This window comes from Bacteroides sp. 14(A) (assembly GCF_000526555.1).
Classification (GTDB): Bacteria; Bacteroidota; Bacteroidia; order Bacteroidales; family Bacteroidaceae; genus Bacteroides; species Bacteroides cellulosilyticus.
Map to the genome: position 1 here is coordinate 1 of NZ_JAGH01000001.1, position 115,343 is coordinate 115,343.

At 43.2% G+C, this 115,343-nt stretch carries 69 protein-coding genes and 1 tRNA gene (1 of these 70 running past the window's edge); 29 read left to right on the forward strand and 41 right to left on the reverse strand.

What is annotated here, in order from left to right:
* From K429_RS0100005 to K429_RS0100030, 6 genes are all read right to left on the reverse strand, one after another.
* The coding region (locus K429_RS0100005) for a triple tyrosine motif-containing protein (RefSeq protein ID WP_025725645.1) at positions 1-2,392 on the reverse strand (2,392 nt) is incomplete at its 3' end.
* A gap of 187 nt (positions 2,393-2,579) precedes the next feature.
* Positions 2,580-3,902 (reverse strand): glucoamylase family protein, encoded by a 1,323-nt coding sequence (locus tag K429_RS0100010; protein WP_025725646.1) that lies wholly within the window; start codon positions 3,900-3,902, stop codon positions 2,580-2,582.
* 8 nt (positions 3,903-3,910) lie between these two features.
* On the reverse strand, positions 3,911-4,771 hold the full coding sequence (locus K429_RS0100015) for an endonuclease/exonuclease/phosphatase family protein (protein ID WP_025725647.1): 861 nt from the start codon (positions 4,769-4,771) through the stop codon (positions 3,911-3,913).
* 26 nt (positions 4,772-4,797) lie between these two features.
* Positions 4,798-7,119, reverse strand: a complete 2,322-nt coding sequence (gene bglX, locus K429_RS0100020; protein WP_025725648.1) for a beta-glucosidase BglX — start codon at positions 7,117-7,119, stop codon at positions 4,798-4,800.
* A 107-nt stretch (positions 7,120-7,226) separates the two neighbouring features.
* Positions 7,227-8,693 carry a RagB/SusD family nutrient uptake outer membrane protein gene (locus K429_RS0100025; protein ID WP_025725649.1) on the reverse strand — a complete coding sequence of 489 codons (1,467 nt, stop codon included), beginning with the start codon at positions 8,691-8,693 and terminating at the stop codon, positions 7,227-7,229.
* A gap of 28 nt (positions 8,694-8,721) precedes the next feature.
* Entirely contained in the window at positions 8,722-11,790 is a 3,069-nt protein-coding gene (locus K429_RS0100030; RefSeq protein ID WP_025725650.1) for a TonB-dependent receptor, read from the reverse strand.
* A gap of 215 nt (positions 11,791-12,005) precedes the next feature.
* Between K429_RS0100030 and K429_RS0100035 the strand changes: the two genes are divergently transcribed.
* Complete coding sequence (locus K429_RS0100035; protein ID WP_025725651.1) at positions 12,006-12,233, forward strand: hypothetical protein; 228 nt, start codon at positions 12,006-12,008, stop codon at positions 12,231-12,233.
* Between the two features lie 69 nt (positions 12,234-12,302).
* Here the strand turns inward: K429_RS0100035 and K429_RS0100040 are convergent, their stop codons facing one another.
* Complete coding sequence (locus K429_RS0100040) at positions 12,303-13,217, reverse strand: AraC family transcriptional regulator (RefSeq protein WP_007216965.1); 915 nt, start codon at positions 13,215-13,217, stop codon at positions 12,303-12,305.
* Positions 13,218-13,406: 189 nt separating this feature from the next.
* On the opposite strand from K429_RS0100040, the gene K429_RS0100045 reads away from it, so the two are divergent.
* From K429_RS0100045 to K429_RS0100070, 6 genes are all read left to right on the forward strand, one after another.
* Positions 13,407-14,831, forward strand: a complete 1,425-nt coding sequence (locus K429_RS0100045; RefSeq protein ID WP_007210756.1) for an L-fucose/L-arabinose isomerase family protein — start codon at positions 13,407-13,409, stop codon at positions 14,829-14,831.
* Between the two features lie 127 nt (positions 14,832-14,958).
* Positions 14,959-16,473 carry an alpha-L-fucosidase gene (locus K429_RS0100050; RefSeq protein ID WP_025725652.1) on the forward strand — a complete coding sequence of 505 codons (1,515 nt, stop codon included), beginning with the start codon at positions 14,959-14,961 and terminating at the stop codon, positions 16,471-16,473.
* The gene (locus K429_RS0100055; RefSeq protein WP_025725653.1) at positions 16,470-18,767 is read left to right on the forward strand and encodes an alpha-L-rhamnosidase C-terminal domain-containing protein; all 2,298 of its coding nucleotides are present in this window, start codon (positions 16,470-16,472) and stop codon (positions 18,765-18,767) included. The genes K429_RS0100050 and K429_RS0100055 overlap by 4 nt, the downstream gene beginning before the upstream one ends.
* Positions 18,768-18,778: 11 nt before the next feature.
* Complete coding sequence (locus K429_RS0100060; RefSeq protein ID WP_025725654.1) at positions 18,779-21,565, forward strand: family 78 glycoside hydrolase catalytic domain; 2,787 nt, start codon at positions 18,779-18,781, stop codon at positions 21,563-21,565.
* A 23-nt stretch (positions 21,566-21,588) separates the two neighbouring features.
* Positions 21,589-23,106, forward strand: a complete 1,518-nt coding sequence (locus K429_RS0100065; protein ID WP_007210751.1) for an alpha-L-fucosidase — start codon at positions 21,589-21,591, stop codon at positions 23,104-23,106.
* 22 nt (positions 23,107-23,128) lie between these two features.
* Positions 23,129-25,279: a TIM-barrel domain-containing protein gene (locus tag K429_RS0100070; RefSeq protein WP_025725655.1), complete on the forward strand. Its 2,151-nt coding sequence runs from the start codon at positions 23,129-23,131 to the stop codon at positions 25,277-25,279.
* 171 nt (positions 25,280-25,450) lie between these two features.
* Here K429_RS0100070 and K429_RS0100075 read toward each other — a convergent pair whose 3' ends face one another.
* Positions 25,451-26,314, reverse strand: a complete 864-nt coding sequence (locus K429_RS0100075) for an AraC family transcriptional regulator (protein ID WP_007210749.1) — start codon at positions 26,312-26,314, stop codon at positions 25,451-25,453.
* Between the two features lie 496 nt (positions 26,315-26,810).
* On the opposite strand from K429_RS0100075, the gene K429_RS0100080 reads away from it, so the two are divergent.
* The 7 genes from K429_RS0100080 (at position 26,811) to K429_RS0100110 (ending at position 42,001) form a co-directional block, all read left to right on the forward strand.
* Positions 26,811-29,801 (forward strand): TonB-dependent receptor, encoded by a 2,991-nt coding sequence (locus K429_RS0100080; RefSeq protein ID WP_025725656.1) that lies wholly within the window; start codon positions 26,811-26,813, stop codon positions 29,799-29,801.
* Positions 29,802-29,814: 13 nt separating this feature from the next.
* Positions 29,815-31,611 carry a RagB/SusD family nutrient uptake outer membrane protein gene (locus tag K429_RS0100085; RefSeq protein ID WP_025725657.1) on the forward strand — a complete coding sequence of 599 codons (1,797 nt, stop codon included), beginning with the start codon at positions 29,815-29,817 and terminating at the stop codon, positions 31,609-31,611.
* A gap of 80 nt (positions 31,612-31,691) precedes the next feature.
* Entirely contained in the window at positions 31,692-33,152 is a 1,461-nt protein-coding gene (locus tag K429_RS0100090) for a glycoside hydrolase family 28 protein (RefSeq protein WP_007210746.1), read from the forward strand.
* 205 nt (positions 33,153-33,357) lie between these two features.
* On the forward strand, positions 33,358-36,921 hold the full coding sequence (locus K429_RS0100095; RefSeq protein ID WP_025725658.1) for a glycosyl hydrolase: 3,564 nt from the start codon (positions 33,358-33,360) through the stop codon (positions 36,919-36,921).
* A gap of 22 nt (positions 36,922-36,943) precedes the next feature.
* A complete protein-coding gene (locus K429_RS0100100; protein ID WP_007210744.1) occupies positions 36,944-37,345 on the forward strand; it encodes an L-rhamnose mutarotase in 402 nt (133 codons plus the stop codon).
* Between the two features lie 4 nt (positions 37,346-37,349).
* A complete protein-coding gene (locus tag K429_RS0100105) occupies positions 37,350-39,797 on the forward strand; it encodes a glycoside hydrolase N-terminal domain-containing protein (protein ID WP_052340615.1) in 2,448 nt (815 codons plus the stop codon).
* A 5-nt stretch (positions 39,798-39,802) separates the two neighbouring features.
* Positions 39,803-42,001, forward strand: a complete 2,199-nt coding sequence (locus tag K429_RS0100110) for an alpha-L-fucosidase (protein ID WP_007216975.1) — start codon at positions 39,803-39,805, stop codon at positions 41,999-42,001.
* A gap of 130 nt (positions 42,002-42,131) precedes the next feature.
* Here the strand turns inward: K429_RS0100110 and K429_RS0100115 are convergent, their stop codons facing one another.
* From K429_RS0100115 to K429_RS0100130, 4 genes are all read right to left on the reverse strand, one after another.
* Positions 42,132-43,457, reverse strand: a complete 1,326-nt coding sequence (locus K429_RS0100115; RefSeq protein WP_007210741.1) for a glucoamylase family protein — start codon at positions 43,455-43,457, stop codon at positions 42,132-42,134.
* 109 nt (positions 43,458-43,566) lie between these two features.
* Positions 43,567-45,921, reverse strand: a complete 2,355-nt coding sequence (bglX, locus tag K429_RS0100120) for a beta-glucosidase BglX (RefSeq protein WP_025725661.1) — start codon at positions 45,919-45,921, stop codon at positions 43,567-43,569.
* Between the two features lie 212 nt (positions 45,922-46,133).
* Complete coding sequence (locus K429_RS0100125) at positions 46,134-47,654, reverse strand: RagB/SusD family nutrient uptake outer membrane protein (protein WP_007216977.1); 1,521 nt, start codon at positions 47,652-47,654, stop codon at positions 46,134-46,136.
* Positions 47,655-47,687: 33 nt separating this feature from the next.
* On the reverse strand, positions 47,688-50,726 hold the full coding sequence (locus K429_RS0100130) for a TonB-dependent receptor (protein WP_025725662.1): 3,039 nt from the start codon (positions 50,724-50,726) through the stop codon (positions 47,688-47,690).
* A gap of 251 nt (positions 50,727-50,977) precedes the next feature.
* Between K429_RS0100130 and K429_RS0100135 the strand changes: the two genes are divergently transcribed.
* Positions 50,978-52,297, forward strand: coding sequence for an ATP-binding protein (locus K429_RS0100135; protein WP_007216979.1), 1,320 nt, complete (start codon positions 50,978-50,980; stop codon positions 52,295-52,297).
* A 155-nt stretch (positions 52,298-52,452) separates the two neighbouring features.
* Here the strand turns inward: K429_RS0100135 and K429_RS0100140 are convergent.
* The 9 genes from K429_RS0100140 to K429_RS28325 all read right to left on the reverse strand — a co-directional run bounded on the left by K429_RS0100140 (position 52,453) and on the right by K429_RS28325 (position 63,532).
* A tRNA-Leu gene (locus K429_RS0100140) sits at positions 52,453-52,534 on the reverse strand.
* Between the two features lie 75 nt (positions 52,535-52,609).
* Positions 52,610-53,635, reverse strand: coding sequence for a S41 family peptidase (locus K429_RS0100145; protein WP_007210735.1), 1,026 nt, complete (start codon positions 53,633-53,635; stop codon positions 52,610-52,612).
* Positions 53,636-53,674: 39 nt separating this feature from the next.
* Entirely contained in the window at positions 53,675-54,535 is an 861-nt protein-coding gene (locus K429_RS0100150; protein ID WP_025725663.1) for a DUF3316 domain-containing protein, read from the reverse strand.
* Between the two features lie 40 nt (positions 54,536-54,575).
* Positions 54,576-57,254 (reverse strand): DNA gyrase/topoisomerase IV subunit A, encoded by a 2,679-nt coding sequence (locus tag K429_RS0100155; RefSeq protein WP_044096249.1) that lies wholly within the window; start codon positions 57,252-57,254, stop codon positions 54,576-54,578.
* A 259-nt stretch (positions 57,255-57,513) separates the two neighbouring features.
* Entirely contained in the window at positions 57,514-58,596 is a 1,083-nt protein-coding gene (locus K429_RS0100160; protein WP_025725665.1) for an OmpA family protein, read from the reverse strand.
* A gap of 12 nt (positions 58,597-58,608) precedes the next feature.
* A complete protein-coding gene (locus K429_RS0100165) occupies positions 58,609-59,187 on the reverse strand; it encodes a DUF4369 domain-containing protein (RefSeq protein ID WP_025725666.1) in 579 nt (192 codons plus the stop codon).
* Positions 59,188-59,294: 107 nt separating this feature from the next.
* Complete coding sequence (locus K429_RS0100170) at positions 59,295-60,176, reverse strand: BT1926 family outer membrane beta-barrel protein (RefSeq protein WP_025725667.1); 882 nt, start codon at positions 60,174-60,176, stop codon at positions 59,295-59,297.
* Positions 60,177-60,208: 32 nt separating this feature from the next.
* A complete protein-coding gene (locus K429_RS0100175) occupies positions 60,209-63,004 on the reverse strand; it encodes a hypothetical protein (protein ID WP_155923366.1) in 2,796 nt (931 codons plus the stop codon).
* 21 nt (positions 63,005-63,025) lie between these two features.
* Positions 63,026-63,532 carry an AraC family transcriptional regulator gene (locus K429_RS28325; protein WP_025725669.1) on the reverse strand — a complete coding sequence of 169 codons (507 nt, stop codon included), beginning with the start codon at positions 63,530-63,532 and terminating at the stop codon, positions 63,026-63,028.
* A 568-nt stretch (positions 63,533-64,100) separates the two neighbouring features.
* Here K429_RS28325 and K429_RS28330 point away from each other — a divergent pair.
* On the forward strand, positions 64,101-64,997 hold the full coding sequence (locus tag K429_RS28330; protein WP_025725670.1) for a DUF4373 domain-containing protein: 897 nt from the start codon (positions 64,101-64,103) through the stop codon (positions 64,995-64,997).
* 309 nt (positions 64,998-65,306) lie between these two features.
* On the opposite strand, the gene K429_RS0100195 is transcribed toward K429_RS28330, so the two are convergent.
* Both K429_RS0100195 and ltrA read right to left on the reverse strand, forming a co-directional pair.
* The gene (locus K429_RS0100195; RefSeq protein WP_044096420.1) at positions 65,307-66,131 is read right to left on the reverse strand and encodes an Rpn family recombination-promoting nuclease/putative transposase; all 825 of its coding nucleotides are present in this window, start codon (positions 66,129-66,131) and stop codon (positions 65,307-65,309) included.
* Between the two features lie 139 nt (positions 66,132-66,270).
* Positions 66,271-67,920, reverse strand: a complete 1,650-nt coding sequence (gene ltrA / locus K429_RS0100200) for a group II intron reverse transcriptase/maturase (RefSeq protein ID WP_369796031.1) — start codon at positions 67,918-67,920, stop codon at positions 66,271-66,273.
* Between the two features lie 753 nt (positions 67,921-68,673).
* Here ltrA and K429_RS0100205 point away from each other — a divergent pair.
* The 11 genes from K429_RS0100205 (at position 68,674) to K429_RS0100250 (ending at position 81,888) form a co-directional block, all read left to right on the forward strand.
* Positions 68,674-69,441: a hypothetical protein gene (locus tag K429_RS0100205; RefSeq protein ID WP_025725673.1), complete on the forward strand. Its 768-nt coding sequence runs from the start codon at positions 68,674-68,676 to the stop codon at positions 69,439-69,441.
* An 11-nt stretch (positions 69,442-69,452) separates the two neighbouring features.
* Positions 69,453-69,632, forward strand: coding sequence for a hypothetical protein (locus tag K429_RS30150; RefSeq protein WP_147343425.1), 180 nt, complete (start codon positions 69,453-69,455; stop codon positions 69,630-69,632).
* Positions 69,633-69,639: 7 nt separating this feature from the next.
* On the forward strand, positions 69,640-70,605 hold the full coding sequence (locus K429_RS0100210) for a hypothetical protein (RefSeq protein WP_025725674.1): 966 nt from the start codon (positions 69,640-69,642) through the stop codon (positions 70,603-70,605).
* A 238-nt stretch (positions 70,606-70,843) separates the two neighbouring features.
* On the forward strand, positions 70,844-73,210 hold the full coding sequence (locus K429_RS0100215) for an ABC transporter permease (RefSeq protein WP_025725675.1): 2,367 nt from the start codon (positions 70,844-70,846) through the stop codon (positions 73,208-73,210).
* Between the two features lie 99 nt (positions 73,211-73,309).
* Positions 73,310-74,674 (forward strand): sigma-54 dependent transcriptional regulator, encoded by a 1,365-nt coding sequence (locus tag K429_RS0100220; protein ID WP_025725676.1) that lies wholly within the window; start codon positions 73,310-73,312, stop codon positions 74,672-74,674.
* A 27-nt stretch (positions 74,675-74,701) separates the two neighbouring features.
* Positions 74,702-76,069, forward strand: a complete 1,368-nt coding sequence (locus tag K429_RS0100225; protein ID WP_025725677.1) for a PAS domain-containing sensor histidine kinase — start codon at positions 74,702-74,704, stop codon at positions 76,067-76,069.
* Between the two features lie 125 nt (positions 76,070-76,194).
* Positions 76,195-77,523, forward strand: a complete 1,329-nt coding sequence (locus K429_RS0100230) for a TolC family protein (protein WP_044096250.1) — start codon at positions 76,195-76,197, stop codon at positions 77,521-77,523.
* A 45-nt stretch (positions 77,524-77,568) separates the two neighbouring features.
* Complete coding sequence (locus K429_RS0100235; RefSeq protein ID WP_025725679.1) at positions 77,569-78,822, forward strand: efflux RND transporter periplasmic adaptor subunit; 1,254 nt, start codon at positions 77,569-77,571, stop codon at positions 78,820-78,822.
* Positions 78,823-78,864: 42 nt separating this feature from the next.
* A complete protein-coding gene (locus K429_RS0100240; protein ID WP_025725680.1) occupies positions 78,865-79,554 on the forward strand; it encodes an ABC transporter ATP-binding protein in 690 nt (229 codons plus the stop codon).
* Positions 79,555-79,656: 102 nt separating this feature from the next.
* Positions 79,657-81,198 carry a glycine--tRNA ligase gene (locus K429_RS0100245; protein WP_007210731.1) on the forward strand — a complete coding sequence of 514 codons (1,542 nt, stop codon included), beginning with the start codon at positions 79,657-79,659 and terminating at the stop codon, positions 81,196-81,198.
* Positions 81,199-81,219: 21 nt separating this feature from the next.
* Positions 81,220-81,888, forward strand: a complete 669-nt coding sequence (locus K429_RS0100250) for an FKBP-type peptidyl-prolyl cis-trans isomerase (RefSeq protein ID WP_025725681.1) — start codon at positions 81,220-81,222, stop codon at positions 81,886-81,888.
* Positions 81,889-81,955: 67 nt separating this feature from the next.
* On the opposite strand, the gene K429_RS0100255 is transcribed toward K429_RS0100250, so the two are convergent.
* The 14 genes from K429_RS0100255 to K429_RS0100320 all read right to left on the reverse strand — a co-directional run bounded on the left by K429_RS0100255 (position 81,956) and on the right by K429_RS0100320 (position 104,890).
* On the reverse strand, positions 81,956-83,815 hold the full coding sequence (locus K429_RS0100255) for a serine hydrolase (RefSeq protein WP_025725682.1): 1,860 nt from the start codon (positions 83,813-83,815) through the stop codon (positions 81,956-81,958).
* Positions 83,812-84,633, reverse strand: coding sequence for an N-acetylmuramic acid 6-phosphate etherase (gene murQ / locus K429_RS0100260; RefSeq protein ID WP_021968228.1), 822 nt, complete (start codon positions 84,631-84,633; stop codon positions 83,812-83,814). The genes K429_RS0100255 and murQ overlap by 4 nt, the downstream gene beginning before the upstream one ends.
* A gap of 53 nt (positions 84,634-84,686) precedes the next feature.
* Positions 84,687-85,526 (reverse strand): ATPase, encoded by an 840-nt coding sequence (locus K429_RS0100265; RefSeq protein WP_007210727.1) that lies wholly within the window; start codon positions 85,524-85,526, stop codon positions 84,687-84,689.
* A gap of 134 nt (positions 85,527-85,660) precedes the next feature.
* Positions 85,661-86,848, reverse strand: a complete 1,188-nt coding sequence (locus K429_RS0100270) for an acyltransferase family protein (protein ID WP_025725683.1) — start codon at positions 86,846-86,848, stop codon at positions 85,661-85,663.
* A 26-nt stretch (positions 86,849-86,874) separates the two neighbouring features.
* A complete protein-coding gene (locus K429_RS0100275; protein WP_025725684.1) occupies positions 86,875-89,859 on the reverse strand; it encodes an FAD-binding and (Fe-S)-binding domain-containing protein in 2,985 nt (994 codons plus the stop codon).
* Positions 89,860-90,087: 228 nt separating this feature from the next.
* Positions 90,088-91,320 carry an exo-beta-N-acetylmuramidase NamZ domain-containing protein gene (locus K429_RS0100280; protein WP_022209844.1) on the reverse strand — a complete coding sequence of 411 codons (1,233 nt, stop codon included), beginning with the start codon at positions 91,318-91,320 and terminating at the stop codon, positions 90,088-90,090.
* Between the two features lie 51 nt (positions 91,321-91,371).
* Positions 91,372-93,246: an MFS transporter gene (locus K429_RS0100285; protein ID WP_007210722.1), complete on the reverse strand. Its 1,875-nt coding sequence runs from the start codon at positions 93,244-93,246 to the stop codon at positions 91,372-91,374.
* A 19-nt stretch (positions 93,247-93,265) separates the two neighbouring features.
* A complete protein-coding gene (locus tag K429_RS0100290) occupies positions 93,266-94,630 on the reverse strand; it encodes a SpoIID/LytB domain-containing protein (RefSeq protein WP_025725685.1) in 1,365 nt (454 codons plus the stop codon).
* Positions 94,631-94,664: 34 nt separating this feature from the next.
* Positions 94,665-95,597: a DUF4922 domain-containing protein gene (locus K429_RS0100295; RefSeq protein WP_022209847.1), complete on the reverse strand. Its 933-nt coding sequence runs from the start codon at positions 95,595-95,597 to the stop codon at positions 94,665-94,667.
* A 146-nt stretch (positions 95,598-95,743) separates the two neighbouring features.
* Positions 95,744-97,207 (reverse strand): glycosyltransferase family A protein, encoded by a 1,464-nt coding sequence (locus tag K429_RS0100300; RefSeq protein ID WP_025725686.1) that lies wholly within the window; start codon positions 97,205-97,207, stop codon positions 95,744-95,746.
* Between the two features lie 32 nt (positions 97,208-97,239).
* Complete coding sequence (locus K429_RS0100305; protein WP_025725687.1) at positions 97,240-99,099, reverse strand: PQQ-binding-like beta-propeller repeat protein; 1,860 nt, start codon at positions 99,097-99,099, stop codon at positions 97,240-97,242.
* Between the two features lie 14 nt (positions 99,100-99,113).
* Complete coding sequence (locus K429_RS28335) at positions 99,114-102,218, reverse strand: xanthan lyase (RefSeq protein ID WP_044096257.1); 3,105 nt, start codon at positions 102,216-102,218, stop codon at positions 99,114-99,116.
* Positions 102,219-102,240: 22 nt separating this feature from the next.
* Complete coding sequence (locus K429_RS0100315) at positions 102,241-103,689, reverse strand: sodium:solute symporter (protein ID WP_007210716.1); 1,449 nt, start codon at positions 103,687-103,689, stop codon at positions 102,241-102,243.
* A gap of 34 nt (positions 103,690-103,723) precedes the next feature.
* Positions 103,724-104,890 (reverse strand): exo-beta-N-acetylmuramidase NamZ domain-containing protein, encoded by a 1,167-nt coding sequence (locus K429_RS0100320; protein ID WP_025725688.1) that lies wholly within the window; start codon positions 104,888-104,890, stop codon positions 103,724-103,726.
* 179 nt (positions 104,891-105,069) lie between these two features.
* Here K429_RS0100320 and K429_RS0100325 point away from each other — a divergent pair, with 179 nt between their 5' ends.
* Positions 105,070-106,176 carry a family 10 glycosylhydrolase gene (locus K429_RS0100325; protein WP_025725689.1) on the forward strand — a complete coding sequence of 369 codons (1,107 nt, stop codon included), beginning with the start codon at positions 105,070-105,072 and terminating at the stop codon, positions 106,174-106,176.
* An 83-nt stretch (positions 106,177-106,259) separates the two neighbouring features.
* On the opposite strand, the gene K429_RS0100330 is transcribed toward K429_RS0100325, so the two are convergent.
* From K429_RS0100330 to K429_RS0100350, 4 genes are all read right to left on the reverse strand, one after another.
* Positions 106,260-107,303 (reverse strand): hypothetical protein, encoded by a 1,044-nt coding sequence (locus K429_RS0100330; RefSeq protein WP_025725690.1) that lies wholly within the window; start codon positions 107,301-107,303, stop codon positions 106,260-106,262.
* An 80-nt stretch (positions 107,304-107,383) separates the two neighbouring features.
* Complete coding sequence (locus K429_RS0100335; protein ID WP_025725691.1) at positions 107,384-109,036, reverse strand: SusD/RagB family nutrient-binding outer membrane lipoprotein; 1,653 nt, start codon at positions 109,034-109,036, stop codon at positions 107,384-107,386.
* A 13-nt stretch (positions 109,037-109,049) separates the two neighbouring features.
* Positions 109,050-112,199 carry a SusC/RagA family TonB-linked outer membrane protein gene (locus K429_RS0100340; RefSeq protein ID WP_022209854.1) on the reverse strand — a complete coding sequence of 1,050 codons (3,150 nt, stop codon included), beginning with the start codon at positions 112,197-112,199 and terminating at the stop codon, positions 109,050-109,052.
* Between the two features lie 682 nt (positions 112,200-112,881).
* Positions 112,882-113,730, reverse strand: a complete 849-nt coding sequence (locus tag K429_RS0100350) for a hypothetical protein (protein WP_007210708.1) — start codon at positions 113,728-113,730, stop codon at positions 112,882-112,884.
* A 724-nt stretch (positions 113,731-114,454) separates the two neighbouring features.
* On the opposite strand from K429_RS0100350, the gene K429_RS0100355 reads away from it, so the two are divergent.
* Positions 114,455-115,343: the 5' end (the start) of a TonB-dependent receptor gene (locus K429_RS0100355; RefSeq protein WP_025725693.1), read on the forward strand. Its footprint extends 2,633 nt past the window's final position; 889 of the gene's 3,522 nt are visible here — the first part of the coding sequence; it begins with the start codon at positions 114,455-114,457; its stop codon lies off the right edge, out of view.

Consider the following 115,343-nt stretch of genomic DNA (forward strand, 5'->3'; position numbering starts at 1 on the left):
TTTCATTTTGCAGTTGCTCGTTCATCAAGCGCAGGCGTGTAGCTTCCTGAGATTTCATTCTACGCAAGTGCTTGGTTTGCAGACGTCGTTTCATTAGGTAGAAGGTGCCGAACAGAGTGGCGATAATGAGTAAGCAGCAGGTAAGATACCACCAGACAGTATTGTACCAGGGAGGAAGTACGTCGAACTCCAGAAGAGTGTCCGGTGAGTAATTGTTTAAGCCGTCCGTGGTACGCAGGCGAAGTATGTATTTGCCTTGCGGCAAGCGGGCGTAGGAAATGCTGTTCAGTCGCTTCGGGGCACTCCAGGTACTGTCCATTTCTTCCAGTTGGTATTGAACGAAAAGGTTTCCGGCAAAGGCGGCATTGACAGAGAAGCCGACAGTTACCGTATTGTCTTTATAGGGGATATGAATAGTTTTGTTGAGGTCCATGAAACCTGCATTCTGTTCTTTTCCGGCATGAATAAATTCCAGATTAGGGGCGGAAAGTTCCACGGTTTGCCGTTTGCTGCGATGAGAGTCATGGAGGATAAAACCTGCATCCAGGCAAATGAGTGAGAGGGAGTCGTTGAGAACGGAAATATTCTCATAAGCCGTGATGAGTGAAAGATTGTCAGCTTCCACCTTATATGCTTCGCGGATGCGGGCAATGTATCCGTCGTAGAAGAAACGGTAGACAGATGAGCCGGTGATGGCCCAGCTTTCTTCACTATCGATGGGAACGATACGTTTCAGATCGTGTATCGTTTCGAAACATCGGTTCAGATGCTGCTCAAGCTGCAAGTTGTCGTTGACCTCATCATAGATATAAAATTGATCATTGCCTAAGAATAGGATGCGTCCGCCCGATTTGAATAATTGCAGGCGGGCAGGGAGTGAGCTGTCCTTCTCATTACCGTAATACGTATAGTATCGGAAAGCGCTCTGTTCGTCATTCAGACGGCATTTGTAGACGCCGCGACTGCTGGTTTCCAACCAGATATTTCCCAAATGATCTACTTCGGCATTATAGATCGGGTCGGCGATCTGGCGCATGGAGTTTAGCTCTCCGGTAGTTCTGTTTAATATCAGGAGTTCATCATAGGTAATGATAATCTGTATTTGTTTTCCATTGATGGTTGCCTCCAGGGTGCGGAAGACTCCTGTATTGATGCGATACGGGTGACGGATATGGAGATCGGGAAGAATTTCCAGCAGTCCGTTAGTATGTGCGCAAAACAACCGTCCGTCTATTTTACGGAAGGACCATACCTGCCCCTGAGTGCCCTCTATCAATTTGAGGGAAGAAAACATATCCAGATCATTGAGCTTGTCATGGCGGGTGTAGTAAATTCCCTGATTCGTTCCGATGAGCAGATTGTCGTGCCAGATAGTAGCATCGTATATGCCGCCGAAGCCACCGTCTGTGGAACGGTAGTAACTTAAACCATCGGTATACCGGATGTAAGCGAGCCCACGGTCAAGGGCTACCCAGATGTTATTTTGATTATCTTCGTAAAGGGATAGAACGGTGTTATTCTGAAGAATGTTAGCAGTGGAGAAGTGATTGAGGATATTTCCATGGGTATCTACTTCATATATGCCACTGAGCTGTGTGCCCAGATAATAGGTGTTCCGTTTGGCGGAATAGATGGCGCAGTTTAGTTCCTGCCCTCTCAATTGTCGCGAGAGGGAGAGGTTCCAAGGGATAAAGTTCTTTTGATCGTAGATATAGATTGCACCGGTGGAAGTACCTACCAGATAACGGTCGGTATCGTAGGGTAGGATGACACGGGTAGTGGTGCCGTTCAGGAATTCGCTCCCAGGGATTTTGTTGAGTATGCCGTTGTGCAACTGATAAAGTGCACCATACATTTCTTGTACCCAGTATTCATTACGTACCTTCAGAAGAAGTAAAAAGGCGTTTGGCCCATCAACGGGAGTGATGGTATGGTGATCGTATACGTAGATATGACTGAAAGACTGGAAATACACTTTGTCGCCTTCTATCCAGATACGCCAGAAACTTTGGTTGTCGAGTGGGTTATCCCCATTGATTAATCCTTTCAGTGAAGTGTATTTCAGTTCTCCTGATTGGTCTCGATCCCAGCGTCCCAAGTCTTCGGAGCCCCCACTGTAAATGGTGTGGTGGGATTCTACGGCTATGGCACGTACGAGGCTGGCATCAGGTGTTTGAAAGAGTTTCCATTCCATGCCGTCGGATGCCAGCAGGCCGATGCTGTTACCGAAGTACATGATACCTTTCTCATCTTGCCCGATAGACCAATTCTTGTTGGCAGCGTGGTATTTGTCACGTGAGAGGTTGGTGACATAAGGCTTCTGGTTGGCGAGTATGGTGGCACATACAAAAAGGGACACACAGGTTATGATAATGTTTTTTCGGATGTCCATAATAGGTTGAATAAAGGTTAGAAAAGGTCATGACCTTATTGTTATTCTTGGGACAAAGATAATTAATTTAAGGTTAGAGTAAAAATATAGGGGATTTTCTTTATTCACCACAGAGTGACACAGAGTCTCACAGAGTTCAATCTATAAAAAACAAAAAAATGAGACTCTGTGTCACTCTGTGGTGAGCTTATTTAAACCCCAGCTTCTTCAGTCCGGTTTGCACATCGGGATGGCTCATGAATAGTTTCCACAGCAGGCCGGTACGGTAATTTTCTATCATTACAGCGATAGGTCCTTGGTCGATGGCAAGATAACGTTTAGGATACCAATCTTCCGTTTCGCTGAAAGCGTCATAGAAGCCATAAGGTCCCAATACCTTGTCTCCCATTCCATAGAGATAGCGCATCACTTCCAGTGAGTATTCCGGAGTATAGACAATGGAAGAAAGAGCGGCAGTGGGAGAGATGACTCCGTGATCTGCCGACTCGTTCGGAGCATGGGCAGAGTAGCCGTTGACAGAGTAACTGGCGGTCAGTCCCCAACAATCAGGACCAAAACCTTTCCACTGCTTTGGGTTGCGGATGCAATAGGCGCGGTTGATTAGAGTAAGATTGCGCATTTCATTGAAATAACCGGGACAATACTTATCAGATAAATTTGTCGGGTCCAGTCCGAGGAAAGAATAGTGTGCCCAAAAGAGGGGACCGGCTTCACAACCTTGATAGCGCAGGTGAAGTTCGATATCTTCTACCTTGTGGGGATCGACAATGGCGCCTTTCTCTGCCCAACCTTCATGATAAACAGCTGCGGGAATGCTGTGCGTGGGGGAGGCAGCGGCAAGAATATACATAATGAGACACTCGTTGTAACCGTGTACGGGGAAATTCATTTCCCAGCCGTATTCGGGACTCCAATGCCAATAGAGTACATTCTGATCGTTCCGGCGATAGAAATTCCAGTCAACTTCACGCCACAGTGTGTCGATGCGCCCGGCAAGGGCTTGTTCTGCGGGGGAGCCGTTGATGTAATATTGGTGTACGGCAAGCAGACCCTGCATCAGGAAAGCGGTTTCCACGAGGTCACCGCCGTTGTCTTTCTGTCCGAAAGGTTTTACCCGTCCGGTATCTCCGAACCACCAGTGCGGGTAGGCACCGTGGAAACGGTCGGCTGTTTCAAGAAAAGAGACGATGCGCTCCATGCGTGCCAGCCCTTCTTCACGGGTGACGTAACCGCGGTCGATGCCTGCCAACACAGCCATGATTCCGAAGCCACTGCCACCGGTGGTCACTACATTCTGGTCATCTTCGGGATAGATACCATCTATATGGATACGTTCGCATGCCAGTCCGCTATTAGGTTCGGCTCCTTCCCAAAAGTAATTGAAGGTACGGCGTTGCAGGGTGTCCATCAGTGCTTCGTCGCTTATCCGGTCCGGTTTTGCTGCCGGGCTTTTACATTGTGTAAAGCCCAGCAACAACAGGAGCAATAATAAGCTATATTGTGTCTTCATACCTATTTCTATCGAAGGATTACATCAACAAGTACGGGATCGTGATCAGAAAGGAAGCCATTCTCCGGCCTGTCCTGAATGACACGATAACGGTTCGTTTTCATGCCGCCGCTCACGAACACATAATCCAGCAAGACACGTTCTTCCAGCGGCAGTCGACCGAAATCATGGAAAGACCAGGATGGACCGTACGTAATGGCTGCCACCTTTGACGCATTTTCCATTCCTCCTTTTTCAAGAGTCTGCAGAGGTGTCTCGTCGGGAGTACAATTGAAGTCGCCGGTGATGATGGCTGGCATGTGCGGGGCAATCTCTTTAATCTTGTTCAGAATGAGTTGTACGCCTTCTTTACGCGCTATCTCTCCGTCGTTGTCCAAATGGGTGTTGAAGAATACCAACTTCTTCCCGTTACTCTTTTCTTGCAGTATGGCCCAGGTAGTAATACGGTTGTAGGAGGCGTCCCAGCCTTTGATGCCGATGGTTTCGGGCTGTTCACTAAGAGAGAAATTACCGTATTCCACCAATGTGAACCGGTGGCTGTTGAAGAATATCGGGCAATATTCGCCTGCTTCCTTGCCATCGTCACGTCCTACGCCTAAAGCGGTGTATTGGGGAAGACCTTGTTTCAGGTCTTCCATTTGATTGTGACGTACTTCCTGCATACCCAGCAGGTCGGGCTGATAGTAGGTAATCATTTGGCAGACGTTATCTTTGCGATATTTCCAGTTATTGGCACTGTCCGAAGGAGCATCTAGGCGAACATTAAAAGTCATCACCTCCAGTGGCTGTTCATTCTGTGCAGACTGGTTTTTGCAACTGCCGAGAAGCATCAGGCCACACACGCAGGTCAGTAAAGCTATGTGTTTCATGTTTCCTTTGTTTTTATTCTGAATTATCACTTTAAGCTCAAACGGGCTGTTTTTACATGCTGGCTGTTACCGCCGATCATTACATCAAAGTCTCCCGGTTCGGCTACATAGTTGAGATCATAGTCGTAGAAGTGCAACAATTCCGGGGTGATTTTGAAAGAGACCGTCTTACTCTCACCTGCTTTGAGGAAGATTTTTTCGAAGCCTTTCAACTCTTTCACCGGGCGGGTAATGCTTCCCACCAAGTCGCGGATATACAGTTGTACCACTTCCGCACCATCCCGCTTACCGGTATTGGTCACTGTAACTACAGCGGTTACAGAACCGTCCTGGTCCATTGCAGGAGCGCTCAAAGTAATGTCCCCGTATTGGAATGTGGTGTATGACAAACCGTAACCGAACGGATACAGTGGATCATTGTCAACATCCAGATAGTTACTGCGGAACTTCTCGAACCATTTACCTTCTTTCAAAGGGCGGCCAGTGTTCTTATGATTATAGAACAAAGGGATCTGCCCTACATTCTTCGGGAATGTCATGGTCAGTTTGCCACTTGGATTTACATCACCGAACAGTACATCGCCGATAGCATAGGCAGCTTCGCTTCCGCCGAACCATACATTCAGGATAGCGGGTACATTTTCCTGTTCCCAGGTCAGTGTCAATGGACGGCCAGTGAAGAGGGTCAATACAACCGGTTTTCCGGTCTTCAACAATGCTTCCAGTAATGTGCGTTGTACATCGGGAATATTCAGATCTGTCCGGCTTGAACTTTCTCCGCTCATTTCAGAAGATTCACCTAAAGCGGCAACGATGACATCTGCGTTTGTCGCTACCTTCAATGCTTCTTCCAGCATTTCCTTGTCTGTGCGGTTGTCACGGTTCAGCGAACGTCCGAACATGGTGGCGCGTTCTTCGTAAGCGGCGTCACTACTGAGGTTGCTGCCCTTGGCATAAGTGATGTTCACCTTACCTGCCATCATTTCTTTCAACCCTTCATATACAGAAGGGTAATCGTTGAGGCGTGCAGCTACACTCCATGTTCCCGGCATGTTGCTACGGGTATTTGCCAATGGACCTATAACGGCAACCGTACCTTTCTTTGCCAATGGCAATACAGGAGCCTGACCGGTTTTTGCCGGTTGATTCTTTAAAAGTACGAAGCTTTCACTTGCAATCTTGCGGGCAACATCACGGTGTTCTTTGGTGAAGATATCCCGTTTCGGGCGCTTCAGGTCACAATATTTGTAAGGGTTGTCAAACAATCCCAGCTTATACTTGGCCTCAAGGATACGGCGACAAGCCTTGTCCAGTGTTTCCATGTCAATCTTTCCTTCGGCTATAGACTTTTTAATGGTACCAATGAAGCCTTCGCTCACCATATCCATATCTACGCCTGCGTTGAGCGCACGTGCCGAAACTGTCTGTAAGTCACCGATACCATGCGCAACCATTTCAGAAATTCCAGTGAAGTCCGTCACTACAAAACCGTCGAATCCCCATTGTTTACGCAGTACATCGGTCATCAACCATTTGTTGGCTGTGGCGGGCACGCCGTCTATTTCATTGAAAGAAGCCATAACGCTACCTACACCAGCCTCTACAGCAGCCTGGTAAGGGTATAGGTATTCGTTGAACATGCGGTTGCGGCTCATATCCACAGTGTTATAATCGCGTCCGGCTTCTCCGGCTCCGTACAGAGCGAAGTGCTTTACGCATGCCATGATCTCATCGTTTCGTTTCAACTGATTGTTGAGGTCCACTCCCTGATACCCCGACACCATTGCTTTAGCGATGGCGCCTCCCAGGAACGGGTCTTCACCGTTACCCTCGCTGACACGTCCCCAGCGCGGATCACGACTGATATCTACCATCGGGCTGAATGTCCATGAGATGCCATCGGCACTGGCTTCGGTAGCAGCAATGCGGGCGGACTTTCTGATAGCGTCCATATCCCATGAGCAAGAGAGCCCCAATGGAATAGGGAAGATTGTTTCGTAGCCATGCACCACATCCATACCGAATATCAGGGGGATACCCAGGCGTGATTTCTCTATGGCAAGTTTCTGTATATCGCGGATCTTCTCTACTCCTTTCAGGTTGAGAAGTCCGCCTACCCATCCTTGCTCAATCTTTTTGGCTACATCGCTGTTCTGTGCTTGTCCGGTAATGATTTCACCGGAAACGGGCAGGTTTAGCTGACCGATTTTCTCTTCTACAGTCATCTTCTTCATCAGCGCGTCGATGAAGCGATCCATGTCCTGCGGAGCTTTTTGTGCCTGCATACCGGTAACACCCATCAGGGCAGTAGCCAGCAATAAGCTTGTTTTTCTGAAAACTTTCTTCATGATATGTTTTGTTTGGGCATTTATTTAAGTTTCGCAAGTTAATGATAATCCGGTGCAATCTGTATGTTGTTATCATTAACTTGCGAAAACTAAATTAATTCATAAGGTTACTCATCCTTCGGCTCTTTCAGCAAATCAGGAATCTGAGTATACTGGTTGAAAGGAAGCGGCAAAAGTGCCTTATCTTCAGACCAGCCTTTCAATTCTGTTTTTGCCAGACCGGTGCGTACAAGGTCGTTATAACGTTCGCCCCATTCGCACACCAACTCCATACGGCGTTCGTCGATAACTTGTTGGAAAGTTACATTGGTAAGTTCCGGCATCTTGGCACGTCTTCTTACTTCATTGAATGGAGCGTCACCATTCTTGCCATTTTTGATTTTCGCTTCGGCATTCATCAAGAGAACATCAGCATAGCGGAAAATACGTGCATTATTGTTTGTACCGTATTTCGTACGTCCCGGTGTTAATTGGTTCAGCGGGGTGTATGCTTTACCGTTCCAGCAGTCGGTCTTTTTCGGATCTACTTGCTCCCGGATATAATCACCGTCCGGTGTCGTTTCTCCTGCCAGCAGGAATGAAGTGGTGGCACGTATTGTCTCTCCACGAGCGTATGCCCAGTCACGGAAAGATTTCAGGATACCGCAGTCTCCCCAACCGCTGATGTCACTGCCGGAGTTATTGGGACCTTGACAAACAAACCATTGGTCACCATCAATCAGATCTCCGGAACCATTGCCGAAGTCAGTCATCTGACATTCGAATATAGACTCGTCACAGAGCTTTCCGGGAATCTTCCATAACTGGTAGAAGTCGGGATAGAGTGAGAAATTACCATGCTCAATAATATCGTTTGTCAGTTCTTCTACCTTTGCATAGTTACCCATGTTCAGATGAAACTTGGCAGCCAGCATCTCGGCAGAGAACGCTGTAACGGCTCCCTTGTGTTCACTTTGGTTCGGACGGATACGCGGCATATTATCAATGCCGTACTGCAAATCTTCCAATGCATATTTGTTTACCGCATTGGCAGTGGAGCGGCTCAAATCAACCTGATTATTGTCGCGGAGAATGGTAACTGGACCAAATGCCTGCACCAGACGATAGTAGGCATAAGCACGCATAAACATCACTTCACCACGATATGCCTTATAGTTTTTCATATCGCTATCGTTGGTGATATTCTCAGCGTACAGGTCTAACGATTCAATAGCTGCATTGGCAGTTTTGATAATATTGTAATATTGCATCCACAATTCGTTGAAGCCCCAGAAAGAATCATTATACTTATATTCGCTCAGGTTGTAATAGTCGCTGCCATTCCACTGGCCGCTAAATACGTCCTGGTCGCGAATCGTAGTAATTTCCCAGATCACCCAGTGCAAACCGCTGGTGCGAATCTTTGCATATACGCCTGATACCGGTTGGTACATATTGCTGATATTGGTATAATCCACCTTCTCTTCCGGCACTTTTCCTTCAGGCTCTTTGTCCAGAAAATCATTACAGGATGCGAACGATAATACCATCAAGGCGGACATTATATATATGAAAGGTCTTATTAATGTTTTCATTAGTTCTAAATTATTAATGGGTTATTTCTTAGAAATCAATTTTCAAACCTAAGGTGTAAGTCGATGTCAAAGGATATACTTCGGTATCCCAACCTTGGCTGTCGGACAATTCAGGAGTGAATGCGTTGGCCTTGAAAGTTGTGAACGGACGGTCGGCAGTCAGACTCAGGCGTAAGCCCGGCATGGTATAGTTACCAAACTTGAGGTTACGGAATGTATAACCAAGCGTAATATTCTGAATACGGAAGTAGTCGGCACTTTCTACAAAGTAAGAGCTATACTTCTGGTCGCTTACGTTCCAAGGTTTCAGCAGGGCGGCAGCCGACGGATTGGAGTTCGTGGAACCCGGGCCTGTCCAGCGTTTTTCATATTGGGCGCGGTCGAAGTTATAATTCTGTGAAGAATAACGAAGCGCACGTTTACGGTTGAACATCTGGGCACCGGCCTGTCCGTAGGTAGTCAGCTGGAAGTCGAGGTTCTTGTAGTTAAGGCCGAGGTTGATACCGTAAGTAAAATTAGGAATATAAGAACCTAATGTAGTACGGTCATTTCCGTCAAGAACATTGTTTCCATCGAGGTCGGCATACTTTAAGTCGCCCGGTACACAACCGTTGGCCACTGCAATAGGATCAGCGGCAATTTCTGCCTCTGTCTGATAAACACCTATCATTTTGAATCCGTAGAATGAGTTCATTTCTTTACCTACTATATTAACGGTCTTACCGCCTCTGATGATACTGTTACCGTTCAGGTCTTTCACGCGGTTTCTCAAAGTAGAGATGTTTACACCGATATTGTATGAGAAGTCTCTACCGATTTTATCGTTCCAGTTGGCACTTACATCGATACCGGAGTTGAGAATCTTACCATAGTTTCCGGCAAGGGTGGTGGTGCTGAATGGGAGTAGTGGAGCGATCACAGCATTATTAGTCATACGGTGATAATAGTCAACGTCGATATTCAGACGGTTGTTGAGGGTAATAAAGTTTATACCTGCATTCCATTCTTCAACAACTTCCCACTTCAGCCAACTGAAGTATGTACTGTTCTGATAACCTGCAATGGTTGAATTACCAAATACACCGGATGCAGCGTTACCGGTCGCGATAGAAGCGAAACCGTCGCTTGCTGCTACTTGGTCGTTACCCAGTTTACCCCAGCTTGCACGCAGTTTCAGGAAGTCAATCCATTTCTGGTCTTTCAAGAATGATTCTTCGGACAGAACCCAGGCTGCACCTACTGAAGGGAAGTAACCCCAATGTTCCTGATATTTGCTGGAACCATCGGCACGCATTGTGAACATCAACAGATATTTGTCATCATAGTTGTAGTTCAGACGGGCGAAGTAAGAAACACCTCTATAGCAGTAACCGTCGTCTTTTACGGTAGCACCTGCTGCGTCACCGTTCTTGATGTACCAGTATTCGTCTGCTCCATCGGGAACGTTGCTTGCTTTACCTTCGAACATACGCCATTGTTCCTGACGCATGGAGTAACCTGCCATGGCGCCGAATCTGTGTTTGCCCCATTGGTCATTATAAGTCAGGGTATTATCCCAGATATAGTTGTAATACTTGTTTTCGTTCTTTGTAAGCTGAGTGGTGGCTGATTGTTGCCAGCTGCTTACGTAGTATTTCGGAGTAAACTCACGACCTTGGGTAGAGAGGAAACTATAGGAATAGTTCGTCTTGAAATTCAATTTGCTGGGAATAAAATCAATCTGAGCGTAGAAGTTGCTTAATACCTGATAGTTTTCTTTGCTTGAATCGAAATACTTGGCAGTTGCGACAGGATTATAGAAGTTTGATGTATAACCGATTGCATCCGGAGAACCAAATTTGTCAGGGAAAGACTTTTCATTGTACTTGTCATCATAAAGAGCTACGATGGGAGGACAGTTGAATGCTTTCTGCCATGCCTGATTGTTAGGCACTTGTTGTGTGGAGTTACTAAACACACCGTTGAAACCGACTTTCAGCCAGTTCGTAGCATCATAATCGACAGAACCACGGAAGTTCATACGTTTGTAGTTGTTGTCAACATCCATAATACCATCTTGATACAAATAGCTTACGCCGACAGCATACACCGCTTTTTCGGAACCACCGTTAATGTTTAAACTGTGGTTTGTGATAGCGGCAGTGCGCAGAAGCTGGTCGTACCAGTCGTTGTCTGCTCCAAAAGTCCAATTATGGAAGTCGGGGTCATCATAACTACCGCCGTATTTGTCGATGGATTGTGTGAAGTGAGTCTTATAGGAGTCGAAGTTACCTTCGAGAAGCATAGTTGCATATTCGTGTGCATTACAGAGTTCGAGCACATTGGATGCTTTCTGGATACCTACATAACCATCATAAGTGATCTTTGCTTTCTGGTTACGCGAACCTTTTTTGGTGGTGATGAGAACTACACCGTTTGCAGCGCGTACACCATAGATAGCGGCAGCCGAAGCATCTTTCAGAATAGACATTTCCTGAATATCCGCGTTGTTCAGGAAGTTGATGTTGTCGTAGAACATACCATCTACAACGAACAGCGGCTTACTGTTGGAGAATGAACCGATACCACGGATCTGTACGGTAGGGCCTTCACCTGGAGCACCATTATTTACGATATTGACACCGGGAACTTTTCCTTGGAGGGCTGCCATAGGAGTAGTAGAAGGTACGGCAGTCAGGGCCTCACCTTTAACTACGGTAATGGGAGCCGTCAGGTCTTTGGCCTTTGCAGCACCATAACCGATTACGATAATTTCTTCCAACTGCTGTGAATCCTCTTTCAATGTCACATTGATAGCCGAACGTCCGTTCACTTTTATATCTTGCGGTAACATACCTATATAACTAAAAGTGAGTGTTCCGTTTTCCGGAACGTTCGTTAATGTATATTTACCGTCTAAATCGGTAACTACACCGTTGCTGGTACCTTGCACGAGGATGGATACACCAATCAGTGCGTCACCCGATGTGTCGGTTACGGTACCTGTTACTGTTCTTGTCTGGGAGAGTACGGGCATTGCTACCAATATGAGGCACGCCGTCAAGAATAGATTCTTTAGCCATAAGGCTTTTTTCAGAAGATGTGTTTTACTCTTCATCGCATTAAATTTTTTTAGGTGGATAACTCTTTTTGTTTTCTTCTTAGCTCTGCGCAGTGCTCGAATTAAACTTCATCGCAAATGTAGAAATTTCGATGTGCGAACTACAAAAAAGATATTCACCACCAATACATATCCCTGATTTTTAACAAATCGGGGACTACTCATTTACTACTCAAATCAATTTAATGCATTGTTTATGAGATGAATAAAGAGTGAATATAGAAATAACTATTTCCAGAAGAAACTTCTCTAGTGTAACAGATACTCTGTTTACTACACTAATCCCTCTTGAAGAATATAAGTTGGATAAAAAGAAATTCAAGGAGGTTGTGTTGTCTAATGATGAACCTTTTGGTGGATGGGGATTTGGAATGAGTAATATTTTATACATTAACCAAGTGTTTTTGTTTGTTGTAGTACATTCTGTTGCGTTTTTATAGGCAAGCTGCTTTCACTGCGTCTTAATTTTGTTTTTTCGGAGATAAAGACTGCAGATGTAGTGAAAGTGGCTAATTGTGTCTTAAATCGTTGGAAATGTGTTTTCCCTGTGCTAAGTTTCTATATTCCAAAGGCGAATAGCCAGTTCGTTTCTTGAAAAGAATACAGAAATAATAAGGTGTGTCAAAACCTACTTCGAAAGCAATCTCCTGACTGGTCATGGTGGTATTTGCCAGCAATTCCTTACTTGTCTGTAACCGTAGTTCTTCTTTGTATCTGGATGGGGAAAATCCGGTATATTGTTTGAAAACCTTTCGGAAACAGGAATAGCTCATGTTAATTTTAGTGGCTATATCTTTCGGTGTAATTTCTGTTTTATAATTTTCAGCGATAAGATGTTTAGCTGTATTTATCTGATCAAGCACATTCATATTTATAAATGAATTCTGTTTATGCTCTGAATAGGTATAGCCAAGTAGAAGATGGACTATTCCCGCAAGTATTTGCTGGAATCCTGTAGTCTGTTCTTGTGCCACGTTGGCTGCCTGTTTGTATAATTGAATTACATTCTCATTTAATCCGATGTTGAAGATAGGATTGTCTTTTCGGAAGAAATCTACTTCAACTAACTTCTCTATGTCCTGTCCATTGAAGCCAATCCAATATTCGTACCATCCTGTTTCTTTATCGGGTTTGTAGCTATGCCATTCGCCGGGAAAAAGTAAAATCATGTGGCCGCTATGTATCTGCATTTTCTTCTTATTCATAGATACGAATGTTCCTTTTCCGTCGAGAATATAAATCAGTTGGTACTCATTGAGTATTCTTCCTTTCTCCGGAGAGAAAAGATAATGAAACGGATGACTGGCTGATGGGTAGACAGAATTTGGCTTAATTAGCTGATGACCTACTGTGTTGACCGTTAATCCCCATCGAGTATCCTGCTCGCTGGAGGAGAGATATTTTACATTTGAAGTTCCGCTCATAGGGGGTAATATTTAGTTTATTATAATATAGGCAAATATAAATATTTAAGATTTATTTGTTAATAGCATATCAGATAAATAATAGGACATATTCGACATGTGTTGAAAAAGTAATATCTATATAGCAAAAAGTAATATGTTACTTTATGGTGATGGCCTATTTTTGTATGCGAAATAAAAAAATAGTATATGCAGAGTCAGTTAAAAATTGGTCTTTTCGGCACTGGTCTTGATACCTATTGGGGGCAGTTTGATGGATTATTGGATGTCTTGAACATATATCAAGGCAGAATAAGAGAGCGAATAAAGAAGCAACACAATATTACGGTTGTTGATGAGGGAATGGTTGATAGTCCGGAAAAGGCATTATCGGCTGCATCCTCTTTTATGAGAGAAGAAGTCGATCTAATATTTCTATATGTTGCTACATATTCTCTTTCATCTACAGTGCTTCCGATAGCACAAAGATTAAATTGCCCTATAATCGTTTTAAATCTTCAACCTGTTCCGGCTATTGATTATAACTATATCAATTCGATGAAAGACCGAGGTGGCATGACAGGATTTTGGTTAGCTCATTGTCAGGCTTGTTCGGTTCCCGAAATAGGCAATGTTTTTAATCGCGCCAATTTAAGGTACGATTTTGTAACAGGATATTTAGAGGATGTCGATTCATGGAATGAGATAGACGGATGGATAGAAGCTGCACGTGTACGATCTGTGATGAAAAATAATAGGCTTGGTGTACTTGGACATTACTATTGTGGAATGCTTGATGTATATACCGACTTGACTCAGCAATCTTCAGTCTTTGGTACACATATAGAGATTGTAGAGATGTGTGAGGTTAAGAAGTATAGAGATACTGTCAGTACGGAAGAATTGGTGGCTAAAATAGATGAATTTAATAGATGTTTTGAGATAACTTCCGAATGTGAAGAAGCAGAAGTGGTACGTGCTGCCAAAACATCGGTTGCCTTAGATAAACTTATTGCAAATCATAGGCTTGGCTCAATGGCCTATTACTTTGAAGGGAGTGATGATAAAAGTTATGAAGACATTGTGACTTCTGTAATAGCAGGACATACATTACTTACCGGAAAAGGTATCCCTATTGCCGGTGAATGTGAAGTAAAAAATGTACAGGCCATGAAAATCATGTCGGAGTTTGGAGTAGGTGGTTCCTTTTCAGAGTTTTATGCTATGGATTTTAATGACGATATTGTTATGTTAGGGCACGACGGACCTGCTCATTTTGCAATAGCCCAAGAAAGAGTTAAGCTTGTGCCATTGGCTATATATCACGGTAAGCCAGGTAAAGGTCTTTCTATTCAAATGAGTGTAAGACACGGTGCGGTGACTTTATTGGCAGTATGCGAGAATAAAAATGGAATTTTCTTTCTTGTGGCTCAAGGAGAATCGGTTTCTGGTCCTGTTCTGGAAATTGGTAATACCAATAGTCGTTATCATTTTTCGATTGGTGCAAAGGAATTTATGAATAAATGGAGTAAGGAAGGGCCTTCTCATCATTGTGCAATAGGAATAGGACACATTGCGGATAAGATTGAAAAATTGGCATTCCTATTAAATATACCGGTAATAAGGATTTGTTAACAATGCCTGTTTTGTGCTATCTTCCGTCTGATTCGTACTTTCTGTATAATGAGACTTTTCGTACTTTTGTATTCATATATAATTGGGTGTATGCTTTAAATAATTGTAACTTTAAAAGAATAGTTTGATGAAAAACGCATTATTTATTTTGTGCTTATTTCTGTTTCCTTTGGAAATGGTAGCTCAGTTTGAAAACTATAAGATGGATTGGACTAAGATATCCAATGAGTCTCAGTATAATTCAGAGCCCGAGTGGTTGAAAGATGCCAAGTTTGGTATCTATTTCCATTGGGGTGTTTATTCTGTTCCGGCATATTCGTATGAATGGTATCCAAGGCTGATGTTTATGGAGAATCGGAAGGAATACAAATATCATAAAGAACATTATGGTGATCCGAAGAAAGTAGGATATGAAGCTCTGGTGCCATTGTTTAAAGCTGAAAAATTTAATGCAAAAGAGTGGGTCGATTTATTCCAGTTGGCAGGTGCTAAATTTGCAGGACCGGTGGCAGAGCATCATGACGGTTTCGCTATGTGGGATACGCAAACTACTCCTTGGAATTCAGTATTGATGGGTCCCAAAAAAGATATTGTTGGCGAGATTCAGCAAGAGATAAAGAAACATGGAATGAAGTTGATAACAACATTCCATCATGCTCGTTTACTTCAACGTTATAAGAATGATGTCAATCGTACGAAAACTCCTGATTTTTGGGATATGTGGGATAGTCACTTCCCGTATTTGGAAAATATGCCTACTTCTTCGAATAACCCGATGTTACGTTTACTTTATGGTAATGTAACGCCTGAGGAGTTCTACGAGCCAATATGGTTTGGAGCTTTAAAAGAAGTGATAGACAAGTATAGTCCAGATGTAATTTGGTTTGATGCATGGTTGGATATGATACCGGAGGAATATTTATATAAATTTGCCGAATATTATATCAAAGAGGCAAAGAAAAAAGGCAAGGAGGTAACTATCTGCCGTAAGCAAGGTGATTTGCCACTGAATGTAAGTATTGAGAATCTTGAAAAATCGAGGAAGCAAAACATAGAACCACGGTTATGGATGACTGACGAAACTATCAGTACGGATAGTTGGAGTTACACAGAGAATATGGAACTAAAGACATCTAAAGATTTAATAGATGTCTTAGTGGATATAGTAAGTAAAAATGGTGTATTGTTGCTGAATGTTTCCCCGCGTGCTGATGGTACAATCCCAGTGGAACAGAAAGATATACTACTTTCGATAGGAGAGTGGCTGAAAGTGAATGGAGAAGCCATTTACAATACGAGACCTTGGTATATGTATGGAGAAGGCCCCACAACTCAGCCGGAAGGAGATTTCAAGAATCACAAAGAATTCTTGAAAGTAAAATATTCCTCGAATGATATTCGCTATACTACAAAGGAAAATATAGTTTATGCGATAACTTTGGGAATGCCCAAAGCTGGGACTTCATTGTTACTAAAAGGATTTGCCGGGGCATCTGTACCTTCCTCTGTGAAAGTAAAGAATGTGAGAGTGCTGGGAAGTAATCAAGTTATTAAGTGGAAAGAAACTCCTGAAGGTTTGCAAGTTGAAACGCCAATAATGGAAGGTGACAAAGCCATCAGCTTTAAGATAGAGTGTGAATGAAATTTATCGTAACTTTACTCCTGTGCTTGGTCAGCCTTTCATCATTTGGCTATGACTGGAAAGCCTATTGGATTAGTACGGATGCTTGTCAAAGTGAACCTAACACTTGGTTGAGTTATCGCAAAACCGTTCATATAGTGCAGGTTCCCGATGAGGCTATAGCTCGCATTGCGGCTGATAGTAAATATTGGCTTTGGATAAACGATAATCTGGTGGTATTTGAAGGCGGTTTAAAGCGGGGACCTAATCCGGAAGATACCTATTATGATGAAGTAGATATTGCTCCTTATCTAAAAGCAGGTTCGAATACAATTGCCGCTTTAGTCTGGTATTTCGGTAAACAAGGATTCTCACATAATAGCAGTGGGAAGGCGGGGTTTCTATTTGATTGCCAAACTTCAGGTATCGAGATCATAAGTGATAATAGCTGGACATGTTGTATTAACGAGGCTTATTCAACGTGTTCTGGGCCAAAGCCTAATTTCCGTTTGTCCGAATCTAGTATTCTTTACGATGCTCGTAAGGAAATGGAGGGATGGGTCACTCAGTCTTTTAAATCCTCCTTTCCAGGGGCTTCAAAGCTACAGAAGGCTGGAGGTGCACCTTGGAATAAATTAGTTAAAAGGCCTATCCCTTTATGGAAAGATTTCGGCCTGAAAAATTATGTGAAGTCATATAAAAGTAAGGATACTCTGATATGTGTGCTACCTTATAATGCCCAGTTTACACCTTATATTAAAATAAAATCACCAGAAGGTTGCAGGATAGTAATGGGGACAGATAATTACTATTATTATAATGGAGCTACCGAAAATCTTCGGGCGGAATACATAACGAAGGCAGGTATACAGGAGTATGAGAGTTTAGGATGGATGAATGGGCACCGGATGTATTATTTCATTCCTGAAGAAGTGGAAGTGTTGGATGTGAAATATCGGGAAACAGGATATGATTGTGATCTTGCCGGAAGCTTCTATTCTTCAGATGCCTTCTTGAATCAACTTTGGCGGAAATCATTACGTACGTTGTATGTTACAATGCGTGATACCTATATGGATTGCCCCGAACGAGAACGTGCCCAATGGACAGGCGATGCAGTGAATGAATCGGGCGAATCTTTTTATGCTCTTTCTCCTTCCAGTCATGCACTAACTAAGAAATGGCTTTGTGAAATCATTGACTGGCAACAAGATGATGGTAGTATATTTGCTCCGGTCCCTGCCGGTAACTGGCGCCTGGAACTTCCTGGGCAGACATTGGCCTCTGTGGGTTATTATGGCGCTTGGAACTATTACTTACATACCGGGGATAAAGTAACCCTGCATCATTTGTATCCAGCAATTAAGAGATATATGGAACTGTGGAAAGAGAATGAAACGGGTGTTGTGTCTTTTCGGAATGTTGGATGGGTATGGGGCGACTGGGGAAGTGAACGAGACATGTTTCTTCTGATTAATGTCTGGTATTATTTAGCATTGAAAGGTATGTATCAGATGGCATTGGAATTGGGATACACAAATGATGCGGACAGCTATATTCGCCGGATGACTTCTTTTAAGAATGCGTTTAATACACATTACTGGACGGGTATAGCTTATCGTGACTCTTCATATAAGGGCAAAACAGATGATAGGGTACAAGCATTGGCCGTTGTTGCAGGACTTGCCGATAAAGATAAGTATGAGGCATTATTGAACATCTTCAAGACTGAAAAACACTCAAGTCCTTATATGGAGAAGTATGTTTTTGAAGCCATGATGATGATGGGATACGAAGTTGAGGCATTGGCCAGGCATAAAGAACGAATGAAGTATATGGTGGAAGATCCTTATTTCTCTACTCTCTTTGAACATTGGAATATAGGAATCGAAGGATATGCTGCCGGTACCGTAAATCATGCATGGACAGGAGGAGGTTTAACCATTTTATCGCAATATCTGTGTGGTATAGCCCCGCTAAAACCAGGATATGAACAGATTGCCATTGTACCTCAACCGGGAAATATACGACAGGCCAAGGCTGAGGTTGCATCTGTAAAAGGAATGATTAAAAGCTCGTTTGTTCAAGAAGAGAAAGGGATTACGATCGATGTAAAAACTCCTGCTGATATACCTACTGTAGTGGGCGTTCCTATTAATAATACTAAAGAAATTAGAGTAAATGGTACATTGATATGGAAACAAGGTGCATATAGAATTAACCGGGTAGCGTTGGCTTATGAGGATGATTCGCAAACGCATATCAAGTTTTTGGTCAGAGGTGGGAATTATATGTTTCAATCAATAAATCATTAAAGAATACGATTATGAATATTTTGAAAGTATTTGGTTGGATAGCTCTATTCTTATTTGCCGGCTCTTTGCAGGCGAAAAAGATAGAGATAATTGATATACGATGTGAGAACCAGGAATATCCAATGGGGGTGCAAACGTTGAAACCTACTTTCTCATGGAAACTTTTAGGAGATACTAGAAATCTAACTCAGGTTGGTTACCGGATATTGGTTTCGGACAATGAAGACCTTTTGAAGAAGGACATCGGTAATATTTGGGATTCTGGGAGGTGTAACTCAGAAATATCGATAAATATATTGTTTGGAGGAAAAAAGCTGCTGTCGGCTGCACGTTATTATTGGAAAGTACAAGTATGGGATAACCAAGGAGTCCAGTCGAAATGGTCGGAAATAAAAAGTTTTCAGATGGGATTGATGAAGCAGGAAGACTGGGCTCCTGCCCGTTGGATTGCTATGGAGAGTGTATCTCCAAAAGATGTGGTGTATCCTGGATTTCAGTTAGCTGGTAATAAAGTGGACTATCTGGAAAAGGAAGCTCGGATGCCTCAATTCCGCAAACCGTTTCAGGTCGAAACTAAAAAAATACAATCGGCTACGGTTTTCATCTCCGGGTTGGGACATTTCGAATTGAGTCTCAATGGCAAAAAGGTTGGTGACCATTTTCTAGATCCAGGCTGGAGTAAGTACGATAAATCTTCTTTGTACGTAACATTTGATGTGACTGACCAACTACTCAGCGGAGAAAATGTGTTAGGTGTAAGATTGGGGAATGGATTTTTGCATGTTCCCCGTGATTCAACCCGATATAGAAAACTTATTTCGACTTTTTCTTTTCCAAAGATGATTTGCAAAGTACATATCACTTATGCAGATGGTACAACCAATGACATTAATAGTGACCATAGCTGGAAAGTTACTCAAAGCCCGATAACTTTCTCAAGTATATATGGGGGCGAGGATTATGATGCCACTCTGGAACAAAGGGGGTGGGATACGTCAGATTTTAATGATATTTCATGGATAAATGCAACCGAAATTCTTGCTGTGGGTAACTTGTCTTCTCAAATCTCAATGCCTCTGAAAGTTAAGAAACAATTAAGAAGTATCAGTGTCCGAGAAACTCATCCAGGCATTTATATTTATGACTTTGGACAGAATGCTTCTGCCATAATAGCTTTGAAAGTTAAAGGTAAATTTGGAGCAAAAGTAGTGATGAAGCCAGCAGAGTATCTGACAAAAGATGGGCTTGCCAATCAGAATAATAGCGGAACTCCTTATTGGTTTTCATATACCTTGTCAGGCAATGGCACGGAAAATTGGAGTCCTTCTTTCTCGTATTATGGATTCAGGTATGTGCAGGTTGAGGGGGCAGTTCCGATAGGGGTTAAAAATCCTCAAGGGCTTCCGGTTATTGAAGATTTAAGCCTGCTGCACGTTTCCAACACCTCTGAAGAGGTAGGACAGTTTGCCTGTTCTTCTTCGGTATTTAACAATATCTACTCATTGATTGATTGGTCAGTCAAAAGTAATATGTCACATGTATTGACCGATTGTCCGCATCGCGAGAAGCTAGGGTGGCTAGAAGTGGCTCATTTAATGAGCAGCTCTATTGCTTATTGTTATGATATAAAGCAGATGTATACTAAAATCGTAAATGACATGAAGGATTCTCAATTAGAGAATGGACTAATACCTAATACGGCACCGGAATATGCAAGCTTTCCTCATGACTTTAGGGATTCGCCCGAATGGGGAAGTGCTGGGGTTATATTACCTTGGTTTTTATACCGATGGTATGGTGATCTATCTGTGCTAGAGGAAAATTATCATTTGATGGTTTCTTATGTAGATTACTTAACGTCCCGTTGTAAGTATCATATACTGTATCATGGTTTAGGTGATTGGTATGATTTGGGACCCAATCATCCCGGTTACAGCCAGCTTACAACGAGAGGACTAACACCTACCGCTTTATATTATTATAATTTAAATATTCTTGCCGAAACATCTAAGCTCTTGAATAAAGAACTCGAATATCACAAATACACGGAACTGGCAACCAAGGTGAAGATTGCCTTCAACGCAAAGTTTTTTAATGTGGAAAAGGGATATTATGATCGGGGAAGCCAGACGGCGAATGCTATTGCTCTTTATATGAATTTAGTGAACGGCGAAGATCGTGAAAGCTGTTTGAAACAAATTATTGCAGATATCCATAATCGAGATAATAGTATTACGGCAGGAGATATTGGATTCAGGTATCTATTACGCGTACTGGAAATGGAAGGTGCGTCCGATGTAATATATGATATGAATAGCCAATCGGATAAGCCTGGTTATGGCTACCAACTGAAACAAGGGGCTACTTCGCTTACCGAATCTTGGGCGGCCTTACAAACAGCTTCGCATAATCATTGCATGCTGGGGCATTTGATGGAATGGTTTTATAGCGGTATTGGTGGTGTAAGGGCGGACAAAGAGAGTGTTGCTTTTAAGAAGTTTATACTACACCCAGAGATGGTAGGGAATATCTATTGGGCAGATGTTTCATTCAAATCCCCTTATGGAGAAATTAAAAGCAAGTGGGAAATTAAAGATACTTCGTTTGTTTATAAGGTTACCGTTCCTGTTAATACCACTGCATGGGTATACTTGCCAGGAGTAGATGTTGAACTCATCCAAGAAAGCGGGAAACCAATAAAAGAGAAGGCTGATATTCAATTTATAAGAGTAGAAAATGGACGGAGTATTTATGAAATTGGTTCAGGAGATTATTCATTTTCTATATCACCTTATTAGAGTTCATTTATTAAAAGATTTATATGGAAACCAAGAGTACTGTTTATTCACTAATACTGTTGCTTTGTACGCTGTCTTTTCAAGCAAGTGCACAGAGTGAGTCATATAAGAAGAATTGGAAATCTCTATCTAAAGAGAATGCTTATAATCGGGAACCGGATTGGTTGAAAGATGCTAAGTTTGGTATATATCTGCATTGGGGTGTATATTCTGTGCCAGCTTACTCGTATGAGTGGTATTCCCGGCATATGTTTATGGAGAGTCGTAAAGAGTATCAATATCATAAAGAACATTATGGGGATCCTAGAGAGTTCGGATATGATAAATTGGTTCCTCTTTTTAGAGCGGAGCACTTTAATGCTAAAGAATGGGTTGATTTATTTCAGCGCGCCGGTGCAAAGTTTGGTGGCCAAGTAGCTGAACATCACGACGGGGTTGCTATGTGGGACAGTAAAATTACCCCTTGGAATGTCGCGTTAATGGGACCTAAACGAGATGTTCTGGGAGAATACAGCCGAGAGTTAAAAAAACATGGAATGAAAGTGATGACCACCTTCCATCATGCCCGTTTGTTACAACGTTATAAAAACACGGAAAGGCCTGATCGTCCTGAATTCTGGGATCTATACGATAGTCATTTCCCTTATTCAGAAGAGATGCCTACTTCATCTAACAATCCGATGCTTCGTTTACTTTATGGGAACGTAACCCCCGAGGAGTTTTACGAGCCTATCTGGTTGGGAGAATTGAAGGAGGTTATTGATAATTATAGCCCGGATATTATCTATTTTGATTCTTGGCTTAACCTTATTCCTGAAGAATATCTCTATAAATTTACTCAGTATTTTTTAGAGGATGCTAAAAAGAAGAACAAGGAGGTAGCTATCTTTCGCAAGCAGGAAGACTTACCTTTGAATGTTAGTATGGAGATTCTGGAGAAATCCAGAAAACAAGAGATAGAATCACGTTTGTGGACCACTGAAGAGACAATAAGTACAGATAGCTGGTGTTTTACCGAAGATATGGAGTTGCGAAAAAGCGAAGACCTGATAAATGTGTTGATTGATGTGGTCAGTAAGAATGGCGTTCTTATGTTAAATGTGTCTCCCCGCTCTGATGGTATCATTCCACAAGAGCAGCAATCCATCTTATTGAATATTGGAGACTGGCTAAAGATAAATGGAGAAGCTATTTATGGAACCCGACCTTGGTATGTGTTTGGCGAAGGCCCTACCAGTCAACCGGTGGGAGACTTTGAAAATCATAAAGAGTTTATGAAGCTAAAATACACGGCAGATGATGTGCGGTATACTACAAAGGGAAAGACTGTTTATGCGATTACTTTAGGGGTTCCCGAAGCTGGTAAAACCATGACGTTCAAAAGCTTTAAAAAAAAGATCAAGGCGTTGAAAATAGAAAATGTTTCGGTTATAGGCTCCAATCAACTCGTTCCTTGGGAACTGACTAAGGAAGGATTGCAGGTGAAAGTTCCTATTGTACAAGGGAATAATGCTGTAGTGTTTAAGATAGAATGCAATTAATAACAAAAATAATTCGCTTATAATGAGAAAGATTGTAATATATGTTTGCGGACTGTTTATGGTACTTGCCGCGTTTGCTTGTGTGCAGAAAGATAATGTTAATTTAGAATGGAAAAAAGAAGGACAAGGGATATGGAAAATTTCCGTTGGCAAACAGGAGAAGGTTACTCTCCTGAGTGAACTGGATATTACTCCTCAATGGAAAGCCATTGAAGAAATAGGAGACGCTCCACTTGCCATTGATCCTAAAGATGTTAAAACGGAAGTTGTGGATGGTAAGACCTATATACGTTTTCCACTTGACAAAGATGAAAAAATATTTGGTCTTGGTCTGAATTTCAAAACGGTAGAACAACGAGGCAGAGTTATGCGCCTGCATGTCGATCATTATGGAGGAAGTGATAATGGCCGTACACATGCTCCTATTCCCTTTTTTGTCTCCAGCAAAGGATACGGTGCATTGATTAATTCTGCCCGTTATATTGATGTTTGGGTAGGAACAAGTGTCCGTCAGGATAGTTCTAATCCTCCGGTTGCAAAAGATAGAAATACTGATAAGGACTGGACTGCACAACCTTATTCAGACAACCTTGAGTTTCTGATTCCAGCTGAAGGAGCTGAAGTTATTGTATTCTCCGGTAAGACGATGCTAGATGTAGTTCGTCGTTATAATCTTTATAATGGGGGAGGTTGTTTGCCTCCCAAATGGGGATTGGGATTCTGGCATAGGGTACCAAGCCTGTTTACCGATACGGAAATAGAACGGGAAGTACAGGAATTTAGAGACAAAGGATTCCCGCTGAATGTGGTTGGACTTGAACCAGGTTGGATGACAGCTTCCTATCCTTGCACATATGAGTGGGACAATACTCGGTTCCCAAATCCCCAGGCATTTACCAAAAAAATGAAAGAGAGCAATATTCAAACAAACCTTTGGATGAACCCATATATTTCTCCCAAAGGGGAATTATATGATAGAATTAAGCCCTATACAAGTAGTCATACTGTTTGGTGCGGCATTGTTCCGGATTATATGATGTCTGAAGCTCAACGAATATTGATTGATCATTTTAAGAAACACCAATTGAATTTAGGGGTAAGTGGCTATAAGATGGATGAGAATGACGGTTATGATTCGTGGTTATGGCCGGATGTTGCCTCTTTCCCTTCAGGAACTTCCGCTGAGCAGATGCGACAAATTTATGGTTCATTAATGCAGAAAGTCACTACTCAGATGTATAAGGATGAGAATAAGCGTACATATGGATTGGTACGCGCGGCCAATGCGGGAACTACTTCTTTTCCTTATGTTATTTATAACGACTATTACAATCATCACGATTTTATCACAGCATTAGTTAATAGTTCATTTATTGGAGTACTCTGGACTCCCGAAGTACGCGCTTCACGGACTTCTGAAGAATGGCTGCGCCGTATGCAAACTGTTTGCTTCTCTCCGCTGGCTATGTTGAATGCATGGGCGGATGGAACAAAACCCTGGACTTTTCCTGAGGTGGCCGAGAGTGTGAAAGCTATTTCGCTGCTTAGGATGCAATTGATCCCCTATCTATATACCGCCTTTGCTGATTATACTTTTAAAGGGACTCCGCCTGTTCGTGCCATGAATTTGGAAGAAGGGTATAATATGGATGAGAAAATGTTGCAGGTATCTTTCGACGCTACGAATAATCCGTATGCGTTGGCTATTAAAAAAGAAGTGAAAGATCAGTTTATGGTTGGTAACTCCTTATTGGTAGCGCCTTTGTTTGAGGGGGAGAAGGAACGTAAAGTCATATTGCCTAAGGGAAAATGGTATGACTTCTACACCGGAGAATTTGCCGGTGAAGGAGAAATTATCAGTGTAAGTCCCGGCTTGGATAAAATTCCTGTATATGTGAAAGATGGAGGAATTGTTCCGATGTTTCCCCCTATCCGACAGATAGATAACAAACAATATCCTTTAGAAGTTCGTCATTATGGAAACGCATCGGGTATATATGATCTTTATGATGATGATGGGGAAACGTTCAACTATCAGAAAGGAGAGTTTGTTCGTATAGTATTAACTGTAGATGTGGATGCTTCTAATAATAAAATGGGTAAAGCGAGCATTCCTGGAGGTAAAAAAGTATGGTCATATAGCGATTATATTTTTAGATATATGACTAAATGATGTTATATTATGATTCAGTAGTAGAAATGATCCGCATCACCTTATCTGAGCCTTACCTACTCCTTGCTTATTCCATGCAGGGATACCTTTATACGATACAACTATGGAGTAGGTGAGGTTTGGATAGAATTTTACCCAACCTCTAAGCGCATGATTGTCTCTAAGATTACTTTATACTTTACTGAATTTTAGTCTATATTCAAGTGGGGTTATTCCTACGGTTTTCTTAAAAAGTCGGATGAAATAGGAGTGATCTTCGTATCCCAACATATAAGCGATATTCTTGACTGGCATATCTTCAGTAATCAATATCAATTGAGCTTTTTCGATTTTTTTTTGATTGATGTATTGCAATGGGGTGGTTCCCACTTCTTTCTTGAATAAACGTATAAAATGGTCTTTGGAAAGATTGGTTATTTCAGATAATATATTAATATCAGTGGGCTCATAGAGTTTTTTCCGAATAAACGAGAGCGTTTTTTGTATACGAGTATCTTTAGTTTCAATTCTGGGTTTTGCTTCTTTTAGAAAACGGGATACAAGTTGGTAAACAATCCCTCTTGACTCAACTTTTACAGAGAAAGTCCGTTGCTTATTTCTTATGATATTTTGAATTAATGTGGGGCTGTTGTCATAGGTCGTTGGATCGGATTGTGGTAAGCCCATAGCTGGATTTATGTCACATAACCTCTTGAATAATGCCAAATCCAGTTTGCTGGCGGGAATTTCAAAAGGAAAGTTCCAATCTTCCAGAAAACTGGATTCAGACTGATGATCTTCATATATATGCATGTAGTAATGACTAAAATGTGAATCACAAATATAGCTATGCAGCATGAAAGATGGAATCAGATAGAGGTGGTTGGGTTTTAATTCGTGAATGCCGGAGGGAGTTTTTAATTTAGCAATTCCTTCATTAATGTAATAGAGTCTTGTAAACGGGCTATTTACGTTTTTCCAGTTCCAATCGGCATTATGAATGGCCAATCCTACATTTAATACTAATAGGTGCAATTGATCAATGGATTGTAGCATAAGACTTGTGTTAATATGATTAGAATAAGCTGCTACAAATATAATAATAAGTAGTAAATGTACAATTAAAAGTCGATAAAATCTTATTTGTTATCGTTTTTCGCTTGAATAATTCCATCTGTTGACTGCGAATCGATAATGTCCTATGATATATCGTGTTTGGATAATAACAAAATAAAAGAGATACTTTATATTTGTATCGTATAATAATTAAGGAGTCTTATTAATATCTGTATTATGAGAACAAAAATTTTATTGTTACTTACAGTTCTATTGTTGTTTGTAAAAATTACCACAAATTCGCCTTGCCGGATTTTGGCTCCTGAAAAAGATGAGAAGATGGTACAAGGTAAACTCTAGTATATATGGAAATCATTGAGAGATTACAAAAGAAAGGTGAGTTAATAAAATAGTTCCGATGATAAAAATAAGGAAATAACTTTGATAGACAATTTTGTGATATGAATATATTTTTAATCTTTTAATTTGTACTATTATGTTTAAAACACATTTCGAGAGAGGGCTAACTCAGAAATTAGCCGTTTTTCTATTACTAATGATAGGTTTTGTCCCTATCTATGCCCAAAAAAACATAACGGGAAAGGTGATAGATGAAAAAGGAGAACCTTTAATTGGCGCCACTATTTTGGTAGTGGGTTCTACTACTGGGGTTATAACGGATTTTGATGGTAATTTTACACTGCAAGTAAAGCCTGGAGATGAGCTAAATATCAGTTCAATAGGCTATGCTACTCAACGTGTCAAAGTGAATGGTAAAGAGAGCCTTCAGATTGTTATGGTTGAGGATTCTGAGCTTTTGGATGAAGTAGTAGTGGTTGGTTATGGGACAATGAAAAAGAAGGATTTAACCGGTTCTGTGAAATCGATATCTAATGCAACATTGAAATCTACTGGCCAGAACTCCACTTTAGGAGCGTTAAGAGGCCAAACTGCAGGTGTTAATGTCACTCAGAACAATGGAAAATTGGGCACTGGCTATAATATTGAAATTCGTGGTATGAACTCTATCAATAAATCATCTTCTCCTTTATGTGTTATTGACGGAGTTATTGGGGGGGATATTAATGCGATTAATCCTGTAGATATTGAACGGATAGATATATTGAAAGATGTCTCAGCCACAGCGATTTATGGTTCCCGTGGCTCGAACGGGGTAATCATTGTGACGACAAAGAGTGGACAAAGCGGAAAAACGGTTGTAACTTACGATGGTATGGTGGGTTTTACTACTCCAACGAATTTGCCTGAAATGTTTAATGGTCCGGAATATGTTGCTTATGCGAAAGAAGCAATCAATGGAGGTTCTAACCATAATCCTTTTGTAGGTCGTGAAAAGGAGAATGCAGATAATGGTAATTTTACTGACTGGTTGGATTATACTTTGCAGAATGGATTTCAAACCTCTCATTCTGTGAGTCTTACTGGTGGAAGTGAGAAAGAAAAACATATTATGTCAGTAGGTTATGTAAATCAGACTGGTAGTATTGAAGGTGAACAAATGGAACGTTTTACTCTTAAATTGGGTATTGAAGGTAAGGTTGGTAATTTCACTTTGGGACTGTCGGTCAATGCGCGTTATGGGAATATTGACAATGGTTCACGTGAAGCTCTTCGCTCAGCTTTTCGTTTACGTCCTATTGCATCACCGAATGATGTAGATGGTAATCGCCAATTCTATGTTCAGGATTATCGTCCAGAGCGTTTTACCAATCCACTTTATGATGCCGAGAATGAGGTTCAGAATAGCCGTCAGTTAAATGGATATGCCAATTTTTTCATAAATTATAAGATAATGGATGGTTTAACTGTGCGAAGTACGTTCTCCCCGTACGCCTATTTTGATCGGTTTGGCTATGCTGCCGATACATTTACTAAATCGAATAAAGGAACAGCTTTGCCTAAGGCCGATTTGACGAATAACAATGGTTATTCTTACACATGGGACAATACGGTGAATTTTGCCAGAACGATTCATAAAGATCACTCTATCGACGTAATGCTTGGTACAAGTACTTATGAGGCACAATGGGAACATTCGTATATTTCTGTTAAGGATCTTCCTTTCAACTCGAAATGGCATAATATAAAGTCGGCAGGTACTGAGGTAGCCCGTGAATCATGGGAAGGCAGAGATCGACTTGTATCCTTTATGGGGCGTTTCAACTATTCATACAAGGATAAATATCTTTTCACTGTGACTGGACGTGCAGATGGTTCTTCAAAATTAGCACAAGGACATAAATGGGGATTTTTCCCATCGGCTGCCATAGCATGGCGTGTCACAGAAGAAGGTTTTCTGAAAGATAATAGCGTAATCAATAATTTGAAATTACGTCTTAGCTATGGAGAATCGGGAAATAATGCTGTCGATAATTATTCTACTATTTTGGGAACGAGTAGCACTCAATATGATTTTGATGGAACTAATGCCAATGGACAATATCTGAATCGTATAAAGAATGATAAACTTGGTTGGGAAAAAAGTAAGGAAATTAATTTAGGATTAGATTTTGCTCTTTGGGGTGGGCGTTTAGCTGGTAATGTTGAACTCTACAATAAAAAGACATACGATTTGATTCTTTCACAAAAGATTCCTCAAACCAACGGTTTTGATAATGTTGGTGCGGTTAACGTCGGTGCTACTAGAAATAAAGGACTGGAAATAGGCTTGAATACGGTAAATATACAAACTAAAGATTTCTCTTGGACTACCAATCTAAGTTTTGCTACTAATAAGAATGAAATAACAGAGATATTTGGTGATAGCAAAGACTATCCCGATCAGAAACTATTTATCGGTCAGCCTGTCCTTGTTCATTATGACTATGCTTGGGATGGGATATGGCAAACAAGTGAGAAAGATGAAGCGAGTAAATATGGCAGGCTGCCTGGTGCTGTAAAAGAGGTAGACCAGGACAATAGTGGTACGATAACCCCGGATAAGGACCGTGTAATTTTAGGAACTCCGTTCCCCGATTGGACAGGTAGCATTACAAATACATTCACTTATAAGGATTTTGACTTCTCTGTGTTTATATATACCCGTCAGGGAGAAATGAAATGGAGTAAGTTCCATACAGAGTTGCAGAATGAGTACTTGGGTGAAATCAATCAATTGAAGGTTGATTATTGGACACCAGAGAATCCTTCTAATACCTTTTATCGTCCGGGCTTCAATGGTGGAAATACCAGTCTGCTGTGTTACAAGAAAACATCATTTGTACGTGTAGGAAATATGACTTTAGGATATAATATGCCTTTAAAATGGCTTAAGAATTGCCATATATCCAAGATGAGACTGTACGTCACAGCTATTAATCCTTTTATTTTCACTAACTATACAGGTCTTGACCCGGAGTTTGGAGCTAATGCGACTAATGGAAGTGGAAATGCTGATAATACAGCCACTTATAATGGTGGTGTATCTGTATCGAGCTATCAGTTTGGCATAAATGTAACATTCTAATTAAATATCAATTATGAAACTCAATATATTAAAGAATATTTGTTTAGGAGGCTTGATCCTCTTATCTGCTACTTCTTGTGAGGATTTCCTGACAGAGAAACCGGAAGGAACAATGAATGCCCAGAGTTACTTTAGGACGAAAGATGGGTATGAATACTTAGTAAAGGCTGGCTATGAGCCAGTGCGTTATGTGACTCGTAGATCAGTAACCTATACATTGGGGACAGATATTTATACTTCTCCCGGGCGTGGCTTAGATTATGGCAATGTGAAAGACAAAGTGGAATATAGTAAAACTTACCTAAGAGGTATGAACGAGTATTATAAAACCTCTATTGATGCTAGGAATGGGGATTTCTTATGGATGTTCATAGATGGATATAACTTAATACAGCGAGCTAATACAATAATATCTTATGGTCAGCAGGCTGATATTTCCGAAGAGCTCCGTGAACAACGCGCTGGGGAAGCAAAATTCTTACGTGCTTTGGCCTATTATTATTTAACGGAGCAGTTTGGTGATATTCCTCTATTGATTGAAGAGGTTACAGAGCCCCATTTTACAGCAGAAAGAACTCCAGAAAAAGATATCTATGCTTTTCTTATCCAAGATTTGGAAGGATGTTATAGTAAGGTAGCTTCTAAAAATGATCAAGCTGAATTTGGGCGGGTGACTCGTGGAGCCATCAAGACTCTTTTGTCCAAAATATATCTGACACGCTCATATAAATCGTATGCAGAATCAAATGATGCCAAAAGAGCATACGAGTTGGCGGAAGATGTAATCAAGAATGAAGGTTATTCACTTCTTACTAATTTTGAGGATATATTCAGAGAAGACAATGAGAAGAATGATGAGATAATCTTCTCTGTTCAGTATAGTACAAATCTACAAACAAATTGGAGTGGGAATACAGATTATTCTACTTATCAGCCCTTTATATATGCAATACCCGGTATGGGTGCCAAGTTGGAATATATGGAAAGGTATACAGGTACGGTAGCTCCTACTCGTGCTGCTTATCAATTATTTGATCGTTCCTGGGATACTCGTTTTGATAAAACGTTCCAACGTGAGTATTTTGCCAATGAGGCTAAGCCATTCAGTGCTGGAGCTTTCGGAGAAATTATGGTAGGACAGAAAATGATTCATTGTGTATTCCCTGATGAACATCAGATGACGCGTGAGGAAAAAGACCAGCTTCCTTATTTTGTAGTAAACTTTGATGAATATGCTGATCAACCACTTGTAGGCGGACTTAAAGATGATGATGGTGATTATCGTGTAAATGGTTTTGCCCAAGATGAAAATGGCAATGATAAGAAAGCAAGATACTATGTATATCCGGGTATTAAGAAGTTCAAGGATTCTAAGGCTCTTTACAGTGATGGTGGTGAAAATGGTACAAGAGATCATTTTGAATTCCGTCTGGGTGAGGTATATTTAATAGCTGCTGAGGCTTCTTTGAAAGCCGGTTTGGGTGATGGTGCCGGCTATTTGCAAAAATTGCGTAATCGTGCAGCTTTAACCGGTACAGCTCCCGCACTTGAATTGACTATTATTAATATTCTGGATGAGCGTGCGCGTGAGTTAATGGGGGAAGAAAGACGCTTCCTTGACCTAAAACGTACTGGAAAGCTTCGTGAAAGAGTATTTACAAAGAAGATGAATGAGAGAGCAGCTCGGGCTTTGGAGGTTTTTGGTCCTGAACAAGCGTTTAAGGATGAATATCTGACACGCCCTATTCCTTATGATTGGGCGCAGACTTTACGCAATATAATTGCTCAAAATCCGGGTTACGACTATTAATATTTAATTTATATAAATGTGTGAGAGCACAAAATGAGGGGGTTGGATACTCTTTTGTGCTCTCCTACTAATAGATACTTATGAAAAGATTTTTAGTTACTTTAATAGCAACTTATTTCCTGATAAACTTGAGTGCTGCTAATAAAGCTGTTTATAATATCATGGATTATGGCGCAATAGCGGACACAACAATTTTATCTACAAATGCCATTCAAAAAGCAATTGACGAGTGTGCAAAGAACGGAGGTGGGGTAGTCTGGGTGCCAAGTGGAAATTATTTAACGACCTCAGTGGTCTTGAGAAGTAATGTGAACTTGCATTTGGATGCAGGTTCAGCTTTGTATGCCAGCCGTCGGGTGAGCGATTATAAGAATCATAAAATAAAAGTAGGGGCCTCGGATGCAGAAGCAGTTGAGGTTATCCTGATTGCTTTGAATGAGAACAATATATCTGTTACCGGAACAGGTAAATTGCATTGTCAAGCAGTGCGTGAACAATTTAGAAGAGAACCTCAATTGGCTATCACAGACTTTGTGACAGGACGCGAAATAGACAATGCGATTAAATATGGAGCCGATTACAGAACTAAATATAGAAAAGTACCTCCTTGTCCGGGGGCTATTAATTTTACCGATTGTACCAATGTGCATATAAAAGATGTCGAAGTGATAGAATCATCTTTCTGGGCGGTACATTTGCAATGGTGTGATAGGGTTTATGTGGATGGGATTCACATACAATCAAGTTCTGTAGATGGAGTGAACTCTGATGGTTTAGATATTGATGGATGCAGCAATGTGATGATAAGCAACTGTGTCATAAATACGGGTGATGATGCTTTATGCCTAAAGACAACCCGGCAGAATAATGAGACAAGACCATGCAGATGGATTACGGTCAACAACTGTATTCTTACTTCTTCTTCTGCCGCTCTTAAAATAGGGACAGAATCTCACGCTGATTTCGAGAATATAGCAGTCTCTAATTGCATTATAAACGATGCTAATCGTGGACTGAATATGATTATTCGCGACGGAGGCAATGTGAGAAATGTATTGTTTACGAATATCGTCATCAATACAGTACGTAAAGCTACGTTCTGGTGGGGAAATGGAGATGCAGTTTGGCTGACCACCCAGAAGCGGAGTGAGAACATTCCTTCAGCAGGAGTTATTGAGAATATAACGTTTAATCATATCATTGCACATGGACAGAGTGGCGTGCGACTCGAAGGGTTTGATTCGGAAATTAAAAATATACGTTTTAATAATTTCCAACTATTTATGGAACCGGAAAATGCCATAGACAAACGTGCACGCAATGGTTTTTTGTTTCATAAGGTTAATAAACTCTCAATGATTGATTGTGAAGTTATCTGGAATAAAGAAAAAACGGAAGCAGCTTGGGAAAGTGCTTATTTTTTCGAGAATGTTGATAAACTGAATCTAGTTAGAACTATTGGGGAGCAAGCTCCTAATAAGAAATATCCTGCCTTTCGCTTTAAAAAAGTTAGTGATATGAATGGGAAGCCTATAAAATAGTGTTTCAATTTTACCTCCTAAGGTATTTGCAGTATATAATGATTTCGACGAATGGGTGATAAAACCGGGCAAAATACATCTTTCAGTAGGTGGGGGATAGCCTGTACAGGATGTGACTACTCCTGTACAGAATATTGATATTATTTTGAGTGGAGATAACATCGTATTTAATACTAAAATGTAACCTCAGTAATAAATAGCAGTTATGATAGAGAGAAGGTTGATAGGAAGTGCACTCTTGTGTTTATTTTTCTTGGGAGGAATGGCACAAGAGCAACGATACAATGGATATCCATCCAGAGAAGGTAATATTGATATCAAAGAAAACTTTGCTGATCCTCCGAAAGGGTATGGTAATATACCTTTCTATTGGTGGAATGGCGATTCGCTAAACCGGGAGAGACTACAGGAACAATTACAAATACTAAGCGAAGCGTCTACCGATGGTTTTTCGGTAAGTTATATTCATTCGCATCCTTTAGTTGATGTGAAACTGAATTCCAATGGTTATGGAGGCTTTGGAAAAGCTGATCCTGGAACCCCAGGGGTTTTTACTGATAGATGGTGGGAGACTTGGAATTGGTTTTCCGGTAAATGCGCTGATGCGGGAGTGGGATTAGGATTGGATGATTACGTGCTTGGCTGGACAAAAAATGGATATTATGTAGATGAAATATGGAATGATACACGTTTCGCAAACTATCAAGGTCGCTTGAGACTGGAGCAGTATGTGGTGAAGCCGTCAGCTATATTGAATATTCAATTGCCGCAGAAAACCATATCTGTTATAGCTTACCCGGATAAGATTGATCTGACAGATAAAATTTCCGATAACCGGTTAACCTGGAAGTCACCTTCTGCTAAGGAGCAGAGAGTATATATTGTTTATACGCAGCCTTCTTGTGAGTTACATCCGGATTACGGGAAGAGATTGGTGAATGTCTATTTCAATAGATTTGAAGAAAAATTAGATACCCATGGGAGAAAAGGAATGAACTTCTTTTTTCAGGATGAGTTACATTATGACTTGAATATGCATTCATGGGCGGAAGATATGCCTGAAGAATTTATGAAAAGGAAGGGATATTCTATTTTGCCTTATTTGCCTGCTCTATTCGAGAATATAGGGGCTATAACTCCTAAAATACGCTTGGACTATGCTGAAGTCGTTACCCAATTGTCGGAAGAAAGGTATTTTAAACCAATTTTTGATTGGCATAATGAACGTGGTTTGATCTATGGATGCGATAATAATGGACGTGGGTTAGAACCATTGCAATACTTAGATTATTTTAGAATGATCAGCTGGTTTACGGCTCCGGGAAATGATGCTCCTGCAAAAGGTTCAAGCTTCAGACAAACAAAGGTATCCAGTTCAATTACTCATTTATATCAGCGTCCCCGCACTTGGTTGGAGGCTTTTCATAGTATGGGGTGGGATAGTAATGGTGAATGGTTGACCTCGCAATTAGAACATCACATGATAGCCGGTGGTAATTTACTATGTTTACATGGGCTGTATTATTCAACTCATGGTGGATGGTGGGAATGGGCTCCTCCTTGTTTTCATTTTCGGATGCCTTATTGGCCTCATATGAAGAAATGGCTAAAGTATGCTGAACGTTTAAGCTTTTTGTTAAGTCAGGGAGTACATGTCTGTGATATTGCTGTGCTTTACCCAACCGAATCCATGCAAGCATATCCGGATGCGAATCCTGATGTGATGTGGAACGTAACCGATCAATTAAGTGAGGTTGGACTGGATTATGATTATATAGACTTTCACTCTCTTCAGAAGGCAGAAATTGAGAATGGCTCATTATCTGTATCGGGTGAAAAGTATAAAGTACTGATATTGCCGGATATGAAAGCATTGCATCACGAAACATTGTTGAAAATATTTGAATTTTACCAGAAAGGAGGAATTGTTATAGCAACAGGGTCACTGCCTAAGGCAACTTCTAAAAGTGGGGAGAACAATGCAGATGTAGAGAGGATATTGAATGAAATATTCAAGTCCTCTACTAAAAGTGGAAAGGGAATGTTTGAAGAGGATAACAAGAAGATTCCCGAACTCATCTCCCGACTTATAGTACCAGACTTTAAAGTAAGCACAGAAAAAGGAAAGGTATTACATCGTAAGATTGGGGTGCGGGATGTATATATGATCATGAATATTGAAAAGGGAAGCGAACTCTTTTTCCGGTCGAAAGGTAAAGTAGAACGTTGGGATGCAAAGAATGCTACCATTGTTTCACAACCAATACTTCGTCAGACAGATGAAGGAAGTTGGATAAAATTTGATGGAGAATATAATGTAGCTCAGTTGATAGTCTTTTCACCAGGTATTCCTACTTATGAGAATGAATCATCCGAAAAATGGTTTGTATCAAATACCCAACAGGTAGAAGGTGATTGGAATATTGAAATTATTCCGACAATGAATAATAAATGGGGAGATTTTCGTTTGCCGGCTATCGACGAATTGATAGGTCCTGAAGCTCGTGAATTTACCTATTATTATAGCCCTGTGTCTACAAAATATCAATCGACTCCTGTATTTCCTGCAGATTCTCCAACAGGAGTGTTTGGATATGCTCCCTATATGGAAACGGTTACTCTTGACCAATCGGTGGATCTGCATGCTTATCTGCTTGAGAATAATTTTCAAACCGACTGGAAACCTTATTGTTTCTCGTGGCAATACGGAGTATTTGATAATCCTGGTGGACAGGGCTATCATGGGTTGAAAGGCAAAGTTGATAATCGTATGTTGATTTTGGATCAGGGTGGCCATCAACTTTTTAAGACGCATGTCTGTATTGCTAAATCGGGGAAATACCGAATAGAACAAGAAGGTGAGAATGCTGATTTCTTATATTTGGATGGGAAGTTAATCCAGGATAAAGTTGTTACCTTGAAAAAAGGTCTGCATCGGTTGTTGATAGCTTATGCGAATACACCCAAGGGAAGTTACGTTTTGGCTGAGAAGAAAAGTTATAGTGTAGATGATAGAAAAAGAGGTTCTGTCGTTTTTTATAAAGAAAATTATCCAGAGATAAAAGCGAACTCTCCTTTTGACAGTCTTGTGGCAACCAAATGGTATAAAACGGAATATGTGCCTTATAGTATTATTTCTTCAACAAACGGAATGTGGCTCTATCAATTTACTACGGCTCCCGGTACCTGTACGGTGGAATTCACCGTAAAAGGTAGAGTGAATCAACTTTGGATTGACGGAAAAGAAGTTCCTTTAAAGGAAATATCGGTCGAAAGTGGCAAATATTTGCTTACTGTCAAGCATCCCAATAAGGGAGTAAGTACGATTGTTGTCTCTGCCAAACCGGAAATAGGTTATGAAGGACCTGCTTTCTTTGTTGAACCTGTTAAATTTAACTGTGGTATGGGTACTGTCTCATTGGGAAATTGGTCCGATTTCGGTGCATTAAAGTTCTTCTCCGGTGGTATCAGATATACAAAAGAAATTCATTTCGATTCTGATAAGTTCGGACAGAAGGTTGAATTAGATTTAGGCATTGTGGATGCGACCTGTGAAGTGAATATTAACGGAGACTTTGTAGATGTTTTGATGAATTCTCCTTTTAAGTTGGACGTAACCAAGTTTCTTAAACCCGGTAGTAATAAAATAGAGGTTTTGGTATATAGTACGCTATCGAATCATTATCAGACTATTCCGTCTGCATATAGAGGTGAGCCTCATGCAGGGTTAATAGGTCCTGTAAAACTGATTGGTTGGAATATGAAATAGTATAACTAAATTTAATATAATTATGAGAAGTGATATTGGAAATAGTAAGAATGGTTATCAGGTGAGAAAATACAATGATTCAGTAAAAAGGTATTGTCAAACATTGGATTTGAAAGATAATCCGGAACTTATTGAAGAGTATGTTAACCGTCATAGTAAATTGAACTCATGGCCGGAAATCAGAGCAGGTATCAGAGAAGTCGGCATCCTTGAAATGGAAATATATATATATAATTCACGCTTGTTTATGATTGTGGAAACGCCATTGGACTTTGATTGGGATACAGCGATGGAGAAACTGGCCCATTTACCCCGGCAGGCCGAATGGGAAGAATGTATGTCTGTATTTCAGGTCTCTAAGCCGGGGGCAAGTGCTACAGAGAAGTGGACTTTGATGGACCGCATGTTTTATTTGTATAATTAATGCGATGATGAAAATAGAGAAATATAAAATTAGTTTTTTAGTGACTGTGTTATCCGGCTTTATTTCTGTAGGAATGGCTCAGGCGCCTTTCTCGAAGAACTATACCATTTGGTATGACAAACCGGCCGAAATATGGGAAGAGGCACTTCCTATCGGAAATGGACGTCTGGGGGCTATGTGTTTTGGAGGCATTCATGAAGAAAAGCTTCAATTGAATGATGTCACTATTTGGTCAGGTGAACCCCAGCCTAATTCCGATAGAACTGATGCGTATAAAAAACTTCCAGAGATTCGTGAAGCATTGCGAAATCGTGACTACAAGCTGGCGGAAGTATTGACGCATCAATATATGACTTGCAATAGTGTATCGAACGAAGATATATATAATACCATTTATTCATCTTCTTACCAGACGTTAGGTGATTTATCTCTTAAGTTTAAACTTCCTGAAGGTGAAATGGGATCTTATAGACGTTGGTTAGACATAACGAGGGCGATATCGGGAGTTGATTTCAAAATTGGGGAATATTCTTTTTCCCGTGAAATTTTTTCCTCGGCTCCTGATAGTGTAATTGTGATGAAGCTTGGAACCGATATGAAGGGAGGGCTTTCTTTTTCAATGCTATTAGATCGTAAATTCTCGGCAGTCACCACATCTGATTCCCACGGACTCGTCATGAAAGGAAATACGGATTACATGGAGCATCGGGGAAACTGCGATTATGAAGCGAGGGTTAAAGTCGTAGCTGACGGGGGCCGGGTGAGTAACAGTAAAGGTAAAATATCTGTTCAAGGAGCTGATAGCGCCTATGTCTATATCACTTGTCAGACATCTTACATTCTGGATTATAAGAAAAATTATAGACGGGCAATTGATTCTAAGGATGCCGTAAGAAAATTGAATATTGTATCCAGAAAGAAGTATGATGATGTAAAGAGTATCCATGTTGCAGACTATCAAGGGATATTTAATAGATTAAGTCTTAATTTGGGTAACAACAAATCTATTGATATTCCTACAGATCAGCGTTTAACCCGATTTAATGAGAAAAGCGATGATTTAGGGTTTGTTGATTTGTTCTATCAATTTGGTCGATACCTGATGATTTCATCCAGTCGTGAGAATAATCCTTTGCCAGGGAATTGTCAGGGAATATGGGGTGATGGCTATAAATTGCCGTGGCATTCTGACTACAAGGCAAATATTAACTATCAAATGAATTATTGGATGGTTGAGGCCTCTAATTTAAGCGAATGTCATATTCCGATGTTACGGCTTACTGCCAGTTTGGTAGAGCCGGGACGAAAAACAGCTCAGAGCTATTTCAATGCTTCGGGGTGGATGTATGCGATGATGACCAATGCATGGGGATGGACATCACCGGGACAATATACTATTTGGGGCAGTTTCTTTGGTGGAAGTGGTTGGGCATGTCAGGATTTCTGGGAGCACTATGCTTATACACAAGATAAAGAATATCTTCGAAAAGTGTATCCGATACTTAAAGAGGCATGTGAGTTCTATTTGTCCGTTTTAATTGAGAATAAAGATGGATATCTGGTTACTTCGCCTTCTACGTCACCCGAGAATCGTTATATTGCACCTGATGGTAGTCGGGTAGCTGTTACTGAGGGGAGCACGATTGAGCTTTCCATTATTCGTAATTTGTTTTCAAATACTATCTACGCTACCGGAATACTAAATGAAGATAATTCTTTCAAAGAGATATTAGAGAAATCATTGGCTCGCCTTCGTCCCTTACAGATCGGGCGTGCCGGGCAATTGATGGAATGGAATGATGACTTTGATTTGAATGCGGAAGATATTCGTCATCGCCATGTATCTCATTTGTTTGCATTGCATCCGGGACGAGAAATAATTCCTTTTGAACATAAGGAACTTGCGGAAGCGGCCAAACGTTCTTTACAGATAAGAGGAGATGAAGGTACAGGGTGGAGTCTGGCATGGAAGATTAATTTTTGGGCAAGGCTTTTGGAGGGTGATTATGCTTATAAGTTATTATGTCGCCAACTGAAATTAGTTAGATCGAATGATACCAATTATAGTAATCAGGGAGGAACTTATCCAAATTTGTTCGATGCGCACCCTCCATTCCAGATTGATGGTAACTATGGATTTGTTTCCGGAGTTAATGAAATGCTACTTCAGAGCCATGAAATGTATATAGATCCATCTTCGCCTAATGAAGATTTATACGTTATTCGCATTCTACCTGCATTGCCTCAAAAGATTAGAGAGGGTAAGATTTCTGGTATTCGTGCCAGAGGTGGATTTGAACTGTCATTTGAGTGGAAAGATGGCAGACTTGTAAATGCGGTTATTACCAGTTTGGCAGGTAAACAAGCAAGAGTCTTTTATCAGGAGAAAGAAATTTCTCTGAATATAGCGAAAGGTGAAACAAAGGAATTGAATGAATTATGTAAAAACTAACTTATATGAAACACAGTATTACTTTATTATTATTGGTGTTGTTCTCTTGCCAGAGTTCAGATAAATCACTGGCAACGTACAATATTGAATCGGTTGCTTCAGCTAAAGGCACCGAAGTATTTCAGGACAATTGGGATAATATCAGAGAGAATTATAAATTCCCTGAATGGTTTCAGGATGCGAAGTTTGGAATCTTTATACACTGGGGTATATATTCTATTCCGGCATTTGGTACCGAATGGTATGCTCGTCACATGTATATGCAGAATAGCAATGAATATAAATATCATGTCGAGAAATACGGTGATCCTTTAACTTTTGGTTATAAAGATTTTATTCCGATGTTTACTGCCGAGAAGTTTAATGCTGACGAGTGGGTGGAGTTGTTTAAGGAGTCCGGGGCGAAATATATTGTTCCCGTAGCCGAGCATCACGATGGTTTTGCCATGTACGATAGCAAAGTGAATTCATGGAATTCAGTAAATATGGGACCTAAAAAAGATATTGTCGGGCTATTGCAGAAAGCGGCTGATAAGCGCGGACTTATATTCGGACTTTCTACGCACCGGGCCGAGAATGCATGGTTCTATGGAGGCGGAATGAAATTTCCTTCCGATGTGCAGGATAGCACTATTACATTATATGGCGAACGGTTGGAGAGAAATCAGGTAAACACGAGATTCATGAACAACTTTATGACTCATACATATGAGTTAATAGACAAGTATCATCCCCGCCTAATCTGGTTTGACTGGACAGTTAATAGCCCTCAGATTATGCCGTATTTCAATAAAATCATGGCTCACTATTATAACACGGCTATTGATTGGGGAGAAGAAGTGGTGGTAAATACTAAATATGGTTATCCTAAGGATGTTATGGTATGGGATGTGGAACGTGGAAAATCGGATGCGTTAAAACGTTACCCCTGGCAGACAGATACCTCGGTAGGAAAGAAATCGTGGAGTTATGTGGTTGACGAAGAGAATAAGACACCGGAACAAATAGTTCAAGATCTGGTTGATATCGTAAGTAAAAATGGTAATTTACTTTTGAATGTAGGTCCCAGGGCAGATGGAAGTATTACCGAAGAACAGCAATCTGTATTGCGTGGCATTGGCGAATGGCTGAAAATAAATGGTGAAGCTATCTATGGCACACGTACTTGGGTACGCTATGGCGAAGGGGCGATAAAAGGTGCTTCCGGTGCGTTTACCGATTCTCACGCAACTTCGTATACTGCTGGGGATATTCGTTTTACGACTCATGGAAATATATTGTATGCAACAAGTTTAGGCTGGACCGATGGGAAGATTCTAATAAGTTCGTTGGATGCTTCGAAGACGAAGAATATGGAAATCAAGAATGTGAGTTTATTAGGATCGAACGAGAAAATAGACTGGAACTATACCGATAAGGGGCTTGAAATACAATTCCCCAAAAATAAACCTTGTGAATATGCTTATTCTTTTAAGATAGAACTGAACGGATTGGCTATTGGAGATGCTTCGTACACAATAACTCCGGATAATAACCTCGAAATCTCTGATTATATTTACAATCATTCAAATAAGCCGCAAACGGTTGCTCTGCAAGTTAAAAATGATAATAAGGTTGTAAAAGAAGAACCGTTTATTATCGAGCCTTCTGTAAGGAATGAATACATTCATGTTCTTACTGAAGTTTCTAATGGATTATGTGATATCTCTATGCAAATTGAAGGCCTGAAAACATCAGCTTACACAGGTCTGTTCCCTGCTCTTAATTTCGAAGATAACTGGAAGTTCCATAGAGGAGATGATATGGCCTGGACGAAACCGGATGTAGATGAAAGTGAATGGGAACCTACTGCTAAACTGCCACAAAATTGGGAAACTCATTCCGGTTACGATGCTCCAAGGGTATTTGGCTGGTATCGGAAAACCATTAATATTCCCGAAGAATGGCGCCATCTCAAACTGATACTTCCCATTGGTAGTATAGATGATGCGGGAGAAGTTTATTTGAACGGTATCTGTATCGGAAAATCCGGTTCGCTTCCACCCAATTTTATATCTTCTGGAAATGTACCTATTGAGGTTGAGTTACCCGAACACGCTATACAATATGGGAAAGATAATATTCTGTCAATCCGTATTTTTGATGATAGGGGAGACGGTGGAATTGTAAGAGGACCTTTAGGGCCATTGAAAGTAGGGAAGTAAGTAGGTATTGGAAATCATAATTGATTTTCAAAAGTGAAATCACTGTATGGTTGAGAGGCGGGAGTGCCTCTTTATCATACAGTGATTGTTTTATTCTTGATCTTCCCTGGTAATGAGGAAACTAAAAACTCTATTTAAATCCCAGTTTCTGCAATCCGTTTTGCACATCCGGATGGCTCATAAATAGTTTCCATAACAGGCCGGTACGATAGTTCTCTATCATGACGGCAATAGGTCCCTGATCGATAGCAAGATATCGTTTAGGATACCAGTTCTCTGTTTCGGAGAAAGCATCGTAGAAACCATAAGGACCGAATAGCTTATCGCCCATGTCGTAGAGATGGCGCATCACAGCGAGCGAATAGTCCGGGGTATAGACAATGGACGAAAGAGCGGCTGTAGGAGAGATGACTCCCTGGTCATCCCGCTCGTTTGGCATGTGGGCGGCGTATCCGTTGACGGAGTAGCTGGCAGTCACTCCCCAACAGTCCGGACCGAAACCTTTGTAGTGCTTCGGATTTCGGATGCAATAAGCACGGTTCACGAGAGTCAGATTACGCATTTCATCGAAATAGCTGGCGCAGTATTCATCTTTTAGATGCGTCGGATCTAATCCGAGGAAGGAATAATGTGCCCAGAAGAGGGGACCAGCTTCACAACCCTGATAGCGCAGATGAAGTTCGATATCTTCTACTTTATGGGGTTCGACGATGGCGCCGTTCTGTGCCCATCCCTCATGATAGACGGAGGCGGGAACGCCGTGCGTGGGTGAGGCAGCGGCAAGCAGGTACATGATGAGACATTCGTTGTAACCATGTACGGGGAAGTCCATTGCCCAACCGTATTCGGGACTCCAATGCCAGTAGAGTACATTCTGGTTGCCCTGGCGATAGAAATTCCAGTCGACATCACGCCAAAGGGTATCGATGCGTTTGGCAAGCGCCTGTTCTTGGGGAGAACCGTTGACGTAATATTGGTGTACGGCAAGCAGCCCTTGTATAAGGAAAGCTGTTTCTACGAGGTCGCCACCGTTGTCTTTCTGTCCGAAAGGCTTTACCTTGCCGGTGTCTCCATACCACCAGTGAGGATAGGCACCGTGGAAGCGGTCGGCTTTTTCAAGGAAAGAGACTATCTTTTCCATACGCGCCAGACCTTCTTCACGAGTGATGTAGTTGCGGTCGATACCTGAAAGTATCGCCATAATGCCGAAGCCGCTACCGCCGGAAGTAATGACGTTCTGGTCTTTTTCGGGGTAGATACCATCCATGTGGATACGCTCGGGGGCAAGACCGCTGTTAGGCTCCGCGCCTTCCCAGAAGTAATTGAAGGTTCGCCGTTGAACGGTGTCCATGAGGGCATCATCAGTAAGTTGGGCGGCACTTCCGGTCTTGGCATTCTTGCAGGCTCCGAGGAGAAGTAAAAAGAGGAGGGGAAGATAGGTTGTTAATTGTTTCATAATTAATAAGGGGTTAAAGTTTAGTGATTAGGGTTTAGTGATAAGTGATTAGTGCCATGCGGAATAATAGCGTAGCCCACTAATCACTTATCACTAAACCCTAATCACTTTATTTAAGTGTCAACTTCGCCGTCTTCACAGCCTGGCTGTTTCCACCGATCATGATGTCAAAGTCACCCGGTTCGGCTACGTAGTTCAGGTCGTAATCATAGAAGCGAAGCAGATCACGCGTGATAGTGAATGATACCGTTTTGCTTTCTCCGGCGCGAAGGAAGATTTTATTGAAACCTTTCAACTCGCGTACAGGGCGGGTGATACTTCCTACGAGGTCGCGGATATAGAGTTGAACTACTTCCGCACCGTCATGTTTACCAGTATTGGTGACGGTGACTACGGCTGTAACGGAACCATCTTTTCCCAATGTCGGTGTGCTCAATGCAATGTCACTGTACTGGAAAGTGGTATATGACAATCCGTAACCGAAGGGATACAGCGGTTCGTTATCCACATCCAGATAATTTGAACGGAACTTTTCGAACCATTTGCCTGCCGCCAGCGGCCGACCGGTATTCTTATGATTGTAGAACAAAGGTATCTGGCCTACATTCTTCGGGAAAGTCATGGTTAGTTTTCCACTCGGATTGACGTCACCGAACAGAACATCGCCAATGGCATAAGCCGCTTCACTGCCTCCGAACCATACATTCAGGATGGCAGGTACATGCTCCTGTTCCCAGTTCAGCGTCAATGGCCGACCGGTAAAGAGGGTTAGTACTACGGGTTTACCCGTTTTCAGTAAGGCTTCCAACAAGGTATGTTGTACATCGGGCAAGCCGAGTTCGGTGCGGCTTGAACTTTCACCGCTCATTTCAGAAGATTCTCCCAGGGCAGCTACGATAACATCGGCACCGGCTGCAACTTTCAGTGCTTCGTCCAGTAACTCCTGGTCCGTGCGATTATCGCGGTTCAATGAACGGCCGAACATGGTGGCACGTTCTTCGTAAGCTGCATCGCCGATGAGGTTACTACCTTTGGCATAGGTGATGTTAACCTTGCCTGCCATCATTTCTTTCAAGCCTTCGTATAAAGAAGGATAATCGTTGAGGCGTGCGGCTACGCTCCAGGTGCCCGGCATGTTGCTGCGGGTATTTCCGAGAGGGCCGATGACGGCAACTGTACCTTGCTTCTTCAACGGAAGCACGGGGGAAGCAGTTACGGGTGACGAGCTATGAGCTGCGAGTGGCTGTGCGGTGGCGGGGGCATTCTTCAGAAGAACAAAACTTTCGCCGGCAATCTTGCGGGCGGCGTCACGATGCTCTTTTGTGAAGATATCCCGCTTCGGACGGTTCACGTCGCAGTATTTATAAGGATTGTCGAACAGTCCCAGCTTGTATTTCGCTTCCAATATCCGGCGGCAGGCTGTATTCAACGTGCCCATTCTTACTTTTCCTTCTTTAATGGATTTCATCAGTGTACCGACGAAGCCCTCACTTACCATATCCATGTCCACCCCTGCATTAAGAGCGAGTGCACTGACGGTTTGCAAGTCGCCGACACCATGCTCTATCATCTCTGAAATGCCTGTGAAGTCCGTTACCACAAACCCTTCGAAGCCCCACTGGCCACGCAGCAAATCGCTCAGCAGCCATTTGTTACCGGTGGCGGGAATACCGTCTATTTCATTGAATGACGCCATCACACTACCCACTCCGGCCTCTACGGCAGCCTCATACGGGTACATGAATTCATTGAACATCCGGTTGCGGCTCATATCTACTGTATTATAGTCGCGTCCGGCTTCTCCGGCTCCATACAATGCAAAGTGTTTTACGCAAGCCATGATTTCATCGTTGCGGTGCAATTGGTCTTGCAGATTGGCACCCTGGTATCCGTATACCATTGCCTGTGCGATAGCTCCACCCAGGAACGGATCTTCTCCCGAGCCCTCGCTGACACGTCCCCAACGTGGGTCGCGGCTGATGTCTACCATCGGACTGAATGTCCAGGAAATGCCGTCGGCACTTGCTTCGATGGCTGCAATACGGGCGGATTTCTCGATAGCCGCCATATCCCAGGTGCAGGACAATCCCAATGGAATGGGGAAGATGGTTTCGTAGCCATGTATCACATCCATGCCGAACAGCAGGGGAATACCGAGGCGTGATTTCTCTACTGCCAGCTTTTGCACTTCAAGAATACGGTCTACACCTTTCAGGTTGAAGAGTCCGCCCACCAATCCTTTTTCAATCTTTTGTGCCACGTCGCTACTTTTGGCCTGTCCCGTGGTGATGTCTCCCGTGACGGGTAGGTTCAATTGTCCGATTTTCTCTTCCACGGTCATCTTCTTCATCAGTGCGTCGATGAAGCGATCCATGTCTTGCGGTGACTTTTGAGCCTGTGCCGCCGCTATGCTCATTAAAGCGCTGATCAGCAACAGGCTTGTTCTTTTGAGTATTTTCTTCATATCTTTTTATTTATATAAGTTAGGGTCCGGTAAGGAGATACTTTGCATTTGTTTGTTCCCCCAGTTGGAACTACCAGTTTCAAGCGATGAAACTGCCGGTTTCTCGGTGTGAAACTGAGAGTTTCAAGGCATGAAACCAATGGTTTCACACCGAGAAACTTTTAGTCACCTGCCGGCATCTTTCTGATATCCCCTATTTAATTCCTAATTGATTAATAATCGGGGTTTTGTATCAATACACCGTTTGATTTATCTATCTCTGTTTGCGGCAATGGCAGCAGTGCGTTTTTAGGCTGATAGTTCTTTCCGGCAGCCTGAAGCACTTCTTGTGCGATACCCCAACGTACGAGGTCATAGAAACGGTCGGGCTCTAATCCCAGCTCTACGCGGCGTTCGTGACGGATAGCTTCACGCAATACACTCTGATCCAGAGACTCTACTTTAGGAAGTACATTGGTCAGTGTGCCGCGGGCATGTGCGCGTACTTGTTCCAGATAACCGCTTGCTTCGCCCATCAAACCTTTTTCGTTGGCAGACTCGGCAGCCATCAACAGCACGTCCGGGTAACGGATCAGGCGGATATTTACCCAGAAGCCCATGCGGGTATACTTGCGGCGCAAGGCTGGGTCGGTGTATGCTTTCTTGTTGAAGTAAGCGCCCATGGCGGTAGAAACGGGAGATTCGCCATAAGGTGTATTGGTATTCTCCGGTGTGATGGGGTCGTCATTACTGTGGCGGAAGTAAAGCAGTGTAGCATTCTTACGCGGATCACCCGGTTCGTAAGCTTTACCCATCAGGGTGGTGGCCATGTGCCAGCCCCATCCCAAATCCCAATCGCCTGCTCCGCGCACACCCTGTACCTGGCAGAATTGGCTGCCGATACTACCATCTTCTTTCATGGCATCGGTGGCTTCACATTGCAGTTCGAAGATACTTTCACCACAGTTCTCACCTTCTACGGTGAAGACTTTATCTACCGGAGTATTCAGGTTATAAATGCCGGAGTTGATTACTTCGGTAGAGGCTGTATACATATTGTCCCAATCGTTACGCATCATGTAGGTGCGTGCGTGCAGGGAACGTGCGGCACCCCAGGTGACGCGTCCGGTGTAGTCACTGTTCCATCGCAGTGGCAAGCAATCCTCGGCTGTGGTCAGGTCCTTGTCAATCTGTTCGTATATCTTCTCAGCAGTGGTTTTGGGGACATTGGCATCGGAAGCCTCGACTACTTTAATGGTTACCAAGGGAACTTCACCGAAGGCACGCACCAAGTTGAAGTAACAGTAAGCACGGAAGAAGAGGGCTTCGCCCTTGGTACGGATATTTTCGGTATCGTCCTTGTTTTCGCTCTTCTCTATATCGTCCAGGATTTCATTGCACTGGTAGATGATTTTATAGTTCTGGCTCCAGTATGCGCCCAGAGGACCATTGGAAGCAGTATACTCGAAGTCATCGTACATTGCAGCCTGCTCGCCACCGTCACCGGCATCACTGCCTTTCTCAGAATCTTCACTGCGTACCATGTGTATCATGAAAGCGGGGATACCTGCGGTGATATCATAACCACGCATCAAGTAGTAGACATTGTACATCTTTCCGCCTACAAGGGCGTTGGGAGCGTCGTCTTCCGTGAACTGTCCCAGTGGGTCGCGGTCCAGGAAGTCATTACAAGCACTGAATGAGAGGGCGGTTGCACCAATCAACAGGGATAGGATATATTTCTTTATCTTCATATTCTTTGTTGTTAGATGGTTTATGATACTGCTTTAGAACGTTAAGTTGAATCCAAACGTATAAATCGCCGGCATCGGATAACTTCCGTCGTCTACCCCGAAGGCGATGGCCGAGCCACCCAGTTCAGGCGTATATCCGGTGTTATGCTTCCATGTTTTCAGGTTTTGGATATTCACATAAAGTTTCAATGCCTGCATACCGATCTTGGAAATCAGCGCCTTATCAAAGTTGTAAGCCAGTGATACGTTGCGGATGCGGAAGAACGAGCCGTCTTCTATATAATATTCGGAATTCATATTGTTGATGGTATGCTTCGTGTTCAGCAACGGCTGGGTATTGCTGGTACCCTCTCCATGCCAACGGTCCATGCGTTGTGCCATGAAGTTGAACTGGCTCCAGCTGTAGTTATCCCAGGTACGGTAAATCTGGTTACCGCCTTGTCCCATCATATCTACTGCCAACTCCCAGTTTTTGTAACCTACTCCGAGAGTGATACCATAAGTGACATTAGGTGTCGGGTCACCAATCATGGTACGGTCGGCGGTGGTGATTTCACCGTCACCGTTCACATCCTTAAACTTCAAGTCACCCGGAGTGACGGTTGCAAGCGTATTTTTCGGTGAACTGTTAATCTCTTCCTGAGTCTGGTAAACACCTTCTACTTTGTAACCATAGAAGTAGCCGATAGGATAACCTGCCATTGTATAACTTTGGCTCTTATCTCCGGCAATGATGGAGTATCCATCCTGTACAAGGCTTAATACCTTGTTCTTTATTGTAGTCAGGTTGGCCCCGACGTTATAATTCCAGTCGCCGATCTGGTCGCGCCAGCTCAGTGCAAGTTCCACACCCAGGTTTTCGATAGATCCCAGGTTACCGATGCCCGGCACGGTTCCTGAGATACCGGGAACTTCTGCCAGCAGGTCCTTAGTTTTCTTCTTGTAATATACACCTTCAAAGTGCAGACGGTTGCGGAAGAAGTTGGCTTCGGCACCTACTTCCCATGCTTCTACTTTTTCCCAACGCAGGTTCGGGTTAGGGAGATAGGCAAGCTGATAGCCCGGATAAATGGCGGACGGAGTACCGAATACTGCGGAATAGGCATTGCTCAGCAAAGGCTCTGCCGGATAGGCTCTATCCAGGTTTTGGTTACCCAGGGTACCCCATGATCCTTTCAGTTTCAACATATCCAGCCATTCGATACCTTTCATCCATTCCTCTTCGCTCATCAACCAACCCAGACCTACGGAGTAGAAATTCTGCCATTGGTTTCCTGTATAAGAGAAAGCGGAAGAACCGTCGCGGCGGTAGGAGCCGTTGAACAGGTATTTGCCTTTATAGTTATAGAGAATACGTGCCAGTACAGATACTGTAGAACGTTCCCATTGTGTACTACCGTTGGTTGCAGTGGCGGCATCGCCGATACTTACATACCATTTGTCCGGATTGTCCGGAATGACCAGTCCTACGCCTTGTGTGCGTCCGGCATTCAGATTTTCGAGTTTATTATAATAGGTGGTAAAACCGGCGGTGGCTGTCAGACTATGGTCGCCCCAGGAGTTGGTATAAGTCAACAGATAGTCGCTCTGCACTTTCATCTCGGTCTCTTTAGCCTGAGTCACTCCGGTCTTGCCGGTGCCCAATGTAGCTATGTCATCCTCGGCACTGGCATCATACACTTTAATAATCGGTGTGTAAGTCCGTGTGCTGTTCGATGCATAATCCAGCGAGAACATGGCTTTGAACTGAAAGTGTTGCAGGAAGTCCCATTGCCCGTATATGTTGCCCGAACCGCGGTAGTTCTCCGCCTTTGTGGTATTTGCCTTCAGTTCAACGTCCACCATCGGGTTATTCATCTGCGCTTTCTGGAAGCCGGGGAGGGAGGTATACAATCCATATTCTTTGTTATACACCTCTGCTACCGGAGCTGCCCGCAAAGCAGTGGCAACACTCTTTGAATCAGCTGGCAGCATACGTGCACCGTTAAACTGGAAACCTACTTTGAAGTTGTCCGTCACTTTATAATCATTGCTGATGTTTAGTGTGATTTTGCTGTACTTCTCGTGCTTGATGTTCCCTTGTTCGTAGGCATAACCTGCGCCGAGGTAGAAGCTGTGCTTGTCGGAAGCACCTGTAATGCTGATGTTGTTGTTCGTAATGAATCCGGTCTGGAAGATTTCGTCCTGCCAGTTGGTGTTACCTGTCCAGTCCGAGAAATTATATTCCGGATTGCCTTCATTTCTCAACTGTTCGTTATACAGCAGTTTGAAACCATCGGCATCTACCATTGCAATTTTATTGGTAATGGCTTTGAAGCCGAACGAACCATTGATGTTTACCCGTGTCTGTCCCTCTTTCGCTTTCTTGGTGGTGATGATGATTACACCATTGGCACCACGCACACCGAAGATGGCAAGTGAGGAAGGGTCTTTCAGGATTTCCATTGACTCGATATCCTGCGGGTTCAGGAAGTTGATGTTGTCATTGAACAGTCCGTCCACTACATACAAGGGCTTGTAACCATTGATAGAGTTTGTACCGCGTACGCGGATTTCCGGGTCGGCACCTGCCTTACCGGAGTTGATGATTTGTACACCGGCCACTTTACCTTGCAGGGCAGACAGTGGGTTGGCAACAGGTTTGTTGGCAATTTCGTCACCTTTAATGTTGGTGATAGATCCTGTCAGGTCACGCTTTTTGGCGCTACCGTAACCGATGACCACTGTTTCGGCAAGCATTTGCGAGTCTTCTTTCATCTGTACATTGATGACGCTTTGGTTACCTACTTTAATGCTTTGCTTCTCCATGCCTACGTATGAGAAGTCAAGGGTGGCATTTGGCGGAACTTGGATTGAATAATCACCATCCAGTCCGGTCACTACACCGGTATTGGTGCCTTGTACCACAATGGATACACCAATCAACGGTTCTTTAAATGAGTCGGTAACGACACCGGTTATGGTCCGTTCCTGAGAAAATGCGGCAGTGCCTATCAGCAGGAAACATACCGTCAAGAATAGATTTTTCAGCCTTAGGGCTCTCTTCATAGGAGGGTTCAGGTTTCTCTTCATTGCATTAAATTTTTATGTGAATGATATATTGCATCAGAACAATGCAAATGAAAAAAAGATTTCGAGGTCATTCAAATCCCGGTTTTTTAACACAATTCCTTTAGCCTGCTATGAATTAAGTAGGTTAGAAAGATACCTGCATTTCTTTTGGGTGTAAGTACAAAAAATAATATCTTTGTATTATCGTAATGGATGTTACCGTAATGACTGTTGCGATAATGATGATTTATTTATTAAAAGCATAGTTTATTATGAAATTCTATGATCGTGAAGAAGAACAAGAATTATTAGAGAATATCCGTGAAGCTTCCCTGCAAGAGTCGCAAATGACTGTTCTATTCGGTCGGAGGCGTATTGGAAAAACCCAATTGGCGCTACAGTGTACCGCAGGAAGTCTGACTCTTTATTTCTTTGTTGCGCGTAAGGCGGAAACTTTGCTTTGCCAGGACTTCGTAGAGGAAGCTGAAAATAAGTTAGGATTGCCTATTGGCAGTTATGTTTCTTTTGCCAAGTTATTCCGTCACTTGCTTATTATCTCCCGGGAACGTCCCTTTAATCTTATTATTGATGAATTTCAAGACTTTCAGCGTACTAACCCCTCTATTTTCAGTGAAATACAAAGAGAGTGGGACTTGAATAAGGGGACTTCAAGAATGAACCTTATTGTTAGTGGTTCTATCTATTCGTTGATGCACCAGATTTTTGAAGATCGGAAAGAGCCTCTTTTCTCCCGTGCCGGGCAGATGATACATTTGAAACCATTCAAGGTGGAGGTGTTGAAGGAGATATTGGCCGATCATAATCCATCCTACCATCCCGATGATCTTTTGGCGCTTTATTCATTTACAGGAGGGGTAGCGTGGTACGTCAATCTGTTTATGACAAATAAGGCGTATACCAAGGATAAAATGATTGGTTTGTTGGCACGTCCCAACTCTCCTTTTTTGAATGAAGGGAAGAATTTGCTTATTGAAGAGTTTGGACCGGATTACTCCATTTACTTCTCTATCTTAGAATGTATAGCCGGCGGAGACTATACTCGTGGAGAAATTGAAAATCGTTTGGGAAAGGCAGAGATTGGCGGCTATTTGGCTAAGTTGGAGAAATATTATTCTTTGATAAGTAAGAAACGCCCTATTTTCTCTAAGGAGAACTCTAAACAAGTACGCTATTGCATAGCTGATAACTTCCTTACTTTTTGGTTTCGCTTTATTTATCGTTATCAAGGGTATATTGAATCCGGTGCATTGAAACTGGTGGAAAATATAATCCGTCGGGATTATGATGTCTTTTCAGGAAGTATGCTGGAGCGCTATTTCCGTGATAAATTTATGCAATCTGGTTTATATACTGATATTGGTATGTACTGGAATCGAAAAGGAGAAAATGAAATCGATCTTATTACATTGAATGATTTGGATAAGACGGCTGCCATTTACGAGATAAAAAGAGATGAATCTCGGTATAGCATTACCAAACTGGAAGAGAAAGTGACAAGTCTATTGGAGGCGGAAAAGGAATTGAAAAAATATAGTCTTGATTTAGGGAAGCTCTCATTGCGGGATATGTAGAAAAGTTAGTTGCCGGAAGAAAAGGTGTCACCGAATTTGTCACCGAATTAATATCTGTATTTCTTGAAGTATTGAATTGTAAACAAAGAAAAAGCCTTCGGAAACTAATTCCAAAGGCTTTCTCTTCTTACATTTTAACCGTATTTTAAATACTGTGCGGGTGATAGGACTCGAACCTACACGCCTCTCGGCACCAGATCCTAAGTCTGGCGCGGCTGCCAATTACGCCACACCCGCAGTGGCTTTCTTGTTAAGCGGTGGCAAAGATAGAAAGTTTTTTCTTTCTGGCAAATAGTTTGGCATAGAAAGTGTTTATTGAACTACTTTTAAGAGTTCCCGTGCCCGTTCTATAATGGCATCACTTTTGGTATCATCCTCATCCATATCTACTTTCTCGTCTGGATCAATGCCGAATTCGATATGTTGTTTGTCTGCATCCAGGTGGGGGCTGGCGGAGAAACGTACACCCCAACCATTCGGAAGCTCTGAAGAAAAAGGTAATCCCGAACCGCCACCGGTTTTGTCACCTACCAGAGTAACGTTAGGAAAATAGCGCATCGCATTTACGAAATCATTTGTTGCGCTATAAGAGTGACGGTTGATGAGAAGCATTACTGGTTTTTGCCAACGGATGCTATTGGAGGGTTCCAAGTAAATGGGTTTGGGATCAGAGAAGTCACTGTGTCCCTTCCCGGTCTTATGCTGGATATATCCCGTCAACACTTTCTCATTAGTGAAGCGGGCCGCTATACGCTCTGAATTGGTCAGATTTCCGCCACCATTGTTGCGAACATCCAGAATCAGGCCACTACATGGAGCAAGGTAAGAAAGTACCTCATCCAGATTGCCGTTACCGACACCACTGGAGAATGATTCATAATAGATATATCCGATATTGTCATCCAGAATCTTATATTTCATGCCGGCAGCGATGCGGTACGTCTTTCCGAGATATTGCCGTTCGATAATACCTTCGTTGAAGTTTCGGGGATAATCCAGATACCAGTCCCAGTAACGGGCCACATTTGAAGAACTGTACAGATTCACATGACCGTCTTTCAGTTCCGCCAGCATACTGTCAAGCACTTGGAACAATCCGTCATTACCCATGTTGGACGTAATAAGAGGTTGGTATTTATCATGGATGGCATCCCAGTCTATTTGTTTGTAATCCAGGAAACAGTATTGCTCGTCAATGATCTTCCACAAAGCTTCGAAGTTTCCCTGTGGTGAATTGTTGAACTCTTCCTCCCGGATACAGCTGGATAGCAAAGGCAGTATCATGAGCGCTACTCCCAGCCATCTAAACTTACTATGATATATTTCTTTTATTCCCATTATTCTATCCCCTTATCACGATGTTATCGCTTTATCACTTTATTTTTTCTTCTTGTCACGAATGAGAAACAATTCTTTTACGAAACCTACCATAAACACATGCGAATAGGTATGCGTCTTTATATCATTTACCTTGGACTGTTGCGCATCCCAGAGATAGGCTAAACGCATTTTGGCTCTTCCTACCGGGAAATCAACAGTCAGCATCTGCCGCAGGGATGGCTGGTTGTGTAGGGAAGTGAAATTAATCACCCCGTTCCAGTTGCCCAACGTAAATATTTCGTAGTACGACTGTCCATAGTTGGGTGAGAACATAATACCTGCAAAAGGCAAGTTAACCTGATAGCGCAGGCTAATCGGATAGTTCTTGATTCTTAAATCCCATATTGCCATTCCCGATGCATCCAGATTGATGTAAGCGCGTGCCTGTGCCGGGTTGTTGCCATTGCGCAGATTGTAGACAAAGCCACCATTTAAGTCGATAAGTCCTCCGGCAAGTAATTTGAAGTTAGAAGTAATCGGAAAATTATAATGCAATCCGTAATTCCAGTTTGCCAGACCGGAGAACGTATTGTTGTTGTCCACCCGGTTGTGTGTATAGCCTAAGTCTGCCTGGAAGAAACTTTGCAGAGATACATTACCGTTCATCCACTTCGTCATGCGCATACTTTCGCGGGAAATACGGAAGTCAACGCCTTTGTATTCTTGCGGTGACAGGTAGGTGTCGAATACGTTTGTGAAGCCGACACCATACATTGTGGCGCGGGTTATAAAGCGTGTCCTTGCAGAAGAGTCCGCCCTCAGCTCTTGCAGCGCCTTTTCTTCAACACTTTGCGCTTTTATACTTCCACCTGCCAAAAGCAGGCATCCCACTATTACACCAATCTTATATAACTTCATTGATATAGTTGCTTATCACTAATCACTAATCATTAATCACTTAGAACAGCTTCATCTGCCCCGTTATTTCATCCCGGATATCATCTTCACTCTTTCCATGATCGGGGTCTAAAATTTCCGGCTCTTCTTCCTCCTGATCTTCTGTGTCCTGCGAAACCTCCGGCTGTCGTGTAGGTTCCAGTTCGTTGACAGTTTCCATTGTGAACGTAGTGATACGTTTACCTTTTGCTTTGAAACCTTTTACGGCGATAAATTCATCAGCCTCTATAATCATGGGTTCACGGAAACTGTCGTGTCCGCCGAATATGATTTCCAGGCGGGGATAACATTCGTCCGTCAGTAAGATGAGGCGATTGTTCTTGTTCTCTCCCAGATAGTTCTGCTTGCGGTTGGTTGCTTCCATACAGAAACGTTTGATATATGGGAAATTCTGTTGATCCGCGTCATAAAGTACGGCTGTCCATACCTTGTTCGGGTCAAACTTCTCTAATATACGAATATTGGCTTCATAGTGGTTGCTGAGATCGAAGTTGGTGATGTAGAACTCTCCGTTATCATGCACCACCAAGATACTGTCGTCGCTCTGGAATTCTCCCAGGTATTCACCTCGTCCGTCATAATTAAGGCGAAGTATGTCACGGTCGAACCAAACTTTTCGTCCGCCCAGAGTAGAACCTCCACGCTGCTTCAAGGCGATCTTGTGCACCGGAAGCTTGGTTAGAATGTTTCCCCTTGCCTGGCGTCCCTTAATGCCGATGGCACTAAAGTCTTCTTCGAAGATAATGCGTCGTACCCGTGGATTGGGTTTCAGGGTTACTTTGATGACTTCCGCTTCCCCGTTGGGGTTGGCAGTGAAGTACATGATGCGTGAATCGGGTGTGCCTTGCGTCACATCATATTCGCGATCACGGATAATGCTTGTCACTGCAAAACGCTTGATATAATGTGTACCCTCTTTTCCGTCACGGTAAACCACATTGTAGATGGTGCGCTTATCGTTTTTCTTGAATACATTGGCATAAAGAATATTCTTGCCCACAAATTTCTTGTCGGAAACAGGAGTAACCAGATATCGTCCGTCCCGGAAGAAGATAATGACATCGTCGAGGCTGGAACAATTTGAGAGGAATTCATCTTTCTTCAGACCTGTGCCGATGAAGCCTTCTTCGCGATTGATGTATAATTTTTCGTTGGCTTCCACTACCTTGCTTGCCTCGATGGTATCGAAGTTGCGCAATTCTGTACGGCGCGGGAAATTCTTGCCATATTTGTTTTTCAGCATCAAATACCAGTCTACCGTATATTCCACGATATTAGCTAGGTGATGGTCTATTTCCTCTATGTCCGCTTTCATACGGGCAATGAGTTCTTCCGCTTTGTCGGAGTTGAACTTGAGGATGCGCCCCATCTTTATTTCCATCAATTTGAGGATATCTTCCTTGGTTACTTCGCGTACGAATTGTGGATAATAAGGTGTCAGACGTTCGTCGATGTGTTCGCAAGCAGCATCCATATTTTTGGCCTGCTCAAATTCCTTGTCTTTATAAATGCGTTCTTCAATGAAGATCTTTTCCAGTGAGGCAAAGTGCAGGCTTTCCAGTATTTCGTCTTTGCGTATTTCCAACTCCTGGCGCAGCAGGGATAAGGTGTTATCTACTGATTTTCTCAGTATATTGCTCACGGTGAGGAAGTGAGGTTTCTGATCGTCGATGACGCAACAATTGGGCGAAATGCTTACTTCGCAATCAGTGAAAGCATACAAGGCATCTATCGTTTTGTCCGAGGAAACACCAGGCGCCAGGTGAACCAATATCTCTACGTTGCCAGATGTCAGGTCTTCTACCTTCTTTATCTTGATTTTGCCTTTTTCGCTTGCCTTTACAATAGAGTCGCAAACACTGGCTACCGTTTTCCCGTAAGGAATTTCTTTGATAGCAAGTGTCTTATTATCAATCTTTTCAATTTTAGCGCGTATGCGTACCGCACCGCCACGTTCTCCGTCATTGTATTTAGAAACGTCGATGCTGCCGCCTGTCTGGAAATCCGGATACAGTTTGAATTCCTCTTCATGCAGATAGTGGATGGATGCATCGCAAAGTTCATTGAAGTTATGGGGAAGTATTTTGGATGAAAGACCTACCGCAATACCCTCTACTCCTTGTGCCAGCAGCAAAGGAAATTTAACAGGCAGGGTTACCGGTTCTTTGTTTCGTCCGTCATAGGAAAGTTTCCATTCGGTAGTTTTGGGATTGAACACTACATCGAGGGCGAATTTCGACAGGCGTGCTTCAATGTAACGGGGAGCAGCAGCGCCGTCACCGGTGAGTATATTACCCCAGTTTCCCTGACAGTCTACGAGTAAATCCTTCTGTCCCAATTGTACCAAGGCATCACCGATAGAAGCGTCACCGTGCGGGTGAAACTGCATGGTATGTCCTACGATGTTCGCTACTTTGTTGTAACGTCCATCTTCCAAACGCCTCATGGAGTGCAGGATGCGTCTCTGCACAGGCTTCAAACCATCATTGATGTGGGGCACGGCACGCTCCAGAATAACGTATGAAGCATAATCCAGAAACCAGTTCTGGTACATACCGCTAAGTTGGTATTTTGCTTTTACGTCTTTCGTGTCAGCGGGTTTATAATCCGAATGTCCTTCGCTCCCTTCCGGGAGTCCGTTTTCCAAGTCGTCTTTTGGTGCTTCAAAGTCTTCGCTCATATCTGTTCCGGGAATATCTATTCTGAATAATCACTGAATTTTTCAGTCGAACGCAAAATTACTAAATTTCTCGGGAAAACCTGCAAATGAAGGTTTTTTAATTATCTGGACTCTTTTAAAGGGGATTTGTGGTGGGAATAAGTGTTGGGAGTTGTCATGTGAGAGGGTGTTGTGAAAATTGGGATGTTCACAACACCCTTTGAGGCTGCTTGAAGATAATCATTGAGATGAATGATGGCCTCTGATGAAAATATATTGGTTAGTCGGCGATGATAATGACAACACGGTTCCAGTCGTTTGTTTGGAACGGTTGTTCCTTATCTTGCATACTGGATACAGTGAGACGGTCACGGCTGATGCCGTATTTTTCTATCAACTGTTTTGCTACTGCTTCTGCACGTTGTTTGGCCAAGCGGAGGTTGATATCCCGACTACCGGTTCCGTTGTCGGCAAAGCCTGTTACGGTAGCCTTCGATTCGGGGAATTGCTTCATGTAATCGGCTATGGCAAGCACGTTCATTTCCTGATTGGGGGCAACATTCGTTCTGCCTAATCCGAAGGCAACGTGGCTTTTGATGCCTTTCACTACTTTAGTGGGCGGACAGTCCTGTTTTATGATTACGGTATCAGTCTTTTGCATCATAACTTCTTTCACCTCCTTTGTCACTTGTGACCGTTGCTCATTGACGAGTTGATTCACTTCCTCTTCGGTGTATAGCACTTCTGGATATTCTTCGGATATACAAGTGATACATTTATATCCGGTCTTGAATTTGTAAGTGAGTCCTAATGATAGAGTGAAGTAAGTATCGAAAGAGTGATCATCCCGCCCGTTCCAGCGATCGGAAACGCCGTTGGCGAGTGCTTCGATGTTGAAGTCCAGAGCATCGTTCAGTCGCAAAGCTCCTTGCAAACCGAGGCGTCCCATAAAGCTACTGATGCTGTGGCTGTAAGTACGGTTGAAACCTATACCGGCTATAACGCTGAGATCGAACAATCGTTCGGGATATTTCCTGATGAGCTGGCTGAGGTTCATCAATCCGTCTACGGTGGCTGCGCCATAATAAAACCCGTGAGCCTGCTTGCTGATTTCAGAGCCGACGCGTCCGCGCCAACCACTGATGGCAAGCCGGGCTCCCCATACGGGGGAGAAATACTTACCTACAGCAATGACTCCGGTAGGAGCTATCAGTTTTCCAAAATCGGCGTCTCCGGTAGAGTAGGAGGCTCCCATTTGCCCTTGTACGAACCACGGATTCGGATTTGTTTTCTTTTCCTGTGCATGGACACCTAGGCAAACTGCTGTCAGTGCCATGGTGGTAATGATAATTTTGAGTTTCATAGTACACTGTTTTTAGTTACCCATTTGTGCTTTTACCTGTTTATTGTCATCGGTATTCAGATGTACGCCATAGTTACGATAGATGTACTCTCCTACAGCATTGTCTTTGTTGGATAAAATCTGCTGTTTGTAGAATTGTGAAAATATCTCAGATATTTCTTCCGGTGTAATGTCTGTTTTTGAAACGACTCCGTCTTTACAATGTTGCAAGGCGTCAAGAAATTTTTTGATTCGGGTGTTCAGTGGAGTACCGGATAATTTGATATATTCTCCCAGTTCAACCTTTATGGTGCCATTTTCTATAGCAACCGGCATATCGAGCTGATCGGTGGAATCCTGTTCTGCTGTCATGTGTATGATGGCTACATACGGTTCGCTGATGTTGCCTTTTTCTTCGAGATAAAAGCGTCCGTCCTTGACTTCACAACTATCTATGCGGTTCTCGGAATTGTCTGTCAGGTATACTTTTTTATATTCCTTGAATGAAAGATATCCTTTGATGCGGCAACCCGGACCGTTAGAAGTTTCCGAACAAGCAGTCCATCCTATTGCTATGACGACAAGAGATAAAAGTAAAATATATTTCTTCATTATATAACTGGTTTTTATAATAAAAGCGGTTCGGCTAATCGTGTTAGCAGAACCGCCTTCCCTGCATTACATACGTTAAGTCTTTGGCTTAACGCTGTTCCTTCATTTTAGAATCTGAAACCGAGTTTCAGCACAGGCATATCAAACAACTTGATGTTGTGGTGTCCTATACTGTATTTGTCGAAACCTTTCGGGCAGATTTGTATCACGTCGTAGCGGTAAGCTACCGGCTGGAGTTCCAGACCGACAATCATACCTTTGGCAAGGCAGTATTCCAGTCCCGCTACGGCAGCGCCTTTGATGCCGAACATCTGTCCGGCTTTTCCTGCTGCCAGGTAGACGTGTTCCGGAAGTCCTTCTTCACTGTCTTCGTCTTCTCCGTCGCTATACGTTTTGCCTGTATAGGGTTCCGTGGTTTCAATACGCGCCATCTGGAAACCGGCTACGGCTCCTATGTATGGGTGTATGCGTGGATTGCTCGTTTTGAAATAGCGGTTTGAACCAATCGATACATACCAATTATTGGTCACTTGTGCATTTACATACTTCTGAGCCGGGATAATCATGTCGGGCGCTGATTCATAATCGCCCTCTATGTAGTCCTTCTTTGGGGTAATACTGATGTTCATTCCCAAAGTGAAGTTAATATCCCAACAGTCGCTTATGAAGTATTTGGCCTGTAAACCGGCGATGTTGATTAAACTATTTTCATTGAGCCCGCTGATGTTCAGATAGCCATTCAGTTCGCCCGATATATCGGAACCTCCGGAGGGAAGTCCTATCGAGCCTTCTGTGTTGGTGTATTGCGGTAAAAGGAATAAAGTGTTGTCGTTGTACGACTGTCCACTATTTCCTAATACCAATGACACCTGCCACTGACCCTTGCGGGGAGCAAACACTACACCCTCCTTGTCGCCGCGGGTTTGTTGCGCCCATGCGGGCGCAACAAATGCGGCTAACAATAAGATTGTGCAAAGTTTTCTAATCATCTTTTTGTTATTTAAATGTTTAGTATTGCCGATTATTCAGCAACTTCCGCAGCCATAGCTGCAATCATCTTGTTCAGGGCATCCAATGCATCGTTGTAAACTTCCTGTGCAGCTACCATGGCAGCTTCTGCATCTTCCAGCGCTTCTTTTGCTGTCTGCAAAGCGGTGAGGTTGCCATTGTTGTAGCCATCCAAATTGCGTTGAGCGGTTTCGATAGCATGATTTTGATCTTCGATTGCTAAATCTAACTGTTCGATTGCAGTCTTCAACTTCATAACTTCTCTGTCGATGAGGTCTTGGCTCCACTCGTCGAAACCTGCTTCTCTGTAATCTTGGATAGCTTGCCAAACAGCTTGCTTCAAGTCGATGATCGGTTCAGAGGTAGCACGCAATTCGTTGAGTGCGTCAACAGCGGCTTGCAGTTTTTCGTTAATAGCCAGAAGTTCTTTTTCTAACGATTCTTCTTGTTCTTCATAACCGAGTTTTTGTTCTTCATACTTGGTTTCCATAGCTTCAATAGCTTCTGCAGTTGCACTAATCAGCTTGTTAACAGAACTGTTCTTGTCAGCCAGCCATGCTTCTGCGAATTTTACCTGAGCTTCCAAAGCGAATACTGCGCCCATTTTACCATATTGACGGCATGCATTGATGTAGTCATTTCCGTACAAGGGCTCGTCACTGCTTTCCTCTATGAGTTTTTTCACATCATCAAAAGTCAAGTCAAGTAGACGTGCGTCAGGATCTTTGTATGGGTTATAATTAAAGCCATAAGCTTCGCCGAACAGTGCCTGTGATCTGTACTTAATCAGTGTTTTGATGCTTTCTCTGCTGATTTCTGTTACGGCATCAGCATCTACTTCATATGTGTAAACATTACTTGGGTAGTAAATCCATTCACTATTAATATAGTTACCATCTGTATCACTCCAATTCGAAATATACTCGCTATTTTCATAAGAACTTTGGTAAAGTCCTGCAGCTTCACTGAAATTAGCTTTGTTATAGATTGAATGATATGTATTCCACTCATCAATACGCTGAGAAGCGTTCGTGTAGAATTTGTCATACAACGGTGTTACAACGTCTACTTCTGCAATAAGTGCATCTCTCTTGGCTTTATATGCTTCTACGGTAGTACGAACTGCGTTTTCTGCTTCTATTCGTTTAGTATCTTCTGCTTTGAGGGCTTTATCACGCTTTTCTTCAAGGGGTTTAGTCAATTCGGCTACGTAGGCATTATAGTCAAAATCTATATAAGCCTTCCAAGCTTCTTCTATTTTTGCCTGTTCGGCATCCGGATCATTCTTTAAAGTCTTCCAAGTTTCGTACAGTTTCGTTCTTTCCTCATTGGCTTTTGTATCTGGATCCAGTTTGTAATACTCTGTATAATATGTATTGTTGATATTATTTTTATTATCCCAAAATTCATTTGTTACTTTTTGATACACCTTGCGTGCATCTTCGAAAGCCGTCCATGCCTTTTGATAATCCGTTACCGCTGTATTAAATGGCTTGATAGCAGCAACAGCTTCTGTGTAACCGGTAATCTTACTTAAATCGATAACTACATCAGCCGGAGTACGATGGTAAACATCTACTGCTTCCTTCCAGTCCTTCTTCAGACCTTCGATAGCTGCATTTTCATCTTCAATCTGTTTCTTCCACTCTGCAATACGTTGCTGAGTCCATTCGTTGTCGTTTTCATCACGAGTCCATTGCTTAACTTGTGCTAATAATCTTTGTAACTCATTTAATCTGGCATCATAATTATCCTGGTTTATCCATTTATATGTCAGAGCTTCATATTCTTTGTCTTTAAGACCATTCCAAGCGAAAGGTAAAGCATCACCTGCGACTTCAGGATAAGTAAATGCCGGTATATCTATATCTTTTTGCATATTTTCAGTCATAGACTGAACTTTCTTATAATAATTAGTCAGTTCACCTTCCTGAATAGCACGTCTTTCTTCAGCAGCCTTTACGCTTTCATCTGCAATTTTTTTCTTTAGAGCATTGAGTTCCTGTTCCAGAGCTTCATACTTAGCGGCAAGTTCTGTAGGCTTCATGTTTTCGAATTCACCTAATCCTTCTTTAGCTTCTTTTAAAGCCGCTTCAAGACCTTCCAACTTCTTGTTTTCCAGTTTCAAAGTGCGTGCCAATTCGTATTGCCAGTATTCCTTGTCAGCTTCGGTTTCTTCCACCAACTGTGCAGCCTTATTCACAGCACGCTGTGCTAAGCGGACATCTTCCTTTTTCTCAGCTAAATCTTCTTTGGCAGTCTTTACATCATTGACGTAATCAGCCAACAAAAGCTGTTGCTGCTTTGTGAGTGAAGCTTTCTGTGCAGCGAGTTCCAACAGTACTTTTTCATATGCTACTTCTGCTTGCTTATATGCTAATTCCCAGCTTTTCACAGCTTGTTCTGCAGCAGCTATAGCACTATTTTTTTCGATTTCCCACATTTCTTTTTGGTGCTCCAATTCTGCAATCTGGGCCTGTAGTTTCTGTTTTTCCTGCTCATTTTGAGTTTCAATCAGCTTAACTTTTGCTTCTTCTTGTTTGGCGATAGCCTCTTTAATTTTCGCGTTGGCGTTTTCTGTTGCAGCAAGGGCTTTTTGGTATTCAGCTTGTGCCAATAAATAGGCTGCTTTTGCCTTCACTTGCTCAGCTTTTGCAGTTTCTACAGTAGCTTTTGCTTTCAGCAGTTCAGCTTTAGCTCCTCGCAGTTCGGCGATACCCGCAGGCTCGTCATTGTCAATACATCCGGTAAATACCGGCGTCGCGCCCAGCAACATGCCGGCAGCGACTAAGTAAGTCCACTTTTTCATAATAATAAAAAAATTGATTAATTAATAATTGGTTAATAAATTATCTATTTCCATATCTATTTTCTTTCTGATTTCTATGCTCATGTAATGTGCTCTGAAGTCCATGGGTGCTATATGCTCATACTTCATGAAAGCGGCATAAAAAGAACTTCTGGAAGCGAAACCACATCTTTTGGGCAGATTTCTAAGGTCGCATTGTTCTTTTTTAAGTAATTCTTTGGCATATTCTATACGATGTTTATTTAATAAGGTCTTTAAATTACATTTAAAACAAATGTTTATTACTTTTGAAAGATATGTGGTATTGGTGCATAGTAATAAACTAAATTTATTTAAGTTGATAGTCGGGTCCAAGTAAATCATTTTATTTTCTATGCAGTATAAAATATTATCGTATATTTCTTTCATTCTGCCGGTAGTATGAGCCACCTCGTCTTTTTTTGCATAAACAGCCCGCTCTGGGAGGATATCTTGAATGTCTCTCTCAAATAGCTTTTTATCAGTGTTTTTTGTTGATAGCGTTTCCATCGCAAATTTTCTGTTGTTGACCTCACAAACTTATATATTTATTTTATAAGAAAAATGTCTTTTGCGAAATATTCTTTAATTTAGCAGTAAAAAATTTAAAAAGCTGGACAAAGTGATGTTTTTTCGTTCTAAGATTTAGAATGTATTTACTTTTTATTAATTTCAAGACTCATATGTGTTATTTGATGCTTAAAACAGGAGGAAAAATAGGCTATTTGTTCTTAAAGCTGGATATAATGACTTTTTTGTGGATTATGTGGAAAATAATCATTTGCCTTGTGTCCGATGAATGTTTTGAATCCACTTCTGTATGTTTTGTATATGCTTTCGTTCTGTTCAAGCGGATTTGTAAACCACTGCACGTACTGTTGCACTTGCGAAACTAGAGCCTATTTATTAAAGAAATGCCACGGATTAGTTATTATTAACATATTTGCGCTATGTACAGTTTAAGGCCGAAAATCTTTGTTAGAAGCCTCCTATAGGGGTGAAAAGGTCGTAAGACCGTACATTTTATTGGTTTCTTCAATGCTTATCTTTGCGGGGTCAAATAAAAAAATAAAGAAATATGAAAAGAAACTTCTACCTTCAGCATCCGCTAATGGCAATGCATGATCCCAGAATGCAGAATCTGCTGGCTAAGGAAACGCTTAAAGGAACCGGTGCCTATTGGTTTATTATTGAGAAACTGGAGTTATTGCCCGAGTCGCGTGCTCAGGTGGAATACCTGCGCCCTTTCTGTAAGGTCCATAAGATTTCTTTTGCTTATATCAAGAAAATCATTTTCGGATACCAGCTTTTCAACTTTGAGGAGGATGGCTATTTTATGCCTGCGGAACTGAATCCGATACATGAACGGACGGAACAAACGATATGTGAACGGCCGGAAAACTATGTTGCGACTGGCGTGGATTGCACTGGAAACCCTGAAGAAAAGGTTCAAAAAACGCTCAAAAACAAGCGGGAATCATCGAAAAAAGAGCGAAAAATGGCTGAAAATGGTCAAAAAGTGCTTGGGAATGAAGGGGGAAAAGAATGCTTTTTATTTGATAAGTCGCTGAAATACAATAGCATTAGTCCAAATGAATATGCTACAAATAAAGAGAATATAAAAGATATAATAACAACAGCAGCAACAAGAAAAGAAGAAAAGACTGCTGCAGCTGATGATGATTTATCTGCCGTTACTTTGACGGAGAGAAACCGCGCTTTGTCGCCCGGAATATCGAGCTTCATCATCCCGAATGCCACACTTCAACGTCTCAAATGCCACACTTCAGTGCCCCAAATGCCACACGTCAGCGCAGTAAATGCCACACTTCAGCACAGCAAATGCCACACGTCGCACTTGCCCAGGTATGGCATTAGGGACGATGAAGTGTGGCATTCTGTTCTATCAATCACGCAGCTTATGCAGTGTAAGGAAATCGAAAAATCCGCTATTTCTTCTTTTACAGGAAGTTAAGAGTTTGTCAACAAGGAGTTAACTTCCTGTCGACAAACTCCTAACTTCTTGTCGACAAGAAATTGATACTTTGTAACGTATTGATAATCAGAGGTGATATTCCCTTGTGCAAAAAGTATGTTTATTCGCATATATTACTTGCTTTTTACATGTCTCTTACGTTGTTCCGTCACGGAATCGGATTGAGTGCCTGAAATTATATTGCTTATTGTGAATGAGAACAAGTAATATAAGAAATTCGATTGAACAGAAGAAAGAGTCCTATAGCCACAGAGTTTCTCTGCCAGCTACAGGGCTGCATTTAATTGGTTATAAAGCGTCAATCTTCGCTACTGTTAAACCGGTAGTTTTAACTATCATGTCAACAGGAGCACCCAGTTGTTTCATATTACGGGCCATAGAAAGGTAAGCTTCCGCACGCCCTTCCGCACGTCCTTCAATCTTCCCTTCCAGTTTGGCTGAATCCAGCACATCGTTTTGAATCATCACGGCGCTCAGATGCTCGTCATAAGCCATGCGTTCTTTAGGAGGCATGGAAAAGTATCTCAGTTTCTCCTGGGCCTCGCTTAGACCGGGAGCAGTGGTGTCGGGGCGAATGGTGCCGTCCTTTAAATATTTCATCCACTCTTCGAGCGGGGTGACGGCCACTTTGTCGAACTCGTTCACACGGATAAGGACATATTCGGGAAATGTCTCGGCCGGCATGCGGGAGACAATGGTATCACGCTCCTTGACATTCACCTGAAGGTGGTCGCCCGTATGGATACCTACGAAATGGTTCTGCCCGTAATACAGATAGTCACTTCCCTTTCCGATGTCGAAGTAGAGAACGCTGATGGAGTAGATTTTCTTCACCTTATAATAGGTCTCACCCAGCGAGATATGCTCGGTTATAGCCTTGGAAACGCCATAAAGAATTCGCTCCAGATAATAAAGCTCGCGGGTGTTCTGTATCTCGATGATGATGATCTCATCCTTACTATTGCGTGCCTTGATGTCCACACGGTTGAATTTATCTTCAACAGACAGCTGATTGCTTTCACTCTCCAGAATTTCCAGAATGGTGACTTTTTCACCCAGAAACACGGTGAGGAAACCTTCAAGTACGCCGAAGTTCGCCTTCTGACGTAGCAGGCGGTCGAGTAAGTTAGCAGCCTTTCGGCTGCTTCCTCCTCTAAGAACCGTACATGAAAGTTTCCCGTCATACGGCTCAAGCAATTCAAAGCTTCCCTCTGTTGGGAAGCCGGTTCGTCTAGTTCATTCTTATTCCATCCTATGACTTGTGAGCACACTCCAAATGGATCAGATATTTACTTCGTTTACCATTTCTTGTCAATTCAGTAACTATCCACTTTCTTTCCTTATCAATAGGTTCTTTACATAGAGGGCACAGATGTTTCTGACGTATCCAAATATGTAGTAAAGAATTTCTCCCTGATAAGGAAGCACGCATTTGTTGTGTTTGCCGCTTTGCAAAGTAAGGTTGCCACCAAGGATCAAACGGATTAGCAGCATTGGTGATTTTGGGGTGACGGACAATTTTAATGTCTGTCAACCGTTTAAGCTTAGGAGAGTAACGGGTAACGTTATCTTCTTGCCTGAGCATAAAACACCACTCTCGATTGCCGGATTTATGGAAGTATTTGTTGATTATCCACCTTTTACCCTTATGTTTGTGGCGGCGGTAACACCATTGCAGCAACTTATTGAATATCCGATGGTCTGCCTTATTGAACACCACCGATGATACTCCGTGTCTGTAGTAGTTACCCCAGCCGCTAATGATGGGGTTAAGCAGGTTAATCAACATTTCCTGTGAGACGGCTTTGTTTGATTCGATCACCTTGTAGACTTTCTGTGTAAAGCTGTTTACCTTCTTTTTCTGGGGCATAGTCAGTAGCTTTCCCTTGTATTTTCGGATATTGAATCCCAGGAAGTCAAATCCTTGGTCAATATGGGTAATCAAGGTCTTTTCTTCCGACAATGCCAAGCCTCTTTCTTCAAGAAACTTTTTGAGTCTCGGTAATACCTCTATCTCCAACAATTCCCGGCTTCGCCCGGTGATGATGAAGTCGTCGGCATAGCGTACCAGATTGACTTTGGGGGAATAGCGCCTATTATCCTTAGTGGTAGGTCGAAAGCAACTGAGCAAGGTTTGCATACCGTCCAGTGTCATATTAGCCAACACCGGAGATATGATTCCACCCTGCGGGGTTCCTTCATTGGTGGGGAACAGTTGTTGCTTGAATACGAAACCGCATTTGAGCCATTTGCCCAGCATCCTTTTATCCATCGGGATATTTTGGATGAGCCACTGATGGCTGATATGGTCGAAACACCCCTTGATGTCTCCTTCGAGCACCCATTGAGGGGATTTTTCTTTCGCCAAGTCAGTGAAACATTGTTCGATGGCATCCTGAGTGCATCGTTTCTTCCTAAAACCATAAGAGACTACGTCAGCGGTGGTTTCTGCTAGCGGTTCAAGAGCCAGCAGGTAAAGTGCCTGCATGGCACGGTCTTTCATCGTAGGGATCCCTAGCGGACGTGTCTTTCCGTTGGACTTACGGATGTGGATGCGTTTCAGGGGTTGCGGACGATAACCTCTGCGTTTGAGACTGGAGACTGCCTTTGCTTTGGCTGTGTCGGTAGCCCATCGCACATGGTCTACTCCCGAGGTTCGGCTGCCTTGACTGGATGTTACTTGCTTGACAGCCAAAAGCCTGGCTGAATAAGAATGTGTCAGAAGCCATTGAAGGCTTTGTACCTTACTATGGCGACCGGCCTGACGAGCCTTTACAATACGCTCCTGTAGTTTTCGCACAATGATCCTGTGACGTGACCAGTCTATTGTAGACCAGGCTGTCGGGGCATCGTGTGCAGATGCACACGGAGAATAATCTCCGCTCATTTGACTTTTCTGCATTGGAAAATTCTGTAGGGTTCTTGTAATGAATTACCATAGCAGAAGTCTGCACGTTTTCACGTAGGGTGAGGTTTAAACCCTTATCCGTTCGATTACAGAACGACGTTCGCTTTCTCTGCTTTCCTTTACCCGCATATCCGTGAGAGGGCCTTACGGCTTTCGCTCTTCACCTCACGGTTAGAACTTAAGGAGGGTTACGTTGTCACGATAACTTCACACAAAACTGTTACCGGTAATGCATGTATCGTTAGGCTACTATTGACGGAACAATAGGTTTAAGTAGAGATTAAACAATTAGCATCAGAACTTCATGTCGCACCTTGATGGCCCAGTCGAAACGTACATATTTGTCTTGAAGTTCTTCCATTTCTTTGATTATTAATTAAGAATACGTTTGTTATCAACAAAGGTACATTTTCTTGCGAAAAGAACAAGCATGTGTGCGGATTAAAAATCCTGATACTCAAACAATCGGATTACAAATCCGATTGAACAGAGAGTTTGTGTACTTGAACGGAGAACAGATTGAACGGATTACAAATCCGGTTGAGAGTTTGTGCACTTTGATTTTAGGGCGTACATTAATCTGTTTCACTGAGAATGAGAACAAGTAATGTAATTTCAGGCAAATTCTTTAAACGGATGGCGGAGAGGACAGAATCTTACCTTTTCAGGAATACGATAAAAACTAAGTTTAATTTGTTATTCAATAAAAAATAGATAACTTTGTTCTAACAATAGTGAGATCAGAAAATGTGTAAGATTAAAGAGTATACAAAAAATGTCAATAGCTTAAATGAGTCCATATCTTTTCGGATGGACTTTTTTAGCGTACCTTCATTTAAAAATGAGTTCGTAGAAAACATAGGTGAGATTCTAGGATTCCCTTGTTTTCAGGAGCGGCTTATAACAGAAGAGGAAAAACAAAAGATTGATATTGATTCTGTTGTCAACACATTAGATAATTCCATTGAAGAAATAATCTCTAAGAAGATTTATAAATACTTCGATTTCAAGATAAGTAATATTGATTGTGAATTATATATTAGCCATTATTATATATTTCTTTATATAGACTATAGTGGATATGATGGTGATGGAGATTATTTGGCTGAGGTTTGTAATATTTTCAATCAACTGAGAGAGTTTTCATCAAAATTAACCCCTCAAAAACTATCATTTATAACTTCCTATCATGCACAGGCAGATGAAGGACAATTGTGGAAGGTGTTTGATAAGGAAGCGTTTCCTTTGATGGAAAGTGACAATCTTGTTAATGGAAGATATGCGGATCAGCATGAATATGAGGCTTTGAGTATTTATTTAGTTAGAGAAATTCGTAAAGGATATGATAAGGAGACTCAAAATATTATATATGATGTAAATGTTACTTCATATGCTACGAGGGTTATTAATTCTATAAAAAATATAGATTTTAATGACATCTTTTCTCAGATGTTAGATAATTCTCATAAGGAGGTGACTCGCTGTTTCACTCCTAAATTTATAGGTTCACATTAAATTCATTGTATATGAGTAAAGTATTTTTCACAGGTAAAGACAAAAAGAGAGTTGTTGCAACTTCGCCTGTAAAGTTTGAACCGATTGCAGAAATGAATTCTGTAATTTCTGGTATTTCAAGAAGCGTTAAGGTTACAGCTTCATTAAATAAGTCTTATTCCGTTGTCACAAAAGCATATAATAAAAAATGAGTGAACAGTGAAGGAGATAGAGTTTTCCATTAAAGATTTTAAATCTCTTCAGATACATTTCTATACAGTAGGTTATCCACAAGAGGGAGAGGCTATTTTGACCATAATATGTGATAAACAGGAGGTGCTGTTCACCTCACTGACGGATTGTTATAAAAACGTATCTCAAAATTATAATCATATCAATGCCATTCTGGCGGCGCATGGTAATCCTTCTGTTAATGTTTTTATCTGGACCCACCCTGATCAGGATCATTCCATTGGGATACCTGATGTTTTGGAAATGTATGATCCGAATCACAATGCTCTTATTTACATGCCCAGTGCTTTTGATCGGGAAGATAAATTTGCAATTTGTGCGGATGCAACTTGCGCTTTTCAGTATTTACATCGGAATTACAATAGTGGCTGCAAGTATAACATTATCCCTGTCAGTCTGAGTGACGGAGAAAGCCGAAGTTTATACAAAATGAAGTTTGTGGAAACTAGAAGTTTTAGAAGTATTCATTGCAGTTTTAATTTTCTTGCTCCATTTGGAGCATTGGAGTGGCGTAGGAGCGCAAATCATGCTAAATTCGTCATGAATGATTTATCAATCGTTTATGCGCTGAGATTTAATGGTATAGATTTTTTGTTCTGTGGTGATCTTGCAAACCAAAGTGTAAAATTTATTAAAGAAGATTTTCTGCAGAATGTGTTTTTTATAAAAATACCTCACCACGGTTCGGATGAACCTATAAGTTTCATAAACAAACTTGTAGAGAATCAAGTGAGAAATGCGATCTCTACCACTACTGTTTATCAGAATAACCTCCCAGTACAAAGTGTACTTGAAAAGTATAAGAATTTAAATCATGATGTTTATTGTACCGGACGGGGAGATAGCGAATTTGGCTGTATAAAGACAACTATCAATATTGTCAAACTAATAAATAACACGAGTCTTACGGGCAATGCATATAGATTGAACTGAAAAATCGTGTATGTATTTACGGGGAGCCGCATAATAACAATAGAATGACTTCTTATTTTTTCCATTGACTGTAAACTAACTTAACACTTTTGTTTGATTGAGCGCAATCAATCTTCTGATTATTAGCTTTATATCGTTTTGGCACAGAATTGGATATATAATTGGTGGAAAAGAACAATTATGTTTTATCTTTGATGCCGGATAGTCGGCTGTAACTTAAAAAAGAGCGATTGACCCAATGAAACAGTTTATTAGAAACTTCAACAAGCAAAAGGTAGTAGGGACCCTGAATATATGTAGCCTCAGTCTTAGCATAATGGTTTCCATCGTTGTGGGCCTGTGGGCCATAAACGAACTTACCTATGATAATTTCTATCCGGATGGAGATAGAATGTATAGAGTCGTGCAGAATTTTGAGCTCAATGGAAAACCGATCAGGGCAGCTACTTCCTTCAAACCGCTGGGTGAAATTGCGGAAAAAGAACTTCCGTCCATTGAAAAGATGTGCCGGATTGTAAGCAGGACTATGGGGGTGACTTTTCATAATATGGTTCACTTTGGAGTGCCCTCTCTTGTGACTGACCACAACTTCTTCTCATTTTTTGGTTTTCCATTGAAAGAAGGAGATATTGAAACGGCATTTTCCGGAACTAATAATGCGATTATTACCGAGTCGGCTGCCAGGAAATATTTTCCGGATGAAGATCCTATCGGGCAGCGAATTGTGTCGCATGGTTATGATTTCTTTATTTCGGGAATAATGTATGATATACCCCGTAATTCGCATATACAGGCTGAAGTTATCTTACCTATGTTCGGGAGTTTCAAGAGCTGGGAATGGGACAGTGGCTTTTATTATGATACTTATTTCATTCTTTCACCCAGTGCCGACTTAAATCTGATAGGGGAGCGTCTCACCCAAATCAATAAAGCCGGGGCGGGTGACTTTTTGAAAAATGCCTATAATGAGGTGGGATTGGAACTTGTCAGGGATATACATTTCAGTAAGACGGAGCCCGGGTTTGATAATGCTGTGAAAGGGGACAAAAGCTTCTTGCAAATATTAGTTTTCACAGCTTTGGTAATTTTGATAATAGGCTGTATTAACTTTACCAATTTGTTTATATCCACCGCATTTATCCGTGCCAGGAGTATCGGCATCAAGAAATCTCAGGGAGCCGGAAGGAGAACCTTGATATTGGAATTTTATAAAGAAACGGCTGTCTATGTTTTTATTTCCGTGGTAGGAGGATTATTGTTGGCTATGCTGACGCTACCTGTCTTCAATAATTATACAGGTTCAACTACAGTTCTCGACTTTTACAATCCTCAACTTTATGTATTCCTTTTCTGCCTGATAATTGTTACGATTCTGATTGCCGGTTCTTTCCCGGCATTCAGGATGACAAAGTTTGGCATCATTGAAACGATTGGCGGCAAATTCCGTGGAAAGAAAATGTCGGCTTTTCAGAAAGCATTGGTTATCATTCAGTTTACTTCCTCAATTAGCCTGTTGATCATCGTGTTCTTTTTCGGCAGACAAATTGATACCCTCTTATCTCAGGATCTTGGGTTTGATAATAAAAATGTGTTTTATGTGAATGGTTGGGGAGCGTTTGGTGCCGATTATAAATCACTGCGCAATGAACTGAGGAAGAACCCAGCTATTGCAGATGTTGCCATGAAGCAATATGATTTACCTTTACGCATGGGAAATGGGGTGGGTGTCCGCAGTCTGGATGGCGATGAAGCCATATTGATAGATCTTTCGGAAGTATCCCCAAACTATTTTGATTTTTTTGATATGGAGTTTTTGGCCGGTGAGAACCCTTTATGGCTGGAAACTGCTGCGAATTCCCGCTATTGTGTGATAAACGAAGCTGCGGCACGTGCTCTCGGTTTGGAAGACAATCCGGTGGATGTATCTTTCATGTATATATCCATTGGGCAGAAACTAATAGAGAATGACGGAAAGACCTATACGGTGAAGGGAGTGATACGTGATTCTTATGTGAAGTCACTCCATGAGACTCCCGGTGCCCAAATGTATCTGAATCTGTCACGTGATGATCATAATCCTATTTTTATCCGGACCGTTGGTAACCCGCAGGATGCTATACAAGCGATGGAAAAGATGTGGAAGGAAATCAATCCGAATGTTCCGTTTGAATATCACTTTCTTGATGAAACTTATGATGCGCAATACAAAGCGGAAATGAATGCACGCAATGTGCTGAGCTATGCACTGCTGATTACATTTATTATTTCGGCAGCCGGACTTTTTGCTATTGCATTTTACTCTACGCAACGCAGGATAAAAGAAATAGGAATACGCAAAATAAACGGTGCGAAGGTGACTGACTTATTGTTGCTGTTAAACAAGGATGTGGTAGTCTGGGTCGTAATTTCATTCTTGATAGCCTGTCCCATAGCTTATGTATTTCTATATAATTGGCTGGACGATTTTGTGGTAAAGACCTCTCTGAGTTGGTGGGTATTCCTGATAGCGGGTGTATTATCTGCACTGGTAGCACTGATTACAGTTAGTTACCAAACCTGGAGGACGGCAACAGCCAATCCTATTGAGTCATTAAAAACCGAATAAACGAATTAGAAGATAATTTTTTATTCTGCTGGAATATTACGATATTTGTTCGTGAGAAATTGTAAATCAGGGCGAAAACCCTTTAAAAGAAATACCTGAATGAAGAAAGGAAACATCCTCATTGTCGATGATAATAAGAATGTACTCAGTGCTCTGAGAATACTTTTGAGCGATTATTTTGAGAATATCGTTTTGCTTACTTCTCCCAATACACTTATGTCCGAGTTGCGGGATAAGAATCCGGATGTGGTGCTGCTTGACATGAATTTCTCGGCAGGTATCAACTCCGGTAACGAAGGATTGTTCTGGCTGTCTGAAATCAAGAAAGCGGATGAAGAACTTCCTGTTGTGCTTTTCACGGCTTATGCTGATATAGACCTTGCCGTGAAAGCCCTCAAAGGTGGTGCAACCGATTTTGTGGTGAAACCGTGGGATAATGCCAAGTTACTGGCAACTCTGCAATCGGCCTATTCGCTGCGACAATCCCGTAAAGAGGTGAAGAAACTGCGCGAGAAACAGAGTGTTCTCAATCGGGATATTCAGAAAGAAGAAGATATCTGTTGGGGAAAATCTCCTGCCATGCAACGCTTACTCACCATGATAAAGAAAGTGGCCGTAACGGATGCAAACGTTCTGATTACCGGTGAGAATGGAACCGGCAAGGAACTTATTGCCAAAATGATACATCGCTACTCTCCCCGGGCTGCGGAAACACTTATCAGTGTGGATATGGGCGCTGTTACCGAAACCCTTTTTGAGAGTGAACTCTTCGGGCATGTGAAGGGTGCTTTCACGGATGCTAAAGCGGATAGGCCCGGAAAGTTTGAGGCCGCTGACGGTGGTTCGCTTTTTCTGGATGAGATAGGAAATCTTAGTTATCCTTTACAGGCAAAATTACTTTCGGCTTTGCAAACACGGCACATTACGCGTGTGGGAAGTAATAAATCTATTTCGGTGGATATCCGTCTGATTTCGGCTACCAATAAGAATTTGTTTAAGTCTGTGAAGGAAGGAGAGTTTCGGGAAGACTTGCTGTACCGTATCAATACAATTCATTTGGAAGTGCCGCCTTTGCGTGAACGCCGCGAAGATATTCCGCAACTGGCTGATTTTTTCCTTCGTCGTCTGGCAAGGAAGTACGGTAAAAGTGATTTGAAACTGGGCGAGAAGGCCCTTTGTAAACTGGAAAGTTATGCCTGGCCCGGAAATGTGCGGGAATTGGAACATGCGATAGAGAAAGCTGTTATCCTGAGTGATAATCAGGAATTGCAACCCAATGATTTTTATATGCGTACGCCGGATGAGACTTCCTTTGTCGTGGAGTCTTTCACCCTTGAAGAGATGGAAAAAATTCTGATAGAAAAAGCATTGCGGAAGTATGATAACAATATTTCTGCTGTAGCCGCCGAACTTGGAATTTCGCGTCCTACGCTTTATAGTAAAATAAGGAAGTATGAACTTTAACCGGATGCCGGCTACGGAGATAAAAGAATGTTTAAATCAATAGAATACAAACTGATAATCTACCTGCTGGTATTGATGGTTTCGCTTGTGGCGGCTACTTTGTTGTTGGTTCGTGGAGAAATCGCTTATGGTGTGGTATGTGCGGTTATAGTTGTATTCTCTTTATTCAGACTGTTCAGAAATTACAGGAAGTTCAACAAGAATATCCTGTTTCTGCTGAATGCGATGGAGAACGGTGACTATTCCTTCCACTTCTCCACCAACCGGATGTCTCTTCGCGAAAAGGAACTGAACCGGATGATGAACCGCATAAAGGACATTCTGGTCAAGGCAAGGCGTGAGATTATAGAGAATGAAGAATTTCTCGGGACAATCGTGGAGAGTGTATCCACCGGTATTATCATTACCGATGAAGAGGGGTACGTACGCAATGTCAATCATTCGGCTACGGAGTTTTTGGGACTGAGTAGCCTTTCCCATCTGAATCAGCTGCGCAATGTAGATGAATCGTTCCCTGCTCTTTTTCTTCATCTGAAACCGGGTGATGTACAGCTTCTGAAGATCGCCAATGAGCGGGAAGAGACAGAGATTAGTCTACACTTGACTAAAATCGTTATTTCCGGTATGTCGCTTCGGATTATTACACTCAATAATATCGGTAGTGAACTGGAAGCTAAAGAAATGGAATCGTGGATACGTCTTATCCGGGTGATGACCCATGAAATCATGAATTCCATTGCGCCGATTACTTCATTAAGTGAATCGTTGTTGTTTTCGTTCCGTTCCCGTGCCACAGAAATGGCAGGTAATTCCCTTTACTTGAATACTGTAGATGCCCTTGAAACTATTAATGCTACTACTAAGGGATTACTGAATTTTGTGGAATCCTATCGTCAGTTCACACGTATTCCCCAGCCGCAAATAGTACCTCTCGATACGAAACAGCTACTTGGGAAGGTAATTCATCTTTGTTCCCCTAAGATGAGAGAAGCGGGAGTGGAGGCAAAGGTTATCCAGGAAGGGGAGATACCGGTTTTGTATGCTGATGAAAACCAGGTATTGCAGGTACTCGTCAATCTGGTGAAAAATGCAGTGGAAGCTTTTGGAGGGGAAGAAGGAGGGTCTGCTTCCGGCAGGAAGATTGAACTGGCGGTCATTACTTCTTCCCGTCAGACGGTTATTGAAGTGCGCAATAATGGAACTCCTATTCCTCAGGAAGTACTTCCGCATATTTTTGTGCCATTTTTCACTACGAAGGAGGCGGGATCAGGCATTGGCCTGAGTCTTTCACGCTATATCATGCGTTTGCATGGCGGTAATCTGAAGCATTATGTCGTCAGGGAATGGACGGTATTCGGGATGGTGTTCTGTAAAGTATCTCCCCTGCAAGTGTAAAGCTATCTTACACTGATATAATCTGTGGCTTCTACTTAAATCTTTGGAAATTAGCCTGTTCTGAGTTTGGCATACTTCTGGATATATATTACTTGAATATTACAGTAAACAATATCCGGAAACTTATGAGAAAAGTAGCATGTATTTTTATTTTCCTGACCGTTACTATGATGCTTTGCAGTCAGACTAAAATATGGACGCTGGAAGAATGTATGGAGTATGCCGTACGGAACAACATGCGGGTGAGTAGTCAGGAAGCCCGAAATAGAAACTATACCCAGAATTATCGTGAAGCTATCGCCAGGCTTCTGCCTTCTGTTAAAGCAAATGTAAATACAAATCTCAGTTTTGGGCGTGGTTTGGATTCTGAGACAAATATTTATACGGATGTAAATTCATTCAGTAATACTTATGAGATTTCTTCCGGACTGGTTTTGTTCGATGGGCTGACAGGTATCACCCGTGCCAAAATGCAAAAGGTGAGTATCTTATTGGGAAAACAACAATTACAGGAAATCAAGGATATAACAGCCTATGAGACTATGGAGACTTTCATTAATACGGTTTTCTGTTATGAAATGGTCGACTTGGCCGGACAACAATGGCAGGAGAGCATCCAAAATCTTCAACGTACAAAGCGCATGGAAGAACTCGGACTGAAATCTTCGCCGGATGTTGCCGAGCTGGCTGCAAAAGAAGCTGCCGACAGTTATAATCTGACCCGTCAAAAGAATCTTCTTAAAATAAGTATCATCCGTCTGAAGGAGAAAATGTATTTCCCTATTGATGAAGACTTGCAAATAGCCGGATATGATAGCCTTGAAGCCGTAGCCAAGACAGAAGACTCTCCTCTGGATATCTACCGGCATGCACTTCTGTTTCTGCCTACCGCACAGGCCGCTGAGGCTTCTTTGCGCATCCGGCAGCTTTCTTATCGGGAAGCAAAGGGGGCGTTATTTCCTACACTTGTGGCTCAGGGTGGGATATCAACCGGATTCGCGCGTTTTATGGACGGTAGTGAATATATTCCTTTTTCGGAACAGTTCAGGAATAAACGCGGATATTATGTCGGTTTTTCCCTTTCCTTTCCTATTTTCGATGGACTGGCCCGGATATCAAATGTGAAAAGAGGTAAGCGGGAGCTTATTATTGCCCGGAATGAGAAGGAGGAAGCCCAACGTACTTTGTACAGTGAGATAGAACAGGCGGTGGCTGACATGAACGGGCAGGCCGATGAGTTTTATCAGGCCGTCCGGCAGGAAGAGGCCATGCAGGTAGCCCATCGACTCAATATCCGTAAGTACGAGGAAGGGCTCATCAATGCTATCGAACTACACGCAAGTGCCAATCGTCTTATGCAGGCAAGGTTGGCAAAGCTGAATGCACGGTTGAAATATAATCTCAAAAAGCGGCTTGTGAATTATTATAAAGGAGAACCTTTCATCAGTGAATAGAAAGACATCGGTCAGTAATAATCTAATTAAAATGTAAATGAAATGATGGATACCCTTATCGAACAGAAAAAAGGATTTAAAAAGAAATATATATCGTATGTAATTGCCGGTTTGTTGTTAACTTTAGCAGTCGGATGGTTATTCTTTGGCAATAGGACCCGTAGGGTACATGTGGATCGGAACACATTGAATATACAATCGGTTATGGTGGGATTATTCAATGACTATATGCGCGTCAACGGACAAGTATTGCCCATTCGTACAGTGCAGTTGAGTGTAACGGAAGGTGGTATGGTAGCCGAAAAGATAGTGGAGGAAGGAACTATGGTGAAGCAGGGTGAAGTGATTGTGCGCCTCACCAATCCGATGCTTAATCTCAGTATCCTCGATAGTGAAGCGCAATTGGCCGAGAAACAGAATTTCTTGCGGAATACATTGCTCGATATGGAACAGAACAGGCTGAGCCTGAAAAAAGAACAGTTACAATTTGATATTGAAGTGGGACGGCAAAAGCGGAGGTTTGAGCAGTACAAGCGTCTGTATAATGAGAAACTTGTGTCGAGAGAAGAGTACTTGCAGGCGCAGGAAGAATATGAGTTGGCTTTCAATAGACACAATCTTGTGGTTGAAAGCCGGAAACAGGATTCTATCTATCGCAGTGTGCAAGTAGAGCAGCTTGAGGAGAGTCTGGACAATATGAGGCGTAATCTTGTGCTGGTACGTCAACGTGGTGAAGACTTGAATGTGAAAGCTCCGGTAAGCGGACAACTCGGATTGCTTGATGTGGAGATAGGACAGTCCATTGCTACCGGAACGAGAATCGGACAAATCAATGTTCTGTCTGATTTTAAGGTGGAGGCTTTTATTGACGAGCATTATATCGACCGTGTCCGGGAAGGGCTTAATGCAACTTTCGAACGTCAGGATAAGGATTATGAATTACGCGTCAGAAAGGTATATCCGGAAGTACGTGACAAGCAGTTCAGGACTGACTTTGTGTTTGAAGGTGAACGTCCGGATAACATCCGTGCCGGACAGACATATTACATCAACCTGCAACTGGGACAACCGGTAGAGGCAAACCTCATTCCGCGCGGAGCATTCTATCAGAGCACAAGCGGACAATGGATTTTTGTGGTGACTCCGGATGGGAAGAAAGCTGTACGCCGCAATGTGCAGATTAAGCGTCAGAATCCAATGTACTATGAGGTGATAAGCGGACTTGAACCCGGTGAGAAGGTTGTAATTTCAAGCTATGAGAATTTCTCGGACGCGGGAGAACTGGTATTGAAGGATTAAAGAATGTGGTAATAAGTTGAAACTGATAAAAGAATAAAGAATATGATTGAAATTAAAGGATTGAATAAAGTGTTTCGTACTGAAGAGGTGGAAACAACAGCGATTAACAATATTTCCCTGCAAGTGGAGAAAGGAGAATTTGTAGCTATTATGGGGCCGTCAGGGTGTGGTAAATCTACTTTACTCAATATTCTTGGGATGCTTGATAGTCCTACTTCTGGTAAATATTATTTGGATGGTGTTGAAGTGGGGCATATGAAGGAAAGTGAGCGTACCGAAACTCGGAAAGGAAAGCTCGGATTTGTATTCCAAAGTTTTAACCTGATCGAAGAAATGAATGTTTTTGAGAATGTAGAGTTGCCGTTGACTTACATGAAAATAAAACCCTCGGAACGGAAACGCCGGGTAGAGGAAACTCTGAAAAGAATGAGTATTGATCATCGCGCGGGTCACTTTCCTACTCAACTTTCCGGTGGACAGCAGCAGCGCGTAGCTATTGCCCGTGCCGTAGTAATCAATCCGATGCTGATACTTGCCGACGAACCGACCGGAAACCTTGATTCCCGGAACGGACAAGATGTAATGGAACTTCTGCTCGAACTGAACCGGCAGGGAACTACCATCGTTATGGTGACTCACTCGCGACATGATGCCTCGTATGCCCACCGCATCATCAATCTGTTTGACGGACAGATTGTGACGGAAGTGCAAAGTGAGAGTTTGTTACGATAAGATAAATTAATACCCCACCTGCCCGACTTATGATATAAATCCCTATCTTTGTGGCGCTTTTTAATAAAGAACAGGATTAAAATTAATAGATATAATAAAAAAATGGCACAAGAAGACGTTTTTAAGAAACTCGTATCACACTGTAAGGAATACGGTTTCGTATTCCCCTCCAGTGACATCTACGACGGATTGGGAGCAGTGTATGACTACGGTCAGATGGGTGTGGAACTGAAAAACAACATTAAACAATACTGGTGGCAGAGCATGGTGTTGCTGCACGAAAACATTGTCGGCATCGACTCCGCTATCTTTATGCACCCCACCATCTGGAAGGCTTCCGGACACGTAGACGCATTCAATGACCCTTTGATTGACAACCGTGATTCCAAGAAACGTTATCGTGCTGATGTGCTGATTGAAGACCAACTTGCAAAGTACGACGATAAAATCAATAAAGAAGTTGCCAAAGCTGCCAAGCGTTTCGGAGAGGCTTTTGATGAAGCGCAGTTCCGTAGCACAAATGGTCGCGTATTGGAACACCAGGCTAAACGTGACGCATTGCACGAACGTTTTGCAAAGGCTCTGAATGATAATAACCTTGACGAGCTTCGCCAGATTATTCTGGATGAAGAAATCGTTTGCCCCATCAGCGGTACAAAGAACTGGACGGAAGTTCGTCAGTTCAACCTGATGTTCTCTACAGAGATGGGTTCTACTTCGGATGGTGCCATGAAGATTTACCTGCGTCCTGAAACAGCCCAGGGTATCTTTGTGAATTACCTGAATGTGCAGAAGACCGGTCGCATGAAGATACCTTTCGGTATTGCACAGATTGGTAAGGCATTCCGTAACGAGATTGTTGCCCGTCAGTTCATTTTCCGTATGCGTGAGTTCGAACAGATGGAAATGCAGTTCTTCGTGAAGCCGGGTACTGAGCTGGAATGGTTCAAGAAATGGAAAGAAATCCGTTTGAAATGGCATAAGGCATTGGGATTCGGTGATGATCACTATCGTTATCATGATCATGATAAGTTGGCTCATTATGCGAATGCAGCTACAGATATCGAGTTCCTGATGCCGTTTGGCTTCAAGGAAGTAGAAGGTATCCATAGCCGTACGAATTTTGATTTGTCGCAGCATGAGAAGTTCTCAGGTAAGAATATTAAGTACTTCGATCCCGAAACGAATGAAAGTTATACTCCGTTTGTTGTGGAAACTTCTATTGGTGTGGACCGTATGTTCCTCAGTATCATGTCTGCTTCTTATTGCGAAGAACAACTGGAGAGTGGAGAAAGCCGTGTAGTACTGAGATTGCCTGCCGCACTTGCTCCTGTGAAGTTGGCTGTAATGCCGTTGGTGAAGAAAGACGGTCTGCCTGAAAAGGCTCGTGAGATCATCGACTCATTGAAGTTCCACTTCCACTGCCAATATGATGAAAAAGATAGTATCGGTAAACGTTATCGTCGTCAGGATGCCATTGGTACTCCGTACTGCGTGACTGTTGACCACCAAACTCTGGAAGATAACTGCGTGACGCTGCGTAATCGTGATACGATGCAACAGGAACGCGTGGCTATTGCTGAACTGAATAACATCATTGCAGACCGTGTTAGCATCACTTCATTGCTGAAGGGGTTGCAATAAGTAATACAATAAATTAATAGAATGAATAAAAGACTCTTAATATTTCTACCTTTCCTGTTACTCTTGGCAGGTGTATTTACTTCTTGTGAAGAAGTAGAGGAAGTAGGTAAGTATGATAACTGGCGAGAACGGAATGAAGCTTATATTGATTCATTGAATCTGATCATAGGTGGTCGGGCTGATAGAATTATAGAAGGGGCGAAATATGAAGGTGATAACGGTGACTCTGTTAAGCTTAGTAAGATTCCTGTAGGTGAATTATTTGCTATTAAGGATAACTACAAGAGTACAACAGAGAATTCTTTGTATATTTATTGTAAGAAAATATCGCCAGACAATCCCGATGGGGAGCGTCCGCTTTATACGCAGTCAGTTACGACATACTATTATGGTACAATAATACTGGGGGATAGATTCGATGGTAATTTTGTTGGTTACAGCGCAATAGACCGCGGCGTACTGCTTTCTGAAGGCGAGGGCGCCAAGGTGCCTACGGACTTTGATTCTCCATCTTCTTTTAGTGTGACAGGTGTCGTTTCTGGATGGACTACAGTATTGCAATATATGCATACGAAAGAACGCTGGATATTGTATATTCCTTACCAATGTGGATATGGAGAAAGCGGATATAGTTCAATTCTTGGTTATTCAACTTTGACATTTGATATGCAATTAGAGGCAGTAAAGTAGAGGCTCTTTATAAAATAGATAGAGAGGCTGCTCGATATCGGGCAGCCTCTTGTGTTTATAGGGGAGTCTACATCTTCTTTTTCAACGCTTTCACCCAAATTTTATATCCTTCTTCATTCAGGTGTGAGCCGTCACTGGTCAATTCTTTGCGAAGCACATTCGTGCCTTTCTCTGTAAATAACGGGAAGAGGTTGATGAATGTAATTTTGTGATCTTTAGCTAAAACTTCCAGTTGTGCATTGATTTCGGGAACCATGTCGGTTTTCCCGGTTAGCTTTTTGTAACGTCCGAAGCTCTCATCGAAAGGCAGGAGACTTTGCAGGTAGAGTTTCGTATCAGGAGATTCACGCTGAATGCGCTCTACGGTCATGCGTATCATACTGACGATGCTGTCCGCTGTGAGGTCGTGTGAGATGTCATTGACACCGGCAAGGAGGAATAATTTCTCTGGGTGTCCCGGAAGTATCTGGTGTAGACGGTCGTAAATGCCCATAACTTCGTCACCGATGATACCACGGTTACGGATGTCTTTCTTGTTGAGGCGGGTGTTCCAGTTGCCGCCACCTTCTGTAAGGCTGTTGCCCACCATGACGATGTCTTTGGAGGTAATGGCAGGTTCATCCATGAATTGGAGGAAGCGCTTATAATAATGATCCGTATAAATACGTGGGGTGGGATAGATAGAAGCTGCAACGACATTGGCTATCAGAGAGCGCAGACGAACCATGCTGTGACCGTCTTCGGGATGCACGGCATTGACGAGCAGGATGACGGAAGTATCGTTGTCCGGATCTATGATGATGGAAGTACCGGTGTATCCGGTGTGCCCGTAGGTGTTCGGACTAAAATAATCTCCGTTATTGGAAGCGTAGGCGGTGAAATTATCCCATCCTAAAGTGCGTCCTAATGTAGCAGTGGCACGGGGGACGGTACGCATAGCTTTTACTCCCAATGGGCTGAGGATGCGGTGTCCGTTCCATTCTCCGCCGTTTTGCAGGGCGGCGCAGAGGACAGCTATGTCTTCGGCACAAGAGAATACGCCGGCATTGCCGGAAATACCACCATTCATGACACGGGCGAGTGGATCGTGTACTTGTCCGCAGAGGACGCTGCCGTCGGATTGCTTCTCGGTAGGAGCGATGAGGCTATGCCAGTCACCTTCGGTAGAGGTTGCCCAATGGGCATCTGCTGTATTGATCCATTTCCCATCCTTATCGCGCTTGCAGGGGAGATAGTCGGTATGGGCCATACCTAATACATCAAATAGATTTTCGCGGGCGAAGTCACGTAAGGATTGTCCGCTGACGGTTTCGATGATGCGTTGCAGGGTGATGTAGTTAAGGCAACTGTATTGGAAGTCGGTCTGCGGCTTGAAGTCGCGGCGGCAGTTGGCTATGTACTCTATCATTCCGTCGGGACTGGGGGAACCATATTGTTTTTCCAATTCACTGGTTGGGGCATAAGGGGGGAGACCGGAAGTATGTGTCAACAGGTCGGCGATGCGGATGATTTTCTTATCTTTTCCGTCTTCGCTCACCCAGGACTTAAATTCAGGTATGTAGAGGCTGACGGGATCCAAGAGACGGAGCTTACCACGTTCTGCCAGGATATGGGTACAGATGGCAGTGGACATGGATTTACTACATGAAGCCATATCGAAAATAGTGTTTACAGTCATAGGCTCGGTGTTAGGGTACACACGCTTGTTGCCGTATGCTTTGAGGTAGGCCATCTTCCCGTTGCGTACTACAGCGAGTACGGCACCGGGAATGTCTTTATTGGCGATGGCGGTTTCTATCGCTTCGTCAGCGTACAACAAATGACGGGAATCCATGCCGACTTGTTCGGGGGCAACACGTTGCAAGGATTGTGCATTGGCTTGCAGGGCAAGCAATACAATGAAGAAAAAGGAAGAGAGGAGTTTCATAATGTTACCCCCCTATAAGCATCTACTGCCTTTTTCACTGAACCATGCATTAGCAACAGTGCCTTTGCCTTTCCATAGTCCAATCCCAGTTCTTCTACGATCATGCGGGTACCACGGTCTACCAATTTCTGGTTACTCAGCTGCATGTTCACCATCTTATTACCTTTCACGCGGCCCAGTTGTATCATGACGGAAGTGGTAATCATGTTCAGTATCATTTTCTGTCCCGTACCCGATTTCATGCGTGAGCTTCCTGTTACATATTCTGGTCCTACAATCATTTCGATGGGAACATCTGCTTCAGCCGCCATCGGAGAGTCGGGGTTGCTGGTGATGCAGCCTGTAAGAATGCCGTGCTCACGTGCTTTCTGCATGGCGCCGATAACGTAAGGAGTCGTGCCGGAAGCAGCAATGCCGATGACGGTATCTTTATCCGTAATGTTACGTTCAACTAACTCTTCCCAACCGCGACGCATATCGTCCTCCGCATTTTCCACCGGGTTACGCAAAGCTGTATCACCGCCTGCTATCAGTCCGATGACGAGTGTAGGAGGCATACCGAATGTTGGAGGAATTTCTGATGCATCCAGCACACCCAGGCGACCACTGGTGCCAGCTCCCATATAAAAGATGCGTCCGCCTTGCTTCATGCGCGGAACGATTTGTGTCACCAGTTTCTCAATCTGTGGGATGGCTTTTTGAACAGCCAATGCTACTTTCTGGTCTTCTGTGTTGATGTCCTCCAATATTTCGCGGACAGATTTCTTTTCCAAGTCGTTGTAGAGCGAAGGTTGCTCTGATATTTTTACGAATGCCATGATGATGATGAGATTTATGATTTATAATTTATGATTTATGGAGGCTGGGGTGATTAGCTATGGTAGCTAATCAGGCCTTCCATGGGGCTCTGGAGGATGGTGCCTATTTGGACGCCCATTTCCTGTGCGGCCTCGGTAAGTACCTCCTTATAATGGAATGCTACGGAGCCGATGAAATGTACCTTGCTATGCTGATAATCGTATTGCATGACGTTCCTTTTCAGGAAAGCCTTGAAACTGTTCAGCACCAGCGTGCGCACACAAGGCTCGTTCAGATTCTGAGCGAGGAATGGAGACAGGCTTGCCAGGAACCGGTTCGGGAATGGTTTACGGTATACACGGTCGATGATGTCTGCCGGTTCCAGATTGAACTGCTTGAGGAACTTCTCTTTCAGTTCCGGAGTCATCTGATTTTTCAGAATATCACCTACCAGCAACTTACCCAGGCAAGCACCGCTACCTTCGTCGCCAAGAATGAAACCCAGGGGAGAGACGTTGGCACCAATGTGTTTGCCGTCGTAGTAACACGAGTTGGAACCTGTGCCCATGATGCAGGCTATGCCCGGTTCGTGTCCACAAAGTCCGCGGGCGGCGGCAAGCATGTCCGTATTTACTTCCACTTCGTCGCCCGAAACCTGGAGATGTTGGATAATGGCACGGTGTACCATGGCTATTTTGTCGGGGAAGCCACAGCCGGCACCATAAAAGTACACAGCGTCGAAGGCATTGGTCGTTAACTGGGGCAGCAGCGCTGTCGCAATTTCATTACTGATCTCCTCTTCCGACTGAAAGAAAGGGTTGGTACCTTTCGTAGAAATCTGCTGGATGAGTTTACCTTTCTCTACAACACACCAATCGGTTTTTGTAGAGCCACTGTCTGCTATTAATATCATATCGTTTTAAGTTTAATTATTTACTTGTTGTTTTAAGGAGTTAGAGGAGTTATCGCTTCGCTGGGAGTTAGAGCCGATAGTCTTTTTATTATAAGCAGAAGTATCGGCTTTAACTTCTATAACTCCTTTATCTCTTATATCTTGATATATATCTTCCGTTTATACAATTGATAGCCGATGCACCAGTTGATGGCTACAAAGAGCAGTGCGTAGGCCAGTGAACCGCCTGTCTCACCGAATATCGGCATAAGAACGATCTTGTATAAGAATCCGTGTATGCTGATGCTGCCATCGCCCCAAGGGAAGCTGATGCTGCCGAACAGGATACTTAGTACTCCACCCAGAACGTACATGAACAGGGGGTTGACACCGAAAGCCTCGAAGAAAGTGCACCATTTCTTGTATCCTTTTACGTCGATGATCCAGATGAGCAGTGCCAGGAAACTGGAGGCCAGTCCGCAAGTGGTGAGAACGAAGGTGGGAGACCAGATTTTCTTGTTGATAGGACAACCGTAGCTCAGCAGAAAGCCTGCAAAAGTAAGGATGGCACCAACCAGAAATAATTTGATCAGGTGAGAATTCAGTAAGGCTTCGCGGCTCTCGGCTCTATTGCTGTCCAGCATCATGCGACCCACGCAGAAGCCCAGCAATACATGGGCAATGGATGGGATGGTGCTTAAAAGACCTTCGGGATCAATGCCGTTGTCCTTGTACATGTGTGCGGGGGTGAGGATGGCACGATCCACTATGGAGAGGATATTGGTTTCGTTGTAAGCAAATCCGTTGCCACACATCAGCAGGATGAAGTAGCCTACCAGCAATGTGGCAATGAGATAAGGGATGTGACGGTGTTTCATGGTCAGCGCAATAATAGCGGTAGCACCGTAGCAAAGGGCCAGGCGCTGCATGACACCCAGGATACGGATGCGGTCGAAAGTCCAGACGGATGCCCAGAGCTGTTCGCCGAAGCTGAGACCTTCATGGGAGCCTGCCCAGTAGTAACAGAATCTGGAGAGCCAGCCGATGGCAAGTCCGATCAGGAAGATGATAATAGTACGCTTCAATATCTTCATGGCGGCTGCATGACTGAACTCGAAATTGTATTTCTTCAGGGAGATATAGGTAGAGATACCCATGATGAACATGAAGAAGGGGAAGACGAGGTCGGTGGGGGTGAGGCCATTCCATTCGGCGTGGCGTAAGGGGGCATATATATGTCCCCAAGTGCCGGGGTTGTTCACCATAATCATGCCCGCAATGGTGACACCGCGAAGGATGTCGAGGGCAAGAATGCGCTTGTTTGTCTTGGTCTGACTGTTCATTGTAATAAGTGTGTTAAGTTATTTATTCAATTGTCAATTCCCTTCGTACATTGGTCTACGAGATAGGCGATAGAGACGTAGGGGATACCTGAGTTGGTAGTCAGTCCTATTTCGCAAGTACGACTGTTAGAGTAGCCGATAGTGATGCCGGATGCTTCTATCTGCGGACGGAGTTTGCGCAAGGCATAGGAATTCAGTTCGGGATAGGTGAATCCGCGGTCGCCGGCAAAACCACAGCAGCCTACTTCTTCGGGTACGAAGACATGCGTAGCACAGAGTTTTGCCAGGGAAACAATTGTATCTGCCAGTCCCATTTTGCGCATGGAGCAGGTGATGTGTACTGCTACGGGGCGGTCGGTCTGCGTGAAGACCAGTTTGTCTCGCAGGAAAGTGTAGATGAATTCTGCAGGTTCGTAGAGCTTCATCTTTTGAATGGTTTCGCGCATGCGATGCAGGCAGGGGCTTTGATCGCAGAGGACAGGATATTTGCCTTGCTCGCTGGCTTCCCAAAGGGCGGCTTCGAGTTCTGCGGCTTTGCGATCGGCAATGTCGAGCATACCTTTACTTTCCCAGATGGTGCCACAACAGAGCTTATCCATGTCCTTGGGGAAGATGACTTCGTAACCGCCTTTTTGCAGGAGGGAGATCATCTTGTTTACCAAAGGTTGCTCCACGGGGGATTTTTTCGGGAGTCCCATGGTTTGGTTGATGCAGCTGGGGAAATAAACTACTTTGTCAGCTGTGGAGTTACGAGCTACAGAGCTACAAGCTACCAGTGTTGCGTTATCATTCTGCATAGTACTCGTAGCTTGTAGCTCGTCACTCATATCTGTTGCAGCTTGTAGCTTGTAGCTTGTCACTTTATAGCTTTTCGGCATGGCAGGCGTCCACAAAGGTATGCCCAATACATTGTGCATTCCTTTCGTAATGCAGCTCATGGCTTTGGTTCCTAATACGGAGTGTCCGAAATTGGCTAATGATAAAACGGGGCGCAGACTACTCTTAACACCGGCGAAGTGATTGGCTACGAAATCTCCTGCTTTATATCCGAGGCTACCTTTCGGTAGCGTTTCTTGGCGGATGATATGGGTCAGGTCACCTGTATTGATATTCATCGGGCAAGACATGGAGCACAGTCCGTCTCCTGCGCAAGTTTGATTGCCCGGGTAGCGGTATTGTTTTTCGAGTAGAGACAGACGTTCCGGGTCTGTACCGCTTTGTTTCAGACGTGATATTTCCCGTTGCAGTACAATGCGCTGGCGCGAAGAAAGGGTAAAGCCGCACGACAGGCAGTTCACTTCGCAGAAGCCACATTCGATGCACTTGTTTACTTTTTCGGCAGGACTGGCTTCGTCGATAGGAATCAACGGCAACGGTTTGAAGTTTTTGATGTGGCATTGCGGGTCATCATTGAAGATAACTCCTGGATTGAGTAACCCTTTCGGGTCGAACAACTGCTTGACTGCCTTCATGGCTTCAAAAGCTGCCTCTCCCCATTCATATTTCACGAAGGGGGCCATGTTACGTCCGGTGCCATGTTCTGCTTTCAGCGAACCGTCGTATTTATCGACTACCAGAGTCTTTACGTCATTCATCAGGTCCTCGTAGCGCTTTACATCGGCGTCGGTACTGAAGGACTGGTTCAGGATAAAATGGTAGTTGCCTTCCAGGGCATGACCGTAGATGCAGGCATCATCGTAGCCGTGGCGGGCGATGAGTTGTTGCAGGTCGGCAGTGGCTTCGGGCAGGTCTTCGATGTGGAAGGCTACGTCCTCGATGAGGCAGGTAGTGCCGGGTTGGCGTGTACCGCCTACGGATGGGAATATACCTGAGCGGATAGCCCAATACTTGGAATATTCTTCCGGCCGGTCGGTGAAGTGCACGGGGATATAGGTGCTGAAAGGTTTCAGACACTCTTCGATCACTGAGATATTCTGTTCCAGTTCCTCGCGGGTGCGGGCTTTGGTCTCGGTCAGCACGGCTGTGAGGCCGGAGGCATCGGCAACTTCTTGCTTATACTTTAAGTAGACAGGGTCTTCTACCGAAGAGAGGCTCTTGTAGTCCAGCAGTTCGGCGCCTTTTACTAATTTTTCATCCGCAGATGACACGGATGAAGAATTACGATTTGTCAACTCCTTCATCGCTACCACCGCCCGGCAGGCATCCTTGATACTGGTAAAATAGAGCATGGCGCTTGCCTTGTGCGGATAGTCGTACTCTGTGCGCATGGTAATCTGGGAAAGGAACGCAAGCGTGCCTTCCGAGCCTACCATCAGGTGGGCAATAATATCGAACGGGTCATCGAAGCGAATGAATGGCAGAAGATTCAATCCGGTTACGTTCTTGATGGAATATTTGTAGCGGATGCGTGCAGCGAGTTCTTCGTTGGCACGTATCTGATCCCGCAGTTCGCAGATGCGATTGTAGAAATCGGGGTGGGTGGCTTCGAAGGAAGCACGCGAAATATCATCCCCTGTATCCAGCACGGTGCCGTCCGCTAATACAATGCGGGCGGAAAGAAGCACTTTGTCACTATTGGCATGTGTGCCGCAATTCATACCCGAGGCGTTGTTCATGACGATGCCGCCTACCATAGCACTTTTCACGCTTGCCGGGTCCGGAGCAAACTTACGTCCGTAGGGGGCAAGAATCTCGTTAACCCGCTGACCGATGATGCCTGGTTGCAAGGTAATCTGTTCATGATCGGGAGAAATGCTGTACTTCTCCCAATGTTTACCGGCTATTATCAGGATAGAGTCACTAATGGCTTGTCCCGACAAACTGGTTCCTGCGGCACGAAACGTTACTGGCAGACCGTAACGGTCGGCAAGTCTCAACAGGTCGGAGATCTCCTCTTCGCTATTGGAACGAATCACGATTTGTGGGATAAGGCGGTAGAAACCCGCATCTGTTCCCCATGCCAACCGGCGCAGTTCGTCGGTATATATCCTATCTTGCGGAATAAGTCCCCTTATTTCCTGCAAAAACGAAGTGTAGCTACTTTTTACCATAGTGCTTTCGCCTTTCTTTTCCTTATCATTCTTTTCTTCTTTCACCGGCACCCCCGTCAGAATGTGCTGTAGGATTGTTTTAATGACATCCCGGTCTCTCCTGTGATGAGAAGCGTATCTCACCTCTCATGATATGGGCTTCTCATGACCCATGACATACGTATCTCATGAGGGGTGACATACATATGTCTTTATGACTTTTTCAGTGTAAGAAGCGTTTATTGTTCCCTACTTGTATAGGTAATACTTCTTAGACAATCGTCGGAAGTCTTCAGCATCTTTATACCAATAGTCGCGCACATCTTCCCAGCGGTTGCGCTGTGAGAATCGCTTGCGTATCTCTTCCGAGCCGCTTACCATGTCGAACATACGAAAACGTCCCTTGTCGGCATGCTCAAATACGGCACGGTCAGGATAGAGCGCCGCGATCTCCTGCATCACCAGGAACTGGATGTCGCTCAGCGGAGCTTTCTGCACATCCATGATGTGTACCTGTACGCCTTGCAGCAATTCACCCTTACCTACGGAGTAGAAGGGTTTCAGATACATCGGCCTGAATACAACACCCGGCACATTCAATGCGTTCAGGTTTCCCGCCAGTTTTTCTGCTTCTACCCATTGTGCGGCAAACATCTGGAACGGTATCGTATAGCCTACCCCGATGGACATGTATCCCAGTTCACCCAGAATACCACTTACCGGATAGAATATAGCCGAGTGCGGATGAGGAATATGCGGAGAAGAGGGTACCCATTGCAACCCTGTCTGTACATAGTCCATCTTGCGTTTCCAGCCTTTCATCTTCACAACGTGCAGGTTACATTGTGCTGCCATCATCTTCTCTCCGTTCAGCATCAATGCCAGCTCACCGCAAGTCAGTCCGTAAAGGTACGGAATCTTGAACTGACTGACAAAAGAAATGCAATCATCTTCTACCAGATTGCCTTCTATCTTGAGTCCGCCTACCGGATTGGGGCGATCCAATACAATAAATTCTTTACCGTTTTCGGCCGCAGCTTCCATAGCCAGCCCCATTGTACTGATATAGGTGAATGAGCGGCAACCGATATCCTGGATATCGTAGACCAATACGTCAATGTCTTTCAGCATCTCTGGCGTAGCCTTGCGGGTTTTGCCGTATAGGGAATATACGGGCAATCCGGTGGTGGCGTCTTTGATGTCCGTCACGTGGTCGCCGGCATGTACGTCGCCACGAACCCCGTGCTCCGGACCGAAGAGGGCAACCAGATTTACGTTCGGTGCTTCATGCAGAATGTCAATGGTGGATTTCATCTGATTATCCACTCCGGTGGGGTTGGTAATCAGACCTATGCGTTTGCCTTCCAGGCACTTGAAATTCTGGTCTTTCAGGACTTCGATGCCTGTCTTTATTCTTATCTTTTGTGCCTGCGATGTACCACAGAGCACACAGAGCAGGCAAAGGAGAATGTATTTCTTCATGATTTATAATTTATGATTTCTTGCTTATCACTTACCGCTTATCACTTTTTATCACTCTTCTTTCTTCCTTCCGAAGCTCGGATCTATCTTGATGAACGCACATACTCCGATGGTAGCGGCGCAACAGATAATGGTCCATACGAAGAAGTGTCGGTAACCGATGGTTTCCTGTAACCATCCGGCAGCCATTCCGGGTAACATCATTCCCAGTGCCATGAATCCTGTGCAGATGGCGTAATGGGCAGTTTTGTGCTCGCCTTCCGAGAAATAAATCAGATACAGCATATAAGCTGTGAAGCCGAAACCATAGCCGAACTGTTCGATGAAGATACAGATGTTGACTGTCAGCAACGAGTGATCCTGTGCATAACTCAGATAGATGAATGTCAGACAGGTGAGGGACATACTCCATGCCATTGGCCATAACCACTTCTTCAATCCGCCCCGTGCAGCAACAAGACCGCCAATGATACCGCCAATTGTCAGTCCGATGATACCGATAGTACCATAGACGAAACCAACTTGTCCGGTAGTCAGCCCCAGTCCGCCTTTGTCTATTGGGTCCAGAAGGAAAGGATTGATGAGCTTCACGAGCTGTGCTTCCGGCAGACGGTAGAGCAACATAAAGAGGATAGCGACTCCTGCCTGTGGTTTGGTGAAAAAGCTCTTGAAAGTATCGAAGAATTCCTTCATCAGATTCTGGGCGGTAACGTCTTTCGACGGACGGTCGGATGCGGGTTTCGGCAATATCCAGTTGTGGTAAATACTTACCGCAAAGAAGAATCCGGACAGTACGATGAATACTATCAACCAGGCAAACGGAATGTTACCGGATGCACCTTCGAAGGTAGCGGAAGTCTCGTTCTTAATCTTATGATCTATTCTGAACAGTAGGTAAGCAGGCTTGTCCCAGTTCTCGGCAGTGAATTCGAACCGGGTGGAAAGGCTGTTCTGTTCCAGTTTGATACTTTGGTCACCGTCTTTGAAGGTGACATTCAATATCTTGGTTTCATCGGCAGATGGTTGCTTGGACAGACGTACGCCTACTATGGCAACGTTATCAACAGCACCTTCGGCTACTTCGCGCTTCTCGCCGAAAGTTTCACGTACCCATGCGGTGAAAGTGCTCTCCTTTTTCTCTGCTTTTACGGTGGCATCGCCTTCTTTGGCTTCCTCGGCCGGAACGAAGTGGTTGGCTATGTTGGATGCTTTGACCGCTTTTTCCAATTCGGCAATCCGTGTCTTTATATCTACCGAATCATTATCAGCGGTAGCGGTGACACCTGCTTGTACTATCGGAGAGGTATATACGAAATAGGCTTCTTTTTGTGTGTCGATATTCGTATCCTCAAAGTCGGGTAAGGTCAGGGTGTTAGTGTAAGAGGGTGAGACTTGAACTTGCAGCATGGCAGGTTCGAGACCGGTTCCGGTTTCAATCAATCCCGCAATGATGACCAGCAAGCCTTGTCCGGCTACCGTGGCAATACGGTAAAATGTACTTCGGATGCCCACGTAGAGCGATTGTTCATGCTCCGTCAGGGCGTGCATATAGAATCCATCCGCCGCAATGTCATGAGTTGCGGAGGTGAAGCCCACTATCCAGAATACTGCCAGTGTCAATTGGAAGAAGAAGGGAGTGGGGATGGAAAATGCAATGCCTGCCAATGCAAAGGCAAGGATGTATTGCATGACGACGGTCCACCACCGTTTAGTCTTGATCAAGTCGACAAATGGACTCCAGAAAGGCTTGATTACCCATGGCAGGTAGAGCCAACCGGTGTAGAGAGCGATATCCGTGTTGGATATTCCCAAACGCTTGTACATGATGACGGAAATGGTCATCACGGCTACGTAGGGCAAACCTTGTGCAAAGTACAGGGTAGGTATCCATGCCCACGGACTGGTTTTCTTGGTAGATTGTTTCATGGTATTTTCTTATTTCTGTTTACTCATATAGCTTCTCGATATTTGCGCCTATGTAATAGTGCAGCAGTATTGCGTCATACTTATAGCCTTGTTCGCCCATAACGGCAGCACCGATCTGGCATAGTCCTACACCGTGCCCCCAGCCTGCTCCGGTGAGGATGAAACGGGCGGGGATACCTTCGGGAGAGACGTCTTCCTTATCTACTACGAATGCGGAACTGTACAGATGGGAAGTGGACAGCGTGCGACGTATTTCCAGTTCTTTGCCAATGGTGAGTGTCTTCTTGGTTCCTACGATTTTCAGTTTCCAGAGGCGACCTGAAGTTCCACGGGCAATAGGGACAAGATCAATGATTTGCCCGTAATCGATACCGGAGCGTTTCAGGATCAGTGCAGAAAGTTCTTCTTGGGTGTAAATTACTTTCCAGCGATAGAAGTCGGTGGTTTCCTGGTCATAGTTATTCAATACCTGTGAGAGGACTTTCTTGTCTGTGGTGTTGCAGAAAGCGGGTGGAGAAGTACGTATCCATGTCTCGGCTTCTTGCTCGTCGGTCAGATCTGGTAATCCGCTACCGGATAAGGTGTTTTCGAAACTCAAGTCATTGAATTTGGAACTGAAGATACGGAAATCCCGTTGTTTCAGGAGATAGGGATACTTCACATCTTCCCAGCAATACTGGAATTCTTCGAATGCACCGCCACAGCATTTAGAGAAGCGGGCATCGCATATCTTACCGTCGGATGTCAATACTTGTCCGCGGGTGGCAGCGATGGCTTGCTTTACGATTTCGGTGGAGGCGCGGGTAATGCCTTGGTAACGCTGGCAATGGTCGTCTGCACAGACGTCGAAACGGGTGTGGTCTTCACGGTCGTACCAACGGATTAACTCTTCATCTGTTTGGGTGAAAGCGGAATACTCTGTCTGGGTTTCCGTAATCTCCTTGTTCTTATGAATCTGAGCCAAAAGCCAACTTCGTGAAATTACTGCATGTGCCTCCAGCAGCTCTAATGAAGCCGTTGCGCTCATTTCACTGGAGATTACGCTGGTCAGGTAATCTTCTACGTGAATGACGTTGATGCCTGTCAGCTTCTTGTTCTCCACAATAATCTTCAGAGAACCCAGGAAGCGCTGGTCTTCTTTACGCTCCCAGTGGAAGTTGATGCCGATGGTGACATCGAGCAGTTCGAAAGCGTCGGTGGCTTCGTTTACAGGTTCAAATAGAAGTTCGTCATAAAGGCGTCCGTTCCACAGTATCCTGCCTTCGTTGTAGGTCACAACCTGCTTACCACTGATTTCCATACCGTTGATGCGGTACGGATTCAGCAGGATAAACTCTATTTGCGGCTCGAACAATATGCCTACGTGTACTTTGGGCTCTTTCATATTATCTTATTAATTATAAGGATACTCTGTTTTATTATATCTTCTCTTTAATACGCTGACGCACCCGATGGAAGTCTTCGGCAGAAAGTGATACCTCACTCAGGATCTGGGCTATATCTTCTGCTGTGATCTTGAGAAAGTCTTTTTCGACCGGTGTAATAAACACTCCGCCGAGATCTACGGATGCCGGACTGCTCAATAAATTGGCATCTCCTTCGGCTGTATAGCAAGCTGGGCGGTGCTTCTCACGTGGAAATACGCATACGATCCATTTCTCATCTTCGTACCATGCCAATACATTCATCATTGGTTCGTCATCTCCCGGCTTGATGTCCAGTGAGTGATAAATGATATCGAACAGGGCGGCAGCATGTTTCTTATTGGCTGCTTCGATGACCAATGTCGCACGGGGAGCGTCATTCAAGTACCAGAGGGTAGCTTCACCGTGATCGGCCACTTTGCCTGCTACCTGTCCGTGCCAGTCCTTTTCAATAGGCATGAAACCTTTGTTGCCTGCCTGGAAGTGAGCATGGTCGGGGGCGGATGCACCGCATTTGGGACCATTATAGAATATTGTGTAATCCGTCAACGCCTGTGCCAATGCCAGCATATCCTTGAAACGGACGGCTATGCGCTGGTTCACGTGTGCCACTTCCGGTATCGTCAGGTGGCGAGGAAAGATAGGGAACGGATTGACCAGGATATTATAATGTCCTTCGAACGGAATTCCTTTCTGTGCCGGCGGTAAATTGGCCGGGCAGAGAAAACATTTGCGTTCCTTGATGGACTGGGCATCTACTTTAGCTCCCGAAGAAACGATACGTGCAGGATTGAACTGTACCTTATACGGAATACCGTTTACATCGAGTTCCTTCACTTGCACACCCGAAAGGGCGGCGTAGTTGTTACGAGCCGTTTCCCAGGAGGCAAGTTGCTCGGTAAGCAGATTGTTTATGGTTTGGTTCATATTGAATGCTGTAACTGGTTACTTATTAGTGTGTTGCATAACACTTGCGTTTCATGTGAGGGACACTTGCGTTACATTTGTAGCACACAAGCATTTCATCTGAGAAACACTTGTGTGGTACAAGTGCGGAAAACGCATGGAGTGTTTTATCTTCTCTTATTCTTCGCCACGCGTGCCTGGAGTTCCCAGGTACGGATGCGGTCTTTATACAGATTATGACCATTCATTTTCACGATATCCAGTGAAGCATCCGAGTTGTCATCCCATCGGCGGCACAAGTAAACTACGTCATATACACGGCCGATCTGGTATTGGCGGGAGAAGTTTAATCCCAGTGCATAGTCTTCACCATAGCTGGTATTCGGAACTTTCACTTCACGCAGCACCGGTGTATAGAAAGCACGAGGAGCCCCCAAACCATTGATGCGGAGTGCATTGTTGCGTCCGTTTTCGGGTGTCCATTCTTTGTGGTCGATAATACCCGGAGCAATCATATTCATATTGAAGTCCGTCATCATATAAGTACCTACCACCATGGCGCAATTCTGTTCATAGAAAGCACGAACCATAGTGGTCAGTGTATTTTCATCGCTGTACACGTCGTCACTGTCCAATTGTACAGCGAACTTACCACACTTGGGATGATGCACACCCATGTTCCAGCAACCGCCAATACCCAGGTCATTGCGTTCGGGGATGATATGGATGAGGCGTTCGTCGTTCTTGAATTCGTCAATAGCTTCTGTGGTCCCATCCGTAGAGTGGTTGTCGATGATAATCAGGTTGAACTTAAAGTCGGTCTTCTGCTTCAATACCGAATGAATAGCATCACGGATGGTGCGGATACGGTTGCGTACGGGGATGATAACCGAAGCTTCATATTCGAAGTTGCCTGCTGAAAATTCTATTTGTTTGAATTCTGGTGCCAAATAGCCACCGATTTCTTTCAGATGCTCGGTACAAGCCTGTTCCATTTCAATCTGGCGGTCACGGTTTCTGGGATCCACGTAATCGAATATCTTCTCACCACTCTTGCGGGTATCGTCTTCAATTTCGCTGTACAGATACTCATTGATGTGTACCAGACTTTCGTTCTGGCTTACTTTCAGGCGAAGGTCATAAAGCCCGGCGAATTTATATTTGTCTTCATTCATGCGGGCAGCGGCCTCCTTGAATGCATCTGTGCGGAATAACAGCACGGAACCGAAGTCGAAATCATCGCGCAATGAGCCGAATTGATAATCGATCACCGGGGCATTGGTTTGCTTGCCTTCCTTTACCTGGTAGCGGTCAGCATATACCATGCCTGCACCGCTGTCTTCAGCAATGTGTATCATACGCTCCAGGGCGAATAAACCCAGTTCGAGCGTCGTATATTTTGTATAGATCAGCGTATATTCTGCATCGCTATGTCCGGCTATGTCTCTTATGGCCGCACTGGACTGGATGGATTGCATGTGCAGGGTACTACATCCGGGCAGGTTTTCTGTAACGTCCGGTAGGGCGAGCAGATAAATGTTATTCACTAAGCCGGTTTCTTGCAGGCCTTTTACTGTCTTTTCCGCTTGTGCAGCTCCTGAAAAAGGAACGAAGCAATTGATTTTATTCATAATGTCCTATATTGCTTTTAATTATTAATTCTTTAATTCTTAACTCGTAGCAGTCCCACTTCGCCACTGGTAGCGGTGAACAATACCTGTCGTCCGTTCAGTGGCACTACGGTACTGATCAGTGAGTTACCTATCTTATGTTTCCACAAGACTTTACCGGTTTGGGCTTCCAAAGCAAAGATCAGTCCTTCCTTGGTACTGCCGAACATTACGCCTCCTTTTTCCACTTGCATGGAGGGTGCATGTTCGTATCCGAAACCGACGTTGCTTGCCCATAATTCACGGGGTTGATCTCCTTGTGTGGCATAGCAGACAATACTGTCGTTCATGGTCTTGCTGAATACACGCGTTCCATCTTCCGACAGGCCAATCGTTTCACGTACCATAGACTGGAAAGTGCGCCACACTGTTTCTCCGTTTTCTATATTGATAGCCGTCATGGCACGTTGTGGGTCGGTGATAAATACTTTGCCTTCTGCGGCTACCGGCCATACGGCTGCGGGTGAGAAGTGCATGCGCGTTAAACCGCCTGTCCACTTCCATAATTCCTTGCCGTCTGCCTTATTCAATGCATAGAGGGTATTGTCCCAGGCACCGAAGATCACCTTGTCGGCTGTTACCAGTGGTTTGGTTTCAGTGTATCCTTTCACACCGGTATATGCCCAGATTACTTTACCTGTATGGATATCAATAGCACGGAAAGTAGAATCGCTGGCACCGATGTAGGCAATTCCATTTTCAATGGTTACCGCACCCAGTACCGGGGCTTTTGCTTTTACAGTCCACAGCAGTTTTCCGTCTTTACTGTTCAGACCGTAGATGTTACGGTCGGCAGAACCGAATACGACTATACCATCTGCCGCAGCCGGAGTACCTACAATGCGCTTACCGGACTGGAAATTCCATAGTTTCTTTCCATTCTTCAAGGCGTAGCAAGTCAGGTAACCCATATCGTCTCCGACGAACACTTTGTCTTTTTCTATTGCAGGCGAACAATAGATACCTGCACCGGTTTGCACTACCCACTGTTCTTTCACATTCGGGTATTCTGTGTTGACTGAAAAGTCGGGGTATTTCTCTGCTTTTCCATTACGATCATAATAGGGCTGAGTCAGCGAGAAAGCAGCCCATTGCTTTTTCGGTTCGCCGATGCGTTGCGTGTAGACGAGGATCGAATCTTTCGTTATATCATAGATGCCATATCCCGGTTTTCCATCTTTATCACGCAGGTTGCTGCGCATCAAAATACCCGGAATACCATCATAACGCAAATCCCGGTTACGGTGATAGTGCCCGCCGATGAACAGACGAATGTTATAGGGGCGCACTGCATCTGTTACTTCATACCAGTTATCGACATCTCCATCCAGTAACGGATAGTGTGTGACAAGTATAACCGGTTTATCTTTTCCAAACTTATCCATTTCTTCCGTCATCCAACGGATGTCCTGCGGAACGACATGTCCGTAAGCCATACGCATCAACGGCCCGGAGTTGAAACCCAGAAACAGGATGCCTTTATGCTCGAATTCAAAGCGTTCGCCGCCGAAAATCTCACCGAAGGCAGTACAACCGGAGTCGCTCCATTTGGTTTCATGGTTACCGAGGATCACGTAATACTTCGCTTTCAGTAAATCCAATGTCTCTTTGACTTTCAGCATAGTGGCACGGTCGCCCTCTTCGGTGATGTCGCCCGTAACCAAAACAAAGTCGATACTGTCTATCGCATTTATTTGCGCGACGGAACGTAGTAAGTCTTCCGTCGGGTTGGGGTTGTTGGGGCTGAAATGGATGTCCGTAATTTGCGCAAAACGGAATGTGCCATGTTGTGCCTGTACCGCGAACGGTAGCAGGCACCCCAACAGGAACATTATAAAAAGTCTTCGCTTCATAGATGATGATTGGTTTAATTAAAAAATGTTAAGATAGCGCGCATCAACGCTTCTCTTTCAGAGGCGGTGCGCAATGCTTCGAACGGGAAGCCCAGTATGCAGGTTTTGTAGTCGCCTTTGTAAGCTACTCCGGCGCTCAGATTGTTTTCCGAATAGCGCATTATGGTGTATGCATCTTTTGTTGCCGGTTCGATGGCATCCGGTGATTCTACCACATAACTGTCTGCATTCAGTTCATTATGGTATGTATAGTTGCCTGAAAGGGCGGGGAACGGTGAAGCTACACATTTCACCTTACCCTCTGTAGCTGCCTGCCCCACGCGCCATTTATATTTCAGGACTTCTGTTGCAAATTTCTTATCGGCCTCCTGTGCCGGGGCAAGGCGATTGTCCCAAAGGTCGGTTCCTACATAAGCACCCGAGACGAAGATATTTCCGCCTTGTCCGCAATATGCGGTGATAGCTTCCTGCATGGGTTGACTGAATGTTTTGAACTCTAACGGCTTCACACCGCCACGTCCCATTTTGGTCTGACATTCTTTACCTAATATCAGGTCTACATACTTATAGTCGTTCAGGTTCATTGTTTTATTTTCCACACTTTCATCGCTGCAAGATATGAAAGAATATCCGGCTTTCAAAATGGCGGCTCCATGAATAGCGGGATAATCGAATGTGTTTCCGGCGATTACTTTATCTTCGTAATTGCCATAGCTGTCGCCGAAGCCGGAAGCATCGTCGTCCATCCATGGAATGGAACGGCGGTATTCTTTCATCTTACCAATGTAGCTGATATCTTTCAGATAAGGTACGCCGTGGTCCAGATCATCTAAGAAACCGGCAAGTAAAGTATCTCCGGGAACAGGTGCGACAAAATCTGCCGGAGCACTGATGCGGTCGAAGCCGTTTACTATCAGCACGATATCTGAGTGATTAGCGTTTGTCTGCTTATCACTCATCGCTAATCGCTTATAACTATTAAACGCACGTCCTGCTGAGAGTATTTCGGACGGGAAACTTTCTCCGCCCTTGTTGACGGCAGTTACTTTATAACTGCATACCATGCCGGCAGGGAGGGCGGTGCGATAGGTATTCTTATCTACCAACACGCCATTATCGAAATCGCCATCTCCGATACGGGTATAAACTATATATTTTTCAGCATTTGCTGTTGGCTCCAGTGGGTCGGCTACGGGTTGCCAGGTCAGTTCTATTTCATTCTCGCCTACCATTTTCAATGCCATATTGTCGACAGGCAACGGCTGAACGATATAGTCCATGTGGTATTGCGAGCAAATGAATTGCAGCATACCTTTATAGATTGCACGGCTTACCGTAAAACGGAAGCGTGGATCTAAACCATAACGCATGTCTGCAAAGTTCTGGTGAGAAAGTAATTCCAGCAACATAGTGGGGACACGGGGCACACGTGCTTCGTAGTAGGATTGGTTCCACATACCGCGACGTGTCCAATCCGGTTCGTATAGGCTGCGGATATCCCGTACGATATTTGACTGAATCAGGTCTGTCATGTCGTGTGCCAGATAGCGGGATGCTCCGTTGGCGTATTCTTCATTGTAAACGTTGGTATAGTAGATACCCAGTGTTCCGATGATGGAATCGTTTAGCGTAGTTCCTGCATCTGAATGGAAGGCGAAAGCCATATCTACCGGGATATTCAGTCCTTGTTCTGTCGGGTTAACCGTAGAACCACCGGCAAGGTAATTCACCCAGATACCACGACATTTGTAATCATCCGTATAGTCATTCTTACCTTGGCTGTCGGAATAAACACTGTCCGGAATACCCGCCCATTGAAGCCAGTAGCGTGCTGCCTCGCAGAAACGGGGATAACCGCTTATCTCATATGGGTAATCTATCTTCGGCATTTCTTTATGCACTATGGCAGCATTGCCATCCGAACTTTTAATATTCTCTGTGGCACCTGCATCAGAGATACGGCGGGCCATATTTCCCATACCACCTCCGATTTTTACGGCATCAGCGGTAACGATACGTCCGGCTTTCTCAGAACGATTGCTTAAAACAACTTTGCCGGCATTGCTTTTTCCGGCATCAAAACCAAATGTACCTAGATAAATCCAAGTGCCGCCACCCATCTGTTGGTTCACTTTGAATTGGGAGACTCCTCCTTTGTGATAAACGGTGTAAAGGGCATCATCCGTACTGTTTGGCAATGATTTATAGGATACATAAACGGCGTACTGTCCGGTTGACGGGAGTTCAGGAATCCATTCGGCAGTACTTTCTTTCTCCTTCTTACCTTTCACTGTCTCAACAGTACGGAAAGTTCCTTCACGGAATGGGTTCTCAAAATTGATATATTGATCGCGCAGATGGGCGAAACCTTCACCGGTACCTTGCATCCAGTTCTTATCGCCTATCTTTTCTGTATAAACGGAGCGCGAGTGAAGGCAACCGTCATTGTCTACGACAACTTCTGCTATTTGGCTATCCCGTTCACGGGGCATCAGCACATTAGCTCCTGCATTCTCTAACATGGGAACCAGGAAAGGCAGTACATAACTTTGCGTATATAAATCCTCCACCGTCTGGAAGATGCGGGCGCGTTGCCATTCCCAGCGTGTCAGTTTGGGCTCATAATAGAAGCCATGACTCTGCCACAAAGCAATGTGACGGTTCTTTAGTCCATTTGTAGGGGTATAGGGGGTAGAAAGGGCCGTTACTAAAGGTTTTGTCCCGGCAGGATTGAATGTTTTGGCTTTTTTGTCCTTTTTGCTGCGTAGTGCTTGGGGGATTAATTCTTCAATGCTACGCTTATTCGTGCGGATTTGCAGGTTGTATTTTGAAAACTCTGCCGGAAGCAGTGCCTGTACACCTTGATAAATCTCTGTCACATTATCTTCCCGGAAAGGAATATATGCGCAGTTCATATTAGCGAACAACTGTAAAGTGTTTCCTTCAACGGCGACAGAGTCAATCCGGATGCGCCCTACGGAAACCTCTTTCCGTGCGGTTGCGTCCAGAAACTTACCGATTTCCTGGCGGACATCCGTCGGAAGCTCTTGCGCGCCTCCCGTTTGGGGGATCAGGGAGGCGGTGAGCAAAGTGAACAAAAAATGAAGTCTTACATTCATGGATGATGTATTAAGTTAATTATTAGTTCTTATCTTTTCTGATCAACAGGCAGAGTCCGATAAACGTGAACAGAGCGTTGAATATCAGCAGTTCGTAGCTGAACTGATACCCATTGAACCAGGCTTCCGAATTCTTTTGCAGGATGAAGCAAAGGATAGGGGAGAGGATGGCTACCAATGGGATATATTTGTCGCGAACCTGTTGTTTCATGAATATACCGAATGCGAATAATCCGAGAATGGGGCCGTATGTGTAACTTGCCAGTATATATACGGCATCGATTACACTTGTGTTATTCAATAGGTTGAATACGAATATCGTGATACCCATAATTACAGCCATACCGATATGTACCCGCTTGCGTATCTTTACGATTTCTTCTTCCGTCCTGCCTTTTGTCCCGAGGATATCCACTGTAAAGGAAGTTGTTAAAGCTGTCAGTGCTGAGCCGGCAGCGGAATAAGCCGAAGAAATAAGTCCAATGATAAACAAGATACCTACAATCGCAGGGAAGTAGTTACCGGTGGCTATCAACGGGAAGAGTTCATCGCTCTTTTCTACCTGAATGCCTTGGTTACCAGCGAAGATGTAAAGCAATACTCCCAGCATCAGGAACAACAAAATAACGAAGAACTGTGATATAACACTCGTAATCATATTTTTCTGTGAATCTTTGAAGTTCTTGCAGCTGAGGTTACGTTGCATCATGTCCTGATCCAGCCCTGTCATGGCAATCATAGTGAATGCCCCGGCAAAGAATTGTTTGAAGAAATATTGTTTACTGTTTACATCGTCAAAGAAGAAAATGCGTGACATGTCACTATCGGCTATTGTACTGATCATGCTGCTAAGCGACAGATTGAGATCGGAAGCAATATAACTGATGCAGAGAACTACGGATACCACCAGGCAGAATGTTTTGAGTGAATCTGTCCAGATCAGAGATTTTACTCCACCCCGGAACGTATAGAGCCATACTAATGCTACGGTAATGGCCACATTCAAAATAAATGGTAATCCAAACGGTTCGAATACCAGCAGTTGAAGTGTCAGACATACGAGGAACAAACGTACCGCGGCTCCCAGCATCTTAGAGATGAAGAAGAACCATGCGCCTGTCCGATAGGAAGACATACCAAAACGATTTTCCAGATATTCATAGATGGATACCAGGTTCATCCGGTAGAACAGTGGCGTCAATACGAATGCTATGATGAACTGTCCCGCAACAAATCCCAATACCATTTGCAGGTAACCGAAACTACTGGCAGCCACCATACCCGGTACTGATACATACGTCACTCCGGAGATGCTGGACCCAATCATGGCAAATGCCACAACATACCAGGCCGATTTACGGTTACCGACGAAGAAACCTTCATTGTCGGCTTTTCTGCCGGCTATATAAGATATAGTGAACAAGATCACGAAATAAGCGGCAATAGTAATGATGACAGATATCGGGCTCATAAGGTTGATTTATGATTTATAATAGTACATGAACTTATTCTTCGTAAAGCAGATATGGTTTACGTTGCACCTTGAATTTCTCAACGTCATCTTTCCACATAGCTCTAATTTCATCGGCACTTTTTCCTTCTTTTATCATTTTCCGTACATAATCCCTTCCTACCAGCAATTCAAAGAATGGACGGAAGAAATGATCATCCAGATTCAGATTACGATATGCATCGATGACATAAGATAAATCTACACCTCGTTTCCAGATTTCTTCATCACTCATATTGCTTAGGTCTACTCCATGGCACAGTTTATTCAGCTGCGGCGGATTCTTTGCTCCGGGAATACTTCTTGGGGTGAAACTGTAGCTATATCCGGTCATATTGGGATGTCCATAAACCTGAAATGGGAGTGAAGTTCCTCTACCCAAGCTGACGGGAGTTGCCTCAAAAAAGCATGTAGCCGGATATAGATATATCGACTTCATGTTCGGTAAGTTAGGAGATGGGGGAATTGGCAGCTGATATTTAGTCTGATGTGTATAATTCTTGCATTTGATCACTGCCAGATCACATTTGCGTGAACCAGACAACCAACCTTCTCCATTAATCATTAATGCAAGTTCCCCTAATGTCATTCCGTGTACAATAGGAATCGGCAACCATCCCACACCTGATTTATATTTCATATCCAGAATCGGTCCATCTACATAATGCCCATTCGGATTAGGACGGTCTAATAACAAAACTTTCTTGTTATATTCCGCACAGACATCCATTAGCCGGCACATCGTTATGTAATAGGTGTAAAAACGTAATCCTACGTCCTGTATATCTACTATCAGAATATCAAATTTTTGCATTGAAGCCTTACTTGGCTTTTTGTCCTTCCCTTCATAAAGAGAAAGAATTGGCACCCCTGTTTTAGAGTCTACTGAGCTGGATACGTGCTCGCCTGCATCTGCATTTCCACGGAAACCATGTTCGGGCGAGAAGATGGCAACTACATTGAATTTGTTTTCTAAAAGAACATCCAATAGATGTTTATCCCCTATCATTCCTGTATGATTAGAGAAAATGGCAATCCGTTTATCCTTTAGGATGGGAAAATACTCGGAAGTTTGTTCGTCACCCAAAATAATCCGGTCTGTTTGTGCCTGACACCAGAAGGTACTACACAATAAAAAGATCAGTAGCAGAAGTTTCTTCATAATAGTATTATTGTTAAGGGGGATATTCGTAGCAACAAAGATAGATTTTATTTTAATATCAAAAACACTTATTTTGTTATTTTTAGCATTATAATTAATAATTTGCAAATAATCAGATATTCACCTTATTTATATAGAAGATATATTATCTTTGCTGTGAACCAAAAAAAATCATCATCATGAAATTTACTTATTTATGTGCAGCATTTGCGTGCATTTTCAGTTTGGCTGTTCAGCCGTTATCAGCCGGTAAAAAAAAGAAAGTTCAAAACCAGGAACAAAAGGTTGCTTTGGGAGTCTGGGACGATGTGGATAAAGGTGCCACGGTGGAGTCTCTGATTCTCTGGATGAAGCCTTTCGATGAGGCCGGTATCAAGAATTATTATATGTGTGGCTCACCGGAAGAAGTGGCGCGTTATATTGAGGCTGCCAAGTCCTATCAGGGTGCAAAAGTGCATGCGTGGATGTTCACTGTGAATGCTCCCGGGGATTCTGCGGCGTTGGCGCATCCCGAATGGTTTGATGTGAACCGGATAGGTTATAACAGTCATGAATATGACCCTTATGTAAAGCATTATAAATGGCTGAGTCCTTCTGTGCCTGAGGCCCGACGGTATATGAAAGATAAAGCGGCTTCTTATGCAGCTTTGGAAGGACTGACTTCTGTACATCTGGATTTTATTCGCTATAATGATGCGGTACTGGGGCGACGCCTGCAACAGCATAAATTTAAGATTCAGCAAGATACCTATCGTGCTGAATATGATTTTGGCTATCATCCGGTGGCAATAGAAAAATTTAAGAAACTGTTCGGTTACTCCCCGTTAGATTTGCAGGCTCCGTGGATGAGTCCGGAATGGTTGCAGTTCCGTTTGAATGAGGTCACTTCTTTAGTGAATGAGATTGTAGAAGCGACTCATTCTGAAGGCAAACTGGTTTCAGCGGCTGTTTTCCCTTATCCTACCCGTGCCCGCATGACAGTTTATCAAGACTGGCCTACCTGGAAAATAGATATTGTATGCCCGATGAATTATCAGTCGTTTTATTCGGAAAGCCTTGAATGGATACCGTTTAGTATAAAAAACGGTTTGCGCGAAACTTTCCATAAGAATAAGTATGTATCCGGTTTATTTGTTCCCGATATTACGGCTGAAGAGCTATATACAGCTGCAAAACTATCTATCGAAGCAGGAGCGGACGGCGTGAATTTCTTTAATGCACGTTCTTTGCTGAAGGATGGAAAGTTGCAAGTGGTCAGCAGGATTAATCAGGAATATAACTTGTAATTACCATTGGAACAGATTCATCACTAAACAATTTTATAGTACGGGGTCCTGTAGTAAGGCGTTCAAAGAATATAGTTTACTGTCTACCAGGACCCTGAATCTTGCCGATACATGTCATAAACCTTTCTACCCATGAACTGATATCCCATTCCCTCGTATTTCGTACCGGAGAATACTGACTGGATATAGCCATTTCGCTCTACCAGTATTGTATGGTAAATCTTTTGCTCCGGATTCTTTCGGGAATAAAACTGAATCCGACGGTTGTCTGCCGTGAAAAAAATAATACTATCATTTTCGGTTTTATTCCATGACAGACGTTTCATTTTCTTTTTCAGATATCGTTGCATTAAATAGGTTCTGTGCCAGGTCCCTCCTGTCTTTGAGACAAATGGCTTTCCATCCAGCAGAGCATTAGCATCATCATAACAAGCTACAAATAAGCGATTGTCGGAAGAAGCTTCCAGCCATTTTTGTAATTTATCTCCGTAACGTTCATTATCCCAGTTGTAATTGCTGTCAATGAAAGAGATTCTTTTCACATAATCCGGAATTTCAGAAACTGCATCCATAAAACCGAAAATGAAGTTGCCTCCTCCACTGTGGCTGTTCAGTTCGATATGTGGATTATACTTGGAAAAAAGAGAAAGAATATACTCTACTGTTTCTTTAATCTTTTGATCCCGTGTAGGTTCAGCTTTTCTCCAACTTCCCCAGCTTTTGGTGTCTGCTTCCAGGTAAACCGTAATAAAGTTACATTCCGGATCAGAAGCTCTGATATACCGTGTTTGAGCTCCTATGTGTTGTATATGATAATGCCAGTCATCACCTTCTGCCGGCATTTTCCCGATGGTCCAGTCTGTACTGTTGCCATTCGGTAGTGCATATAGTACAAGTTTTGTGGGTTTATCCTTTCCGAATTTAGTTTCTGCGGGAGCATTTATATGAACTTTGATTCCTGGAGTATGGATAAAGCTGATAACTTGTTCCTCAAAATAAGGACTGGTTACAAATCCGGGTAATTTGATTGCTTTACCGGATATTCTCGATGAAGGATTCATCTGTTCTTGTGCCCGATTGGACAGAGAAAGACAACATATAAGAATTAAGAGAAGAATATTTTTCATATTGTTTCAGATAAGAGGTTATATGTATAACAAAATGCGTAGCTGAATTACTCAACTACGCATTTCATAAGAATCAATTTTTAGTTAACATCCCACCATAGGTTATTTTGTATGCTGTTGCTTCCACCCATGCGCTTTTCGGCTTCTTTCACGTTAGCTTCGTTAACGGTGTATTCCGAAGAAGGATAATAGATACGCTTGATATAAGCGTTTGGAGTATTATTAGCCTGATCAGAAGGATTCATGTTGAAGACACTTGAACTTACGTTTGCGAATGGCATAAGCGTAGGTTTGTGGAACTGGCGATGATCAGCCCAAGTTTCAAAAGAACACTCCTGGAACTGAGCAATGTATTTCTGGGTAAGAATCTTATCCATAGGTGTATTGTTGGTTCCTGTAACATCGTCATACTTGGCTGTGGTTCCATAATAGTTTGGAGAAGTTGAAGCCAGATAATTTTCGATTTTGCTTTCCGGAACTCCCAGTTCTGTCATACTTGAGCGTACGCCGGCTTCGTATTCTGTTTTGGCATCTCCACTTGTAAGACCAAGTTGGATGGCAATAGCTTTCAGGAAGCACAGTTCGCTGTACTTGAACAAAGGATACTTTCTGTCAATGGTTTCATAATACCAGGGACCGATTTTTGAGAAGTCGCTAACAAACTGTCCATTGTCCATTGCAGCACCTACACCCGAAGCTACATGTCCCGGATCTGTGCCGTCCCAATTGCCGTTCATGCTTGGAGTTGCAGGGCTTTCGATGATACCTGCGGGTTCAAAGTGGATCGGAGCGCGAGGATCGACAACCGCAGGAGCATTCTTGGCAGTAAGAATAACTTCGGTGATATTCTTATTGGCTTCGCGGTCGGCTGCGGTAGGCCATGCTTGTCCACCGATACCTTCTACAAGACGTTTGTAAGCCGTTGACATATGCAACACCGAAGAACCTTTATGATAATAAATAGGGTTCTGGGCAAATTTATCTTCTCCTTGCGTCAGGAAGGCGGCATCAGCGTCACTGCTGAATACACCTGCTGAAATGGCAGCTGCGGCTTCTGTTTTAGCCTTGGCGGCATCTACGTCGGAGATACGGACAGCCATGCGCAGGCGGATAGAGTTGGCGAATTTCTTCCATTTGGTAGCATCACCCCCATAAATAAGGTCATAAGAACCGACATTATTGGCTGCCGACTCATCCAGTTTACTTACGGCATCTTTCAATTCTTCGAATATGGTATAATATATGTCCTTCTGAGTGTCATACTTAGGCTGATCAATGTCGTTGGCAGCTTCAGAGTAAGGTACATCTCCCATACAATTCGTTAAACGCAACATAGCATACGCTTTCCAGATACGTGCCATCTGAACGACGTTATTGTGAACAGGGTTGCTCTCATTGGCACGGATTAATGAATTGGCATTGGTAAGCACGGTGTAAGTCAACTCCCAAATGTTGTCCACATAGCGTGCGTCTATGTTATAGTCGGAAGCCGAGAGTCCGTCGTTAGCCGAATATTCACAGAAAGTACTGATCATCAGCTGGTCTATCTGTTGCCACTGATTGGCATACGGAATACCACGTCCCTGTATGAATATCAGCTGGAACTTAGGATCTACTGAACCCGGTGTCGGGTTGTTGGGATCGGTATTCATATCGTCAAAATCGCCTACACAGCCCGCGAAGGCCATTGAAAGACCAATAATGCTTATAATGGATTTAAATAACTTATTCATTTTATCTTCATTTTTAGAATGTAACATTAAGATTGAAACCAAATGAACGGGTAGACGGTAGAGCAGCGGTTTCTACACCCTGTCCGTTGCCAGTAGAGTATGTACATTCAGGGTCGAATCCCGGAAGGTTATTGTACAGGAAGCATACGTTGTTGGCTACAGCACTGACTTTAATACCACTGATGATTGTCTTGTTGAACCATTTGTCCGGCAATATCCAAGAGAAATTAAGTTCGCGAAGGCGTACGTTGGTAGCATCATAAACGTAGTTTCCGATGTTGCCATAGAACTGTCCCCAATAAGCGGTAGGATTCAGTTCAACGGTGTTGGGAGCTCCTGTGTTTACATTAACACCCTGAGAAATCAAGCCCTTACCGGTTGAATAGAATTCTTCACGTCCGGCAACTGTTTCTTTGGTCTGACCATTAGATTGCAGACGCATCATAGATTGCAGATATACATCGCCACCATAGCGGACATCAATCAGGAATCCGAAAGAGAAGTTTTTCCATCTTAATGAAGAACCGATACCTGCTGTCCAATCCGGGTTCATATTACCGGAAACACGGAGGGTAGGATCTACTATGTATTTGCCGTCATCACCCACAAGGCGGTTTCCTTTTTCATCATATTTGAAACCATTCGTGTAAATCTGTCCGTAAGGTTCGCCTGTTTTAGCCATGACATAACAGTTTTGTCCCATCGGGCGAGCTAATGTAATGGATTCCACTCCTTCGTAGAGTTCTACGACTTCAGAAGAGTTTTTGGCGAAGTTCACCCAAAGATTCCAGTTCCAGTCGCGTGTGCGAACCGGCGTGGCATTCATCTGAAGTTCCCATCCCCAGTTGTCCACACGTCCTGCATTGATATATTTGGCGCTATATCCCGAAGTGATGGATGAAGGCATGGATATGATCTGGTTGTATGCACGTTTGTTGTAGTATGTAACGTCGAATCCTAAACGGTTATCAAAGAAGCGGATATCAGCACCGAACTCGGTAGATTTGATAATCTCCGGTTTAAGGTTAGAGTTTGCTTTCGTAGAAGGTTCTGCTACGCCCATTTGGCCACCTGCCATGTTAGAAACTGTAGATAATACAGACAACAGCTGATATGGATCGGTGTCATTTCCTGCTTCTGCATAAGATGCGCGTACTTTAGCGAAAGAAAGCCAGCTGGGAACATCTACTTTGAACTTGGTCAACATATCCGTCACTACCCAACCCAGAGAGAATGAGGGATAGAAGAATGAACGGTTATCCTTCGGTAATGTGGAAGACCAGTCATTACGTACAGTTATATCGAGGAACAGGTAGTTATCCCATGACAATTGTCCCAGTGCATAGAGGGATTGAACTTCTTTTTCTGATTTGGAAGTCGAAGTAGTCTTGGATTGACCATTCTGAATGGTATACAGTTCAGGAATGTTCAAACCTTCGGCTGTGGCATAGAAACTATTGTACTGGCGGTTCATCAGGTTACCACCAACAGAAAGCATTCCGGAGATTTTGGAGTCTGCAATCTTATCCTTTTGTGCTGTAACCAGGAAATCTGCATTGTATTCAGCCATATTGTATTGACCGGTTGAGAAACGACCATCCTTATAACCTGCACTTGAAATCAAGTCATGGCGTATCCACTTTTCGGTCTTCTTGCCATAAGTGTCACCGCCGAAGCGAACCATAGCTTTCAGCCAGCTGCTAACCTCGTATGTCAATGAAGCGAAACCATTGATACGATTGGTTACGTCCTTGTTACCGCTGAGAGAAGTCAGTGCATACGGGTTATTTACCACCGTAAGCATACTGGGATACCAGTCGATAATCTTTCCGTCTTTATCAAAAACATCTTTCATTTCGTGCAGGTTGATGCTGCGCGGAGTATAAATAAGAGCGAATATCGGGTTGAAACCTGAAGCAGAGAATTCAGGACGTCCCTGACCTTTCTGATAAGTATAGTTCAATTTGGCATCGAGAGTCAGGTTCTTGATGATTTCGCCACCTGCGCGAATAGAGAAGTTTGTCTTGTTCAACTCATTCTTCGGGATAACACCCTTACGCATTGTGTTTGACATACCTACACGGTAGTTCATCTTACCGGCGGAACTTGTGATATCAAGAGAATTGGTCCATGATGTACCGGTGTCCATGAAATCGGAAAAATCATTATTTTTTGCTTCCAAAGGACGGGTCTGTCCTGTCCAGTCTGTAACAACCGTACCCATTTTAGGACCCCAGGAGTTACGCGAGGTAGCCACAAATGCTCCGTCTGTACCCTGACCGTATTCATTCTGGAATTCCGGTTGAATCATTACATTTTCAAAAGTAAAGTTGCTATTGTATGACACTTTGGTTCTGCCACCCTGGCCTTGTTTGGTTGTAACCAGAATCACACCGTTACCACCGCGTGAACCGTAAAGAGCTGTAGCCGAAGGACCCTTCAGTACAGAAATTGATTCAACATCATCAGGATTCAGCATGGATAGTCCGTCACCGGTATCCGAATAACCTGCACCCCAAGAGTTTGTATTTACGTCGTCAACGCCTTGAGAGTTGTCGAACGGAACCCCGTCCACTACCACCAACGGCATATTATTACCGGATATAGAGTTGTTACCGCGGATGACGATACGGTTTGAACCACCGGGAATAGAAGTTGAAGAAATATTCATACCGGCAATCTTACCATTCAGTGATGTGGCAATGTTTGCAGTCCGGTTTTCAATAAGAGCGTCCCCTTTTACGTCTTGCACTGAATAGCCGAGCGCCTTCTTTTCACGCTTCATACCTAAAGCCGTCACCACTACCTCATCCAGAGCATAGTCTGTTCCGCTTAACTGTATTTTGTACGTAGCATTATTTGTAACAGGAATTTCCTGTGCGTCGAATCCAATGAAAGATACTACCAAGGTTTTTCCATTGGATGGAATATCCAGAGAGAACTTGCCGTCGATATCTGTTGCTGTACCGATGCCTGTTCCTTTTACAAGTACAGTTGCTCCGATAATCGGTTCGCCTTGAGTGTCTGTCACTACTCCGGAAATCCTTCTTGAGTTCTGTGTACTAGACGAAGTGGTATTTTGTGCACTTACACTCATTCCAGGGATGTAACCGCCACATATAAGCATTAGGCCGGTTACTGATAGAATTAAAAGTTTTTGCATTAACATAGATTTAATAAACAATAATGGTTAATAGTCCAGAATTATATCATCATATATGATTGGCTTGCTTTGAATATTTGTAACTTAACTTGAAAATAATGTTGTTATTTTCTCATACTCAAAGAATTACCAGAGGCTGTTGGGCAGCTGTCACATTACCAATGTCTATGAACAGTACACTTATAGTTACTGCTGAGAGGAGTTTGCTGTTTGCGAATCCTTTTCTTTTGCGATCTTCATTCATAAAAAGTTGATGATTTTGTTGTTAACTAAAATAGTCTTCTCTGAAAGAGTAAGAATGGGCAATTGAGAATAGCTTTGAGGCTATTTCTGCTGTCAGGTGGGGTCTTGTTCCATAGGCTCTTTTTTGTTTTTAGGTTTAACTTATATTTTATCTCTCTTATTTTAATTATACATTAGCTAAGTTCCAAGAGAACTTGGTAAATACATTGTCGGTTAAAAATTAAAATACACTAAATACTGTTACTATTTAGTTGGTTGTTTTAAGAGATAAACTCGTTATTAACAAAGGTGATGAAACGCCATTTCTTCGTTTCTTCTTAGCAAAGATATATTATAATTTAATATCAAGAACATTCCTTTGCATTTATTTAACTTTATATTTATATATTTGCTCTTCGAGAAGGTTTACACCTTCTGCGATATGCTTTATATACAAATATTAAGGTTCTTCAATATTTAATGAATGGAAGTCAATCAGTCCATTCATGGGAGTTTCTTCAATCACGTCCAACTCAATACCAAAGTCACCGGCGACTTCTCTTAGAATCGGGGCATAGCTATAGGCTAACGAACCTACAAAGCGGATTGGATAGTTCTTATAATCATATTGGCATACATTCCTTGTGAAGAAGTTGCGCAAATTGGTGATTATTAGTTCGTAAACATAATCATCACTCGTATAATCCGCCAGGAAATAAGAAATAGTGGATAGAAAACGATTAGGAAACGGGCGATTATAAACAGACTCCATTACTTCATTGGGGCTAATACGGAATTTCTCAAAGAAATCAGCCATTACCTCTTTGGGAGCCAAGCCCTTTAGTACATCCGAAAGAAAATGCTTGCCTAATACAGCACCACTACCTTCATCTCCCAATATATATCCGCCTGCTCTGACATTTTTTACAATAATCTTTCCGTTGTAAAAGCAAGAATTAGATCCGGTGCCTAAAATGCAGGCAATTCCTGCTTCACATTTAAACAGACCACGGGCGGCGGCAAGTAAGTCACTCTCTACTTGGATCGGAGTTTTGAACTGTGCTACTAATGAGGCACCCAATACATTCTTTTTCTCATAAGAAGTACAACCGGCTCCATAATAATATACTTGCTCCAGTTTTCTTTTGAAAAAAGTTTCGGGTAAACCTAAACGCACACTCCGGCTGATCTCTCTTCGGGTTTGGAAGAAAGGATTAAGTCCCTCTGTAAAAACACGTTGTATCAGGTGATTGTCTTCAACCAAAGCCCATTCAGTTCTTGTCGAACCACTCTCTGCAATCAGTTTCATACGCAGTTAGATTTAGAATTGGATACAAATATATAGTTTTTTTTAATATACCAAGACAAAAACTTCCAAAACTTCACTTAATCGTTTGGTTTTCGTGCTTTGCATTACTTACTGAAAAGAATATCTGAGGAATACATGGTTAAAGTGTAAAAAAGAGGTGAACTACTGCATATCTCCTTAAATTTATATGGAAGAATTGTAACCCGTTTTCTTGTGGGTTAAGTACCTCTTTTGCAGGGCTACACCTTTTGCTATAAAGGGTGTAGCTATCATGTCAAAAGGGTGTAGCCATCCGAAGTAAAGGGTGTAGCCATCTGAAATTGCCCTCACAGCTACTTCCTGAAGGGGAGGAAGTATTCTATTCCTGAAAGTTCATTCCTATAAGGACTCAATTTTTATGAATCGGAATAGACTATCCCTTTATCATTCTGGCTATATCTGAGACGTACCTGAGTCGTAATTGCTCCTGGTAGGCATCGAAAAATAAATTTAGAGCAAAGCTATCCTTCTAATACATATTTACCAAGTTCTCTTGGAACCGTTGAACTGTAATATAAATAAGGAGAGATAATATATAAGTTAAACCTATAAAATAGAAGAACGCCTATGGAGAAGAAATCTATCTGACAGGAGAAATAGTCAAAGCTATTTCTATACAGACTATCCTTACCCTAATTATTTTAGAGAAAACTATTTTAATTAACAACAAAATCATCAATCATTTATGAATGAAGAACGCAAAAAACGAGGATTGGCATATAGCAAATTCCTCACGGCAGTAGCAATCAGTGCACTGCTATTAGGCAGCGATAATGTGATGGCTACCCAAACTGTTTCAGGCAATGTTCCGGATATAAAAGAGCAGCTACAAACTATCGCTGTTACAGGTGTAGTCTTGGATGCTTCTGATGAACCGATTATTGGCGCCAGCGTGGTCGAAAAAGGCACTACCAACGGTGGTATTACAGATATTAATGGAAGGTTTACATTGAATGTAAGGCCAGGGGCTATATTGAAAATCTCTTATGTCGGTTACCAACCTCAAGAAGTAAAAGCTACCCGAACTATGAAAATAGTTTTGGCGGAAGATAGTGAAATTCTATCAGAGGTGGTAGTAGTAGGTTATGGCTCTCAAAAGAGGGAGAACCTGACAGGAGCAATTGCGACGGTAGATGTAAGCAAGACTTTAGAGGGACGCCAGATTCCTGATATCGGCCGGGGGTTACAAGGCACTACGCCGGGGTTGTCTGTCGTTATTCCAAGTGGCGAAATAGGTTCGGATCCGACTATAAAAGTACGTGGACAAATCGGCTCCATCGATGGTAGCTCTACACCGCTGATTTTGTTAGACAACGTGGAGATTCCTTCTATTCAGATGGTGAACCCTGATGATGTTGAATCTATCACCGTATTGAAAGACGCAGCTTCTGCTTCTATTTATGGTGCAAAGGCGGCTTTTGGTGTAGTATTGATCACTTCAAAAAAGGGTGCTAAAAGTGAGAAAGTAGAAGTAAGCTATTCCGGTAATTTCTCTTGGCAAAATATTTCCAAAAAGATGGAAATGGCAAGAGTTGATGGTATTCAGTATCGCATTGATGCGCTGAAACGTGCCA

Excerpts from the sequence above, each read along its gene's own strand:
- K429_RS0100010 (WP_025725646.1), bottom strand. The coding sequence starts at position 3,902 with ATGAAGACACAATATAGCTTATTATTGCTCCTGTTGTTGCTGGGCTTT.
- K429_RS0100015 (WP_025725647.1), bottom strand. The coding sequence starts at position 4,771 with ATGAAACACATAGCTTTACTGACCTGCGTGTGTGGCCTGATGCTTCTC.
- bglX (WP_025725648.1), bottom strand. The coding sequence starts at position 7,119 with ATGAAGAAAGTTTTCAGAAAAACAAGCTTATTGCTGGCTACTGCCCTG.
- K429_RS0100025 (WP_025725649.1), bottom strand. The coding sequence starts at position 8,693 with ATGAAAACATTAATAAGACCTTTCATATATATAATGTCCGCCTTGATG.
- K429_RS0100030 (WP_025725650.1), bottom strand. The coding sequence starts at position 11,790 with ATGAAGAGTAAAACACATCTTCTGAAAAAAGCCTTATGGCTAAAGAAT.
- K429_RS0100040 (WP_007216965.1), bottom strand. The coding sequence starts at position 13,217 with ATGAGCGGAACTTCAAATGTAAAATATCTCTCCTCCAGCGAGCAGGAT.
- K429_RS0100045 (WP_007210756.1), top strand. The coding sequence starts at position 13,407 with ATGCAGAGTCAGTTAAAAATTGGTCTTTTCGGCACTGGTCTTGATACC.
- K429_RS0100050 (WP_025725652.1), top strand. The coding sequence starts at position 14,959 with ATGAAAAACGCATTATTTATTTTGTGCTTATTTCTGTTTCCTTTGGAA.
- K429_RS0100055 (WP_025725653.1), top strand. The coding sequence starts at position 16,470 with ATGAAATTTATCGTAACTTTACTCCTGTGCTTGGTCAGCCTTTCATCA.
- K429_RS0100060 (WP_025725654.1), top strand. The coding sequence starts at position 18,779 with ATGAATATTTTGAAAGTATTTGGTTGGATAGCTCTATTCTTATTTGCC.
- K429_RS0100065 (WP_007210751.1), top strand. The coding sequence starts at position 21,589 with ATGGAAACCAAGAGTACTGTTTATTCACTAATACTGTTGCTTTGTACG.
- K429_RS0100070 (WP_025725655.1), top strand. The coding sequence starts at position 23,129 with ATGAGAAAGATTGTAATATATGTTTGCGGACTGTTTATGGTACTTGCC.
- K429_RS0100075 (WP_007210749.1), bottom strand. The coding sequence starts at position 26,314 with ATGCTACAATCCATTGATCAATTGCACCTATTAGTATTAAATGTAGGA.
- K429_RS0100080 (WP_025725656.1), top strand. The coding sequence starts at position 26,811 with ATGTTTAAAACACATTTCGAGAGAGGGCTAACTCAGAAATTAGCCGTT.
- K429_RS0100085 (WP_025725657.1), top strand. The coding sequence starts at position 29,815 with ATGAAACTCAATATATTAAAGAATATTTGTTTAGGAGGCTTGATCCTC.
- K429_RS0100090 (WP_007210746.1), top strand. The coding sequence starts at position 31,692 with ATGAAAAGATTTTTAGTTACTTTAATAGCAACTTATTTCCTGATAAAC.
- K429_RS0100095 (WP_025725658.1), top strand. The coding sequence starts at position 33,358 with ATGATAGAGAGAAGGTTGATAGGAAGTGCACTCTTGTGTTTATTTTTC.
- K429_RS0100100 (WP_007210744.1), top strand. The coding sequence starts at position 36,944 with ATGAGAAGTGATATTGGAAATAGTAAGAATGGTTATCAGGTGAGAAAA.
- K429_RS0100105 (WP_052340615.1), top strand. The coding sequence starts at position 37,350 with ATGATGAAAATAGAGAAATATAAAATTAGTTTTTTAGTGACTGTGTTA.
- K429_RS0100110 (WP_007216975.1), top strand. The coding sequence starts at position 39,803 with ATGAAACACAGTATTACTTTATTATTATTGGTGTTGTTCTCTTGCCAG.
- K429_RS0100115 (WP_007210741.1), bottom strand. The coding sequence starts at position 43,457 with ATGAAACAATTAACAACCTATCTTCCCCTCCTCTTTTTACTTCTCCTC.
- bglX (WP_025725661.1), bottom strand. The coding sequence starts at position 45,921 with ATGAAGAAAATACTCAAAAGAACAAGCCTGTTGCTGATCAGCGCTTTA.
- K429_RS0100125 (WP_007216977.1), bottom strand. The coding sequence starts at position 47,654 with ATGAAGATAAAGAAATATATCCTATCCCTGTTGATTGGTGCAACCGCC.
- K429_RS0100130 (WP_025725662.1), bottom strand. The coding sequence starts at position 50,726 with ATGAAGAGAAACCTGAACCCTCCTATGAAGAGAGCCCTAAGGCTGAAA.
- K429_RS0100135 (WP_007216979.1), top strand. The coding sequence starts at position 50,978 with ATGAAATTCTATGATCGTGAAGAAGAACAAGAATTATTAGAGAATATC.
- K429_RS0100145 (WP_007210735.1), bottom strand. The coding sequence starts at position 53,635 with ATGGGAATAAAAGAAATATATCATAGTAAGTTTAGATGGCTGGGAGTA.
- K429_RS0100150 (WP_025725663.1), bottom strand. The coding sequence starts at position 54,535 with ATGAAGTTATATAAGATTGGTGTAATAGTGGGATGCCTGCTTTTGGCA.
- K429_RS0100155 (WP_044096249.1), bottom strand. The coding sequence starts at position 57,254 with ATGAGCGAAGACTTTGAAGCACCAAAAGACGACTTGGAAAACGGACTC.
- K429_RS0100160 (WP_025725665.1), bottom strand. The coding sequence starts at position 58,596 with ATGAAACTCAAAATTATCATTACCACCATGGCACTGACAGCAGTTTGC.
- K429_RS0100165 (WP_025725666.1), bottom strand. The coding sequence starts at position 59,187 with ATGAAGAAATATATTTTACTTTTATCTCTTGTCGTCATAGCAATAGGA.
- K429_RS0100170 (WP_025725667.1), bottom strand. The coding sequence starts at position 60,176 with ATGATTAGAAAACTTTGCACAATCTTATTGTTAGCCGCATTTGTTGCG.
- K429_RS0100175 (WP_155923366.1), bottom strand. The coding sequence starts at position 63,004 with ATGAAAAAGTGGACTTACTTAGTCGCTGCCGGCATGTTGCTGGGCGCG.
- K429_RS28325 (WP_025725669.1), bottom strand. The coding sequence starts at position 63,532 with ATGGAAACGCTATCAACAAAAAACACTGATAAAAAGCTATTTGAGAGA.
- K429_RS28330 (WP_025725670.1), top strand. The coding sequence starts at position 64,101 with ATGAAAAGAAACTTCTACCTTCAGCATCCGCTAATGGCAATGCATGAT.
- ltrA (WP_369796031.1), bottom strand. The coding sequence starts at position 67,920 with ATGCAGAAAAGTCAAATGAGCGGAGATTATTCTCCGTGTGCATCTGCA.
- K429_RS0100205 (WP_025725673.1), top strand. The coding sequence starts at position 68,674 with ATGTGTAAGATTAAAGAGTATACAAAAAATGTCAATAGCTTAAATGAG.
- K429_RS30150 (WP_147343425.1), top strand. The coding sequence starts at position 69,453 with ATGAGTAAAGTATTTTTCACAGGTAAAGACAAAAAGAGAGTTGTTGCA.
- K429_RS0100215 (WP_025725675.1), top strand. The coding sequence starts at position 70,844 with ATGAAACAGTTTATTAGAAACTTCAACAAGCAAAAGGTAGTAGGGACC.
- K429_RS0100220 (WP_025725676.1), top strand. The coding sequence starts at position 73,310 with ATGAAGAAAGGAAACATCCTCATTGTCGATGATAATAAGAATGTACTC.
- K429_RS0100225 (WP_025725677.1), top strand. The coding sequence starts at position 74,702 with ATGTTTAAATCAATAGAATACAAACTGATAATCTACCTGCTGGTATTG.
- K429_RS0100230 (WP_044096250.1), top strand. The coding sequence starts at position 76,195 with ATGAGAAAAGTAGCATGTATTTTTATTTTCCTGACCGTTACTATGATG.
- K429_RS0100235 (WP_025725679.1), top strand. The coding sequence starts at position 77,569 with ATGGATACCCTTATCGAACAGAAAAAAGGATTTAAAAAGAAATATATA.
- K429_RS0100240 (WP_025725680.1), top strand. The coding sequence starts at position 78,865 with ATGATTGAAATTAAAGGATTGAATAAAGTGTTTCGTACTGAAGAGGTG.
- K429_RS0100245 (WP_007210731.1), top strand. The coding sequence starts at position 79,657 with ATGGCACAAGAAGACGTTTTTAAGAAACTCGTATCACACTGTAAGGAA.
- K429_RS0100250 (WP_025725681.1), top strand. The coding sequence starts at position 81,220 with ATGAATAAAAGACTCTTAATATTTCTACCTTTCCTGTTACTCTTGGCA.
- K429_RS0100255 (WP_025725682.1), bottom strand. The coding sequence starts at position 83,815 with ATGAAACTCCTCTCTTCCTTTTTCTTCATTGTATTGCTTGCCCTGCAA.
- murQ (WP_021968228.1), bottom strand. The coding sequence starts at position 84,633 with ATGGCATTCGTAAAAATATCAGAGCAACCTTCGCTCTACAACGACTTG.
- K429_RS0100265 (WP_007210727.1), bottom strand. The coding sequence starts at position 85,526 with ATGATATTAATAGCAGACAGTGGCTCTACAAAAACCGATTGGTGTGTT.
- K429_RS0100270 (WP_025725683.1), bottom strand. The coding sequence starts at position 86,848 with ATGAACAGTCAGACCAAGACAAACAAGCGCATTCTTGCCCTCGACATC.
- K429_RS0100275 (WP_025725684.1), bottom strand. The coding sequence starts at position 89,859 with ATGGTAAAAAGTAGCTACACTTCGTTTTTGCAGGAAATAAGGGGACTT.
- K429_RS0100280 (WP_022209844.1), bottom strand. The coding sequence starts at position 91,320 with ATGAAGAAATACATTCTCCTTTGCCTGCTCTGTGTGCTCTGTGGTACA.
- K429_RS0100285 (WP_007210722.1), bottom strand. The coding sequence starts at position 93,246 with ATGAAACAATCTACCAAGAAAACCAGTCCGTGGGCATGGATACCTACC.
- K429_RS0100290 (WP_025725685.1), bottom strand. The coding sequence starts at position 94,630 with ATGAAAGAGCCCAAAGTACACGTAGGCATATTGTTCGAGCCGCAAATA.
- K429_RS0100295 (WP_022209847.1), bottom strand. The coding sequence starts at position 95,597 with ATGAACCAAACCATAAACAATCTGCTTACCGAGCAACTTGCCTCCTGG.
- K429_RS0100300 (WP_025725686.1), bottom strand. The coding sequence starts at position 97,207 with ATGAATAAAATCAATTGCTTCGTTCCTTTTTCAGGAGCTGCACAAGCG.
- K429_RS0100305 (WP_025725687.1), bottom strand. The coding sequence starts at position 99,099 with ATGAAGCGAAGACTTTTTATAATGTTCCTGTTGGGGTGCCTGCTACCG.
- K429_RS28335 (WP_044096257.1), bottom strand. The coding sequence starts at position 102,218 with ATGAATGTAAGACTTCATTTTTTGTTCACTTTGCTCACCGCCTCCCTG.
- K429_RS0100315 (WP_007210716.1), bottom strand. The coding sequence starts at position 103,689 with ATGAGCCCGATATCTGTCATCATTACTATTGCCGCTTATTTCGTGATC.
- K429_RS0100320 (WP_025725688.1), bottom strand. The coding sequence starts at position 104,890 with ATGAAGAAACTTCTGCTACTGATCTTTTTATTGTGTAGTACCTTCTGG.
- K429_RS0100325 (WP_025725689.1), top strand. The coding sequence starts at position 105,070 with ATGAAATTTACTTATTTATGTGCAGCATTTGCGTGCATTTTCAGTTTG.
- K429_RS0100330 (WP_025725690.1), bottom strand. The coding sequence starts at position 107,303 with ATGAAAAATATTCTTCTCTTAATTCTTATATGTTGTCTTTCTCTGTCC.
- K429_RS0100335 (WP_025725691.1), bottom strand. The coding sequence starts at position 109,036 with ATGAATAAGTTATTTAAATCCATTATAAGCATTATTGGTCTTTCAATG.
- K429_RS0100340 (WP_022209854.1), bottom strand. The coding sequence starts at position 112,199 with ATGCAAAAACTTTTAATTCTATCAGTAACCGGCCTAATGCTTATATGT.
- K429_RS0100350 (WP_007210708.1), bottom strand. The coding sequence starts at position 113,730 with ATGAAACTGATTGCAGAGAGTGGTTCGACAAGAACTGAATGGGCTTTG.